The 115,343-nt window shown below is 44.8% G+C and carries 103 protein-coding genes and 3 tRNA genes (2 of these 106 cut by a window edge); 43 read left to right on the top strand and 63 right to left on the bottom strand.

Annotated elements, in window-relative coordinates; translation table 11 throughout:
* From ACQY3H_RS02570 to ACQY3H_RS02610, 9 genes are all read right to left on the bottom strand, one after another.
* Positions 1-403, bottom strand: the 5' portion of a protein-coding gene (locus ACQY3H_RS02570; RefSeq protein ID WP_428074546.1) for a type IV pilin protein. The gene continues 200 nt to the left of window position 1, outside the view; the window shows 403 of its 603 coding nt (coding positions 1-403); its start codon is at positions 401-403; its stop codon lies off the left edge, out of view.
* Positions 404-499: 96 nt separating this feature from the next.
* Positions 500-1,099, bottom strand: coding sequence for an HAD family hydrolase (locus tag ACQY3H_RS02575; protein WP_428074548.1), 600 nt, complete (start codon positions 1,097-1,099; stop codon positions 500-502).
* Between the two features lie 111 nt (positions 1,100-1,210).
* Positions 1,211-2,227 (bottom strand): adenylosuccinate synthetase, encoded by a 1,017-nt coding sequence (locus tag ACQY3H_RS02580; RefSeq protein WP_428074550.1) that lies wholly within the window; start codon positions 2,225-2,227, stop codon positions 1,211-1,213.
* Between the two features lies 1 nt (position 2,228).
* On the bottom strand, positions 2,229-3,614 hold the full coding sequence (gene purB, locus ACQY3H_RS02585; protein ID WP_428074552.1) for an adenylosuccinate lyase: 1,386 nt from the start codon (positions 3,612-3,614) through the stop codon (positions 2,229-2,231).
* 34 nt (positions 3,615-3,648) lie between these two features.
* Entirely contained in the window at positions 3,649-4,146 is a 498-nt protein-coding gene (locus ACQY3H_RS02590) for a type IV pilin protein (protein ID WP_428074554.1), read from the bottom strand.
* A 136-nt stretch (positions 4,147-4,282) separates the two neighbouring features.
* Complete coding sequence (locus ACQY3H_RS02595) at positions 4,283-5,305, bottom strand: AI-2E family transporter (protein ID WP_428074556.1); 1,023 nt, start codon at positions 5,303-5,305, stop codon at positions 4,283-4,285.
* The gene (locus ACQY3H_RS02600) at positions 5,292-5,831 is read right to left on the bottom strand and encodes a hypothetical protein (protein ID WP_428074558.1); all 540 of its coding nucleotides are present in this window, start codon (positions 5,829-5,831) and stop codon (positions 5,292-5,294) included. The genes ACQY3H_RS02595 and ACQY3H_RS02600 overlap by 14 nt, the downstream gene beginning before the upstream one ends.
* Positions 5,828-6,571 carry a sensor histidine kinase gene (locus ACQY3H_RS02605; RefSeq protein ID WP_428074560.1) on the bottom strand — a complete coding sequence of 248 codons (744 nt, stop codon included), beginning with the start codon at positions 6,569-6,571 and terminating at the stop codon, positions 5,828-5,830. Before ACQY3H_RS02605 ends, ACQY3H_RS02600 begins: the two co-directional genes overlap by 4 nt.
* An 11-nt stretch (positions 6,572-6,582) precedes the next feature.
* On the bottom strand, positions 6,583-7,458 hold the full coding sequence (locus ACQY3H_RS02610) for a hypothetical protein (RefSeq protein WP_428074562.1): 876 nt from the start codon (positions 7,456-7,458) through the stop codon (positions 6,583-6,585).
* A gap of 81 nt (positions 7,459-7,539) precedes the next feature.
* Here ACQY3H_RS02610 and ACQY3H_RS02615 point away from each other — a divergent pair, with 81 nt between their 5' ends.
* Positions 7,540-8,781 (top strand): metallophosphoesterase, encoded by a 1,242-nt coding sequence (locus ACQY3H_RS02615; protein ID WP_428074564.1) that lies wholly within the window; start codon positions 7,540-7,542, stop codon positions 8,779-8,781.
* Positions 8,782-8,943: 162 nt separating this feature from the next.
* Here the strand turns inward: ACQY3H_RS02615 and rlmB are convergent, their stop codons facing one another.
* Genes rlmB through ACQY3H_RS02645 form a run of 6 tightly spaced genes read right to left on the bottom strand, consistent with a single transcriptional unit; the run spans position 8,944 to position 17,717 of the window.
* A complete protein-coding gene (gene rlmB / locus ACQY3H_RS02620) occupies positions 8,944-9,690 on the bottom strand; it encodes a 23S rRNA (guanosine(2251)-2'-O)-methyltransferase RlmB (RefSeq protein WP_428074566.1) in 747 nt (248 codons plus the stop codon).
* 10 nt (positions 9,691-9,700) lie between these two features.
* A complete protein-coding gene (locus ACQY3H_RS02625; RefSeq protein ID WP_428074568.1) occupies positions 9,701-10,801 on the bottom strand; it encodes a 6-phosphofructokinase in 1,101 nt (366 codons plus the stop codon).
* Positions 10,798-11,673, bottom strand: coding sequence for a 4-hydroxy-3-methylbut-2-enyl diphosphate reductase (gene ispH / locus ACQY3H_RS02630; protein WP_428074570.1), 876 nt, complete (start codon positions 11,671-11,673; stop codon positions 10,798-10,800). Before ispH ends, ACQY3H_RS02625 begins: the two co-directional genes overlap by 4 nt.
* 2 nt (positions 11,674-11,675) lie before the next feature.
* Positions 11,676-13,061: an efflux transporter outer membrane subunit gene (locus tag ACQY3H_RS02635; protein WP_428074572.1), complete on the bottom strand. Its 1,386-nt coding sequence runs from the start codon at positions 13,059-13,061 to the stop codon at positions 11,676-11,678.
* A 1-nt stretch (position 13,062) separates the two neighbouring features.
* Positions 13,063-16,188, bottom strand: a complete 3,126-nt coding sequence (locus tag ACQY3H_RS02640; protein ID WP_428074574.1) for an efflux RND transporter permease subunit — start codon at positions 16,186-16,188, stop codon at positions 13,063-13,065.
* Between the two features lie 14 nt (positions 16,189-16,202).
* A complete protein-coding gene (locus tag ACQY3H_RS02645) occupies positions 16,203-17,717 on the bottom strand; it encodes an efflux RND transporter periplasmic adaptor subunit (protein WP_428074576.1) in 1,515 nt (504 codons plus the stop codon).
* A gap of 141 nt (positions 17,718-17,858) precedes the next feature.
* Between ACQY3H_RS02645 and ACQY3H_RS02650 the strand changes: the two genes are divergently transcribed.
* Together ACQY3H_RS02650 and ACQY3H_RS02655 are read left to right on the top strand one after the other, a co-directional pair.
* Positions 17,859-18,617, top strand: a complete 759-nt coding sequence (locus ACQY3H_RS02650; RefSeq protein WP_428074578.1) for a hypothetical protein — start codon at positions 17,859-17,861, stop codon at positions 18,615-18,617.
* Positions 18,618-18,666: 49 nt separating this feature from the next.
* Positions 18,667-20,133 carry a monomeric [FeFe] hydrogenase gene (locus tag ACQY3H_RS02655; protein WP_428074580.1) on the top strand — a complete coding sequence of 489 codons (1,467 nt, stop codon included), beginning with the start codon at positions 18,667-18,669 and terminating at the stop codon, positions 20,131-20,133.
* A 51-nt stretch (positions 20,134-20,184) separates the two neighbouring features.
* Here ACQY3H_RS02655 and ACQY3H_RS02660 read toward each other — a convergent pair whose 3' ends face one another.
* The 9 genes from ACQY3H_RS02660 to nifU all read right to left on the bottom strand — a co-directional run bounded on the left by ACQY3H_RS02660 (position 20,185) and on the right by nifU (position 28,227).
* Positions 20,185-20,694, bottom strand: a complete 510-nt coding sequence (locus ACQY3H_RS02660) for a type IV pilin protein (protein ID WP_428074582.1) — start codon at positions 20,692-20,694, stop codon at positions 20,185-20,187.
* A gap of 131 nt (positions 20,695-20,825) precedes the next feature.
* Positions 20,826-21,128 carry a TRL-like family protein gene (locus ACQY3H_RS02665; RefSeq protein WP_428074584.1) on the bottom strand — a complete coding sequence of 101 codons (303 nt, stop codon included), beginning with the start codon at positions 21,126-21,128 and terminating at the stop codon, positions 20,826-20,828.
* A 129-nt stretch (positions 21,129-21,257) separates the two neighbouring features.
* A complete protein-coding gene (gene rpsI, locus ACQY3H_RS02670) occupies positions 21,258-21,653 on the bottom strand; it encodes a 30S ribosomal protein S9 (RefSeq protein ID WP_428074586.1) in 396 nt (131 codons plus the stop codon).
* An 11-nt stretch (positions 21,654-21,664) separates the two neighbouring features.
* Positions 21,665-22,090, bottom strand: coding sequence for a 50S ribosomal protein L13 (gene rplM / locus ACQY3H_RS02675; protein WP_428074588.1), 426 nt, complete (start codon positions 22,088-22,090; stop codon positions 21,665-21,667).
* Between the two features lie 106 nt (positions 22,091-22,196).
* Positions 22,197-23,174 (bottom strand): tRNA dihydrouridine synthase DusB, encoded by a 978-nt coding sequence (dusB, locus tag ACQY3H_RS02680; protein ID WP_428074590.1) that lies wholly within the window; start codon positions 23,172-23,174, stop codon positions 22,197-22,199.
* Positions 23,171-24,664 carry a bifunctional metallophosphatase/5'-nucleotidase gene (locus tag ACQY3H_RS02685; protein WP_428074592.1) on the bottom strand — a complete coding sequence of 498 codons (1,494 nt, stop codon included), beginning with the start codon at positions 24,662-24,664 and terminating at the stop codon, positions 23,171-23,173. The genes dusB and ACQY3H_RS02685 overlap by 4 nt, the downstream gene beginning before the upstream one ends.
* A 3-nt stretch (positions 24,665-24,667) precedes the next feature.
* Positions 24,668-26,149, bottom strand: coding sequence for a bifunctional metallophosphatase/5'-nucleotidase (locus ACQY3H_RS02690; RefSeq protein WP_428074594.1), 1,482 nt, complete (start codon positions 26,147-26,149; stop codon positions 24,668-24,670).
* A gap of 57 nt (positions 26,150-26,206) precedes the next feature.
* Positions 26,207-27,376, bottom strand: a complete 1,170-nt coding sequence (nifS, locus tag ACQY3H_RS02695; RefSeq protein ID WP_428074596.1) for a cysteine desulfurase NifS — start codon at positions 27,374-27,376, stop codon at positions 26,207-26,209.
* Between the two features lie 2 nt (positions 27,377-27,378).
* Positions 27,379-28,227 carry a Fe-S cluster assembly protein NifU gene (gene nifU / locus ACQY3H_RS02700; protein WP_428074598.1) on the bottom strand — a complete coding sequence of 283 codons (849 nt, stop codon included), beginning with the start codon at positions 28,225-28,227 and terminating at the stop codon, positions 27,379-27,381.
* A 238-nt stretch (positions 28,228-28,465) separates the two neighbouring features.
* On the opposite strand from nifU, the gene ACQY3H_RS02705 reads away from it, so the two are divergent.
* The 6 genes from ACQY3H_RS02705 to ACQY3H_RS02730 all read left to right on the top strand — a co-directional run bounded on the left by ACQY3H_RS02705 (position 28,466) and on the right by ACQY3H_RS02730 (position 34,337).
* Positions 28,466-28,924, top strand: coding sequence for a type IV pilin protein (locus ACQY3H_RS02705; protein ID WP_428074600.1), 459 nt, complete (start codon positions 28,466-28,468; stop codon positions 28,922-28,924).
* Between the two features lie 44 nt (positions 28,925-28,968).
* On the top strand, positions 28,969-29,793 hold the full coding sequence (locus tag ACQY3H_RS02710) for an NAD(+)/NADH kinase (RefSeq protein WP_428074602.1): 825 nt from the start codon (positions 28,969-28,971) through the stop codon (positions 29,791-29,793).
* Position 29,794: 1 nt separating this feature from the next.
* A complete protein-coding gene (recN, locus tag ACQY3H_RS02715) occupies positions 29,795-31,450 on the top strand; it encodes a DNA repair protein RecN (RefSeq protein WP_428074604.1) in 1,656 nt (551 codons plus the stop codon).
* A gap of 93 nt (positions 31,451-31,543) precedes the next feature.
* Entirely contained in the window at positions 31,544-31,867 is a 324-nt protein-coding gene (locus ACQY3H_RS02720) for a hypothetical protein (RefSeq protein ID WP_428074606.1), read from the top strand.
* Positions 31,868-31,920: 53 nt separating this feature from the next.
* Entirely contained in the window at positions 31,921-33,240 is a 1,320-nt protein-coding gene (locus ACQY3H_RS02725) for an outer membrane beta-barrel protein (protein ID WP_428074608.1), read from the top strand.
* Positions 33,240-34,337 (top strand): glycerate kinase family protein, encoded by a 1,098-nt coding sequence (locus ACQY3H_RS02730; RefSeq protein ID WP_428074610.1) that lies wholly within the window; start codon positions 33,240-33,242, stop codon positions 34,335-34,337. The genes ACQY3H_RS02725 and ACQY3H_RS02730 overlap by 1 nt, the downstream gene beginning before the upstream one ends.
* Here ACQY3H_RS02730 and ACQY3H_RS02735 read toward each other — a convergent pair.
* Genes ACQY3H_RS02735 through hpt form a run of 8 tightly spaced genes read right to left on the bottom strand, consistent with a single transcriptional unit; the run spans position 34,334 to position 43,238 of the window.
* Positions 34,334-34,984, bottom strand: a complete 651-nt coding sequence (locus ACQY3H_RS02735) for an HAD family hydrolase (RefSeq protein WP_428074612.1) — start codon at positions 34,982-34,984, stop codon at positions 34,334-34,336. The genes ACQY3H_RS02730 and ACQY3H_RS02735 overlap by 4 nt on opposite strands.
* A gap of 28 nt (positions 34,985-35,012) precedes the next feature.
* Positions 35,013-35,909 carry an alpha/beta hydrolase gene (locus ACQY3H_RS02740; protein WP_428074614.1) on the bottom strand — a complete coding sequence of 299 codons (897 nt, stop codon included), beginning with the start codon at positions 35,907-35,909 and terminating at the stop codon, positions 35,013-35,015.
* On the bottom strand, positions 35,906-36,796 hold the full coding sequence (locus ACQY3H_RS02745; RefSeq protein WP_428074616.1) for an NAD(P)H-hydrate dehydratase: 891 nt from the start codon (positions 36,794-36,796) through the stop codon (positions 35,906-35,908). The genes ACQY3H_RS02740 and ACQY3H_RS02745 overlap by 4 nt, the downstream gene beginning before the upstream one ends.
* Positions 36,797-36,801: 5 nt before the next feature.
* Complete coding sequence (gene glmS / locus ACQY3H_RS02750; protein WP_428074618.1) at positions 36,802-38,643, bottom strand: glutamine--fructose-6-phosphate transaminase (isomerizing); 1,842 nt, start codon at positions 38,641-38,643, stop codon at positions 36,802-36,804.
* 9 nt (positions 38,644-38,652) lie between these two features.
* Positions 38,653-39,369 (bottom strand): pyridoxine 5'-phosphate synthase, encoded by a 717-nt coding sequence (locus ACQY3H_RS02755; protein WP_428074620.1) that lies wholly within the window; start codon positions 39,367-39,369, stop codon positions 38,653-38,655.
* The gene (gene glmM, locus ACQY3H_RS02760; protein WP_428074622.1) at positions 39,369-40,718 is read right to left on the bottom strand and encodes a phosphoglucosamine mutase; all 1,350 of its coding nucleotides are present in this window, start codon (positions 40,716-40,718) and stop codon (positions 39,369-39,371) included. Before glmM ends, ACQY3H_RS02755 begins: the two co-directional genes overlap by 1 nt.
* Positions 40,719-40,776: 58 nt before the next feature.
* A complete protein-coding gene (gene ftsH, locus ACQY3H_RS02765) occupies positions 40,777-42,711 on the bottom strand; it encodes an ATP-dependent zinc metalloprotease FtsH (RefSeq protein ID WP_428074624.1) in 1,935 nt (644 codons plus the stop codon).
* A complete protein-coding gene (hpt, locus tag ACQY3H_RS02770) occupies positions 42,708-43,238 on the bottom strand; it encodes a hypoxanthine phosphoribosyltransferase (protein WP_428074626.1) in 531 nt (176 codons plus the stop codon). The genes ftsH and hpt overlap by 4 nt, the downstream gene beginning before the upstream one ends.
* 130 nt (positions 43,239-43,368) lie before the next feature.
* Here hpt and ACQY3H_RS02775 point away from each other — a divergent pair, with 130 nt between their 5' ends.
* On the top strand, positions 43,369-44,898 hold the full coding sequence (locus tag ACQY3H_RS02775; RefSeq protein ID WP_428074628.1) for a hypothetical protein: 1,530 nt from the start codon (positions 43,369-43,371) through the stop codon (positions 44,896-44,898).
* Positions 44,899-44,966: 68 nt separating this feature from the next.
* Here ACQY3H_RS02775 and mutL read toward each other — a convergent pair whose 3' ends face one another.
* Both mutL and mutS read right to left on the bottom strand, forming a co-directional pair.
* Positions 44,967-46,865: a DNA mismatch repair endonuclease MutL gene (mutL, locus tag ACQY3H_RS02780; protein ID WP_428074630.1), complete on the bottom strand. Its 1,899-nt coding sequence runs from the start codon at positions 46,863-46,865 to the stop codon at positions 44,967-44,969.
* On the bottom strand, positions 46,858-49,416 hold the full coding sequence (gene mutS / locus ACQY3H_RS02785) for a DNA mismatch repair protein MutS (protein WP_428074632.1): 2,559 nt from the start codon (positions 49,414-49,416) through the stop codon (positions 46,858-46,860). The genes mutL and mutS overlap by 8 nt, the downstream gene beginning before the upstream one ends.
* Positions 49,417-49,584: 168 nt before the next feature.
* On the opposite strand from mutS, the gene ACQY3H_RS02790 reads away from it, so the two are divergent.
* Together ACQY3H_RS02790 and ACQY3H_RS02795 are read left to right on the top strand one after the other, a co-directional pair.
* Positions 49,585-49,668 (top strand) — tRNA-Tyr (locus tag ACQY3H_RS02790).
* 507 nt (positions 49,669-50,175) lie between these two features.
* Positions 50,176-50,667: a type IV pilin protein gene (locus tag ACQY3H_RS02795; RefSeq protein WP_428074634.1), complete on the top strand. Its 492-nt coding sequence runs from the start codon at positions 50,176-50,178 to the stop codon at positions 50,665-50,667.
* A 66-nt stretch (positions 50,668-50,733) separates the two neighbouring features.
* Here ACQY3H_RS02795 and alaS read toward each other — a convergent pair whose 3' ends face one another.
* Positions 50,734-53,334 carry an alanine--tRNA ligase gene (gene alaS / locus ACQY3H_RS02800; RefSeq protein ID WP_428074636.1) on the bottom strand — a complete coding sequence of 867 codons (2,601 nt, stop codon included), beginning with the start codon at positions 53,332-53,334 and terminating at the stop codon, positions 50,734-50,736.
* Positions 53,335-53,430: 96 nt separating this feature from the next.
* On the opposite strand from alaS, the gene ACQY3H_RS02805 reads away from it, so the two are divergent.
* Genes ACQY3H_RS02805 through ACQY3H_RS02815 form a run of 3 tightly spaced genes read left to right on the top strand, consistent with a single transcriptional unit; the run spans position 53,431 to position 55,167 of the window.
* The gene (locus tag ACQY3H_RS02805) at positions 53,431-53,784 is read left to right on the top strand and encodes a hypothetical protein (RefSeq protein WP_428074638.1); all 354 of its coding nucleotides are present in this window, start codon (positions 53,431-53,433) and stop codon (positions 53,782-53,784) included.
* Positions 53,781-54,659: a diacylglycerol/lipid kinase family protein gene (locus tag ACQY3H_RS02810; RefSeq protein WP_428074640.1), complete on the top strand. Its 879-nt coding sequence runs from the start codon at positions 53,781-53,783 to the stop codon at positions 54,657-54,659. The genes ACQY3H_RS02805 and ACQY3H_RS02810 overlap by 4 nt, the downstream gene beginning before the upstream one ends.
* 1 nt (position 54,660) lies before the next feature.
* Positions 54,661-55,167, top strand: coding sequence for a thermonuclease family protein (locus tag ACQY3H_RS02815; RefSeq protein ID WP_428074642.1), 507 nt, complete (start codon positions 54,661-54,663; stop codon positions 55,165-55,167).
* A gap of 79 nt (positions 55,168-55,246) precedes the next feature.
* Here ACQY3H_RS02815 and ACQY3H_RS02820 read toward each other — a convergent pair whose 3' ends face one another.
* From ACQY3H_RS02820 to dnaE, 5 genes are all read right to left on the bottom strand, one after another.
* Entirely contained in the window at positions 55,247-58,387 is a 3,141-nt protein-coding gene (locus tag ACQY3H_RS02820) for an efflux RND transporter permease subunit (protein ID WP_428074644.1), read from the bottom strand.
* Positions 58,388-59,566: an efflux RND transporter periplasmic adaptor subunit gene (locus ACQY3H_RS02825; RefSeq protein ID WP_428074647.1), complete on the bottom strand. Its 1,179-nt coding sequence runs from the start codon at positions 59,564-59,566 to the stop codon at positions 58,388-58,390.
* 5 nt (positions 59,567-59,571) lie between these two features.
* Positions 59,572-60,903, bottom strand: coding sequence for a TolC family protein (locus ACQY3H_RS02830; RefSeq protein ID WP_428074649.1), 1,332 nt, complete (start codon positions 60,901-60,903; stop codon positions 59,572-59,574).
* A complete protein-coding gene (locus ACQY3H_RS02835; protein ID WP_428074651.1) occupies positions 60,900-61,550 on the bottom strand; it encodes a TetR/AcrR family transcriptional regulator in 651 nt (216 codons plus the stop codon). The genes ACQY3H_RS02830 and ACQY3H_RS02835 overlap by 4 nt, the downstream gene beginning before the upstream one ends.
* Positions 61,551-61,654: 104 nt before the next feature.
* Entirely contained in the window at positions 61,655-65,146 is a 3,492-nt protein-coding gene (dnaE, locus tag ACQY3H_RS02840) for a DNA polymerase III subunit alpha (RefSeq protein ID WP_428074653.1), read from the bottom strand.
* 65 nt (positions 65,147-65,211) lie between these two features.
* Here dnaE and ACQY3H_RS02845 point away from each other — a divergent pair, with 65 nt between their 5' ends.
* The gene (locus tag ACQY3H_RS02845) at positions 65,212-65,754 is read left to right on the top strand and encodes an NUDIX domain-containing protein (RefSeq protein WP_428074655.1); all 543 of its coding nucleotides are present in this window, start codon (positions 65,212-65,214) and stop codon (positions 65,752-65,754) included.
* Between the two features lie 3 nt (positions 65,755-65,757).
* Complete coding sequence (locus tag ACQY3H_RS02850; protein ID WP_428074657.1) at positions 65,758-66,705, top strand: NAD-dependent epimerase/dehydratase family protein; 948 nt, start codon at positions 65,758-65,760, stop codon at positions 66,703-66,705.
* Here the strand turns inward: ACQY3H_RS02850 and ACQY3H_RS02855 are convergent.
* On the bottom strand, positions 66,690-67,220 hold the full coding sequence (locus tag ACQY3H_RS02855) for a type IV pilin protein (RefSeq protein WP_428074659.1): 531 nt from the start codon (positions 67,218-67,220) through the stop codon (positions 66,690-66,692). The genes ACQY3H_RS02850 and ACQY3H_RS02855 overlap by 16 nt on opposite strands.
* A 215-nt stretch (positions 67,221-67,435) precedes the next feature.
* Between ACQY3H_RS02855 and ACQY3H_RS02860 the strand changes: the two genes are divergently transcribed.
* On the top strand, positions 67,436-68,536 hold the full coding sequence (locus ACQY3H_RS02860) for a linear amide C-N hydrolase (RefSeq protein WP_428074661.1): 1,101 nt from the start codon (positions 67,436-67,438) through the stop codon (positions 68,534-68,536).
* A 193-nt stretch (positions 68,537-68,729) separates the two neighbouring features.
* Positions 68,730-68,801, top strand: a tRNA-Val gene (locus tag ACQY3H_RS02865).
* 594 nt (positions 68,802-69,395) lie between these two features.
* Here the strand turns inward: ACQY3H_RS02865 and ACQY3H_RS02870 are convergent.
* From ACQY3H_RS02870 to ACQY3H_RS02890, 5 genes are all read right to left on the bottom strand, one after another.
* Complete coding sequence (locus ACQY3H_RS02870; protein ID WP_428074663.1) at positions 69,396-71,627, bottom strand: S8 family peptidase; 2,232 nt, start codon at positions 71,625-71,627, stop codon at positions 69,396-69,398.
* Between the two features lie 2 nt (positions 71,628-71,629).
* Positions 71,630-72,661 (bottom strand): AAA family ATPase, encoded by a 1,032-nt coding sequence (locus ACQY3H_RS02875; RefSeq protein WP_428074665.1) that lies wholly within the window; start codon positions 72,659-72,661, stop codon positions 71,630-71,632.
* A gap of 260 nt (positions 72,662-72,921) precedes the next feature.
* Entirely contained in the window at positions 72,922-73,353 is a 432-nt protein-coding gene (locus ACQY3H_RS02880; protein WP_428074667.1) for a thermonuclease family protein, read from the bottom strand.
* Between the two features lie 2 nt (positions 73,354-73,355).
* Positions 73,356-74,387, bottom strand: a complete 1,032-nt coding sequence (locus tag ACQY3H_RS02885) for a hypothetical protein (RefSeq protein ID WP_428074669.1) — start codon at positions 74,385-74,387, stop codon at positions 73,356-73,358.
* Between the two features lie 10 nt (positions 74,388-74,397).
* Positions 74,398-75,267, bottom strand: a complete 870-nt coding sequence (locus ACQY3H_RS02890; protein WP_428074671.1) for a hypothetical protein — start codon at positions 75,265-75,267, stop codon at positions 74,398-74,400.
* Positions 75,268-76,317: 1,050 nt separating this feature from the next.
* On the opposite strand from ACQY3H_RS02890, the gene ACQY3H_RS02895 reads away from it, so the two are divergent.
* The 3 genes from ACQY3H_RS02895 (at position 76,318) to ACQY3H_RS02905 (ending at position 77,947) form a co-directional block, all read left to right on the top strand.
* Complete coding sequence (locus ACQY3H_RS02895; protein WP_428074673.1) at positions 76,318-77,433, top strand: hypothetical protein; 1,116 nt, start codon at positions 76,318-76,320, stop codon at positions 77,431-77,433.
* Positions 77,434-77,450: 17 nt separating this feature from the next.
* Complete coding sequence (locus tag ACQY3H_RS02900) at positions 77,451-77,621, top strand: helix-turn-helix domain-containing protein (RefSeq protein WP_428074675.1); 171 nt, start codon at positions 77,451-77,453, stop codon at positions 77,619-77,621.
* Positions 77,622-77,761: 140 nt separating this feature from the next.
* Positions 77,762-77,947 (top strand): helix-turn-helix domain-containing protein, encoded by a 186-nt coding sequence (locus ACQY3H_RS02905; protein WP_428074677.1) that lies wholly within the window; start codon positions 77,762-77,764, stop codon positions 77,945-77,947.
* 7 nt (positions 77,948-77,954) lie between these two features.
* Here the strand turns inward: ACQY3H_RS02905 and ACQY3H_RS02910 are convergent, their stop codons facing one another.
* A complete protein-coding gene (locus tag ACQY3H_RS02910; RefSeq protein WP_428074679.1) occupies positions 77,955-78,119 on the bottom strand; it encodes a hypothetical protein in 165 nt (54 codons plus the stop codon).
* 101 nt (positions 78,120-78,220) lie between these two features.
* On the opposite strand from ACQY3H_RS02910, the gene ACQY3H_RS02915 reads away from it, so the two are divergent.
* The 3 genes from ACQY3H_RS02915 (at position 78,221) to ACQY3H_RS02925 (ending at position 81,381) form a co-directional block, all read left to right on the top strand.
* A complete protein-coding gene (locus tag ACQY3H_RS02915) occupies positions 78,221-79,219 on the top strand; it encodes a tyrosine-type recombinase/integrase (RefSeq protein WP_428074681.1) in 999 nt (332 codons plus the stop codon).
* Between the two features lie 87 nt (positions 79,220-79,306).
* On the top strand, positions 79,307-80,395 hold the full coding sequence (locus tag ACQY3H_RS02920; RefSeq protein ID WP_428074683.1) for a Fic family protein: 1,089 nt from the start codon (positions 79,307-79,309) through the stop codon (positions 80,393-80,395).
* A gap of 8 nt (positions 80,396-80,403) precedes the next feature.
* Positions 80,404-81,381, top strand: a complete 978-nt coding sequence (locus tag ACQY3H_RS02925; RefSeq protein ID WP_428074685.1) for a hypothetical protein — start codon at positions 80,404-80,406, stop codon at positions 81,379-81,381.
* 211 nt (positions 81,382-81,592) lie between these two features.
* Here ACQY3H_RS02925 and ACQY3H_RS02930 read toward each other — a convergent pair whose 3' ends face one another.
* Positions 81,593-82,855 (bottom strand): DNA recombination protein RmuC, encoded by a 1,263-nt coding sequence (locus ACQY3H_RS02930; RefSeq protein WP_428074687.1) that lies wholly within the window; start codon positions 82,853-82,855, stop codon positions 81,593-81,595.
* 245 nt (positions 82,856-83,100) lie between these two features.
* On the opposite strand from ACQY3H_RS02930, the gene ACQY3H_RS02935 reads away from it, so the two are divergent.
* Positions 83,101-83,652, top strand: a complete 552-nt coding sequence (locus ACQY3H_RS02935) for a type IV pilin protein (RefSeq protein WP_428074689.1) — start codon at positions 83,101-83,103, stop codon at positions 83,650-83,652.
* 52 nt (positions 83,653-83,704) lie between these two features.
* Here the strand turns inward: ACQY3H_RS02935 and ACQY3H_RS02940 are convergent, their stop codons facing one another.
* The 3 genes from ACQY3H_RS02940 to ACQY3H_RS02950 are packed head-to-tail and all read right to left on the bottom strand — an operon-like array spanning position 83,705 to position 87,556.
* Positions 83,705-84,796, bottom strand: coding sequence for a GMP reductase (locus tag ACQY3H_RS02940; protein ID WP_428074691.1), 1,092 nt, complete (start codon positions 84,794-84,796; stop codon positions 83,705-83,707).
* A gap of 12 nt (positions 84,797-84,808) precedes the next feature.
* The gene (locus ACQY3H_RS02945; RefSeq protein ID WP_428074693.1) at positions 84,809-86,572 is read right to left on the bottom strand and encodes an ABC transporter ATP-binding protein; all 1,764 of its coding nucleotides are present in this window, start codon (positions 86,570-86,572) and stop codon (positions 84,809-84,811) included.
* 12 nt (positions 86,573-86,584) lie between these two features.
* Complete coding sequence (locus ACQY3H_RS02950) at positions 86,585-87,556, bottom strand: KpsF/GutQ family sugar-phosphate isomerase (protein ID WP_428074695.1); 972 nt, start codon at positions 87,554-87,556, stop codon at positions 86,585-86,587.
* Between the two features lie 154 nt (positions 87,557-87,710).
* Here ACQY3H_RS02950 and ACQY3H_RS02955 point away from each other — a divergent pair, with 154 nt between their 5' ends.
* A complete protein-coding gene (locus tag ACQY3H_RS02955) occupies positions 87,711-88,754 on the top strand; it encodes a threonine aldolase family protein (protein WP_428074698.1) in 1,044 nt (347 codons plus the stop codon).
* A gap of 1 nt (position 88,755) precedes the next feature.
* Positions 88,756-89,586: a deoxyribonuclease IV gene (locus ACQY3H_RS02960; protein WP_428074700.1), complete on the top strand. Its 831-nt coding sequence runs from the start codon at positions 88,756-88,758 to the stop codon at positions 89,584-89,586.
* On the opposite strand, the gene ACQY3H_RS02965 is transcribed toward ACQY3H_RS02960, so the two are convergent.
* Both ACQY3H_RS02965 and ACQY3H_RS02970 read right to left on the bottom strand, forming a co-directional pair.
* Entirely contained in the window at positions 89,555-90,280 is a 726-nt protein-coding gene (locus ACQY3H_RS02965) for a class I SAM-dependent methyltransferase (protein WP_428074702.1), read from the bottom strand. The genes ACQY3H_RS02960 and ACQY3H_RS02965 overlap by 32 nt on opposite strands.
* 156 nt (positions 90,281-90,436) lie before the next feature.
* Positions 90,437-90,509 (bottom strand) — tRNA-Ala (locus ACQY3H_RS02970).
* A gap of 74 nt (positions 90,510-90,583) precedes the next feature.
* Between ACQY3H_RS02970 and ACQY3H_RS02975 the strand changes: the two genes are divergently transcribed.
* Entirely contained in the window at positions 90,584-91,918 is a 1,335-nt protein-coding gene (locus ACQY3H_RS02975; RefSeq protein WP_428074704.1) for an ArnT family glycosyltransferase, read from the top strand.
* Here the strand turns inward: ACQY3H_RS02975 and ACQY3H_RS02980 are convergent.
* Complete coding sequence (locus tag ACQY3H_RS02980) at positions 91,905-92,642, bottom strand: metallophosphoesterase family protein (protein WP_428074706.1); 738 nt, start codon at positions 92,640-92,642, stop codon at positions 91,905-91,907. The two genes, ACQY3H_RS02975 and ACQY3H_RS02980, sit on opposite strands and share 14 nt — an antisense overlap.
* Entirely contained in the window at positions 92,642-96,124 is a 3,483-nt protein-coding gene (locus ACQY3H_RS02985) for an AAA family ATPase (protein ID WP_428074708.1), read from the bottom strand. Before ACQY3H_RS02985 ends, ACQY3H_RS02980 begins: the two co-directional genes overlap by 1 nt.
* A gap of 216 nt (positions 96,125-96,340) precedes the next feature.
* On the opposite strand from ACQY3H_RS02985, the gene ACQY3H_RS02990 reads away from it, so the two are divergent.
* Positions 96,341-96,565, top strand: coding sequence for a hypothetical protein (locus ACQY3H_RS02990; RefSeq protein WP_428074710.1), 225 nt, complete (start codon positions 96,341-96,343; stop codon positions 96,563-96,565).
* Between the two features lie 105 nt (positions 96,566-96,670).
* On the opposite strand, the gene ACQY3H_RS02995 is transcribed toward ACQY3H_RS02990, so the two are convergent.
* Complete coding sequence (locus ACQY3H_RS02995) at positions 96,671-97,696, bottom strand: glycosyltransferase family 2 protein (RefSeq protein WP_428074712.1); 1,026 nt, start codon at positions 97,694-97,696, stop codon at positions 96,671-96,673.
* A gap of 9 nt (positions 97,697-97,705) precedes the next feature.
* On the bottom strand, positions 97,706-98,674 hold the full coding sequence (locus ACQY3H_RS03000; protein WP_428074714.1) for a glycosyltransferase: 969 nt from the start codon (positions 98,672-98,674) through the stop codon (positions 97,706-97,708).
* Between the two features lie 214 nt (positions 98,675-98,888).
* Here ACQY3H_RS03000 and hpf point away from each other — a divergent pair, with 214 nt between their 5' ends.
* Genes hpf through lepA form a run of 10 tightly spaced genes read left to right on the top strand, consistent with a single transcriptional unit; the run spans position 98,889 to position 107,401 of the window.
* Entirely contained in the window at positions 98,889-99,440 is a 552-nt protein-coding gene (hpf, locus tag ACQY3H_RS03005) for a ribosome hibernation-promoting factor, HPF/YfiA family (protein WP_428074716.1), read from the top strand.
* A 12-nt stretch (positions 99,441-99,452) separates the two neighbouring features.
* Positions 99,453-100,409, top strand: coding sequence for an HPr(Ser) kinase/phosphatase (gene hprK, locus ACQY3H_RS03010; protein ID WP_428074718.1), 957 nt, complete (start codon positions 99,453-99,455; stop codon positions 100,407-100,409).
* Positions 100,399-101,256, top strand: a complete 858-nt coding sequence (gene rapZ / locus ACQY3H_RS03015; protein ID WP_428074720.1) for an RNase adapter RapZ — start codon at positions 100,399-100,401, stop codon at positions 101,254-101,256. The genes hprK and rapZ overlap by 11 nt, the downstream gene beginning before the upstream one ends.
* A gap of 2 nt (positions 101,257-101,258) precedes the next feature.
* On the top strand, positions 101,259-101,666 hold the full coding sequence (locus ACQY3H_RS03020) for a PTS sugar transporter subunit IIA (RefSeq protein ID WP_428074722.1): 408 nt from the start codon (positions 101,259-101,261) through the stop codon (positions 101,664-101,666).
* Positions 101,666-102,142: a PTS sugar transporter subunit IIB gene (locus tag ACQY3H_RS03025; RefSeq protein WP_428074724.1), complete on the top strand. Its 477-nt coding sequence runs from the start codon at positions 101,666-101,668 to the stop codon at positions 102,140-102,142. The genes ACQY3H_RS03020 and ACQY3H_RS03025 overlap by 1 nt, the downstream gene beginning before the upstream one ends.
* Entirely contained in the window at positions 102,132-102,737 is a 606-nt protein-coding gene (locus ACQY3H_RS03030; RefSeq protein ID WP_428074726.1) for a PTS sugar transporter subunit IIC, read from the top strand. The genes ACQY3H_RS03025 and ACQY3H_RS03030 overlap by 11 nt, the downstream gene beginning before the upstream one ends.
* Before the next feature lie 3 nt (positions 102,738-102,740).
* The gene (locus tag ACQY3H_RS03035; RefSeq protein WP_428074728.1) at positions 102,741-103,565 is read left to right on the top strand and encodes a PTS system mannose/fructose/sorbose family transporter subunit IID; all 825 of its coding nucleotides are present in this window, start codon (positions 102,741-102,743) and stop codon (positions 103,563-103,565) included.
* Positions 103,566-103,572: 7 nt separating this feature from the next.
* Entirely contained in the window at positions 103,573-103,842 is a 270-nt protein-coding gene (locus tag ACQY3H_RS03040) for an HPr family phosphocarrier protein (protein WP_428074730.1), read from the top strand.
* The gene (gene ptsP / locus ACQY3H_RS03045; protein WP_428074732.1) at positions 103,843-105,585 is read left to right on the top strand and encodes a phosphoenolpyruvate--protein phosphotransferase; all 1,743 of its coding nucleotides are present in this window, start codon (positions 103,843-103,845) and stop codon (positions 105,583-105,585) included.
* Positions 105,572-107,401 (top strand): translation elongation factor 4, encoded by a 1,830-nt coding sequence (gene lepA / locus ACQY3H_RS03050; protein ID WP_428074734.1) that lies wholly within the window; start codon positions 105,572-105,574, stop codon positions 107,399-107,401. The genes ptsP and lepA overlap by 14 nt, the downstream gene beginning before the upstream one ends.
* Before the next feature lie 48 nt (positions 107,402-107,449).
* Here the strand turns inward: lepA and ACQY3H_RS03055 are convergent, their stop codons facing one another.
* Both ACQY3H_RS03055 and ACQY3H_RS03060 read right to left on the bottom strand, forming a co-directional pair.
* On the bottom strand, positions 107,450-108,004 hold the full coding sequence (locus ACQY3H_RS03055; protein ID WP_428074736.1) for a type IV pilin protein: 555 nt from the start codon (positions 108,002-108,004) through the stop codon (positions 107,450-107,452).
* Between the two features lie 125 nt (positions 108,005-108,129).
* The gene (locus ACQY3H_RS03060; RefSeq protein WP_428074738.1) at positions 108,130-108,810 is read right to left on the bottom strand and encodes an outer membrane beta-barrel protein; all 681 of its coding nucleotides are present in this window, start codon (positions 108,808-108,810) and stop codon (positions 108,130-108,132) included.
* 116 nt (positions 108,811-108,926) lie between these two features.
* Between ACQY3H_RS03060 and ACQY3H_RS03065 the strand changes: the two genes are divergently transcribed.
* Together ACQY3H_RS03065 and ACQY3H_RS03070 are read left to right on the top strand one after the other, a co-directional pair.
* Positions 108,927-109,787, top strand: coding sequence for a bifunctional 5,10-methylenetetrahydrofolate dehydrogenase/5,10-methenyltetrahydrofolate cyclohydrolase (locus ACQY3H_RS03065; RefSeq protein ID WP_428074740.1), 861 nt, complete (start codon positions 108,927-108,929; stop codon positions 109,785-109,787).
* A gap of 9 nt (positions 109,788-109,796) precedes the next feature.
* On the top strand, positions 109,797-110,198 hold the full coding sequence (locus ACQY3H_RS03070) for a hypothetical protein (RefSeq protein ID WP_428074742.1): 402 nt from the start codon (positions 109,797-109,799) through the stop codon (positions 110,196-110,198).
* Positions 110,199-110,249: 51 nt separating this feature from the next.
* Here the strand turns inward: ACQY3H_RS03070 and ACQY3H_RS03075 are convergent, their stop codons facing one another.
* Genes ACQY3H_RS03075 through ACQY3H_RS03090 form a run of 4 tightly spaced genes read right to left on the bottom strand, consistent with a single transcriptional unit; the run spans position 110,250 to position 114,572 of the window.
* Complete coding sequence (locus ACQY3H_RS03075) at positions 110,250-110,942, bottom strand: glycerophosphodiester phosphodiesterase (protein ID WP_428074744.1); 693 nt, start codon at positions 110,940-110,942, stop codon at positions 110,250-110,252.
* A gap of 37 nt (positions 110,943-110,979) precedes the next feature.
* Entirely contained in the window at positions 110,980-113,202 is a 2,223-nt protein-coding gene (locus ACQY3H_RS03080) for an AsmA family protein (protein WP_428074746.1), read from the bottom strand.
* Between the two features lie 2 nt (positions 113,203-113,204).
* Entirely contained in the window at positions 113,205-113,771 is a 567-nt protein-coding gene (locus tag ACQY3H_RS03085; RefSeq protein ID WP_428074748.1) for an epoxyqueuosine reductase QueH, read from the bottom strand.
* Between the two features lie 12 nt (positions 113,772-113,783).
* Complete coding sequence (locus ACQY3H_RS03090) at positions 113,784-114,572, bottom strand: metallophosphoesterase (protein ID WP_428074750.1); 789 nt, start codon at positions 114,570-114,572, stop codon at positions 113,784-113,786.
* 60 nt (positions 114,573-114,632) lie between these two features.
* Between ACQY3H_RS03090 and ACQY3H_RS03095 the strand changes: the two genes are divergently transcribed.
* Positions 114,633-115,343: the start of an FAD-binding oxidoreductase gene (locus ACQY3H_RS03095; protein WP_428074752.1), read on the top strand. 1,278 nt of this gene lie beyond the right edge of the window; the window shows 711 of its 1,989 coding nt (coding positions 1-711); its start codon is at positions 114,633-114,635; its stop codon lies beyond the right edge, outside the window.

Here is a 115,343-nt window from a genome sequence, read left to right on the forward strand (position 1 = left end):
AATAAGCAAACCCGGATCCCGCGTAGGGCCCGGTCAAACGCCCCGCAAAAACCGCATGGACGGTGTCCGGATATAATTGAATAGACCAATCATTATTGGAACGGGTATCTGTTAAATATGACGCTGTAGACCATTTTGTCGTACCCGTAAATGGAATTTCTACGGCTAAATCATCAAAGGAATTAGCATAGACGCCGTTAGCCAAATAATAATTTTCCTGTGCTTCGCCAATGGCTCTTAATAATGGCCATACCGCCGCCGCACGCGATTTTTCCACTGCTTTTTGATACTGCGGTAACGCTACCGATGCTAAAATACCAATGATAAGAACGACCACCAATAATTCAATTAACGTAAATGCTTTGATATCCAAACAGCCCGTAAAATAACTTTTATTTTTCATGTTCACTCCTTTCTTAGAAAATTTTCTCATACAAAAAATTAGCAAAAAGGCAAACCTAAAAGGGTTTCCTTGTAAATAACCGATATGAAAATAATTTTATAGTACCGACCGACTTATTAAAATACGGCGCAAATCGTCGGGCGATGTAAATAAAATCGTTTCAAACCCCAAATCCGCCGCTTCGGAAACGTTTGCTTTATTGTCATCAATAAAAATACAATTTTGCGCGTCCAACTGATAGCGGCGCAATAAGCAGGAATAAATGCGCGGATCGGGCTTGACGAGTTTTTCCTGTCCGGAAACCACAATACCGTCAAATTCTTTTAAGAAATCAAACCGTTTTTGTGCAATAGGGAATAATTCGGCCGACCAGTTTGTCAGTCCGTACAAGCGGTATCCGCGCTTTTTGAGTTCGCGCAAAATTTCCACCGTACCGGCAATTTCCCCGCCGAGCATTTCTTCCCAACGCGTATAATAAAAACGAATCGCAAATGCATACTCCGGAAATTTATTTTCCAATTGTTCAATGCCTTCTTCAAGCGAACGCCCGGCATCTTGTTGGGTGTTCCATTGGGACGTACAAACATTTGCCAAAAACCACTCCACTTCTTTATCGGTCTGAAAAATTTTACGGTATAAGTAGCGCGGGTTCCAATCAATAAGCACTCCGCCGAAATCAAAAACAATATCTTTCATAATAACTCCAAAAATTTATCTTATTTATTGTAACACTTTTTGAAAGGAATAAAATACACAAGCGGCAGACATATCGCTGCCGCTTGTGTAAAAAATAGCCAACAACAGTTATTACAACACTAATGTATCTTCCATATCCGGGCCGGTGGAGATAAGCGCAATTTTCGGATGCGGATACACTTCGGCCGATAACGCACGCAAATTTGCCAAAAACGCTTTGGCTTCGGGTGTAAAATCTTCTTCCCGTTTAACGCGATCGTTCCCGGGGAACATATCAATATGCGTAATAGCGATTTTCGTGCAGTTGTTAATCATAATCGCACGCGAGGCCGAGCGCTTTTCAAACTTACCCACACGGCGCAAACGTTTGCTTACGCTGCCGATTTCGTGGCCCTTGGTGTGGTAAATTTCCAACTCTTTTTCATCGGTCATTTCATGCTCTAACGGGCCGGGGCCTACGCGCGTGATATACGGCTTAAAAACCACATACACATCGCGCACGCTCTTGGGGCCGAGTCCGGCTTCGCCCAAAAAAGTGCTGGCGGTAGTATCGCGCGACGTCACAAACGGATATTCTCCGTGTAACAAAGAAAGTTTAATACCTTGCGTGCCTTCCAATAAAATATCGCCGCCTTTATCTAAACTGCGGTTTAAGAGTTCCGGCACATCTTGGATAAAATCTTTTAAGAGCGGTTCGTCTTTGGCAAATTTGATATCGCGCCGTTCAATGCGTTCTTTAACGGCTTGACCGAGCCCGGTGCCTACACTTCCGATGTGATTCATAAAGTGGCTTGCGCCGCGTTCGGCTCCGGTTTGCTCGTCGGTAATTAACACGGCATATGGGTCAATAATCAAGCGGTCTTGCGTATTTGTTTTTTTCACTTCATCTAACAACCATTCGGTTTTGGTGTAGGCTCCCGCGCCGAGTACGAGTTTTGTTTTGGGGTTCAAAAATCCGGACGGGATATTTTTAAGCGTATAGGAAACGCCGTCTTGCACGACGGTGTGCCCGGCATTGGGGCCGCCCACGCGCACGCAATATTCATAATTGCCCTTATACGATAAATAAGCGGCAATTTTACCTTTTCCTTCGTCGCCGGCTTGTCCGCCGCATACTAAATCAATCATGCTATCTCCTTGCCAGTTGGGCGGCTAAACCGGTATAATTTTCCGGCGTAAGCGCAAGCAACTGTTTTTTAATAAGTTGGGGAACATCAAGTTCCTTTATAAATCGTTGGAAATCATCGTACGTTACCGTACGCCCGCGGGTTAAATCGCGTAATTTTTCATAAGGATTTTGGATATTTGCCGCCCGCAGAATTGTTTGAAACGCTTCGGCTAACACTTCGGGATGATTTTTCACTTCCGTTAAGGCGGCGGCGCGGTTAAAAGCAATTTTACCAAGCCCGCGAAACAGCGAATTTTGCGCCACGCAAATATATCCAAACGCTACAGCCATATTGCGCAGAACGGTAGAATCGGACAAATCACGCTGCAAACGCGAAATCGGTAATTTATTGGAGAAGAAATCACACAAGGCACTTGCCAGTTGTAAATTCCCTTCGGCATTTTCAAAATCAATCGGGTTGACTTTTTGCGGCATCGTGGACGAGCCGACTTCCCCTTTCACAGCCTGTTGATGCACTAACCCGGCGGAAATATATTGCCACATATCACGGCAAAAATCTATCAAAAGAACATTGATACGGCGCAAATTATCAAAAAGTTCCGCGTAAGAATCGCGCGGATCCACTTGTGTGGAAACAGGTGTTAAAACGAGTTTGATTTTGCGGCCTTTATTTAGCGTGTCAATCATTTGTTTTGCCGCACGCGGCCAATTTACACCGGGGAACGCGGCGGTGTGCGCGTTAAAATTTCCTACCGCCCCACCGAATTTACATGAAATTTGTTGCTTTTTTAACTGTGTAATTTGCCGTGCTAACCGATCTGCCGTTACGCGAATTTCTTTGCCGAACGTCGTCGGCACAGCCGGTTGTCCGTGTGTGCGCGCCAAAAGCACAGAGGCGGCTTCTTTGCGGGAGAGTTGCATTAAGGTGCGGTGTAGTTTTTCAAAGGCCGGAAGCAATGCTTTTTCCACTCCGTTAGCCAGCAAAAGCGCATACGAAACACTGTTCACGTCTTCACTGGTAAGGGAAAAATGCAGATAATTTAACCGGTCTTTGAGCACCGTGTTTTGCAATTTCAACCGCAAAAAATATTCTACGGCTTTAACATCGTGGCGTGTAGCGGGGATATTTTTATACCCTTCAAACTCAATAGCACGCAAGACAGACAAATCGTTTGCAGACAGCGGGAATAACGACGACAACAATTTTTTTTCACTTGCGTTAAGTGCTTTGAAATGCGGGAGTTTTAAGCCGGAAAGAATTTGTAACCAAGTGAGTTCCGTTTGTACGCGATAGGTAGCAAAAGCGGCTTCTCCGGTTTGAGAGCGGAGCGAATCTAACTGACCGCGATAGCGGCCGTCCAGCGGGCAAAGGGCCGTCATATCCATATTTATATTCTAGCAAAAAAATGGTTAATACAAATCATAACGAGATTGTATAACCGGAGCAACTCTTACCACCAAGCAGACTACAGGAGGAAGTGTAATTCTTTGCCGGGCCGAATGTAGCACAAATCCGCTTGCTAATATTATCTTCGGTGGCCCAACAAGAACCCTGTCCGCCTGCATAAGGTATTTGTAATTGTACATACGACGTAGCAGCCAAAAACTGATCGGCTGCTAACCAGATATGCTGTCCGTTACTAAGCACAATACTGCTTCCGTTCACTTGACTTCCCGCCGGATAAGTAACAGCCAATACTTCCGGATCTTGGGTGTAAGTATTATTTGCCAAATAATATGCTTGCTCGGCACTTTGCAAAGAATGCAATAGTGAGAACAAATTCATGGTGCGCGTTTTTTCCACCGCTACTCGATATTTGGGTAACGCCACTGCCGCCAAAATACCGATAATAAGCACAACCACTAACAATTCAATAAGTGTAAAACCACCTAAACGACCCAACATTGTGTTTTTCATACTTTTGTTCCTAAATGGATATCCCTACCTTATTTATAAAATTTAGCAAAAAAATGTTAAGTAACAATTTTCACTTATTGCAAAAATATCCGCTATACTCTAGCGAGTATCTACTAAACTAAAAATATATCGGCGGTTATTGCGGCAAACGCCCGGCCAAAATTTCCGCCACGGCGCGCGTTTGTTTAATTTTGCTAAGCACGATTTTGAGTGACGCCGTTAACGGGACAGATAAAAACGCCCCGGGCACTCCCCAAACAAGCGTCCAGAAAATTAAACTGCCCACCACCGCCACCGGGTGCAAATCCATCCCTTCACCCAAGAAACGCGGCTCCACCAAATTGCCGATAATAAATTCGGTAGCGGTTAACAGACCCATTACAATAAAAAATTCCGTTCCCAAGCCGTATTGTAAAAATAATACCGGAGCCGGCAACAACACCGATATAATAGAACCCACACTCGGGATAAAATTAAGCAAACAAGCAAGCAACGCAAATAATATCGCCAATTTTACTTGAAAGCCAATCAAGATACTGGCCACAATTACGCCCGTAATCAAGGAAGCCATAATCTTAACCGATAAATACACCGAAACATTAGCCAACATGGCTTTAATTGCCGGGTTTGTAATCGGGCGGGATTTACGTTTGCTGCCCAGCAAGAAGAACGTCATAAACAATACAATCAGCGTAATGTTAGACACTACCGAGAACAACTTGCCGCCCAAGTTACGCAACCAATCAAATAAAGGAAGTTCACGGATATAATTTTCAATAAAATTCTGGTCGATATTAATGCCATGCTGTTGGAGTTTGGAAGCCAAATCGCCGATAGTAGCAATTAAATTTTGGCGGTACACTTCCGCCCCCTTCAAAAATTGTCCGACAGAGGCCGTCGTAAATAAAATAACCGCTATAAAAAAGGAAGTTCCCAACGCAATGGCTACTGTTAAAGCGAGCCATTGCGGAAAATTAAATTTTTGGCGTAAATACAAGGCAACTTGAGCCAAAATCGTATAGAGAAAAATAGAAATAACTAACGGAATCAGCAACGCCCGCGTATAGACCAAAAAGGCCGTTACCACTCCGGCTGCCACAATCGTTAAACAAATGGCCGTAGTTTTCAAATAATAATAGGTTGACTTATCCGATAACATTTTCCCCCCGTTTAGCTTCGGTTTGTTTGGCAATTTCACGCGCTAAAAAAAGTATTTTTCCTGTCAAACTTTCTAAATCATTTTGGCAAGAAGTCAATAACCATACATTTAATTTAGCCGCCGTAAAATTTTTATACGTGTGGGAAAAAACATCATACATTGTCGTAAATTCATCACAAGCGCGGGAAAGAGCTTTGGCACGCATGTTCATACTTTTTACGGCCAACCCCAACTCGGCTTTCCAATCATTCGGCTGATAGGTCCGCGTCCGGGCGCGTAACGGTTGCCATAAAGAATCTTGCGCGTCTAACTCTTTACGTAAGTCTTGGCAAAACCCGTTAAAATCGCCGGCGAAAGCACTGTCGCGCACTTCTATATTTTTACGCAGTTGTTGGACAATTTGTGCCAAGCGGCGGTTGAGTTCCGTTAACTCCGCGCTGGCTCGCACCGTTTGGGCGCGCAGCACATCACACTGGACGGAAATGGCCTCTAATAATTGCTCGGGAGTAAATTTTTTTACATTCATAAAACAGGCAAATTAACCGTAAAAATAGATCCCAAGCCCCGGTCAGACACTACACTCACCGAGCCACCATGCAATTCCAATATACGTTGCACCATGGTCAGGCCAAGCCCCCAACCTACGACTTGCCCTGTTAAATCATCATCCACTTGATAGAACGGTTCAAAAATGCGGCCCACATCTTGCGGGCGGATACCCGTTCCGTAATCGCGCACGGAAAGAGAAACGCAATCTCCATGATTGATACATTGGATTTTAATTACTTTTTCAGGTTTATTATTAAATTTAATAGCGTTAGTTAATAATTCTTCCACACATAAACGCAACATCTCGGCGTTAGCGGTTAGCATTAACTGGTCGGGGCAATCGGTTTCCACAAAAGCACCGCGACGCATGGTATCGGCTAGCGGAGCCGGCTTTCCGCTTAAACTTTCTTCCAACAATAATACATGGGCGGCCGCTTCTTTGATAAGCGGTTTAAGGGAAAATTCTTTTTTCTCCATGGTTTGCGGTGTTAAGGCTAATACTTGGTTAAAGGCAATAAGTTTATCTACCAGTTGTGACAAGTTCGTCCCTTGCACGCCAATTTCTTCTAACGCTTTGGCCGAAAACGGAGAAAGCGTATTTTTGTGCTGTGCTTGTACCGCTTCGCAATACCCGTTAATAATAGAAAGCGGGGTGCGGAATTTATGAGCAATCATCGTTAACGCTTGTCTGTTGATATTCATTTCTGCTTTATCCATAATTAAACTCCTTAAAAAGATACATTCAACCGCAACGAACCGATATCGCGGCGGTTTTTATCTTTTACTTCGCGCACATGGTTATAGGTTACATCTACCAAAATGCGATCCCCAATAGGGAATGTGTTTCCGAACATAATAGAATGTTCCGGTCTGGCCGTGTGGAACTCGCCATAGCGATACGATAAATATAATGTAGAACCGTTTTCGGCCCACATGCGCGTAGCACGTGCGCCCACGCTGTATTTCGGTAAGGCTTGCACAAAATCTAAAGTCAATAATCGCGCCAAATCTTGTTGGTCTAATACGCCACGGAAACCGGCCACTTCGCTGATACCATCGGGATATTGAAAGACAGCCCCGTCCACTTCAAACCCAAACGCATTGTATAAGATTTGTGAAATACCAAAGGTATATGCCATTTGAGAATAATAGCGGTTTTCAAAAGAGCCGTCTTGGTAAAAGGCAGTTCCTTTTTGACGTCCATACGACGCCCCCATCACGGCATGCGTATAAATATTTTCTACACGGTCGTCGTTAAGTGTCATACGCAGTTGGGCATTAAGGCCGTAGGCATTGGCATCTTGAAATAGGGGGTTATCACTTTTGTTTTTGAAATAATAAAACGGACGCAACGTAAAACCGACTGTTCCCAAATCTAACACCACCGGGACAGCCAACGAATAAATAGTATCTTTTATATATCGGGGATTAACCGCTCCGGCCTCTATTCCGGCCAACGTATTTAATGTCAAAGCCATCGTAGCAGCAACATGGGTTTTATCCAAGTGGGTGCCTCCCGCATAAGAAGCCGACACATCCACCGTACGCGCTTGCAAGGTAAGCGCACTTATACTAAAAAGAAAAAGCAATGTTAATTTTTTCATATCTTCTATTAAACAAAATTTTACGTAGGTTTGCCCATGAAATCTTTGGCGGCCCCACCGATATTTGCTAGAATAAAAGAGATGAAAAAAGCCGGACTCTTGTTTTTATCCTTAACTGTGGCGTTGGCAAGTCATGCGGCACAAATTATCCGTGGCCCGTATTTGGAAGATCCCACGCAAACTACCATTGTATTACGTTGGCAGACCGACGTACCTACTCCGTCGTGGTTAGAATATGGCCCGGCCCCGCGTTGCAATCAAATCATGACCGTTACTCCCGAGGGACGCAATCATAAAACGGTCTTATATGGTTTAGTACCCAATCAAGATTATTGCTACAAAGTATATGTATATAATAATGCAAAAGACGGTACGCAAGAACCGGTAACGGGAACGTTTCGCACGTTATTTTCCGCAGAGCGTAAAATCGTACAATTTGTAGCCATAGGCTCTACCGCTAAAACCGATACATCTACCCCCAACGAAACAGAAGAATCTTTATTTTCGGCATTTTCCTCGGCTCCGGCAGACGACTCTGCCCAAGCACGGGAACGCATTGCAGAAGCCATCAACCAAGAAAAAGGCGACTTTTTAATTCATACGGGCAACCTTACATTAAGCGGACTCAATACCGACGCTAATGACGAATTTTTCACGCCGTTCAAATCGGTCTTGCGGCATTTCCCGTTGTTTATAGCCGTCGGGCCAAACGAATACGGCCCGGAACGGGAACAACGCGAAAGCAAATCGTTCTTTGCTACCAATTACCGCCGTTACCACGACATGACATGGAGTAACGCTACGCCCAAATATTATTCCTTTGACTCCGCCAATGCACGGTTTATCTTTTTAGATACCAACATCGCCGAAGGCGCGGCGTGGGCACCGGAACTCACGGATAAATCTAATCAAATTTCGTGGCTCAAAAGCACATTAGCCGGCGCAAGCGAGAAGTGGAAAATTATCGTTATGAATGCCCCGGCCTATTCATCAGGAGCTCGCGGAACTAATAACGAAGTATTTACCAATCTCGTAAAGATTTTTGAAGATTACCAAGTTAATTTAGTGTTACAGGGCGGCGACAGTAATTATGAACGCACTTTCCCCATGTTCCGCGGGGAAATCAAACCGCGCGGGGTAACGTATATGACGCTGGGAACAGCGGCCCCCAAACCCACCAAGCGCGAAAACCCGGATCCGTCCACCGCACGGTTTGTATCGGCGCGGCATTATGCAACGGTTAAAATCGTGGACCGCAAATTATCCGTTAAAGTATTTAGCGATAAAGGCAAACAGTTAGACAGTTTTGATTTGTACTTGTAATACCTTCCCTTATTTTTTACGTCCCGGTTTTGATACGTTAAACCGGGACGTATTTTTTGCTCAAATTTCCCACCAATAACAAACATACGGACTCCACTGTTTGTTGAGCCCGTATGTATAAAACCACAAATAACTATCTTTTAATTAGCCGAGTATGCCAATTTAACACTTTACTTTGGCCATCATGTCGTACATGATGATACTGGCTGCTGCCGACGCATTCAAACTCTCCACCCCTCCTTTTTGCGGGATGGAAATAATCTCGTCGCAGTTTTCAGCCGTTTTTTCGCGGATACCAAAACCTTCCGAGCCAATCACCAGTACCGCCGGAGAAGCATAAGTCATTTTAGTAATAGGTTTGCCGGCCATATCGGCGCCATATATCCAAAAACCTTCTTCTTTTAAGTCGTTAAGGGCGGCAGACAAATTAGCCACTTCCACAATGTTGATGTTTTCAATTGCCCCACACGCCACTTTATAAACAGCGGGCGTAATACCTACGGTGCGGCGATTCGGTAAAATAATCGTGGAAAAACCTAAACACGCCGCGCTGCGGATAATCGCCCCTAAATTTTGCGGGTCGGTCATTTCATCTACCGCGAGCCACAAATCTTTTTTATTGCCGTCGCTTTCGTAAATAGCATTGGAAAGTTTCATCAGTTTAACGGGTTGAATTTTCGCCATAATACCTTGGTGGTTGGCGTTGCGGGTTAGGCGGTCTAACGTCTTGTTATCAATGCGGTCAATTTTGACATTAGCGCGTTTGGCCAAACGGATAATATCTTCAATAGCGCGGTGTCCGGCTTTACTGTCGGACACATACAACTGGGTTACGTTGCGTTTTTTACTTCTAAGCGCTTCTTGTACCGGGTGAATCCCGTAAATCATATCCAAGTTATTATCGTTCATACAATCTCCCTTATCCGATTTCGCGCGAACCGAAACTCATTCCCACTTCCAAGGCGGCTTTTACTTCAGCCCCGTGCGGGTCCACGCGTTTTAAGTTGGCGATGGCGTCGGAAATTTTAACTTCGTCCATGGCGAACTTATGAAACGCTGCCATATAGCCGAATTTCCCTTCTAATACCATATCCAATGCTTTGGCACCGTAAAGCGTGGAAAGCCAGCGGTCAAAAGCCGTCGGCGTTCCGCCGCGTTGGGTGTGCCCAAGTACGCACGCGCGTGACTCAATGCCGGTTTTGCTTTCAATCATATCGCTGATCTTGCTTGAGATACCGCCCAAGCGGATAGAGTCGGTGCTGCCCGCCACGGTGCGGGCAACGGCTTGTTCGCCTTGTTCGTTCTTGGCACCTTCTGCCGCCACTACAATACTAAATGTCTTACCGCGATCTTTGCGGCGTTGGATATAATTGACGATCACCTCATCGTTATACGGAATTTCCGGGATAAGGACAATATCTCCCCCGCCGGCAATGGCCGAACGTAATGCAATCCACCCCGCATAACGGCCCATCGTTTCCACAATCATTACACGGTGGTGGCTTTGGGCGGTTGTATGCAAACGGTCAATGGCCTCGGTAGCAATATGCAAAGCAGAGTCAAACCCGAAAGTTTGGTCGGTAGCCGACAAATCGTTATCAATCGTTTTGGGAACGGCCACAATCGGCATACCCATTTCTACAAATTGTTGCGACATATGAAGGGTGCCGTCACCGCCAATGGTAATAAGAGCATCCACGCGGTTCTCTTTAAAATTGTGCAACACAACCGAGGACATATTACGCGGTTTTTCCGGCGTACCAAACGGTGCAAGCGTATAATTGAACGGGTTAGCGATATTGCTGGAACCCAAAATCGTACCGCCCAACGTTAAAATGCCGGAAACATTTTCGTTGGTGATATGGATAAATTCATTACGTACCAAACCGTCAAATCCGTTTTTGAATCCGAGCACTTCTATTCCGTGGGAAAGCGCGTTTTTGCTGACCGCGCGTACTACTGCATTAAGGCCGGGGCAATCACCACCGGCAGTTAAAATTCCGATACGTTTAATAGTCATTTTTGTTCCTCTTGTTTAGTACGGCGCAATTCGCGCACGCGCCCGGCTACCCGGTCGATTACCCATTCCGGCGTAGAAGCGCCGGCGGTAATAAAAATCTTTTGGGCATGTAAGATTTGGGGTTCATCTAATTCATCTTCCGTTTCCACATGTTGTACGGCGGAAGATAATTCTTTACAAAGTAATGCCAGCCGCGCGGTGTTCGCGCTGTGTTTCCCGCCAACTACAATGACCAAATCGGCACTTTGGGCAAATTTGATCGTTTCTTTTTGGCGGTCTTTGGTAGGTTGGCAAATCGTGTTAGACACTTGGCAAATATCCGCATGTTTTTTGACTTCATCGGCCGTTTGATAAAACACACTTTCTTTTTGTGTGGTCTGTGATACTACGTTCACTTTATCAAAATGCGGTAACCGTTGCGCTTCTTCCGGGCCGCTCACCACCGTTCCGCGCCCTTGCGTATAACCCATAAGTCCAATAACTTCGGCATGATCGGCATCGCCTACGATGACGGTATGATATCCTTGGTCTGCAAATTTGGCGATAATGTTTTGCGCGTGTTTAACCAGCGGACAAGTAGCGTCTTCCACTTCCATACCAAACGATTCTATTTCGCGTTGAAATTGCGGGGTGATACCATGCGCACGAATTACCAACACGCCCGATTTGTCCGTGGCTTGCAACGGGGAATCAATCGCCGTAATTTGTTTGGCACAGAGCATATCGGTTACTTGTTTATTGTGAATCAGCGGCCCAATGGTATAAACGGGTTTTTTACCCGCCGCCTCTAATTCCAACACCTTTTCAATGGCGCGCTTCACACCGGGGCAAAAGCCCGCGCATTTGGCTACGATAACGTCTTTATCTGTCATAATTATTTTGTATCGGCTTTCCAACCGCCGCCGAGTGCCTTACATAAATTGACCGAAGCCGATAAACCGTTGCGCCGCGCCGTAGATAAATTCATCTCCGCGCTAAGCAAAGTTTCTTCCACGTTGAGTAAATCGGTTACGCCGATGAGCCCTTCACTTTCCTGTTTCTTTGTTAAATCGTAACTGCGTTGCATGGCCGCGGTTTGTGAGTTATAAGATTCATAAATATCACGTCCGTAGCGGTTAGCGGCGAGGGCATCATAGGCTTCCTTAAAAGCAGTTTGTACCGTTTTGGTATAATTCGCTACTTGTTCGCGATAGACGGCTTCGGCTTTTTCATTTTGGGCTTTGATTTTGCCGCCTTCAAAAATAGGGGCTAATGCTTGGCCCGCAATATTCCACACGCCTGCGCCGCCGGTAAATAAATTAGACAACGCACTGCTTGCAAAACCTGCCGTTCCGGTTAATGAAATAGACGGAAAATACGCCGCACGCGCCGCACCGATATCAGCATTAGCGGCAATCAGTTGTTCTTCGGCCATGCGAATATCCGGGCGACGTTCTAACAAATCGGACGGCAAGTCGGACGGTACTTCCGGCACAAAATTAAGTTCGTTTAATGTTTTGCCGCGCGGCACATTAAGCGCGATAATTTCGCGCGGAGATTTGCCGAGCAATACCGCCATGGCGGTTTCTTGTTGTTCGCGTTGCATAGAAAGTTGTTGCAACTGGGCCTGCACACTATCGCGATCGGCTTGCACGCGGCGCAAATCTACTTCCGTGCAATAGCCGGTATCGTAACGGGCTTGATAAATGCGTACGTTTTCTTCGCGCGCTTGTAAGGTACGTTCTAAAATATCTTTTTGTTCATCTAACATACGCAAGGTAAAATAACCGTTTGCCACATCAGCAGTTAAGGTTAAGCGTACCGTATCGCGCGCAGCTTCGGTAGCGAGTAAGCGGGCCTGCGCCGATTTTTTCAAACTACGATATTTACCCCAAATATCCAACTCAAACGAAGCCGATAAACCGGCTGTACTTTGGCTTTCGCCCGAGCCGTATTGGTTCCCTTGACGGCCGCTTTGGGCTCCGGCGGATAACGAAGGCATTTGATCGGCACGGGCCACCCCTACGTCCGCGCGAGCTTGGTCAACACGCGCGATAGCGGCTTGTAAATCTTGGTTATACGTTAACGCCTCTTGCTCCAACCGGTCCAGCACCGGGTCTTCAAATACTTGCCACCATTTGGCCGTAGTAAAAATACCAAACTCATCCCCAGCTTTTCCTTGCGGCAAATCTAATTCGGGCCGTTTATAGGCCGGGCCGAGCGTACATCCGCCAAGCCATACAAGCCCCGCGGCTAAAATACTGATTTTTTTGAGATTCATTTTACTTCTCCTTAGTCGGGTTTGCCGGCGTATCTTTGCCGCTAAACCAACAGAAAAATAACGGAATAAATAGCGGTGCTACTCCGGTAGCCACTAACATTCCGAATACCACTGCCGTACCGATAGAGTGACGGCTTGCCGCCCCTGCCCCGCTGCTAATCATCAGCGGAACGCACCCTAAAATAAAGGCCAGTGACGTCATGACAATCGGGCGGAAACGCAACTTAGCCGCTTCCACAGCGGCGTTGGCTTTCGCCATTCCTTGCTCTTTAAGTAAAACAGCAAATTCTACAATCAAAATAGCATTCTTAGCGGCTAACCCCACCAACGCCACAAGTGCAATTTGGAAGTAAATATCGTTAGATAATCCGCGTGTCCACGTTCCGACCAAAGCACCGAATACGGCAAACGGTACCGCCATCAGTACGGCCACCGGCAGACTCCATTTTTCATATTGAGCCGCTAAGATTAAGAATACGACCAGAATACCTAACAAGAGCGCCTGTGCAGAAGAACTGCCGGCTAATTTTTCTTGATACGTCGTCCCCGTCCACGCGAGCGTGAAACTGGGATCTAACGTAGATTTAGCGGTTTCTTCTACGGCGCGGATAGCGTCGCCGGAACTGTACCCCGGCGCCGGGTTAGCGATAAATTTAGCCGCCGGGAACACGTTAAACCGTTCCACCATATCCGGCCCCAATGAAGGCGTAAGCGTAATTAAAGATGACAATGGCACCATGGCCCCTTGTTGTGAGCGCACATAAATACCGCTGATTTGATCCGGGCGTGCGCGATAGCCGCCTTGTGCCTGAATCATCACCTTAAAACTGCGCCCCATGTAGGTAAAATCGTTAACGTAAGTAGTACCGAACGTACCTTGCAAAGCGGCATATAAGTCGCTAAGCGAAACACCCATAGAGCGCGCTTTGACTTCATCTACCGTCATAGTATATTGAGGAATATCGGCCGAGAATGTAGTGGTGATACTGGCAATTTCGGGCCGCTTTTGGGCCTCGGCGATAAATTTTTGCAGTTGTTCTTCCAACGCCCGGCTACCGTCAGATCCGCGGTTTTGGATATATCCTTCCAACCCACCGGTTGTACTCATACCCATAATGGGCGGCGGGTTAAACGGCATAACCGTCGCGGTTGGAATTTTAGATTGTGAGGCTTGATAAATACCGGCCACTACCCCGAGGGAAGACAATGCTTTTGTCTTACGTTCATCCCACGGTTTAAGCGCAACGAACGAAGAAACTGCATTGGCTTTTTGGGTACTGCTAAGCATATCATACCCGGTAAATGTAAGTTCTTGTTCTACGGCCGGATTAGCCAAAATAATTTGCTCCAACGTGTCGGCCACTTGTTGGCTGCTGGTTAATGACGAAGCCGGATCCAGCCGGGCCGCCGCCATAATAATACCTTGGTCTTCATCGGGTAGCAAACTACCGGGAACAATTTTGAAAAGCCCCAACATTCCCGCCAACAATAACACAAATACAATAATAGATACCGGTACGCGGCGGATAAAGAACGACACCCACCCGGTATATTTACCGGTTAACTGTTCAAACTTTGTATCAAACCAGTAGAAAAACCCTTTGGTCGGTTGTTCTTTTTTGCGCAACAACAAGGCGCACAAGGCCGGCGTCAAGGTTAAAGCGACCAACCCGGAAATAACCACAGACACCGCAATCGTAATAGCGAACTGTTGGTACATTACCCCGGTCAGTCCGCCCATAAACGCCACCGGCACGAACACCGAACACAACACGAGAACAATCGCTACCACCGGGCCGGATACTTCTTCCATGGCTTTAATGGTTGCATCTTTGGGGGATAAATTTTCATCATGCATCAAGCGTTCTACGTTTTCAATAACGACGATAGCATCGTCCACCACCATACCGATAGCGAGCACTAACCCAAATAGCGTCAGCGTATTGATAGAGAAACCGAACACTTGCATTCCCGCAAAGGCACCGATAATAGATACCGGAACGGCTAAACAGGGGATCAACGTGGCGCGCCAGTCTTTCAAGAATAAATAAACCACCAAGAACACGAGCAACATGGCTTCTAACAACGTATGAATAACTTCTTTAATAGATTCTTTTACAAATAACGTCGTATCATATGCCACTTTATATTCCATACCCAACGACGGCGGAAATTGTTCGGACAGTTCCGCCATACGGGTTTGTACGGCTTTGGCCGTTGCCACCGCGTTCGCCCCCGGAGAAAGGAAAATACCTATCGGCACAGCGGGTTTGCCGTTGTAACTTCCGTTAAATTCATACGTCTGGCTACCGAGTTCTACCGTCGCCACATCTTTGAGTAATAAAGTGGTGCCGTCACTTCCGGCGCGTAAAATAATGTTTTCAAATTGTTCGGGAGTAGTTAAACGTCCGGGCGCGATAATGGAGTAAGTTCTATCCACCACTACCGGCAGAGGCGGTTGCCCGATTTTACCCGCCGCCCGTTGCGCGTTTTGCGCTTGTACGGCAGACACGATATCCCCCACCGATAAATTGCGTTGAGATAATACGTCCGGTTTTATCCAAATGCGGATAGAATAGTCGTTAGCAGACATTACCTGTGCGTCACCGACACCTTCAATACGTTTCAAATCATCTACAATGTTAATGAGTGCGTAGTTACCAATGGTCGTAGTATCGGCACTGCCGGAAGGCGAATAAAGGGCGATTAACTGTAAAATAGCGGATGATTTTTTCTCTACCGTTACGCCGTAACGTCGTACGTCTTCGGGCAAAGAGGCCGTGGCCTGTTGGACGCGGTTATTGACGTTAATCATGGCTTGATCAGGGTCCGTACCCACCTTAAAGGAAACCATCAAGTTCATATCCCCGTTAGAAGTAGAAGTGGAGTTCATATAAAGCATATCTTCCACCCCGTTGATTTGTTGTTCTAACGGAGCCGCTACGGTAGTAGCAATTACTTCGGGGCTAGCCCCGGGATAAGACGCCGTCACCGAAACGGTAGGCGGCGTTAAATCCGGGTATTGTTCAATAGACAAAGTAGTAATAGAAATGATACCGGCTAGTGAAATAAGCAATGAAATAACAGTTGCAAAAATCGGACGGTTGATAAAGAATTTAGAAAACATATCCGCCTCTTGTCTTAATTACCTGTTGCCGGTTGCGCAGGCTGCGTTGGAACCGTTGAAGGGGTGGCCGGGGCCGCTTGTTGCGCGGGTTGCACCGGAGTTTGCTCAACCGCTTGCCCTACTTGCGGAGCCGGAGTTTGCGCGGTCGGATTTTCCGTCGTAGCAGTTACGGCCTGTACCGTTTCTTGAACGGCTTGCGCGTTATTTTCAGCCACTTGTTGTGCATCAGCCGAGCCGGGCAAGGCTTGTTCGTTAGGGGCTTCGGCCGATTGTATGGTTTCTTCCAACTGGGCCATATCCGGGCCGTTTGCCGATGTAGTTTGCACTTGTTCTTTGGGTAAATCTACGTTGAACGGTTGCATCGTGGGAGCAACTAATTCGTCGGGGTGAATTTTTACCAACCCGCCGTTTACTACATGTTCCCCTGCTTTTAAGCCTTCGGAAACGATATATAAGTCATCTTGTAAATTGGCTTTGACCGGGCGCGCTTCTACTTTATTTTCGCTGTTAATTACATAAGCGATTAACCCATTGGCAGAAGATAAAATAGCAGACGACGGCACAAGCACCGCATTTTTGAACATCGCGCCTACTAAACGAACGCGCACAAATTGTCCGGGTAAGAGTTCGCGTGTGCGGGCCGGGTTAGCAATTTCGGCCTTGATAGCGATGCTGGACGTTTGGGTATTTTCGGAACTGTCAAAGAAAATAATTTTACCGCGTTGCGGGTAAACTTTTCCTTCCCCTACCAAAACTTCCACATAAATCGGCACTTCGTTCACATCGGTATCGCGGTAGCGGCGTTCTTGCAGAATTTTTTGTTTTTCTTCGTCCCCTAACACAATTTGTCCTTCGCGATATCCTTGTGCTAATTTTTCAAACTGGCTACCCGGCATAGAGAAATTGACATACAACGGGTCAATTTGCACCATCGTTGTTAACAAGCCCGATTCGCCCGCCGGAGAAATTAAACTCCCCACCGTTTGGGCTTCTTTTCCGGCGATACCGTTGATGGGCGCGGTTACTTTGGTATAGTCTAAATTGATTTGAGCATTATTCACACCCGCTTGCGCTACTTGTACGTTGGCTTGAGCCGTTTCGTAGGCAGAAAGTGCATTATCATAATCTTGTTGGCTGACCGCATTGTCTTTACGTAAGCGTTTAACACGTTTATAGGTACTATACGTACGGGTAACTTCCGCTTTGGCTTGCGCGAGTGCACCGTTGGCTTTTTCCAACGCCACCTTATATTCTTTATCGTCAATTTGGAACAGTTGCGTACCGGCGGTTACAAATTCACCTTCATTATATAAACGGGCTTGTAAAATACCGCCTACCTGTGCGCGGATTTGCACATCTAACGACCCGGCCACTTGCGCCGGATATTCAATGTTCCACGGATAATCTTGTTCCACAACTTCCACTGCATTGACGGCGGTGGCTTGCGGTGCGGCTGGCTTTTTATCTTGACAGCCGGAAAAAACGACTCCAACTAATACAACACCCAGTACGGACAAAATACGTTTCATAATTCCTCTCATTTCATAAATACTACTCTATTTTATTATACTAAACTGCCTACTGGGGCCAACGTAATTTTTTCCTCTGTTTTTTTGATTAAAAAGCACATTGCATAAGATTTTTTATCCGAAAACTTTTATAATACAAATATGCGATACTTTATTTTTACGGTAATACTTATAGTCTGTGCCTTACATGCCGCCGGCGACGAGCCGGAAATTGTAATAGAACTGACGGGGGAACCGGCTAAAACTTCTATCAAAAACGGCATAGAAATTTGGGATAAAAACTGCCGGCAACTCTCCAAACTTTTAAGCGGCAAAACGCGCGAGTATGCGCTGTATCAAATCACGAACGTATCTACCAAAGACAATAACATTTGGGCGGCCGACGGCGCGCGTTACCGTTTTGTGCAATACGGCAAAGACGGCAACTACCGCAAACTATTATTCCGTGCCAAAGAACCGCAAACTTTTGTAGCCTGTGCGGCTAATACCAAAGAATCGTTGGATATGACGTTTGAATATCAAGTAGATATCGGGCTAACGGAAACGGAATTTTTAGACGCTTACGCCCTGCAAGCGTCCTCGGTATATTTACCTGCCGCCAGCGGTCAAACCCTATATCAAATTTCTACCAAGAATAAAAAACCGCAGTTTATCCGCTTTGTTCAAGGCAAGCCGGTGGCCCGGTTAGACCAAACGCAAGCAAACCAATTTATCCAAGACGAAAAACAACGGCTTCGTCAACGCGCCCAAGACCAACAAAAAGCGCGCGAACAAGAGGCCCAAAAAAGAAGGCGAGAATCCCGACGGGTAGCCCTTTTAGAAGGCGGCACCCTGTACGACAGAATGTATATGCCGCGTGTAATCAAACCGAGCCAAACCCAAGTGAGTCCCAGTAACTAATAGTATGAGTCTGCCCATTATACGGCAATTATGATAAAATATAAATAATATGAACAATCAGGACAATAAAGCGATTTTTTTTAAGCGCGAAGCGTTAAAGCGCGTAGTAGAAGCCTTTGATAAGGGTGCGTTGGAAACGCAAGCGTATCGTATCCCCTTTGAAGCCTTACCGCAAAACTCTACTTCCGGCGTACGTTGTTGTATTTATAAAGAGCGGGCCGTTTTCCGGGCGCGCACCTTGGCGGCGCTGGGCGGCAGTTTGGAAACAGACGACGAAGCCACTTCCTTAAACGACTACGCCAAAGCCGCGATGTCGCGCAAAGCCCCTGCGGAAAACACACTTACCGTGTTAGATATTGCCTGTAAAGCGTGCGTCAAAGCGCGCCATATTGTAACGGAAGCCTGCCAAGGGTGTTTGGCACGGCATTGTCAAGCGGCGTGTAAATTCGGCGCGATTTCCATTTCGCCCGAAAACGGACGTTCCAAAATTGATCCCGATAAATGCAGAAACTGCGGTCAATGTCAGGCGTCTTGCCCGTATAACGCGATCACGTACGTGCCGGTCCCTTGCGAACAAGCCTGTCCGGTGGACGCTATCCATAAAGACGAAGACGGATTTGCTCATATTAACTTTGATAAATGTATTTCATGCGGGAAATGTATGGACGCGTGCCCGTTCGGGGCCGTCATGGAACGCAGCCAACTCATTGACGTCGTACGCGCAATTAAAAGTCCGCAAAAAGTATGCGCGATGATTGCCCCGTCTATCGTCGGGCAATTAGAAGGAACGCTGCCGCAAGTAGTGACCGCTTTAACCAAAGCCGGTTTTGATAAAGTAACCGAAGTCGCATTAGGGGCAGATATTACCACCGCCGCGGAAGCACGCGAACTGGTGGAACGATTGGAAAAAGGGGCTCGGTTTATGACCACGTCATGCTGCGCCGCTTGGGTACAAGCCGTTAAAAAACATCTGCCCGCCTTAAAAGATTTTATCTCCGATGCCAAAACCCCTACCGGATATACCGCGGAAATTGAAAAGGCCAACGGATTTATTACCGTATTTATCGGGCCGTGTGCCTCTAAACGCTTGGAAGGGCGCGAGGATCCGAACATTGATTATGTACTCACGTTTGAAGAAATCGATGCGTTGTTACGTGCGCGCAACATTGATCCGAAAGTCTGTGAAGAAACTCCCTTGCGTACGGATATTTCAGCCGACGGACGTTATTACGGTGTAACGGGCGGTGTGGCGCAAGCGGTAGAAAATGCCCTCGCCGGAAAAATGACGATTAAAAAAATGACCTTAAACGGATTAGACAAAAAAGCCATGCTGATGTTAAATGCGTATGCACAAGGCAAAGCGGGAGACTTTCAACTGCTGGAAGTGATGAGTTGCCAAGGCGGTTGTATCGGCGGGCCGTGTACGGTTAAAAAACAAGCGCAAGTGATTGGGGAAATCAAAAAGTTTGTAGAAACCAGCCCCAAATTTAATCCGCTATCCGATGAGAAAAAATAAAAGTTTGTGTAAAAAAACAGCCCTGTGATTATTTCACAGGGCTGTTTTTATTTATAACTTAATCTTATATTCGTCGCAATTGATGGACTGTCCGACCTCAATAGCACCGCAAGTAGTATGCCGGGTAAATGTTCCGATTCCTTTACAAACCGAAATGGTAACCGGATCCGTCGGGTCAGCCAAACAATAAGGCCCCGGCTCGTGGTCGGTTTGATGATCCAACCACCACTCCAATTGCGTCCGACGGGCCGCTCCCCCCAGATACCGGCCGCGCAAGACAAAGCGCGCCCCGTTAGGTAAGGTATAATAACTTTGCGAAGTCACCGATCCGCCAGCCGGAAAATCTACATCCAATTCCTCAACATCGGTAGTATAACTGCCGTTGGTTAAATAGTAGGCTTCCTCGGCATCCGCGAGTGATTTAGCAACGGGCAACAACGTCATAAAACGGCTCTTTTCAACGGCCTTGTTATATTGCGGCAGAGCCACCGCCGCCAAAATACCGATAATCAGTACAACTACTAATAATTCTATCAGTGTAAATGCTTGGTTATTTTTCATCTGGCTTCTCCCTACGTGATATATTTATAAGTGTAGCAAAAAATAGTGTCAAATTTTCGCCGAAATAACACACATCCCCATTTGTCCAACCGACAAATGGGGATGTTTCAATTCGTTTTTAGACCGAACATTTATCTGCCGGTAACAACCGTGCAGACTTCGGAATAAATCGCATAACTCTTAATATCTCTATCGATAGACGCTACTTGGGTAATGCGGCCGTTCTTTTTCGCCGTTTCTACCGACATATCGCCTTGAATTAAGAGGCCCAATACGTTGGTCGCACAAGCACGTCCCACACGCGTTCCGGTAGCGTTAGTAGCCAAAACCGGTTGTTGGGTTTGGGCGAACAAAGCCGTACCGACATAAGTAGGCGGGGTAGCACAAGCGGCCAGCATCAGTGCGGCAGCAGATAAAAACATTAATTTTTTCATTCAAAAACTCCTTCTTATAAAGTAATACGACACCATTACTATAACATATTTTGACCGTTTGAGCCAAAAAATCATCGTCAAAAAACCCCGCATAAAGCGGGGTTTTGCAAATATCGTTCCTTTTCCAAATTAACGTTTGGAGAATTGGAAGCGTTTGCGGGCACCGGGTTGACCGGGTTTCTTTCTTTCCACCATACGCGGATCGCGCGTAAGGTAGCCCGCTTTTTTAACGGCTTTTTTCACGTCTTCGCTGATTTGCGCTAACGAGCGAGCAATCGCATGGCGAAGTGCACCGGCTTGGGCGGAAACGCCGCCGCCGTTCACACGAGCGGTAACGTCATATTCTTTGTCCAAGTTGGTCACAACGAGCGGAGATTTTACCATCGCTTTGCAGCGGGTGTGATTGCCGAAATAGGCATCCAACGTTTTGGCATTAACGGTGATTTCACCTTTCCCCTTGGCAAGCGCTACTTGCGCTACCGCGGTTTTTCTTCTGCCGGTTTTCAAGTCTTTCGTATTGTTCATAAATGTCCCTCTTATTTACCCATGCGTTCGGTGAACGTGTGTTCTTCGCCGGCGAACAAGCGCAAGCGTTTCATGCGCGGCGCGCGGAGTTTGTTTTCATCCAACATCCGTTTGACCGCTAATTCCAACACGCGGGTCGGGTTGTTTTCCAATACCCGTTTAACCGGCGTTTCTTTAGCACCTTTGGCATAACCGGAGTGAGAGAAATAAACTTTCTGCTCCATTTTTTTACCGGTTAATTTCACTTTGGCCGCATTGGTAACAACGACGAAGTCGCCGCAGTCCATGTGGGGCGTATATGTTTTTTTGTGTTTACCCATCAAAAGAACGGCGATTTTGGTCGCTAATCTTCCGAGGGTTTGACCCGTGGCATCAATGTGGTGCCAGTTGCGGGTGGTTTCTACTTCCTTGACGGAAGGTAAAAATGTTTTTGTCATGTTTTGTTTTCTACCTTTTGTAATTATTCGCACGGAGTGGTGGCCGCGCGTGTAATGACTCGTGGTTTCCTATATATTATAACAAAATTTTTGGCGCGTGGGAAATTTATCCGGCACATTGTATCGTTTTAGTAAGCAGCGAGCGTACCTCTTGCCACGTGTCCAAGCGCACAAATTCGCCGCGCACCGCCGCCGCGTTTGGAAAACCGCTTAACCAATACCCCGCCGTTTTGCGCGAGCGGTTTATGCCGATACGTTCGCCGTAATAGGCCACATTTTCTTCAATGAGTTTTAAGTAAATTTCTATTCGTTTTTTGGGAGTGTGCGACTCCACTTTGCGGCCTTCAAATGTATCTATAATATCCTGAAAAATAAACGGGTTGCCTACGGCTCCGCGCCCAATCATTACGCCGGCGCACCCCGCTTCTAAAAATTCTTTAACCCGCTCCGCATTGGTTACACCGCCGTTGCCGATAACGGGAATTTTAACTGCGGCGCACGCCTTGGCTAGCGCGTCCACATCCGGCTCGCCGCTGTGCATATCTACCGCCGCACGGGCGTGTAAAGTTACTGCCGCTGCGCCGCAATCTTCGGCTAATTTAGCCAGGCGCGCTCCTAAAAATTCTTTATGATTTAGGGCAATTCGCGTTTTTAACGTAACGGGAATTTTTACACTTTTGACCGCTGCCGATAACATCCGTGCCAGTTTTACCTCATCTTTCATCAGCACGCAACCCGCGCCGGCTTTATTGATTTTTTTTACGGGGCACCCGGCATTCAAATCTACGATATCCGCTCCGGCGGTCTGTGCTTGGCGGGCGGCTTGCGAAACGGTTTCTTCATCAGCCCCAAAAATCTGCATAGAAACAGGATGTTCTTTTGAGTTGACTTGCAACATGCGCCCGCTTTTGGCGTTACCATAATGCAACGCATGCGCAGATACCATTTCCGCACACACCAGCCCCGCGCCGCCTTGCAAACAAAGCACACGAAACGGCGAATCGGTAATACCTGCCATAGGCGCAAGCACCAAATTGTTGGCGAGTTGCACCGTACCGATTTTTAACGGAGAAATCAAACTCATAATACGGATTTCCAACGGCCTAACGAAGGGAGCGAAATTTTCTTTTGGCGCACCAAACACGCACGCATCATTTGCCGTGCTTCCACAAACGTATTTTTGAATTCCAGCGAATCAATAAAATAGTCATGCCCGAATCCGCCCGCCAGTACGTGATCGGTTACCGCAAAGCGGTAAGTGTCTTGCGGACGCACAATTCGTCCGTTTGCAAGTGTAACTTTTTTGATTTTATTGCCCGGGCGGCCTTGCGGATTATATTCCACGGTGAACCCGGCAATTTGCGGGAAATTATCTTTAGACTCCAAGGATGCTTCCATGGCTTTTAGAAAGGCAGATCCTTTCATGGTTAAAAAGGTAATATTATCGCGGTACGGATACATTTTATACAGGTGGTATTCGGTAATTTCTCCCTGTGGCAGCGTACTGCGTATGGAATCGGAATTTAAAATTACGCCATCTAATTTGGCCCATTTATGTAAACAATCGGCCAGTAAATCACCCAGCACCGATTCATGCGTGAGCGAAGATGTTACGGTTTCATCAGCGGACGATACCCGTGCGGCTAATTTTTTTTGCGTTTCCTGCTGTATTTGTTGAGCAAGCGTTGCCAGTTCTTCGTTTTCCCCGATTTTATTTTGCAACAGCGGGACATCTTCAAACGAAAAATCCCGTGCGTGATTGCTTTTATCAAAATCCACCCGGATATGTCCTAAATTATCTAATTTGGAACCGGGATAAACAATATAAGTTTGATGCACACGTTCCGTTTCCGATAATTCACGGTCTTTATTGGCACTTAAAATCAAATCAATACCGGGCACATCTTCCGCCAAGAGCACATCGGCGGGAATATCGGCTGTATTATCGCCTAACGAACTGAGCAGAATAATAAAATCTACACCTTTACTTTGTAACAGCGTTACCATTTCCATAGCCGTTTGGACAGGATCCTGTACGGTGAACCCTGTTAAACGGGTGCGATTCAAACGTATCGTATCGGGGCCGACCAACCCAAACACACCGATTTTAATACCTTTATGAGTAATAATTTTATAATCGTGCAACGGCCATGGAATTTGATTTTCTAATTTCAAATTGGATACAAGTATGGGATAATCCAACTCCCGCACAACAGCGCGAAGAGCCGGCCAGCCGAAAGCAAAATCTTTATCGCTCACCGAAGCCGCATTAAAAGGAATGGCTTTCAAAAAGGGTTGGATAAACATCCCTTGCGAAATAGTGGCTTCCGGCGAACCGCCGAACCAGTTTCCCCCATCAAACAACAGATAAGGGGCTTCCCGCTTTTCCAAAAAGGCTTTTAAAATACCATAGCCGCCGGCCGGTTGGTTAAACAAACGCGGCTCCAGGCGGCTATGATAAAAACCTTGCACATCTGCTGTATAGAAAATATCCACTTGTGTACGCTGTTCTTGCGAACACGCACAAAAAACCATACATACACAAACAGATAAAATCCAACGGCTTATTCTCATAACTTATCGTTCGGCTACGCGTCCTTCCGGGCCGGGTTTAATGGGTTCTTTTTTAGAACTTTTACGCAAGGCATCTTCCATGAGCCCGCGAATTGTTTTTGTGCCCACTTGCGTTTTTTGGTCGGCCGGAATAGATTTAAAAACAAATCCTTCGCTGCGGCCTTCGGCAATAAACGAGTTGGTGGCAATGGTATATTTTTTACGATTTTCAAGCGGTTTATTATGGACCCAAATATGTAAATCTTTCACTTTACCTTTTTTGTTATAGACAAAGTTGACCGCCAAACCGGAAAATGTAAAACGTGTACGTCCTTTGGATAAACCGCTCTTAACAATCCGTTTTAACATGCGTCCGTCCACCGTCATTTTGGTAATGTTATTTTCAAACGGGTGGATATCAATAATATCGCGTTTGGTAATTTCGCCTTTGGGCATATCCACACGCGTACCGCCTATATTGGTAATAAACACATCTACTCCGGCGTAAGCGCGGCCCAAATCGGCCACCCAGTTATCTAACGAGTTATCTAAAAATTTCGGGTTAGATGCTTTTTTAGGCATGGGTTCTTCGGTATAACCGAGCACCACGTCCACCCCCGGCACGCGCAACGACTCGGCCAAATTCAAAATGGCTTTATCTTGACCTGTTTTATTTACGTAAAGCGGGATAAGTTCGGACTTGGCCGATACAAATTTACCGGTTTTATCATCGGTCGTTACGGTTACCTTGCTGACATTTTTTAAGTAGCGCCCGCTTTCAACAAATAACGTACCGTTAAGGTATTGATTTTGGAAAACCTTATGGGCGTGACCGCCAAGTACAATATGTACGCGGCCCGGGAATTGGCGTACAATATCCGCCACGTATTGCCCCTGCATGCCGTGCTTATCATCCGCAAACGAATCATGTACGATAATAACTACTACATCCGGATGTTGTTTTTCTACTTCAGGTAAGATATTCCCTAATTCACGCAGTTGCGGGGTAAAGGTATATTGCTGCGTGGCTTGAGTCGGGTTGCTGTTGGCAAGCCCGATTACGGCAAATTTCACGCCGTTACGGTTGAAAATTTTATAAGGCAATACGTGCGCCGGACGTTTTAACGTATCCGCTTCAAAAAAGTTCGCCGCCAAGATAGCAAATTTTGCATTAGCCAATATCGGGGCCACCCCGGGATCTTTGAAATCAAATTCATGATTACCAATAGTGGCCGCATCATATTTTAATGCATTCATGAGTTCTACACTTTTCAACCCTTTGGAATCTTTGGCTTCTATGGTACCGTTGGAAAAATCGCCACTGTCCAATAGCAAATACGGTTGCGGGCCGTTTTTAAGTACAGCCGCCAATGCAGCAAAACCGCCCATTCCTTTTTGGGCATAATAAAAACCATGCGTATCACTGGTGTGATAGATAACGGTATCTTTCGCACTTAATGCAAACGGCAACGCCAGTGCGGTCAACAAAAGAACTAGTTTTTTCATGAGCACTCCTTAGGGTTTTATAAACGCCGTCCCGTCCAAAAACGAGGCGGCGGGTTATTACGCGTTTTCTTTGGAAAACGGCGAAATTTTACGTAACCGCTCTATAATCGGCGGCAATTCTTTGAGTACCAAATCTATTTCGGCCTCAGTATTTTCATCAGATAATGAAAACCGGATGGAACCGTGCGCAAATTGGAAGGGTACTTTCATCGCGCGCAAAACGTGCGAAGGTTCCAGCGAACCGGAGGTACACGCCGAACCCGATGAGGCACAAATGCCAAAATCATTTAAGTACATCAAAATAGATTCGCCTTCAATATACCCAAAACTGATGTTGGTGGTATTGGGCACGCGGTTGTGAATATCCCCATTGATTTTAACGTCGGGGATGTTAGCCGTAATACCTTGCTCTAATTTATCGCGCAACGCGGCAATTTTTTGGGTAGTGCCGTCTGCCAAACGTTTTTGGGCCAATTCCGCGGCTTTGCCGATACCGACAATATACGGTACGTTTTCCGTTCCGGCGCGGCGGCGTTTTTCCTGGTGTCCGCCTACCAAATACGGCACAAAGCGCGTTCCGCGGCGTACGTATAAGGCGCCAATGCCTTTCGGGCCATGAAATTTATGCGCGCTGACAGACAGAAAATCTACGTCCGCGTCTTGCACATCTATCGCAATTTTTCCGGCGGCCTGTACCGCATCCGTATGAAAAAGCGCGCCATGTGCGTGGGCAATTTTGGCAATTTCTTTGATAGGGAAAATCGTTCCCGTTTCGTTGTTGGCCCACATCACAGAAACAAGGGCCGTATCGCCGTCAATCAGGCTTTTGAGTTCATCCAAATCAAAACGTCCGTTCTCATCTACACGAATATAATCTACGCGCCAACCGCGGCTTTCCAGCACGTGGCAAGGCTCTAATACGGCAGGATGTTCCACCATGGACGTAATGATATGTTTTTTCTGCGGGAAACTTTCCGCCACGGAAAATAAGACAGAATCGTTACTTTCGGTAGCACAAGAAGTAAAAATGATTTCGTCGTCGTGCGCGGCGTTAATGAGCGCAGCCATTTGCTTGCGCGCGGCATTAATTGCGTGACGGTTTTCACCACCGAACGTATGCATACTGGATGCATTGCCATACTTTTCGCTAAAGTACGGAAGCATGGCCTCAACTACTTGCGGATAACAACGGGTGGTGGCATTATTGTCTAAATAAATTTCCTTCATAATTAGGCCTGCTCCACCGTAATAGACGAATCTATTTTTTCTTGCAACGTCTTTTCAATAAAATTTTTAATCGTGGCTTGTGCATTCATGCAACCGCTGCACATACCGACTAAACGAATTTTAACCGTACTGCCCGATAAATCTACCAGTTCGGCAGATCCGCCGTCCATATTAAGTTTGGGGCGAATTTCTTCTTCCAATACTTGTTCTACGGCTTTGATTTTTTCCACTACGGTCATCTCGCCAAACGGTTTTTGCGCGGGGGAAGCGGCTTGTTGGGCACCGTTGACCTTATCTAAAATCTTTTGGATATCGCCTTTGCACCGGCCGCACGCACCGCCGGCCTTGGTAAAGTGGGTTACGTCTTCTACCGTCGTCAAATGATTCAGACGAATGGCCTTGATAATGGCTTCTTCGGATACATTAAAACAACGGCAAACGAGTTTTTCTTCCTGTTGTTCAAACACAACGGGTTTGCCACCTTGGCGGTAACTTTTAATAGCCGCCTCCAGTGCTTCCATGCCCATCACCGAACAATGCATTTTTTCAGCCGGCAAACTGCCGAGTTGATCCGCAATATCTTGGTTGGTAATTTTAGCGGCTTCGTCCAACGTTTTACCTTTTGCCATTTCCGTCAGCATAGATGACGAGGCAATCGCGCTTGCACAACCGAACGTTTCAAATTTAGCATCTTCAATAACTTCGGTTTCTTTATTGACTTTGATAGTTAAACGTAGCGCGTCTCCGCACACCAAACTACCTACTTGGCCGGTACCGTCCGCATTGGGGACTGTGCCCACATTGCGCGGATTTTTGAAATGGTCCATTACTTTATCGGTATAATCCCACATAATTTCCCCCTACAACTGGTTTAAGATATTATACCATTTTACATACTGGACAAACCTACCCCCAAACCTATATAATAAAAGTGTTTACCGCTTTTGTTTAACCTCCTTTATGAAGCGGTAAAATACGGTTGTTGCATTCGGGTTTTTTCGATCCGGCCCATATACAACAGCCGTTTTTATGCATATGTTGGTTCATAATAATAGTTATAATAGTAAAAGGCTCATAAAAGGATTTTCTATGAAAAACACACAAGCATTTACACTAATTGAATTATTAGTTGTTGTTCTTATTATCGGCATTTTGGCAGCGGTGGCATTGCCGCAATATAATAAAGCCGTTTTAAAAGCACGGTTTACACAATTACAAACATCCATGGATGCAATTATCAAAGCACAACAAGCATATCACATGGCCAACGGCACCTATGCCACCGATCCGGAAGAATTAGCAGTAGATTTACCTACCGTCCGGGATATTTCATGTGAAATTTATACCATTTGGGGTACAGCAACTTGTCTCTTAGGGCCCGCCAATAAAAGAGTAACGGCTTTGAGTTATACTTATTCCTCTGCCCAGAGATATTGTTGGTCCTATGAAGACACCCATTTTCAAGCAGATAATATGTGTGCTACTTCCACCGGCAAAAAAACGTTTGAGGAAGGTTGTGGCGGAGGGTGTCACTCTTATTTATATTAACTTGTTCCTGCACAAGTTATTCTTATAAATTGCTACAATAAGGTATGCAATTTAAGCGCGTACTCGTCTTTTACAACGAACAAAAACCGCAAAATAAGCCCTTGGCAGACAGCGTTGCCACGTGGCTAAATGCCCGTGGAAAAACGGCGTGCGTTACGACTTCGTTTGATGATTTATCCGCTACCGATTTACTGATTTGTATGGGCGGCGACGGAGCCATGTTGCGTTGCGCGCGCGAAACGGCCCCGCTGGATATTCCCTTATTAGGTATTAACTGCGGCACGCTCGGGTTTTTGGCGGCGTGCGAGAAAACCGAATTTGAAGAAACGTTAACCGATTTATTTGCCGGAAAATTAACGGCACAAGCGCGCACATTATTGGAAGTGAATATTCAATTCCCGGGCGGGAAAACGCAGCAACTTTTAGCCCTAAACGATTGCGTCTTACGCGCCGAAAAACCGCGCGCTTTAACTATCAACGCCACTTTTAACACGCATGCGTTACCGCCCTATTTCGGGGACGGGGTATTGATTTCAACCCCCACCGGTTCTACCGCCTATGCACTGGCGGCGGGCGGACCGATTGTCGCCCCGGGTGTAGAAGGATTACTGGTTACGCCGATTTGCCCGCACACGCTAACCCAACGCCCGATTTTATTACCGCCCGACGGAAAATTGGAACTCGTCCCGGTCTTAAAAACACCGCTTGACGGAGCCGATTTAACCATAGACGGACAGGAAAATGTAACGCTACCGCCGGACACGCGTGTGCAAATTACACAAAGCCCGTTACGCGCGCAACTTTTTTTCCGCCCGCAACGTGATTTCTTCACTATGTTAAACCGCAAATTCAACTGGGGGTGCCGTTAACATGCTCACCCGGTTGGAGATTCAAAACTTTGCCATCATTGATCATTTAACCCTTGATTTTGCACAAGGGCTAACAGTTTTTTCCGGCGAAACGGGTGCCGGCAAATCCATTGTAATTGAAGCACTAGGTTTTGTACTCGGCGCGCGCGGGGATGCTTCCGTTATAAAAGACGGCGCAGACAAAATGTGTGTCAAAGCCGAATTTGAAAGTAAGGATCTCCCCGAAACCGTCCGCACGCAATATCATTTATCCGCCGACCGTTTTACCTTGCGGCGCGAACTGGATAATAAAGGAAAAGGCAAAGCGCAATTGGACGGACGGCCCGTAACGGTGGCGACACTGGCGCAGATTGGTCGCTATTTAGTAGATTTTCATGGGCAACACGACCACCAAAGTTTATTGCACGCCAGCGTCCACTTACAACTGTTAGACCATTTTGCCAAACACGACACTTTACTCAAACAAGTACAAGCGGCCTATCAAACCGAACAGGAAATTCGTGCCAAATTAGAGGCGTTACGGTTAAGTGCACAAGAAAAAGAACGTCTGTTAGACTTATATGCTTACCAATTAAAAGAGATTGAGGACGTCCGCCCTACGGCCGGAGAAGATGAACAGTTAGAGCAAAATCTACCCAAACTCAAACACGCGGGCAAACTGCTGGAAATGGCTCAAGAAGCCTATGAAGAATTATATAACGACGAAAAATCAGCCACCTCGCGTGCAACACGGGCCGCCAAATTATTAGGCCAGATGGCAGATTTAGATGAAAATTTAGCCTCACTTTCCCAAGATGTAAATGCGGCCCTTGTCACATTAGAAGATGCCGCACAAACGCTCGGCTCTTATAAAGAAGACATGGAAGTGGACCCCAATGCTTTGGACCGAATGCTCACGCGCCATGAAAAACTAAAACGCTTAAAAGCCAAATACGGCCCGGAACTTTCCGATGTCTTAACGACCGCGGACGATTTGCGCGCTAAAATCAAAAACTTACAACACGCCGAAGAACACGCCCAAGATTTAGAAAACGAATTAACAACCGCACATACGGCCCTGTTAAAACTGGCGCGCTCGTTACACGATAAACGCTACACCGCCGCGGACAAATTGGCCAAACTGATTACGAATGAAATTAAACCGCTCGGATTTAATCAAGTAAAATTTGCCGTAGCCGTAGAAATGGACGAAGAAAGTATCGGGCCGACCGGAGCAGACCGCGTGGAATTTTTATTTTCACCCAATCCGGGGCAATCATTGCGCCCGCTTAAAAATATCGCTTCCGGCGGGGAAATTTCACGCGTCATGCTGGGGCTTAAAACCGTTCTTGCACCTACCGTTCCCGTTATGGTATTTGACGAAATTGATGCGGGAATCGGCGGAGAGACCGGACATTTGGTCGGGCAGAAAATGCATCAAGCCGCTCAAGGCAAACAAGTGCTCTGCGTAACACATTTGGCGCAAGTAGCCGCCCAGGCCGATTGTAATTTCCACGTAGAAAAAATGGCTCTTAAAGACACCACCCGCGTCACCATCACCCCGTTATCGGATGAAAATTTAACTACCGAAATTGCCCGTATGCTCGGCGGAAACACTACTAAAAATTCTGCTGCGCTGGCCCACGCAAAAGAATTATTGGCTGCCCGGAAAAAATAATCTATAAAAAAGTAACCGCACGCCCCTTTCTTTTGATACAATGTTAGCAGGGGGATATTTTCCCTGCGTTATCTTAACTTAAGGAGAATGAATATGTCTAAATGCTGCAAATGTGCAAAATGGTGGCCGCACAACTGGCTATGCCTAAAAGGTTTATCTATACTTTTCTTAGTATTATTTTACATAGCGACTGTGTTTGCCATTTACCAAACTGTTGCTATTTTAATGTTACCCGGTATGACCGGAAAAGAAATCGTTGGCGCCTTATTTACCTATACGCTTAGTGATTTGGCCGCCGCGGTCATGTTCTTAACCATGCACAAAATCTTAAAAGCACTAGCCGCCATTAAACACGCAGTTGCACCTTGCTGCTGCGGGGCGCATAAAGAAGAACCTGCCGCCGAAGAAAACAAATAATCTACCAAAGGGCGCGGCACAAACGCGCCCTTTTTGTCTTTTTATTAAACCGTATGAAAAAATCAATTTTATTTTTTATTTTTCTTTTTACCGTTTTAACCGCTCATGCCGAAACCTTAAAAATGAAAGACGGCACGCTGATTAGCGGCTCTATTTTATCACAAACCGAATATACACTCAATCTGGCTACTTCATACGGCAACATTACCCTTAACCAACGCGATATTGAACAAATCTTGCCCGATAAACACCGCTTAATTCTTAAAGGTGGCACCCAACTTATCGGCGTGATTTTAGATATGGATGAGTTTAATTTAAAACTCCAAACCGATGACGGCCTGACCGTTAATGTAGATATGCCGCAAATTGTTTCCATTGAAGCGTATGATTACAACCGCGGACAAAACGCCCAACAGGAATTTGTGGAGAAACAAATCGCCCATGAACAACAAGCCCAAGCCGCCGCAGTTGCCGCGCAAGCCACCGCGGCCACCGGACAAGTAACCCAAGGCGGGCTGACGTTTGATGCAGATATTGACCAAGCATTCGCCGCCAAAAATGCCACCGTTGTCGGCGGGCAAGTAATTACCCCTTCGGCCCAAGTACAACAAGCCGCCCCCCGCCCGTTATCGGACGAAGAAGCCTTCTTGAAAAATGTAAAATCAGGTAACATTTCCCAACAGGAATATGCGGCTGCCGCTAAAGAAGAATTAACCGCAAAAAAAAACGTACCCCAGAAAGAAAAACCCGCCCCTACCAAACGCATAGAAAAAAATTTTAATAAATATTTTGCCGTACAAATTGGTGGCAGCACGTTGGACTTACAAGCAGCCGAAACGCTCCCTGTCGGTTCAACCACGTTAGATATTAGCAACCATCCGTTGGATATGGGTGGAACGGGCGTGGCGGTTTCCAGCAAATTTTTATGGAGAATTAAAGAAAGCAACTTGTGGCTTGGTCCGGTGCTCTCGTTTACCAGCATCCCCAACAATGATTTTACCTTGCAAGACGGCACCGATATCTATGAAATACGCTCCAGCGGAAGCATGCTTTCTCTCGGGGCCGCCGCTAACTATTACATCAATCCAAACAGCCGTTTTGCTTTTTATTTTACCGCGGCCGCACAATACGAAGCATTATCTCTTAATTATCACGGTATAAAAAACGACAACACCCCCGGCGCCACGGCCTTTAGCAACAGCCTTTCTTCCAACGGGCCGTCCGGCTCGGTGGGCCTTGGTGTGGAAACGTGGGTGGACGATTTAATGCTGGGGGCCGAAGTGCGCCAAGTATTTGCCTCACGCAAAGACGAACTGAAAAAATCGGCTACGTCTAATACGGTATTTCAAGTCCAACTCTCTTGGAAATTTTAATGAAAATTCTAGTGTTGCCTAATACATTAAAAGGCTCGCTTTGTGCCAAACAAGCCGGGCAAATTATCGCCCGTACGCTTGCTCCACATTACCATGTCAGAATGTACCCTGTTTGCGATGGCGGAGACGGTCTTTTAGATTTTTTTAAGACACTGGATCCCCGCGCAAAAACTATACTAGTACCTGCTAAAAATGCCTTCTTAAAAAACAAACGCGCTCCGTTTCTATTGTTATCAGACGGCAAAACTGCCGTCGTGGAAACGGCTAAAATTTGCGGTCTTGGCACCGCCCAAAAAAGCGAATTAGATCCGCTTGGGGCATCTTCTTACGGAGTAGGACAAGTCCTTTTATCCGCCGTAAAACATGGGGCTAAAACCATTTACGTAGGGCTGGGCGGTGTAGCCACTAACGACGGCGGAGCGGGCATGAGCGTGGCTTGTGGGGCGCGGTTATTAGATAAAACCGGACGCGTCATTTCGCCCGGTGCGCAAGCCTTATTAAAACTGGACAAGATAGATTTATCCTCTCTTAAAAAACAATTTAAGGGCGTAAAAATCATCGGAATTGCCGACGTAAAAAACCCCTTGTTAGGCCCCCTTGGTTCAGCGCGTGTTTTTGGCCCGCAAAAAGGGGCCACCCCCAAACAAGTAAAAATTTTAGAACACGCCTTAACCGTTTGGGCGCGTGCCTTACAACATGAACTAAACAAAAACATTTCCCGCATTCCCAGTACCGGCGCGGCAGGTGCGATTGCCGCCGGACTATATGGTTGTTTCGGGGCGAAACTCTGTTTAGGCGCAGAAGAACTTTTCCGAAAAGCCCGTTTAGAGAAACAAATTAAATGGGCTGATTTGGTTATCACGGCCGAAGGAAAATTAGATAAACAAACTTTTTACGGCAAGGCACCGGGGGCTGTATTGGCCCTTGCCCAAAAATACCGAAAACCGGTTTTATTTATTTGCGGGCAAGCGGAAAATTTCCGACAGAAAAATTTACCCGATTTGGCAGTTGCCGCTCTCATTGATTTTGCCAAAAACGAAAACGATGCCAAAAAACACGCGGCCAAATACATTCGCCGCGTATGCGAAAACATCTAGGGAATAACAGAGAGTAATTCGCGGGGAGTTTCAATCAGATATTCGGGATGATATTGTTGCAACACTTCGCGCGGGCGAAAGCCCCACAATGCTCCGCACGCATGCACACCCGCATTACGAGCCGTTTGCATATCCACATCAGAATCACCCACATACAAGGCATTTTCCGGTTTGACGTGTGCTTGCAACAAAACCGTATGCACCATGGCCGGGTCGGGTTTTAGTGCTACTCCTTCCTGTTGGCCCAACACGGCCACAAAAGGGATATGTGCAAAAAAATGAGTCAGCAATTTTTCCGTTGCCGGAAAATATTTATTAGAGGCTACCGCCAACTGTATGCCACGCGTTTGTAATGCCGTAAGCACTTCCGTAATACCGTCATACGGATGGGTATGTTCCCAAAGATGCGCGAAGTAATAATCTAAAAACGCACGTTTCATACGTGCCAAATTTTCCGGCGTTTTTTGTCCGTCAGGCAAGGTGCGAAAGAGCAATTTTTCCACCCCGTTTCCGATAAACGCTTGTACTTCCTGCAAAGAACGCGACGCAAATCCGCACGATGCCAACGCCGCATTAGCGGCATAAGCCAAATCGTCTAATGTATTAAGTAGCGTTCCGTCCAAATCAAAAATAACAAGTTGTATCATAGCAAAAACCCGCCGAAGCGGGTTTGTATTATAAATATTTGCGGAAAAAATCGGCGAGTCGCTGTTTATATTCATAGCCCCCGATTTCGGCACATTGAGTATGTTTCGCACCGGGCACGAGCCAAATTTCTTTAGGCTCGCCCGCATGTTTGTAAAGTAGTTTTGCTTGCGCCGCGGGGACTAGATTATCGTAGCGTCCGTGAATTAACAATATCGGACGCGGCGAAATTTTAGAAATATTAAACTTGGGGCTAAAACGTTCGGGATTAACACCTAATTGTTTGCGAACGTAGTGCAGCACAATCGCCATCAACGGGAAATACGGCACGCGCCGTTTGACCCACGCCCAACGCGATACCACCCGCCTGAACGAATAATAAGACGCTTCCGCCACCACACATGAAATATCCGGGTTATGTGCGGTTTCGCAAATAGCCACCATGCCGCCCATAGATAATCCGTATAAGCCTAATTTAGCACAAAATTGCGGACGTGTTTCTTTCAAAAACGAAATGGCCGCGGTAATATCTTTTAATTCTAAGTATCCGATAGAACTGGTTTTACCACCGCTTTCACCTAATGCGCGGAAATCAAAATAAAATAAGTTAAAACCTAAATCATGCAAGAAATAGGTATTTTTCAAAATATCGGCGCGGTTCATTCCCCAGCCATGCATTAAAATAATCGTTTTTTCCGATTCTTCCGGAGCAGGAATAAACCACCCTTTCAGTTGCACTTTATCTTCCGTACGAAACGTAACATTTTCGTAAGGCAGTTTGAATTGGTCGGGCCAAGCATCTAAAGGCTTGCGTTTGGAAATCGGGTGCAAGACTTTTTTAGCCGTATGGATACAAAATAATACAGTTCCCAACACAAGTAGCGCAATAACACCTAAACTAATAAGCACAATATATAAGATCGTCATTTTCTCTCCCGTAAAATTTGTTTAATCACCGGCCCTATTTGCGCCACAATATCCGACGCTAATACGCCATACACCGATTTATCACAGGCAACCGTTTCCCCAGCCGCCCCATGTATATATACACCACACACAGCGGCCACTATTGCCGTTTGTGAAAAGCCGCTTGCTGTACCCAATTGGGCCCATAGCCCGGCAATAATACCGGATAACACATCACCGCTTCCGCCTTTGGCTAAAGCGACATTGCCCGAGGTATTTTCCCAAATCTCAGGCGTTTTTTGCACCAGTGTACCGACCAAAGTGCGATGACCTTTTAATACGCACACTCCGCCACGCGTTTGTAAAAATTGCATCAGTTGTGTCGGGCGTTCTGTCGGCGCACCCGTCCCCAATAAACGGGCCATTTCGCCGGGATGTGGCGTAAAAATAACCGGTTGTAAAAATTTTTTCGGCGTTAACGTAGCCAACTTATTTAAGCCGTCTGCATCTATCACAAGCGGCACATTTAATGCGCCGAATAACTGTCGTAAAAGCGGGCTGTTTCCCATTCCGGGCCCAATTACAATTACCGACGGGCGAACTTGTGCTATAAATGCTTTTAATGTGGGCCACGCCGACGCGGACAGTTCCCCGTTTTTCGTTTCCGCTAAAGGGAGCGTGATCACTTCGGGTAATGCGGCGGCAAATGTTGGCTGCATGGTTTGCGGCAACGCCCAATATACAAGCCCGGCTCCTGCGCTGAGTGCACTTTTAGCACATAAAAGCCCCGCCCCGCACATACTGCGCGATCCCGCCACTACCAATACGCGCCCGAAATTCCCTTTGTGTGCATCTGACGCACGCACAGGCAACAAACGCGCAACAACAGAGCGGGTAATTTTTTTCATAAAAATTATTCTACGGTTACACTTTTGGCTAAATTGCGCGGTTGGTCAATATCACACCCCAACCGTTTGGCTATCCAATACGCCAAAAATTGTAGCGGTACAACATTTAATATCGGTTGTAAAAATTCGCTGGTCTGCGGTACCACAAAAACTTTATCACTCACGCTTTTGGCTTGTGCTTCACCGCCGGGCGTAGTAATGGCTACCACAAACGCTCCGCGTGCGCGACATTCTTGGCAAGCCGAGAGCATTTTTTCAAACAAACCGTCTTGCGGCATCAGCATAAATACCGGGGTACCTTTTTCAATAATCGAAATAGGACCGTGTTTAATTTCCCCCGCGGCAAATCCTTCTGCGGCCCGGTAAGAAACTTCTTTGAGTTTTAAGGCCCCTTCTAAAGCAATCGGAAAATTAACATGACGGCCTAAAAAGATAAACCGATCAGCCTTGTAGATTTTCCGCGTCAAATGGCGGACGGTATATTCCATTTTAACCGTTTCACCCATAGATTTGGACAATCGCAATAGTTCGCGATACAGTTTATCAAATGCGGTTTTGCTTAAATTGCCATTGGCCAGCCCCAATGTAATGGCCAGGGCATACATCGCCGTAATTTGGCTGGTAAATGCTTTGGTAGAGGCTACGCTAATTTCCGGCCCGCAATGCGTAAAGAAGGTGCTATCACAGGTGCGCGTAAGCGTAGAACCTAATACGTTACAAATGGCAAGTGTACGAAAACCAAACTCTTTGGCTTTTTTAATAGCACCGATCGTATCAGCCGTTTCACCCGACTGACTGATGGCAATAGCCAACGTTTTGGTTTGGTGCGGAATCGTGCGATACTTATATTCGCTGGCCAAATCCACACTTACCGGAATTCCCGCAAATTGCTCAATGTAGTATTTACCTACAAGCCCGGCATGATACGCCGTTCCGCACGCAATAATATGAACTTGTTTGAGCCCGCGCATTGCGGTAGTATCTAATCCTAAAATTTTGCCGAAATCGGCACGGGCCGTACGCAAGGTATCTTCCAACGCCTGCGGTTGGTCGTAAATCTCTTTGAGCATAAAGTGATCATAACCACCCTTTTGAGCGGTTTTTTGATCCCAGGAAATTTTAGTGGGTTTGGGTTTTTTCTCATCCCCGTTTTTATCCAAAACCGTTACTTGGCCGGCACGGAGTAAAACGATTTCCCCTTCCTCTAAAAAGAGAACCTTATTGGTATGTTGCAAAAAAGCAGGAACGTCAGAGGCTAAAAAATTCTCGTCCTTTCCGATGCCCACCACCAGCGGGCTTTGGTTTTTTACACCGATTAGCAAGTCCGGTGTATGTGTCCAAATGACGCCGTAAGCAAACGCACCGGAAATTTCTTTATTTGTTTTTTGAACGGCTTTTAATAACCGTTCTTCCTCTTTGCCGGAACGAACATGTTTCAAATTTTCTTCAATAAGATGGGCAATTACTTCGGTATCGGTTTCACTTTTAAAACGATGCCCCAGCGCAGTAAGTTGCTCGCGCAACACTAAATAGTTTTCAATAATACCGTTATGTACAACAACGATTTCACCGGAACAATCGGTATGCGGGTGGGAATTTTCTTCGCTGGGTTTGCCGTGTGTGGCCCAACGGGTGTGCCCGATCCCGAGCGTACCCCTGGGGCTTACCTGTAAAGTTGCTTTTTCCAACTCGGCCACTTTTCCGACGGCACGCACGGTGACAAGTTTGCCGTCTTGTAAAATAGAAACCCCGGCCGAATCATATCCGCGGTACTCTAATTTTTTAAGTCCGTCAATGATATAGCCTACGCTATTTTTCTTACCGATATAGCCAATAATTCCGCACATAGCGACTCCTTATAAAAGATCTTTCATTTCGGTAACCGCGGTAGGCAAACCGGCAAATAAAGACCGCGTAATAATGGAAAAACCGATATTCATACAAGCAATGCCGCCCAAATCGGCTACGGCAAGCACATTGTGATAATCCAATCCGTGTCCGGCGTGAACTTCCAACCCCAACTCATTAGCGAGCAAGGTAGAAAGTGCCAAATCTTGCAGTAATTTGCGGGCTTTGGCGGCGGTGGTTGCTTCGGCATAATCGCGTGTGCAAAGTTCTACAATATCCGCGCCGAGTTTGGCAGCCGTACGAATATCGGCCGCGTCCGGGCTGACAAATAAACTGACTAAAATATGTTTTTTGTGCAAGTGTTCAATCATCTTGGCTAACTGCTTGCACACCGCGGGCGTAAATTTAAGCCCGCCGGTGGTAGTGACCTCACCGGGTTTTTCCGGCACGATGCAAACGGAGTAGGGTTTGTATTTTAACGCCACTTTTTCCATCTGCGGCGCGCACGAACATTCTAAATGAATTTTACCGGGAAAATTTTTGCACAAACGGGCCACATCTTTTTCGTTAATGTGACGTGCATCTTTACGCAAGTGAACAACAATATAATCGGCACCGGTACTTAAACAAACGGCGGCAGCATCCACCGGATCGGGGAATGCTTCTTGACGCGCTTGGCGCAAAGTAGCGATATGGTCAATGTTGACTCCTAATTTCAAACTCATTAGAGCACCTCCGTTTTGGCTTTGTAGATTTTCTCTACTTCATCGATGACATGGTTCACTAAATTTTCTTGTTCGCCTTCTACTAAAATACGTAGTTTCGGCTCAGTCCCGCTATAACGTACCACGATACGGCCCTTACCGTTCATCGTATTTTCCAATTCTTTTACAGCAGGCCAAAACCCGGGCAAACTGTCCAGCGGCGGCTTTTGGCTGACAACTACCGCGCGCAATTTGCTGGGATAGCGTTTCCATTGGTCGGTAAAGAAACTGGCCGGTTTGCCGGAGCGTTTAACAAATTGTAAGAATTGCAACGCCGATAAAATACCGTCGCCGGTATTGGCAAATTGTCTAAAGATAATATGGCCCGATGTTTCCCCGCCGATAGACAGATTTTCTTTTTCCAACGCTTCGGAAACATACTTATCGCCCACGGTCGTAAGGGTAACATCTACTCCGTTTTCTTTGAGATAATTGATACATCCCAAATTAGCCATAATCGTTAAAACGGCTTTATTGGCGTTCAAAAGGCCTTGCTCTTTCATACATAATGCCGAAGATGCAATGATATTATCGCCATCTAATTGGCGGCCTTTTTCGTCGGAAGCAATCACGCGGTCCGCATCCCCGTCAAAACTAAAGCCCATAAACGCATGTTCTTTTACGGTCAATTCTTGCATGAACTGCGTATGAAGTGCCCCTACATTTTTATTGATATTGGTACCGTCGGGTTTAGCGGCGGTAACGGTTACGTTCATACCTAGCCCCGTAAACACATTTACCGCTACTTTATAACTGGCTCCGTTGGCGCAATCTAACACAATTTTCGTACCTTTTAACAAACCGGCATCCACGGTAGACATCAAAAATTGTTCGTAGAGTTTGACTAATGTTTCATCTTGCGTAAAAGTGCCTTTCGGCAAAGGGACGGAAGATAAGGTTTCAATTTCTTGCTCAATCGCGTTTTCTAATTCTTCGGGGAGTTTTGTGCCGCTATTGGTAAAAAACTTAATGCCGTTAAATTCGGCCGGGTTGTGGCTGGCCGAAATAACAACACCACATAAACTGCCTGTCTTTTTGACCAAATACGCCACACAAGGCGTCGGGGCAATACCCACACTAATCACATTTGCGCCGCTGGCACGAATTCCTTTTTGCAAGGATTCCAAAATAGCAGGGCCGGACGCGCGTGAATCTTGTGCGATAATTACTTGCGGTTTTAATTGGCTGTTTGGGCAAAAGGCTTGCAATTGGCGCAAAGCAACATAGCCGAGTTTTTCAATAAAATCATCTACGAGCGGAAATTGGCCGGCCACTGCCCGCACTCCGTCGGTTCCAAAATACTTTCCCATAGGATTCCTTCCTTCGCTTGCACCTGTTTTACGCAAGCTTAATTTTATCCCGTCTGTATTATTCAAACAAGTCCGCTTGTTGAGCCTGGGGCCTGACGGCCTTTGACGCCTTCGGTGCCGGTTTGACTGGTTCAGACGGTTCTGGTTGCGACGGTTGTACTTCGGGAGCCGCCGCAGGTACTAAACCTAAAATTTCATCAATTTCATTGGCTTCTACCACTTCTTTTTCTAAAAGCGTAGCCACCAATTTATCAAAGCCCTCGCGATGTTGCGTAATAATTTCTTTAGCGCGGGCATACGATTGATTAATCAAACTTAAAATTTCTTCGTCAATAGTGCGTGCAAGTTCATCCGAGAAAGTAGTATGACGCGACAAATCACGCCCTAAAAACACTTCTCCGTCTTCCCCGTTGGGCAGCGCAATCGGACCGAGTTTTTCACTCATGCCGAGTTCCATTACCATTTTGCGCGCATAAGACATGGTTTTGTTTAAGTCGTCACTGGCGCCGGAAGTAATCTCGCCGAAAACGATTTCTTCCGCGGCACGTCCGGCGAGCAAAATGCACAATTTGTCTAACAATTCCGATTTGCTGGTTAAGAATTTATCTTCCAGCGGGAGTTGTAACGTATAACCGAGTGCTTGTCCGCGCGGAATAATCGTTACTTTGTGTACCGGGTCGGAGTGATTGGTTAAGCGCGCCACAATAGTATGCCCCGATTCGTGCGCGGCAATAACGTGTTGCTCGTGTTTGGAAATAATGCGGCTTTTCTTTTGCGGTCCGGCAATCACGCGTTCAATGGCTTCTTCCACATCGGGTTGTCCTACGGCCTCTTTATCATTGCGCGCGGCTAAAATAGCGGCTTCATTAATGACGTTGGCCAAATCAGCCCCCACAAAACCGGGCGTTCCTTTAGCCACTTGTTTTAAGTCCACATCATCGCCGAGTTTCACTTTTTTAGCGTGTACTTTTAAAATTTCTTCGCGGCCTTTCAAATCCGGAGCCGGAACGGAAATATGGCGGTCAAAACGTCCGGGGCGGATAAGCGCCGGGTCTAATACGTCGGGACGGTTGGTAGAGGCCATTAAAATAATACCTTGTTTGCTTTCAAACCCGTCCAACTCAATTAAAAGTTGGTTAAGCGTTTGTTCGCGTTCGTCATGTCCGCCACCGATTCCGGCAAAACGACGGCGCCCAACGGCATCTAATTCATCAATAAAAATAATAGCGGGTGAATTTTTCTTGGCTTGGTCAAACAAATCGCGCACGCGCGCCGCACCGACACCCACAAACATTTCCACAAATTCAGAGGCAGACGCAGAAAAGAAAGATACGCCGGCTTCCCCCGCTACGGCTTTGGCAAGTAACGTTTTTCCGGTACCCGGCGCCCCGTATAACAAAACCCCTTTAGGCAATTTGCCGCCTAATTTTTGGAACTTTTTGGGATTTTTCAAAAACTTAATAACGTCTTCCAATTCTTCTTTGGCTTCGTCACACCCGGCTACGTCCTTAAACGTGACGGTTTGCTGGGACGGGTCTTGCATTTTGGCTTTGGAACGGGCAAAATTAAGCGCGCTTTTACCGTCGTTTCGTTGCGGACGAATGAAAATAAACCACCAGACCGCCACGAGTAAAATAATCCACCCGATATTAAACAGGATATTTCCTACCCAACTGCGATCGGGTTGGGCTTTGTATTTTACTTTTGCTGCCGAAAGTTCTTGCACCAAATTAGGGTCTTCCATACGAACCGTCGTGAACGGAACAAATTTCCCTTCGGCATTTTTATATAAACCGGCAATATCCCCTTGCCCCACCGTCAAATCCGACACTTCCGCCGCTGCTACTTTTTGCTTAAATTCGGAATAATCTAATACGGCTTGTTTTTCACCCGATTTATTGAAAATCAGCACCATCAACAAAAAGACGGCTAACCAACCGAAAATTTGTTTATAGGAAATTAAACTGCGGACGTTCGGATTTTTCTTTTTCATTGTTTTTTAAATACTCCAATATAAGGTAAATTACGGTAGAGTTCGTTATAATCTAATCCGTAACCGATGACAAATTCATCTTTAATCGTAAACCCGACATATTTGGGATGAACTTCTACTTTGCGGTTGGCGGGTTTATCTAACAAACAGCAAATCTCTATACTGGCGGCGCCACGGTCTTTTAAGTGATTTTGCAAATATTCCAAGGTAAGTCCGGTATCTACAATATCTTCCACAATAATCACATGACGGTCTTGGATACTTTCGCGCAAGTCCAGCATCGTGCGCACATGCCCGGTGCTGCTGGTGCCGGAATAAGAGGACAAACACATAAAATCAAGCGTGCAATCCACACTTACGTTCTTAATTAAATCGGAATAAAATAAAATGCACCCACGCAAAATACCGACGAACAACGGTTTCTTGCCCCGGTAATCGGCCGAAATTTGCCGGCCGAGTTCTTGCACCCGCGTAGCAAGTTGTTCTTCCGAAATTAAAATACGTTCCAAAAAGGGTTGTTGAGCCATAAAATCTCCTATAAGAAAATATACATATAGGATACCTTTTTTGAGCCCTAAAATAAAGTAGTACAGGACCTATTTTCAAATAGGTCTAAAGTCCCTGGACAATCTTGTTTGTTGTTCTTATACTGTAAGTATGAAAAAACTATTTTTATTAACTTTTTTATGTTTCGTCTTATCCCCGGCAAATGCCCAATCCATCAACATAGTTAGGGGGAATAAACATCCCCAACTGTCAGATGTCTTATCGGAAGAACTGGCCCGCCAAAGTGCTACGGCCCCCACACGTGAAGAACAGATCCGCAAGGCCTTGGCCGATGAAGTGTTTATTTCCCCGAAACAAAAAGATTGGTCTTACTTTTTAGCCCAAAATCAAAAAGTCCAACAAGCCGAACAAGCAGACATGGAAAATTCTCTTAATCTGTTATACCACCAATATGATACCGACTGTCTGCAATTCACAAAGAATCTGGGCAGAACTCTATGGGGAAAATTCCGTCTTGATTATGTAAAAGAAGCCAAGGGCGTCAAATACATTTATGTATCAGACGCGTCCGACCACCAAACAAAAGATATCCCGACCGAAGTTGCCTATTTGCTTCAACAAGTACGCAAGGCCAACCCCGATGCCCGTATTTTATTGGCTACGGAATTTGCCGTACATACGGACTCCGCAAAAACTCCTATCCGATTTGCACACGATAAAAATCGTCCCTTTCAAACAATAGAGCAGTACGCACAACTTGTAACGGCAAGTGACAAAAACAATATAGATATCTTGGGGCTTGATGATTCTTTATATTCCGCAGAAGAAGCCATCAAAGTCGGTGATATAATTATTAAAACTCCGTTTGATAACTCGCAAATACAACATATTTTAACCCAATATAATCCCGATATTTTACCTTCTTATCAAAATCTTCAAACAATGATTTCGGAATATACACAATCCTTGCAATACTGCTGGAACTTTCCGGAAGACGCGGCGAAACAACTAAATATTTCATTAGATAAATTACCGGAAGTGGAACAACAATATAGCACTTTTTTAGATGCATGCATGATAAGTAGATCCGAACATATTACTTATCTTCAAGAATGCATGCGTGATTTCCTATTTCGCTCAGATTGGGGCGTCTTGCAACGTAACCGCCAGTGGGCTCGTTATATTAAGGCGCTCAGCCCGTTTTATGACATCATCATTACTTATGCAGGCAGTGCCCATTTAGGGGAAAAAGGCGATACGCGTAACGTACCCGATTTAATCGGGGAAGAGTATGTTTTATTTAATTTTTACACTACCGAACAATTGCCGGAAGAATTACAAGCGCGTTCCGAACTGGTAAACAAAATCCAAGCGCAAGAAAACACATTTGTCATTCCGTGGGAAAATGAAACTCTTCGGGAAGATGTACTCAATAAAAACGACCAAGTATATGATTTTTGGCGCTATGCCGGCCACCGCACCCCGCCCAATGGCAAAGAATCTAACCAGTATTTTTTTATTCAATGGAAACCCATGAATTTTTCTGCGGAAGAACAACAGGAAATAGCAACACAATGTAACCAATTCTCTGTGCCGCCTTCCTCTATGCAAATGAAATTTGATGTGTTTTTGGCCACTAATGAAACGCTGCTAAATGACATTATAATTCTTAATCCGTAACAAGCAACGAAACCTAAAACAAAATGTTTTAGGTTTCGTGCATCAAGCGACCTATAACAAAGCCGTTATTACCGGCCAAATAACTTGCCGATATCTTTAAGCGCCACTTGCGCTACGCAAGGCCGCCCGTGAGGACAATGCATCCCGTCTTTACACTTCTTCATATTTTCTATAAGGGCCTCGGCTTCGGCTGCGGAAATTTGGTCGTGCGCTTTGATGGCTTTTTTACACGCAAGCATCGCCACCATTTTGCGTTTTAATGTTTCGGTAGATTTAGTCGGGTCGCCCACCAATTGGGCCAGTGATACGATAAACTCTTTCAAATCGTTTTCATGGAAACGAATAACATGCGGGCGTGTATGTACGGCTACCGTACGCACCGAAAACGGAGAAATCTCAAATCCGGCACTTTTAAGCCACTCCCCCCAAGAGAGTAATGTTTCCACATTGGACGGCGGCAAATCTACATGCAAAGGGAATAATAATTTCTGCACCGCCACTTGATGTTGTTCAAATGCCTCTAAATAATGCTCAAAGAGCACCCGCTCTTGTGCGGCATGTTGGTCAATCAAAATAAGCCCTTCGGGGTTTTCAAACAATAGATAGGTTCTGTGTAATTGCCCTAAGTAATGATACGGCCCAACAAACCACTGCGGAGCCTTCTCTTGCGGCAACGCGGCGGAAGTATTTTGCACAACCGGAGTTTGTTCTTGCCGCTGCGCGGAAATCGGTTTTTCAATGGGTTGCGGCGAAAACGGCTCTGCCCTATATTCTTCCGGCGTTTCCGTTTCGTGCAAACCATCTACCGGTTTTTCCGTCCACAAATTATATCCGGTGGTATCGCGCTTTGGCAACCGAACTTCGGCAGAAACCGGCTCTTGCGATGACGTAGGCGTTAGCAACACTCCCGCTGCGGGTTGGGCTTGCTGTGGCAACGTAACCGATGGTGCCGGTGTTACTTCCACCGGACGGCTATGGCTGAAAATTGTTTCGCCCGCCGAGTGCATCAGAAACCCAAAGACTTGATTTTCGTTTATAAACCGGATATCGCGTTTTTGCGGGTGGATATTTACATCAAACTCATCCGGATTTAACGTCATATACACGATGAATGCCGGGTGGCGGTCTTTGGGGCGGGCATTTTGATACGCCTTATAAATGGCTTGCGAAACGGTTTTTGAATCAATCGGGCGGCGGTTCACAAATACATACTGCATATCACGCACATTGACCAGTTTTTCTACCGGAGTTACAAATAGGTGCAGCCCCATCTTATCAAATGATTTATACACTAAACTCGCGGCGACTTCTTCGCCTAAAATAGCTGCGGCACGCGCGATGACGGCTTGCTCTGTCGGGCCGTTTTGTGCGGGCAAATTATACACTTCCCGCCCGTTAATATACACGCGGTATGCAACAGACAAATTGGCCAGCGCGCTTTCTTCTATTACTTTTAATAAACAAGCGCGTTCATACGAATCGCTTTTCAAAAATTTAAGCCGCGCGGGGGTATTATAAAACAAATCTCGTATCTGCACCGTGGTGCCTTTTATAGCCGGAGCCGGACGTTGGGAAACTACTTCTCCGGCATGAATTTCAAGCGTATGCCCGCCGCTTTCCCCGGTACAACTTGTTAACGTCATGCGCGAAACGGCCGCCACCGAATATAAGGCCTCGCCGCGAAAACCGAACGTCTGTAATTTTTCCAAATCGGTAAATGCCTGAATTTTGCTTGTGGCGTGGCGCAAGGCGCACGCAGCCAAATCGTCCGCGTCCATACCACACCCGTTATCGTTAATGCGGATGAGTTCCTTACCGGAACCGTCAATATCTATACGCACGGCTGTTGCGCCAGCATCTACGGCGTTTTCCAACAGTTCCTTAAGCACACCGGCCGGGCGTTCTATTACTTCGCCCGCGGCAATTTTTGCCGCGGTGGCTGAATCTAATACGTGAATTTTACTCATTGATACGTTTCTTCCATTCGCAAATTAACTGCAACGCCGCCATCGGTGAAAGTTTATCCGGATCGGTGAGTTTAATTTCTTCCACAATCGGCGAAGAAAATAAGTCTTTCACCATATCTTTTTCTTTAGCGGAAATTTTGGTGGCTTTTTTGGCTTCCAAATCTTTTAATACTTTGCGCGCACGCACCGTACACGCCGCCGGAAGACCGGCCAGTTCGGCTACGTGAATCCCGTACGAACGGTCTGCTGCTCCGGGTAAAATTTGATATAAAAACGCCAACTTGCTTTTGCCGTCCGCATCCTTATATTCTTTGGCATCCACGTGGAAATTGCGTACGCCTTCGTATTTATTTTCCAAATCGGTCAGTTCAAAATAGTGCGTGGCAAAAAGCACTTTGGGGCCGCCGTGGGGTTTATAGACATACTCTACAATCGCCCACGCAATGGATATGCCGTCAAAGGTAGAAGTACCGCGCCCGACTTCGTCCAATAAAATCAAACTGCGCGGCGTCATAGATGTTAAAATATGTGCGGTTTCGTTCATTTCTACCATAAAGGTAGAATTTCCGCGGTTGAGGGCATCGTGTGCACCGATGCGCGTCATAATTTTATCCACCAGTCCGATATGCGCTTCCTGCGCCGGGACGAAACTGCCCATTTGCGCTAAAATGACAATAATAGCCGTTTGTTTCAAAAATACACTTTTACCGCCCATGTTCGGCCCGGTAATCAGCATCACTTGCGTGGCGGGTGCGCCGAGTTCCAACGAATTAGGCACAAAGTCCCCCGCCGCAAGGGTGGCTTCCACCAAGGGGTGGCGCCCGTTTTGATACCGAATTTGCGTGCCGGTATCCACGCTCGGCTTAACGTAATTTTCTTTTAAAGCAACCAGGGCCAGCGAGCGGTACACGTCAACTTCCGCGACAATTTGCGCAAACGCTTTGACGTGGCCGATTTGCCCCGCCAGCGTTTTACGTACTTCATCAAACAACCCACTTTCCAAACGTAAAATGCGTTGTTCGGCGTTCAAAATTTTATCTTCCAATTGTTTGAGTTCTTCGGTAATAAAGCGTTCCGCATTGACGAGCGTTTGCTTGCGAACAAACGAATAAGGCACTTTGGATAAATTAGATTTGGATACTTCAAAATAATATCCGTAAACGGAATTGAAACCGACTTTCATATTAGAAATGCCGGTATTTTCGCGCTCACGGGCGCAAATTTCTTCCATGCGTACGTTGCCGTTTTGTTTAAGCGAACGCAATTCATCTAATTCCGCATTATATCCCGCGCGGATCACAAACCCATCCGCCAAACGCAACGGAGGATGTTCTTCAATGGCTTCGTACAACAACCGCGCCATATCGCGAAGCACCGGTTCATGCGAGCGGAATTGCGCACACAAATGCGGTACCACTTCGCCGTACGATTCAAACCAACGCGACAATGCATCCACGTTAAGCAACGATAAACGAAGTCCCGCCAAATCACGCGGAGAAGCGGTGCCGGTAGCGGTGCGCGTCATAATGCGCTCCACATCGGAGATGTTTTCCAACAAGGCACCCAAATCGGCTAACGCACTTTGATTATTGATAAAATTTTCTACACAGTTTTGACGTTGGATAATTTCCGTTACGTCCATTAACGGATGCAACAACCACTCTTTGAGTTTGCGGCTACCCAACGCGGTGCGGGTGTGATCTAACTGCGCCCACAAACTACCGCGCCTTCCCCCGTCTTGGCTTTTAACAAGTTCCAACGCAAGTACCGCATTTTCATCAATTTGCAAGCAATCATTCAGTTCGCGGTAGGATGGGACAAGCACCTTATTAAAACTCGGCTCGGTTAAATTCAAATACTTGGCTACTTGCAACGCACAGGCAAGCGCGTTACGTTTATTTTCCCACGCTTGGGCATTGGACCACGATTCGGGCACATCATACGAATCGTCAAATTCCTGTTCGGTCAGCGTAAGCGTGCCGGGCAACATAATTTTTTGTTTGAGTGCGGCGAGCGAGTTTTTATCGCCCACGATTTCCGCCGGATTGATAGCGGCAAGCGCGGCGGCTAAATTAGTTAAAGAGGAATCTTTGTCGTTTTGGTGGGCCCAAAATTCACCGGTAGAAACTTCCACGCAGGCCATTGCCCATCCCGTAGGATATACGCCAACGCTGACTAAATAATTGGCTTGGTTGGCATCTAATAAAGAATCTTCCATGACCGTCCCGGGGGTGATGATACGCGTGACCCGACGTTCAAAAAGTTTTGTATTTTTATCGGTGCCGGAACCGGTCTGTTCGCAAATACCGATTTTTTTGCCGGCCGCCAACAACCGGACAATATAATTGTTAGCCGCGTGATACGGGATACCGCACATAGGGATACCGTTGCGCGCGGTAAGAGTAAGCCCTAAAAGTGCGCTGACTTCTTTAGCCTGTTCGTCAAACATTTCATAAAAATCACCCAACCGGAAAAATAAAATAATTCCGGGGTATTTGGAACGGACATCATAGTATTGCGACATTAAAGGGGTTAACTCTTTCTTAGCCATATGAATATTCTAGCAATTTTTTTCAGGCACTTGTGCCGACGATAAAAAAAGGGAAAAATTAAAAAATGGAAATGACAGCGCGCTTATTTTTTGTTATAATAAATATACCTAGTTGTTTAAGTAACATTAAACCGGGGCGCAAGTTCCGGTGTTTTTAATGAACAGATCGGTAGGGTGGCTGAGTGGTCAAAAGCAACGGTCTGTAAAACCGTCGGGCTACGCCCTACATAGGTTCGAATCCTATCCCTACCAAAAATTTAAGGCTCCGCGAAAGCGGGGCCGTAATTTTTGTAGAGAAACAACACCAACTGCTTGGTGTTGTGTTAGGATTCGAAGCTCGGAGCGATGTTTTTGTTTGAGCGTGCGTAAGCCGCGAAAGGCAAAAACCGCTAGAGCCGGCCTGTAGGCATTTTGCGTCAGCAAAATGACCGGAAGGCGAATCCTATCCCTACCAAAAATTTAACCTGCCAAACGGTAGGTTTTATTTTTGTAGAGAAGCGACATAAACTGCTTTATGTCGCATTAGAATTCGAAAGGCGCAGCGATGTGCGAGTTTTGCCGAAGACAAAGGCGAGTACCGCGAGCCGGGGCCGCGAGCGGCGAAGGTTAATGAGCCGACTTGTGGCCGAATCCTATCCCTACCAAAAATTTAAGGCTCCGCGAAAGCGGGGCCGTAATTTTTGTAGAGAAGCGAATATAAAATATTTCTTAACACACTTATTTTTGATAAACTGAATATATTGAGCCAAGGAATATACCATGAATAATCATCAAGCCTTTACATTAATTGAACTGTTAGTAGTCGTGTTAATTATCGGCATTTTAGCCGCTGTGGCGTTGCCGCAATACGATAAAGCCGTAGAAAAAGCCCGGGCGGCGGAAGCGTTATCACTCATGAAAACTATTGCCGATGCTAATCAAGCCTACTATATGGCCAACGGAACACACGCTATTCATATGGATGAATTGGATATAGAAATACCCGGAACAAGTATCACTAACTTTGATGCGCACCGCGTGCAAACCAAATGGTTTGAATACGGCGTTGCTTGGAACAATGACCCCCATTTATTGGCGATTGCCAACCGCCTACCGTTAAGCACCTTTTATGTATTTAATCTTTTTGATGATAATGTAACTTGTTGTTATTCATACAGCACAAAAGGTACTGATTTTTGTAAATCTTTAAGCAAAGGGAAAACAAATTCAGCCCATACGAGTGGTGGTACAACCTGTTACCAACTTCAATAAACCAATTATACTTGCAAAAAAACGGCAGACTTGAATCTGCCGTTTTTCGTTTATTAGAAATACTTGTTATTGCAAAATAGCCAATAATTTTTCCATCGGTTCTTTGGCTTCGCCGCCGCCTTGGGCAAAATCAGCACGTCCACCGGCGCGGCCATTTAAGTTTTCAGCCAATTTTTTGGCCACGGTTACGGCGTCCGTGTTGGGCAACTTGCCCGCCGTTTTAACAACAAACGCACGTTTGCCGTCTTTATCACACGTCACAATTACGAGAGCCTGTTTATGTTTCTGGGCAATCGTATCGGCAATATTACGCAGTTCCTTGGGTTGAGCATCATCAGCGTGACGCAAAACCACGGTGGTACCGTTTTTAAGCGCAAACGTCATTTCGTTGACACCGCCCGCGGCTAACGCTTTTTGACGGAAATCTTCGTATTGTTTTTTGACGTCTTTGAGTTCGTCCATAATCGCATGGACACGCACAAATACGTCTTTAGCCGGAACAACCAACCGTGCCGCCAACGTTTCGGCTTGGCGATTGACTTCTTTTAGGTAATCAAGGGCCGCCGGGCCGGCAATACCTTCAATGCGCCGCACACCCGCCGACACAGAGCCTTCTTTAAGAACTAAAACGGTAATTACTTCAGAAGTATTTTTTACATGCGTTCCGCCGCACAGTTCCAAACTGTACTTTTGGTCGGTATGTTCAAAATCGCCCCCCATCAACACGAAGCGGGCCGGATCGGCATATTTTTCACCCAAAAGGGTAACTGCGCCCAATTTTTCCGCATCGGAAAGCGGACGTGTTTGGCAGGTAACGGGCAACGCATCAGCCGCCGCCTTATTGGCAATTTGCCATACGCGGTTTAGTTCTTCGGCTTTGGGGGCTTTGGAAAGCGTATAGTCAAACCGGAAACGTTCCGGTGACACAAACGAACCGCTTTGATGCACCGTCGTGCCGAACACTTGCCGCAAGGCCGCATTGACCAAGTGAATGGCGCTGTGGTTAGCACGCAAACGGGCGCGGCGTGAAGCATCCACCGACAAGGTTACACTATCGCCTTTGTGAAGTGTTCCCGTAAATTTATGTAAGAAAATTTTACCAATCGGTTTTTGCACATCGGTAATTTGTGCCACTTCTTCGCCGTTAGAAATAATCACACCCGTATCGGCTACTTGTCCGCCGGATTCGGCATAAAAAGGCGTGGTGTCAAAAACGGCAAAACCGTCGGTTACGGTATCGGCTTGTTCAAATTGGCTGTTAAGCAATACCAACACTTTGCCGGAAGCCGTCAACCTATCATAACCCACAAAATTCGTAGCGGGGAAGGCTTGCTCTAATTTTTGCATCACAATTACTTTGCCTTTTGTAAATTCATCCGCGTATGAGCGGCTTTTTTCTTGCGCGGCTTCTTTGGCTTCTTCATAGCCTTTCTCGTCCACACTTACACCGCGCGCAGCGGCAATTTCGCGCGTAAGTTCCAACGGGAAACCATACGTTTCGTGCAAGTGGAAAGCATCCGCTCCGGAAATGGTTTTTTTACCGTTGGCTAAAATTTCGGCTAATTTTTCTTCGCCTGTAACAAGCGTTTTTAAGAAAGTGGTTTCTTCTTGTTTTAATACGTCTTGGATGTGTGATAAATTTTTATCAATTTCCGGGTATAAGCCCGCAAAGATTTTCTGTACAACGGGCACAAGCGTATAAAGATACGGCTTGTCGTTACCCATCAGTTTGGCATACCGTGCCGCGCGGCGAATCAAACGGCGCAAAATATAACCGCGCCCTTCGTTAGACGGCAAAATACCTTCGGCAATTAAGAAACTGGAACTGCGCGCGTGATCGGCAATAATGCGCAAAGCGGAATCTTCTTCTTTGGTATTACCGGAAATGTGTAAATCTTTTTTGGCTTGGTTAATAAGCGGTGTAAATAAGTCCGTGCCGAACACGTTTTTCGCATTTTGTAACGCCATACACAACCGTTCCAACCCCATGCCCGTATCAATGTTATTATGCGGTAACGGTTTTAAGGAGCCGTCCTGTTGGCGGTTATAACTTTCAAACACGATGTTCCAAATTTCCACAAAACGCCCGCAATCACACGTGATATCACAATGCGGATTTTTGCATCCTTTCTCACCGAAATCATAATAGATTTCGCTGCACGGACCACAAGGGCCGGTAGGGCCCATGGTCCAAAAGTTATCGGCTTCGCCGAGTTCAAAAATACGCTCGGCGGGGACGTATTTTTTCCACGCTTCGTAGGCTTCGGCGTCGCGCGGAGCAATACCGCCTTTATAGATACTGACGTATAATCGGTCAGCGGGCAAACCGAGCACCTGTGTTAAATATTCCCACGCCCACGCAATCGCTTCGTTTTTGAAATAATCGCCGAACGAAAAATTACCCAACATTTCAAAGAAGGTCAAGTGTCTTTCCGTAAAACCGACGCTGTCAATATCCGTCGTGCGTACGCATTTTTGGCAAGAAATGGCGTTTTTAAGCGAGTTATCAATGCCTAAAAAATTGGCCTTAAACTGCACCATCCCCGCCGAGGTAAATAAAAGTGTCGGGTCGGAGTGCGGAATAAGCGAACTGGACGGAATAGTCGGAAGTCCCTTTTGATTAAAAAACTGAAAAAAACTGTTTCTGATTTCGGTACTTGTTTTCATATATCCTTCTTTTTGGGTAAATTAACTATATATAAAGTATATCAAATAGCCGGGCTGTCCCGCCGATTTTGTTATAATAAACGGTAAGGAGAATATATGCATAAAATTTTAGGTTACTTATTTATTTGTATCGGGGTACTGGGTATTTTCTTTGCGGCAATCAGTATGTATAAGGTGTTTGTGGACCGTCAACCGGTGGCCCCGGTCGTGCAACTGACCGACATGAACGTCAACACACAATACGGCGCTCTTTCCATGCCGATGCAAAACATCAACACATTAGCCAATTTAGGGTTATTTGCACTTTTTATGATGTTTGTACTTTCCGCCGGAAGCAAACTATCTCTTATCGGCGTCAATTTGGTAAAAACGGAACGGTTGCGCGAAGCATTATTAGAGCGTGGCGAAACCGTTTCCCCGCAATTAGAACAAACCTTAAAAAAATTATGAAAATACTTTTTATCTTAAACCCGGTTAGCGGCAACCGCCCCGCCGACACCGAACATTTTGCCCGGTGCATCCAACTTAATTTCCCGGGGGCGGACATGCGTTTAACAAAATCTGCCGGGCACGCTACCGAACTCGCGCGCGAGGCCGCGGCGGCGGGTACAGATGTGGTGGTAGCCATCGGCGGAGACGGCACGATTAACGAAACCGCCCGCGGACTCGTCGGTACTAAAACGGCGCTGGCCGTTGTACCGCGAGGATCGGGCAACGGGTTTGCGCGCGAATTAGGTATGCCGCTTGAATTTGAAGAAGCCGTAATGCGCTTGCAACGCGGAACGATTTCGCCCTGCGATATCGGGCGCGCCAACGGCGAATTATTTTTGAACGTAGCCGGAGTCGGGCTGGAAGCGCAAATTGCGTGGGAATTTATGGAGCATGGTAAAAACGGCGCGCGCGGAAAATGGCCGTATTTCAAACTCGGCGCGAAAACCGTGTTTTCCTACAAACCGCCCGTATTTGATATGATTGTTGACGGCAAAAAGACGTCTGCGGCTCCGCTTACGCTGGTGTTTGCCAACGGGCGGCAATACGGCAGTAATTTCAAAATCGCCCCGCGTGCTAATTTAGGGGACGGATTATTAGATATGGTAGCCGTTAAAAATGCGCCGAAGTGGAAATTGGCACTTGCTTTGCCCGGTTTTTTTACAGACGGGTGGAGACCGTTTGGCATAACGGCTACACATCCCGTTAAAAACGTCATACTTACGCGCGAAGGGAATTTCCCGTATCATATTGACGGCGAGCCACGCCAAGCATCGGGCAAATTGGAAATTACCGTAGAAACACATGCCCTAAACGTACTATATCCGGAGAAATAATATGGCCAGACGTAAAACTTCTTCCCGCCGTAGTTCGTCCACCCAAAAGCAAGTGAAATTTTGGGCTTCGGTCATTATTGCAGTCATTTTATTTTTTATGCAACAACAAGGAAAACCGCTCACTAAAACCGGCCCGGTTACCAGCGATGAAACCTTTGAAGATGTTTCCGTAGCCTCTATTTACGACGGGGATACCTTCAAAATCAATTTGAACTGTTCGTTAGCCGTGTATTGCGAAAAAGTACCGGTGCGTGTGCGCGGAGTAGATACTCCCGAGGTAAAAGGGAAAACAGAGCGCGAGAAAAAACTTGCCCAAAAAGCCAAAGAATTTACGCAAGATTTTTTAAGTGTACGCCCCATTTCGCTTTCTAATTGCGGACGCGATAAATATTTCCGTTTATTGTGCGATGTGCAAAACGGCGAAGGGAAAGATTTAGCACGCGAACTTATCAAGCGCGACTACGGATATTCCTACCAAGGCGGCACAAAAAGTAAAAAGTATCAGTAAAAATAATAATTTGACTGTAATGAATTCAAAAAAAATCCCCGGCAATACCGGGGATTTTTATTCAGAACAAACAATCTGTTTATTTCTGCTCGGCAGCGGCAGCAGCGGCCTTTCGGGCGGCGACCCGTTCTTTATGGTGGGCAAACTTTTCTACGTATGTTTGCACCAACAGGTAAAATAACGGAATCAAGCACAACCCGACAAGCGTACCAATCAGCATTCCGTAAAATACCGGCACGCCTAACGCGCGGCGGCTGGCGGCACCCGCACCGGTAGCAATTACCATGGGGAGCATACCTAAAATAAAGGTAAATGCCGTCATCAGCACCGGGCGGAACCGTTGGGTTAAACCGTCCATCGCGGATAAGAAGATAGAAGTGCCGTGTTCGTGTTCGTCTTTGGCGAACTCCACAATTAAAATAGCGTTTTTGGCGGCAAGACCGACCAGCAACACCAACCCCAATTGTGCATAAATACTCATGGGAAGTCCGCTAATCCACAAGCCGAACAATCCGCCCCCTACGGCCGCTACTACTGACATGAGCACCGGTATCGGGATGGTCCAACTTTCATATTGCGCCACCAAGAATAAATACGCAAACAGAACCGCTAATATAATAAGCGTATTGATTTGTCCTTTGTTCTGTTTTTCCTGATAACTCATCCCCGTCCATTCATACGCATAGCCGGGCGGTAAGTTTTTCATAATGCGTTCGGTGGCTTCCATAGCCTCTCCGGTACTCGTTGTAACGGCGGGTACCATAATGGTAGCAGCCGGATATTGGTTATAGCGCGAAATTTGACGCGGCGACAAAATGTTTTTCATATCCACCAGCGCCATTAACGGCACGAGTTCACCCGTGGCACTGGTAACATACATTTTGTTAATATCTTCGGGCGTCATACGATATTTACTGTCCGACTGCATAATTACTTTATTGATTTGCGTTCCGAAGTTCACATCGCCTACATAAGACGAACCCAAGTAGTTTTCCAAAATACCGAAGATACTGGAAACAGGCACTTTCATGGCTTCGGCCTTCGTACGGTTGACTTCCAAATACAAGTTGGGCGTATCTGCGCGGAACGTAGGATAGGCAATTTGCATAGACGGATCCGCCATCATTTGCCCGCTCATCATATAAGATACATTGGCAAGTTTTTGATAGTCAAAGTCATTCAATGTTTGCAAACGCAAATCCAATCCGCCCGAGGTGCCTAGCCCCGGAATAGACGGCAATTCAATGGCACGTACCGTAGCATCGGCAATAGCACTAAACCGTTGGGTAAATTGTTGGGCAATACTGCTTTGCAACAAATCTTTTGATTTGCGGGTATTCCACGGTTTTAACGCCACGAAAGCCACACCGACGTTCTCCCCCGCTCCGCCCATCAAACTGAACCCGAGCACGTTTGTAACGTGTTTAACACCGGGCGTTTTTTTGATATCTTCCACGATTTGTTTCATGACATTTTGCGTACGTGCAAAGGTGGCCCCTTCCGGCAGTTGCACGTCCACCAGCACGATACCTTGGTCTTCTATCGGAATAAAAGACGTTTGTGCAAAGTTCAAAAACGCAAAATCTAACAACACAAACCCGACAAATAAGGCCAAAATAACTATTTTGCGGGCCAGGCGGCGCACCAATTTACGGTATCCGCGGGCCCCTTGAAGTACAATTACGTTAAACCAACGGAGTACGAAAATTTTAGTTTCCGCAATCGGTCGCAACATGGTAGAACAAATGGCCGGCGAAAGCGATAAGGCGTTTAAGGTAGAAAAACATACCGCCACCGAAATCGTTACCGCAAACTGCGTATAGATTTTCCCGGTGATACCGCCCATAAATGTAATCGGTACGAAAATGGCTAGCAACACCAACGTAGTGGCAATTAACGCGCCGGATAATTCTTCCATGGCTTGTGTAGTGGCTTGTGCCGGGGTTTTATTTTCCCGGTTCATTAACACAATCACACGTTCTACCACACAAATAGCATCGTCCACCACGAGCCCGATAGCAAGTACCAAGGCAAACAACGTGAACATGTTGATAGAGTAGCCCAAGCCCATCATCACTGCAAATGTGCCGAGTAACGAAACGGGAATCGTGGCCGCAGGAACAAGCGTAGCGCGCCAGTCCTGCAAAAACACGTAACACACGATAACCACGAGAATAAACGTAATCAGCAGCGTGAACAACACTTCTTCTACGGAAGCGTTAATAAAGTCCGTTGTATCCACCGAAAATTCATACGTAAGCCCGGGCGGGAAAAACGCTTCCAAACGTTTTAATTCGGCGCGAACTTCTTTAACGGTTTGTAAGGCGTTAGCACCGGAAGACAAGTTAAGCATAATCGGCACAGACGGGTTACCGTCAAAGGAAGCCGCAAAACTATAACTTTCCTGTCCTTCTTCCACTTTGGCAATTTCATTCAAATGGACCAGCCCGCCTTGTTCATCGGTGCGGACAATAATGTTGCCAAATTCTTCGGCCGAGTTTAAGCGCCCCTGCGTTTGCAACGCATACACCGTTAGCACCGAACCGTCGTTTGGACGTGCCCCGATTTTACCCAAAGACGGCTGATAGTTTTGGCTGGCGATAGCCGATTTAACGTTTGCCGCCGAAATGTTCATAGCGGCCATTTTGTCGGAATCTAACCACACGCGCATACTTTTGGCAGCACCGAATACGCGCGCTTCACCTACCCCGGTAATACGGCTTAAGTTCTTTTGAACGTTGTTATTTAAGTAATCACTAATATCCAACGTGCTCATTTTGCCGCTGGGATCACTAAACGACACGAGCCCTAAAATATTAGACGAACGGCGGAATACGCTCAACCCTTGCGCCGTCACCGCGGGCGGCAAAAGCGGCGTGGCTTGCGAAACGCGGTTCTGTACTTTTACTTGCGCGATATCGGGATCTACCCCGGTTTTGAACGTAACCGTAAGCATATACGAACCGTCGGCAGAGTCAGAGGACATGTAGAGCATGTCTTCCACCCCGTTTACGCTAGACTCCAGCGGAATACCTACCGTCTTAGCAATAACTTCGGCGCTGGCCCCGGGATACACGGCACGCACCACCACTTCGGGCGGTGTAATTTCCGGATACAACGCCACCGGTAACGATTTAAGTGCGATAATACCGGCTAAACACAAAATGAGCGAAATGACGATAGCAAAACGCGGACGTTTAATAAAAAATTTAGCAAACATCTATTTCTCCTCAGCGTCTTGAACGGATTGTGTTTCCGGTTGCGGGACTTCCCCTACCGTACTCACGTTGACTTTCAACCCGTTTTGTAATTTTTGCTGGCCCACCGGAACCACACGGTCGCCATCTTCCAAACCGGATACCACAATATATTGTCCGTTCACCACGTCACCCAAGGTAATATACTTTTGAACCACTACATTGTCATTATTGACCGTCATAACAAATTGACCGCTGGCATCTTGGGAAACCGCCGTTTGCGGAATTAAAATGACAGGACGTAATTTATCCATACTGACCGTAGCATTAACGTAGTTGCCGGGAATCAACTTATTATCTTTATTATCCGTTTCGGCATACACAGCCACCGTAGCGGTTTGCGCATTGATTTCGTTATCGGCAAATATTTTGGCTTGCGGCATTTCAATCGTTTGACCGTTAGGCAAGGCAATTTGAATATCGGGGCGTTGGTGTGCAAGTTGATCCATACCCGACAAGCGTTCCTTATCCGTAATGGAAAACACCACACGGATCGGATCCATCTGAATGACACGGGCCAATTTATCTACTCCGGCAGTTGCCAAATTCCCTTTTGTTTTTAAGGCTTTACCGATATAACCGCTAATCGGAGAGCGCACTTCGGTATATTGCAAATCTAATTTAGCCAAATCCAAACTGGCTTGTGCCGCTTTGACGTTGGCTTTAGCCGTAGAGAGATTACTTTCGGCCACTTCCAAATCGGCCTTAGAAAGCATTTCATCGTCAAAGAGCGATTTTTCACGATTGTAGTTACTTTGAATTTGTTTCAAACTGGCTTTGGCTTTTTCTAACGTGGCTTCCGCAGCCGATACGGCGGCTTGGTAGCGCGATTGATCAATCACAAAAAGCACGTCGCCTTCTTGCACAAACGAACCGTCTTCAAAAAGAACTTTATCAATATAGCCCGACACTTGCGGCGTTACATCGGATGCGTTAATGGCTTCTACGCGGGCAATAAAAGTTTTTCCCAAGGCAACGGGCTGTTTGTTGACCGTTTTTACAATCACACTGGCCGCGCCACCCGCTCCGTGCATACCTGCCGGCGCGCTAAAAAACCGCGCTTTTACAAAAAACCCAATCATTGCCCCTGCGAGCAAGACGAGTACATATTTTCCATATCGTTTTACTTGTTGTTTATTCATAATTATTATTCCCCAATACTTCTATATAAATTGGCCTTGCTTAAGAGCAGGCTGTAAAAAGCCGTAATTTTATTTTGGCGGGCATCGGCCAGTTGCGCAACCGCGGAAAGCAAATTCAAAATATCCGTCTTGCCCACTTCGTAATAACGAAAAGCAACGCGATGGTTTTCTTCGGCACTTTCCAATACCGTTTTACTGATTTCGTAAGAGCGTTCGGCTGTCTTGTAATTTTGATACGCGCTCCACACTTCGTTTTCCACTTGGCGTTTGACATTTTCCGTTTGGTTTTGGGACTGCTTATATAAGTAAGACGCTTGTTCGGCAGCGTACATGTTGGCAAATCCGGAGAAAATCGGCCATTGAAGCACTAATCCGGCCGCATTATTAGTAGCATAAAGCGAATGATGTTTCCAGTTATCGCCCAGAGCGGCACTGGCGGCCACTCTTAAGGAAGGAAGCATATGCGCGCGGGCCGCCGTCAAATTGGCCTTGGCGGCTTCCTGCGTATTTTGCTGGGCTAAGAGTTCGGGACGTTTTTCAAGGGCTTGCGTCATGAGTTCTTGCACGTTATCGTTTGCGATTTCAGTATCTTGATCGTTAAAAGTAGGTTGCACCAAACTGATCGGCGTATCCGGATGCAAGTTAATAAGCACGGCTAACTCACCACTATATTGTTTGACGCGGTTTTCCTGTTGTACTACCGCCAATAGCGATTGTTCGTAACGGGTTTTGGCTTGCAATTTATCACTTAGCGACACCATGCCCAATTTGTAGCGTTTTTGGGCTTCTTCATACGATTGTTTATAGGTATCTAAACTGGCTTTGGCACTTACCAAAGATTCTTGCGCGGCCAATAAATTCAAATACGCTGTCTGCACCGACAAAAGCAAATTATGCACCGCGGCGTTATATTGCGCTTCGGCAGCGCGGGTATATAAACGGATACTGCGCGTATTGGCTTCGCGCCCGCCGAAATTAAAAAGCAACCACGAGGCTTCCACCTTGCCTTGTATCGGCTCGTCCTGCATATAATTTCCGCCTTCTATTTTATCGCCGGTAATTTGCCCGACACCCGTTAATGTAACCGCCGGCAAATACTCCGCACGCGACGTACCGAGTGAGGCTTCTTGCGCTTTCACATTCATATATTGTGAAGCCAACGCCGGATTTGTACAAAGACTGATTTGAATCAGGTCTTCCAAATTCAAACTCTGCGTAGTAATATCTTTATCCACGCACCCTTGCGGCGGACGTACTTGATACGCGCCCATGGGATCAAATGCCCACGCCGGTAGCATCAGCGCTCCGAACGCAACTAATAATACATATTTTTTCATTTCTTTTTTATTCCTTTTTGATACGAACTTAAAATAGCTTCTGTATGACGCCATACAATATCTTTAATTTGCTCACGCAGTTGCGGGGAAATGTGTTTCACCCCCAACCGGTATAAAATACCCAAGCGGTGACATTCCGATAACATCACTTGCCCGAAAATACTGTGGGCCACCACCATTAACTCCGGTGATTTGGCGGGCAGACCGGTTAATTTTTCAAGCAACTGATAAGGGAGTTCCTGATACGGTGCCAAATACGACAAAAGCATTTTGCGCATCGGGGCCGACTCCAATTCCACCCGCGTAAAAATACGCTCCAACGGTAAATTATGGTTACTTAGGCCACACTCCAACAAATAATCTAACATGTGCCGCAACAGTTGCAACGCTTGTTCGTGCGAATAGGCCGCAATATCTCCGGCGGTGGGCAACGGTTTTTTTGTCCCCCACGATTGGCGGCGGTGTTCTTCCGCCAAAAACTGTAAAGTTTCTTTATACAGTTTGCGTTTGTCGCCGAAATAATAATGGATGGCCGACACGTTGACCCGTGCCGCGTGCACAATATCACGCACCGACGTGCCGGAAAACCCCTTTTGGGCAAACAGACGCGTAGCGGTGCGTAGAATTTTTTGGCGTGTATCCTTCATTACATAAATTATATAAAAATAAAGGTATAAATTCAAACAAACGTTTGAATTTATACCTTTATGTGGTCATTGTAAAGCAAGAACCCCGAAGAATCAAATCCCGCTTATTTGAACGTCCACGCATTGCCCCACGCGTTTTCTATATACTCAAGGAGTCCCTTGTGCAATTGAATCCGCTTATTGGTGCGTATACGGTGAATTTTGGCCGGATCCTCTTTGGAAGGAACTTCCAAAAACACTTCCGTCGCGCCGCGTGTCATATCTAAATATGCTTTGAGTTTTTGCAGTTGCTCTTTGGTGTAATTCGCGGGCAAACGAACGGTAAATTCTTTGGCGATATTACTGATTAAATCGGTAACTTGCCCGACATTTTGCAAATTTAATTCTACGCGCGCGCTGTCTTCTTCCACGTCAATATCACCCAGAAAACTGAAAATTGCGTTAGGAGACAACAACGCCCCGATTTGCTCATACTTGCGCGGGAACACATTAACAGCCAGCGACCCGGTGCAATCTTCTATGACCAGTTGTGCCCAATCTTTTTTCGTCTTTTTATTCTGCCGCCGTTTATATAGCGTAATAATACCCAATACAGTCAACCGCCCCGAGGCGCGCCCTTCCAAAATATCAATAATCGGCGTAGCATGCAGTTGGGCTAAATGTTCTTGGTATTTTTCCAACGGATGGCCGCTGAAGAACAACCCCAATACTTCTTTTTCATATCCTAAAAGTTCCCCACGCGTAAGCGGCGCAAACTTTATTTCGTCTTTTTTTACACTAACAATTGCATCCAACTCGTCACCGAACAAACTAGCCGTTTCCTGTTGGCGTTCGCGTGCCATGCGGTGAGCGGTATCAACAATTTGTTCCAGATTGGCTAGGCCGTATGCACGGGTAATACGCGGGTCCTGCCCCGGTGCGGTAGAATCTACCACGCCCGCTTTAATAAAACTTTCCAACGTTTTCTTATTGACGCAGTCAGCCAGTTTCGGACGTTTGAAAATATCTTCTATGGAAGTGAACGGCCCGTTGGTTTTGCGCTCTTTCACAATTTCCGCGCACGCTTCTTCTCCGGCGTTTTTAATAGCATTAAGCGCATAACGGATGCACTCCTTACCGTCTTTTTCTTCTACGGAAAAATCGGGCTCGGACGCATTCACATCCGGCGGCAAAATTTCAAACCCTAATTTGCGCGCCTCGGCTAAATAAGTAACGATTTTATTTTCTTTATCATCCGCCCCGATAGCGTTGTGGCCGATTTCGTTGGTCAGCGCGGCACACATAAATTCAATCGGATAATTGGCTTTTAGATAGGCCGTTTGATACGATACGAGCGCATACGCAAACGAGTGTGATTTGTTAAACCCATATCCTGCAAAGGCTTTCATCTGTTCGTAAATATGCGAAGCGGTTTTTTCGGGGATTTTATGCGCTTTGCACCCTTCCACAAATTTATGGCCGAACTTTTCCATTACATCTAATTTCTTTTTCCCCATGGCTTTGCGCAGCGTATCGGCTTCGCCGGGGGTAAAACCGCCCAACCGTTTGGAAATTTCCATAATCTGCTCTTGATAAAGCATGCAGCCGTAGGTATCTTTAAGCGGTTCTTCCAAAAGCGGTGTTTCATAGACGATTTTTTCCTGTTTGTTACGCCGGCGTACAAACATATCCATCATACCCGATTCCATGGGCCCGGGGCGGTATAACGCCACCAACGCGGATAAATCGCTAAATTGCGCGGGTTGCATCTTTTTGATTAAATCGCGCATGCCGCCGCCTTCTAACTGGAAGATACCCAACGTCTGACAAGCACAGAGCATATCGTACGTTTTTTTATCGTCCAACGGGATCTTGTTAATGTCAAAATCGGGATTATGGCGGGCACGAATCATTTTTTCGGCATGATCAATTACCGTCAAGGTGCGAAGACCCAAAAAGTCCATTTTAAGTAGCCCTAAATTAGAGCAGGGTTCCCCTTCAAATTGAGTGGTAATTACATCTTTGGCTCCGCGTGCCAAAGGTACATATTCCGACACGGCATCTTTCGTAATCAACACCCCGGCCGCGTGAATACCCGTATGGCGTTTTAACCCTTCAATTTTGCGGGCCATATCAAACAGTTTTTTGCTTTGCGGGTTTTTGTCCAATTCGGTGCGAAGTTCGTTAATTTCCAACGCTTTTTCCAACGTCATTTTCGGGTCGTTGGGAATCATTTTAGCAATACGGTTGGCATCGGCAAGCGGTACTTCCATCACGCGGGCCACATCTTTGATAGCCAATTTGGCTTTCATCGTTCCGAACGTAATAATTTGCGACACTTTGTCATGCCCGTATTTTTCGCGTACATAATCTATCACGCGCTCGCGCCCGGCGTCGGACATATCAATATCCAAATCGGGCATGCTGACACGATCCGGATTCAAAAAGCGTTCAAAAAGCAGTTTGTTTTTGATAGGATCAATACGCGTAATATCCATACTGTACGCCACCAACGAGCCCGCACCCGAACCGCGGCCCGGGCCTATCGGGATGTCATGCGCGCGCGCCCAGTTGATAAAGTCTTGCACAATCAGAAAATAACAGTCAAACCCCATTTTGATAATGACATCAAATTCAAATTCCAACTGTTTCCAATACGCTTCGGGCACATGACCGTCCATTTTTTTAGTTAAACCCTTGCGACATAAATCTTTGAAATACTCTTGCGAGTTCGGGTACTGCGGCGGAATATCAAATTTCGGCAAAATAAACCCGTGTTTGGGAAATTCCAAATTGCATTTTTCCGCAATAACCAACGTATTTTTACAGGCTTCGGGCGTGTGGGAAAATAAGGTACACATTTCATCGGGCGACTTGAAATATAACTCGTGCGACATTTTCATGCGGGTTTCGTCTTTGAGCGTTTTGCCGGTAGCAATACAGACATGAATATCGTGGGCTTCCCAATCTTCTTTTTTCTCGTAGTGGCAATCATTCGTGGCTACCAGCGGAATACCGGTGCGTTTGGCTACGTCTTTAAGCAGCGGCAAGGCTTCAATTTCCTCGCGGATACCGTGGTCCATCAGTTCAATGTAATAATTGCCTTTACCGAAAATGCTTTCATATTGTGTGGCTAATGCACAGGCTTTTTCAAAGCCGCCTTCCTGACGGACATATTGCGACAAATACCCTTTCAAACAGCCCGACATACATAATAACCCTTTACTATGTTGGGCCAAAATTTCACTATCAATACGCGGATGATAATAAAACCCGTCCACCCAAGCCATGGAATTAAGTTTCATTAAATTCAGGTAGCCGTCGTAATCGCGTGCGAGCAGAGTTAAATGTCCGACAGATTTATTTTTCTCTTTGTAATTTCCATCCGTAATGTAAAATTCGCACCCGATAATAGGTTTAATGCCGGCGGCTTTGGCCGATGAATAGAAATCAAGCACCCCGTACAGGTTGCCATGGTCGGTAATAGCCATGGCGGGAATGCCCTGCCGGGCTAAACCTTGTAAAAATTTAGAGGGTTTATGATCTTCCGATACGCGCAGCATACCGTCCAACAGCGAATATTCGGTGTGGTTGTGAAGTTGAACAAATTCAGCCATATAATCTCCTACAGTTACGGGCCCGACTTTAGACGGGAGAGAACAAAAAAAGGTAAAATGTATGTATGAAACATTATAGCAGATTAAAAGAAACAAAGATTTCTTCCCAAACGCTCTATAAAGGCGTATTGGATGTTAAGTTAGATGAGATTAAATTGCCTAATGGCAAAACCGGCACCCGCATTTATCTAAAGCACCGCGGGGCAAGCGGTATTTTACCGGTGCAAGACGGGTGTGTGTATTTAGTGGAACAATTCCGCTACCCTATTGGGCAATCCACCTTGGAAATTCCCGCCGGCAAACGCGAACCGGGCCAAACTTTTCTCACTTGCGCCCGTGCCGAGTTAAAGCAAGAAACCGGACTTTCGGCCCGCTCCTTGAAAGAGATTCTGACATTTCACCCTTGCAACGCTTTTTCCGATGAAGTGCAACATTTGTACGTAGCCACCGGGCTTTCGCGCGGGAAAACCGATTTGGACGAAGATGAATTTATCAACGTCAAAAAAATCCCACTTAAAAAGGCTTATACCATGATTAAAAGCGGAAAAATTACAGACGCTAAAACGATTCTGTCTTTGCAGTGGTATAAGATGAATCATAAAGAGTAAAATATGCCGCAAGCAAAATCACACTGGTTAATTACGGGCGGAGCCGGTTTTATCGGTTCCCATTTGGCACAGGCCTTGGTTGCTCAAGGCCAACAAGTGACCATCGTGGATAATTTAACCAGCGGGAATTTGCATAATTTAGAACCGTTTCGGGATAAAATTTCTTTTATACAAGCAGATATCTGCGATTTATCCGCGTTAGTCAAAGCCTTTGCCACAGTAGATTACGTACTTCATCATGCCGCATTTATTTCGGTAGCCGAATCTATGGCCAAACCGCAAGAGACCGCCCGCATTAACGTTTTGGGCACGCAAACCGTATTGGAAGCCGCCCGCCAATGCGGGGTAAAACGGGTTGTATTTGCTTCATCCGCCGCGGTCTATGGCACCCTGCCGGGATTTCCGTATAAGGAAACTTCCCCCACCGATTATCAATCGCCCTATGCTTGGAGCAAACAAGCGGGCACGGAACTTTGCCAACTTTATACAAAATCGTTCGGATTGGAAACGGTCATCTTGCGCTATTTTAATGTGTACGGCCCGCGGCAAAACCCCAATGCCGTATATGCTGCTGTCGTTGCCAAATTTATGCAACTGGCCGCCGCCAATCAACCGCTCGGTATAGATTGGGACGGAAAACAAAGCCGCGATTTTATCAACGTGGCCGATATTGTACAGGCCAATTTGTTGGCCGTTCAGAAAGGCGTGCCGGGAGAAATTTATAACGTAGCATCCGGCCAAACCTATACGCTGTTGGAACTTGCCGATACGATAGAAAAAATTTCCGGACGTAAATTAGCCCGCGTATCACGCCCTAAACGCCCCGGAGACGTCCATGAATCTTCCGCCAATATTGATAAGATCCGCGCGTTAGGCTTCAACCCGAAAATCACCTTGGAAACGGGCCTGCGCGAAATGTGGCAAACCGAAAAAAGTTACTCTACAAAATAACAATTATAATGGACATTAGGGTTAAACCAATCGCGTGTGGTTTTATGCGCCAACGAACGGCACACCTCATCCGCAATTGCATCTTGCTTACCGCAACAACTGATTGTACCGAGGCCATACTCGGAACTGACCGCATGATTTAATGTTTTTTGTACGTAAAAATCATCCGCAAATTTTCCGCAAGCCACATAATGGGAACCGATAATAATACACTCCATTCCGTCGGGATAAAAGGCCGCCGGAATAGCCGAAGTGGTAAAATTGACACTGTTTTTGATTTCGGCTCCGCTTGTAATATCTATATCTATATCACGCAAATCATTCGGGTAGGTGCCATTGGCCATGTAATATATTTCCGCACCGTCATGCAAGGCCTTAACATGTACCAGCATCTGTACGATCCGGCTTTTCGTCACCGCTTTTCGGTACTGCGGCAAGGCCACCGCCGCCAAAATGCCGATAATAAGTACAACCACTAATAGTTCAATAAGCGTAAATGCGTGATTGTTTTTCATAAAAATTCTCCTTAAATTGCATTATTTAATAAAAGTTTAACAAAAAAAAAAACAAAGTCAAGTAAAATAATTCTACCCATCAGATTTTTGTGCAATAGATAAGAAGTAATTCAAAAACATATTGATGTGCGATACATATTAAATAACCCTTTTTACGGGGGTTGTTTTGGCGTGAAATATAGTCTAATGGAAGTATCTTAATTAGGAGAATGCACATGAAAAAAATAAGTTATAAAATACTGCTTGCCGTACTTACGGCAGGACTTTTCCATACACCGGCGGCTAACGCTTGTACCGGTATTGCCATCCACGCGCAAGACGGCACGCAGTTGTTTGCGCGCACCATTGAGTGGAAAGGCGGCAACTTAAACAGCAAACTCATCATCATGCCGCGCGGCCATAAAAATACCGCTTTAACTCCGGCAGGGGAAAACGGCAAAACATGGCACAACAAATATGGGGCTGTCGGTGCGAGTACGGTTGAACCGCGCTTTGTAACCGAAGGCGTGAACGAAAAAGGACTTAATGTGGGTATTTTTTACTTCTCGCATTACGGCAGTTTAACACCTTACAAACCTTCGCATGCCAAAAAATCAGTCAGCGACGGGGAACTGACACGTTACCTACTCACCAATTTTGCTACGGTAGATGAAGTGTTAGCCGGTCTGCCCAAAATTGAAATTATCCCCATCGGCAAAGCCGATGCCGAAGGGCACTACGCCACCGGGCATTGGCGCATCAGCGACGCTTCCGGGCGCAGTATTGTATTGGAAATCACCGACCGCGGCGAACGCCATTTCTATGAAAATAATTTGGGGGTATTTACCAACTCGCCCGATTTCCCGTGGCACCAATCTAACTTAAACAATTACATTCATCTTTCCGGCGGCGAAACACCGGATAAAGTGATGGGTAACGTGCGTTTGTTTTCGCTTGGCGGCGGCACGAATTTAACGGGGCTCCCCGGCGATTTAACACCGCCTTCGCGTTTGGTGCGGGCATTTTTCTTCTTGCACAGTGCTCCCAAACCAAAAGACACTTATGCTGCCGTCACACAGGCTTTTCATATCTTGAATAATTTTGACTTGCCTATCGGCGCGGAATATGCCCCGGGGCAAACGATTCCCGATATGCCCAGTGCTACCCAATGGACGGCTGTATCCGACGTTACACACCCGGCCTTTTATTACCGCACGATGTATAATTGTGCCATACGCAAAGTGGACTTAACGAAAATTGATTTTGATAAAGTTCCTTATACGGTAGCGGATATGGACGAAGTGCCGCAAGAAACATTTCACGAGCGGACGTTCTAGAGATATCCCCGGGCCAACCCCGGGGATTTTTTACAGACACCCAATAAGGGATAACTTTTCTTATTAAGTTAGATTTTGTATAATAAGAATAGATTTAAGCCCAGTTGGCGCAGCGCTTGTAACATAAAGTTCGTTCCCGTTTTCGGGAACGCGCCAACGAGAAAAATAATTTGAGTAGTAGAAACTATTTCAAGCCCAGTTGGCGCAGCGGTAGCGCGTTCCCTTGACATGGGAAAGGTCACAGGTTCAATCCCTGTACTGGGCATTTTTTATAATCCTCGTTTCCCGACGAGGATTTCTTATTTTATACCCATTTAACCACTTTTCCGATCAGCAGCCCAAAAGGGCCGCTTTTTGCAGTTTTTTGCGCGTTTTTGCAGCTTTATTGTCAATATTCTGGCAATGCGTCGTACAATACAAATGTAGCTTTTTAGCTATCCTGGTTTGGCAATTTGTAAAAATCATCTCGTCTAAGCTGGCAAGTCCGCGCGGGAAAGGTGAAGAAACAATCCTATAAAAATAATTAAATAAAAACTTGAAAACCTAGCGGCATATATGCTACAAAATGATTATCGGGATGCTATTTTGTAGATAAAACCGCTAGGCTTCTAGCAAAACTATTTGTAAAATAGCTTTGCCGTTTTAAGGGCTTAAATTATCCGTTAATTTAAGCTCTTTTTGTTTTTACCCAGAAATGAAAAATTTGTGATCTTTTGGGAAAAATCGTTTTTCCATTTCGGATAATGTGGCGACAGAATACTTCTGTCATTTGGCTTGTATCCATTTTCTCACCTCCTTCTTAAGTTGTACTACCTTAAATCTTTGAGAAAGATGGATACTCTTATGTATTAGACACTAATTAGTCGTCAAATACCACCTCCTGTTCTGCACGATTATAAATTTCAACTTGATTATTAACATCTATATGATTCACAAGCCAACCTTTCAACTGACAGTTTTGAATAAAGTCTTCTATCTTATTTTCTCCCTTAATATGTTTTAGGGAAATGATTATACCGAAATGAAGATCCCATTCGTATCCATTATCCAAGCGTTCGTTTCTTTTTAAACTAAGGCCCCAAAGGCCTGTTTGATAGGCTTTTTTACCTTGGTTCCTTCCGGTAGCGATTTCTCGAATATGTTTTATATTATTCCATTTACGAAAGTATTTCCTAGCATCAGCTTCTAACACATGGTGGCCTGGTACGGTTTGATAATTATTATCAATTGGTTTAATTCCCCCATCTATTCGTCCGAATTGAATATCCAATTCTGTATTAGTATAATCTACCCCCTGATTACGCGAACATGAAGGAAAGTAACACAAGGTAGCTTTTGTAATAAATGGATGCTTCCCTTGGTAAGAAGGTACCGGGATATTATATGTATACGTATTATATTTTTTCGAATTCCCCGCTAACATAAAACGAATTTCATCATCACTGCTATGGATGATCTGATTGATATCAATAGGGACGATTCCATAACCAATAAAATTTGATATATCCATCGGCTGAGCATCCCAATTAGTTGCTGAATGTATAAGTAGAGCCTTGGCCAATTCACGGTTTAGTCCTACCACATCTATTAAATAACATAGTTTCCTAGCAATCCAAGGAGCCGCAAAAGATGTCCCACAAACAACCGATTCCCCTGTTGGTGTACACACTCTAATCAATCGATCCCCTTCTCCTCCATAATAGCTAATATCGGGTTTTTTAAAAAAAGATAATACTGGACCTTGGCGACTATACGAAGCTGGATGGTTTTGAAAATCAACAGAATTGACTACAAGTGAATTTATCGAATCAGCGGGAGCTCCCAACCTAGATACGTTGGGCTCATCGTCCGTTTTATTGGTGCCGGCAACAACAAAAATAACATTATTCTTATACTGAATCTCATCCAGAATAGCTGCTTCGGGCGAAATAGAATTCGGGCTGACTTCCATTTTAGAGCCCAGTGACAAATTCCATACTTTTATATCTCTGTTTTTTGTTACGATCTCTTGAATTGCACGTAAAATAGAAAAAGAACTAAATCGTTTGCCAGTAGCTACCCCAAAATGTCTAACTCTAAATCTTCCACAATTATCATTTAGTTGAGGATTAAAAGCAGGGCCATCCACAATAATAGAAGATACGGCAGTTCCATGGCTAAAATCTTCCGGATTTCTAGAAATATTTGGATTTACCATATCGTAATATTCAACCCACTCGGAAAAATAAACTCTTTTATCGAACAAAGTGTCAATTACCCCAATAGTTGGTTCTTTATCAGGTGAAGGGATGGTGATAGATGAAGATTTTTGAGATAAAAAAGTCTCCTTTGTGATGTCATTTAAATCACTTACTGCCATGGAAATTAAAAAAGGCGCTTTCTGATGTAAAATAGATAATTCATCAGGTGTTAGCAAAATGGTGGTCTCATTCAGAATACGATCTTCCAAAATTGGAATCCCAATCCTATTTAATAAGTCCTTTGTATTTACATTTGTATTATACAGCGTGATAATTGATCTGTGTTGAAAAGAAGACGTATCGGTCAAAACATCAAATTTTTCTACATAATAACAATCCGCTATGGCCTTTACAAAACAACTTTTTGAAATGTTTGCTTGTTTAAAAGGTAAGAGTAAGTTGTTGTTATTGATAGCATCAATTTGAGCATTTGTAATACTGCCATTACTAAAGCAGGGAAGCGTTAATAAAGTAATACACTTTTGCAATGTAGTAATTGAATGTTCAAGCACATTTAGAGTTACTCGATGTGTAATGATATGTTTTTTTTGAGAATCACCATAAAATCGCGCCCCTACTATTGACAGATTCGGAGATTTTGACGACTCTGAAAGCAACTGATGGACACGGTTACTCTTAGCAGCAAGTTTAATGTAATATACGCTAATTAATGCCCCTTGAATTATATGTTGTCTCTGTATCCAATACGAGCGCAAACGCTGTAAATCAGCCAACAATTGCCGGACTTTACTCACTTCTACTATTTGATTGGCGGGAATATTGGTAGGACCAACCGCTTGAGTGCGCGAAGATTGATTAAATGTTCCTTTTAAATATAATACGTTATTCACAACTATATCCCCTTTAATTCCCGAGAAACAGAGCTTTTCGAAACGCCTGTTAATATTTCTATTTCTCGCAGCGTAAAACCTTGAGCTTGCAAATCCTTTAAGGATGTTTGTTTATTTATTGAAAAGTACAATTTTCTTAAATAATCAAATTCATCTTCAGGGGAACTGAAGGCTAAAGATGTGCGAATTAAATTCCGTAATTCTCCGGGATATGGAATCGGTTTCATACTTTTGATTATTTTCCTAAATAAATGGATATTGCGACCCGCAAATTTAAATTTTGCGAGAAATTTGTTTAAAATAGAATCAGCTATTAACGAAAGATCCTCTTGCGAATAATTACTAAAATCAATAACGGAATCAAATCTTCTAATCAAAGCCTTATCAAATGATTTATATAGATTGGTAGTTGCAATAAGAACCAATTTATCATTAAGCTCATCCAATCCTTTAAAAACGGCAGATGTTGCTCTGCCCATTTCTCTTAGATCATTTTGGTTGACTCGATCCATAGCAATAGAATCTATTTCGTCCATTAAAATAATAGCTTCTTCCGGTTGAGGAATATTAGCTAATTCATCAAACATTAAGGCAATATTCTTAGCAGTTTGCCCAAGTCTACTATCTATAATGATGTCAAAATTAACAACAAATAATTTACGATTTAAAATGCGAGCAATCTGTTTGGCAGTTTCCGTTTTGCCTGTTCCCGGAGCTCCCACAAATAAAAATTTATTGACTCCTACATTGTGCTCTATAGCATTCAATACCCCAATAATTTGGTCTTTGATTGCATCAGGCAAAGGCAATGAATCTGTTTGAACATTTACCGACTTAATGAATTTAAAATTTGTTACATTAATCTGTGGAGAAAAAGTATTTACATCAGCAAGTAATGCCATAATATATTCTGATAACTGGGCATCATTATTTTGATCGAAATATCGAGCTATTTCATAAGCTTCATTTCGAAATGCAGAATCGTTTTTTTCCACATGGTATTTAATGAGATTCAATATGTTTTTCTTTTTCATAATCCAGTCCTTTTTGATAGTATAACTAATTGGGACAAAAAAGTCAAGTAATGGACAAAAATTATATAAAACTTATAAGCGGCTCTTCGTTGCAGTTGATGAGATGACCTATATAGTAGAGATGCACGCGGCGAAGGTATACTGCAAAAATATAGGACTTTTCCGCTGGTTTGGAGGTAGATATTAAAACTTGGACATATAAAAACCACACCAGATCGCCCAGTATGGTTTTATATAGTGGAGATGAAAAATTCTTTTTCCTATTCTTTTGTGCCACCATCATACGGGATGGCATGGCCCGCTTTAATCAGTTCTTCACCTAAACTTTGGCCGTTGACTTTGACATCACATAACAAACGGAAGTATTTATCACGACCGCAGTTTCGCAGCAGTATTTTACCGCTTTTGAGAAAGGTTTTAGTAAATGTTTTAGCTTGCTTGGCTAGTGCTTTTGTTTCTGCAGAACCGCCTTTGATTTCCGGACAATCCACTCCGCGTACACGAATAGGAATAGTTTTGCAAAATACCCCATATTTGCACGCTAAATGTACGCGGAAGGTGTCGCCATCATATACAGATGCCAATTCTACTCTGTTAAAGTTTTGATTAAGATCGCTCCCTTGAGCCAAAACATCAACCGAATAAAACAAAATAGCAATATATAAAACATACAGTATTATTCTTTTACTCATGACTATTTTACAACTGTAAATAGTTGCTGCATGTTCTTTTCAAGTGTCTTTTCATCTATAGTTGAAGTGTCTTTAACTGTTGGATAAAAATAAAAATTTTGAACAATTTTCCTATACGGAGAAGTGTCTACTATTTTAAAAGCATAGATGGTTTTGTTAACTTTCAGGACCGTACTATATGTCTTTGTACCAGTTAACAATACTGGGATATTATCCAAAAGAGCCGAATCTACGAATTGACGGCTTGTAGATACAAAAATTAATTTATCGCTATATCCATTCCGCAGTCGGGCCAAAACACCCCCAGGAATAGTCTGAAACACTTCCAATCCGTTTAAGTAATATAAATAGTGCTGAACAGGGTCTTCGGCGACTCCGCTCATATAGGGAATTAACAGATTATCCCCATCTATATAGAACCCGGCCTTTCTATAAAATTCCTTCTTTTCCAAGCCGTAAGCATAATCGTAAATATTATCTGCCAAAGCATCAACCAATTTATAGTTTTTTACTAACTTTTTATACTCTTCCTGCTCGACGAAACTATCACATATGTCAGAATCTTTGGGCCATCCGGTCAAGCCATAGTCTGGCTTCTTTTCGCCGACTCTCATTTCTTGATAATTTCCACGTTTTTGTATAGCCTCCACAAAAGTTTTCATAGTATCAGCATATGTGCTGACGTCATTAAATAATAGCGCAAGTAAAACAGGATTACTTTTCTGCACATTGCTCTTCAAAATCATCTTTGAGCTACCCTCTGTTTTTAATCTGTTAATAAAAGAGTCGTAGCTGCTATTTTCCAATGTTTTGTATATATCTTCAAATGCCGCCCCCGCTTCACTAAAATAAGCTTCTTTAAACTGATGAAAAGATTTCGGACATTCTTTAACTTTATACTCTTGTATTCTTTTTTCGTTATACCCGTTGGGATCTATCATAGCATGCCCTAGTCTTTTTCCACCTTCCGCAATTTTAGACATTGTATTGCATCCGACTAATAATAATGGTAATAATAAAATCAATGTTCTCATTTTTCATCTCCTAAAATAATTCAGCTTGATTTGCGATTTCGATACTAACATCCTTACAAGTTTTTTCTACACTTCGGGAACCCATACACCATACAGCAAGATAATCTTTAGATCTGTAAATAAAAATATCAACAGAAATTCCTCCGTCCTCCGTCTTTTTGGGTTTTCCAATCACCATCTCAGTAGCACCTACTTTTAAGATCTCTTTCGAATTCTTTTTAGCTAGGTTGCGACTTTGTTCCGACATATAAAATGCCATTGTATCTTCATCTCCACTACAAGAATTTTTGCGTAGCATTATAGAATCATTTTTTAAGCTATAAAACAGCGTATCTTCTTTGCATTTTACAAGTGATTTCAGGGTTGCATTAGTGGGTTTGAGCTCCCAACCTTGAAGAGTGGTTAGAATCGGCTCTTTTTTAGTGACAGAAGCAGAACCCTTCTTTTCAATATCTTCCCTCCCTAAAATTGCATGAGAAATTAAACCTATAACAAATACACATAAAATAATCTTACCGGGACCCCATTTTTTTGAGTTTTGTGCTACTGGATTGGCATCTTGGCAATCCTTTTTTTGTTCCTCTGATACGGAAGCAGATTGAGATGGTTTATTCTCTTCTGCCCGGTTAGCGTGAAATTCTGATAACAACTTCTTTCCTATAGCCGTATCTGTAGGGATCATTGTGTTTTGTTGTTTGCATTTGGGGCAGCAATTGCCTACCGCCGCAAATACCCTCCAAATACTATATATAATCGCTACAGGTAATAAAAAACCAGTACCTATACCCAATAGCCATAGGCCTATTTCCAGTCCCCCACTACCTGGCTTAATTTTGACTGGTGTGGCAACTTCACCACAGTTTTTACAAATTTGCTGCATATTTCCCTCCTAATTCCTGTTACTCCAACAAAAAAGCGGCGATATCGGTTAAGAGCGATTTCAGGTAACCCTTAACAAATAATCGCCGCCTGACCCAATCTCTGTAAAGAGGGATGGGTAAGACAGGGCGACTATCTGTTGACCTGAAATCTGCTCGGAAAGAATATGGAATCCTTCCTCTGCTCGGTGTGGTCTTCCTCCACACTTCAACAAATAATCTTCACAAATTGTATGTACTAGCTATTTTAATTCGCTTCTAACTCCTTTGATCTGGATACACTGCCTATTTTCATTGTACTACATTATGTGAAGTTCATTACAGGCTTTATGCTTGTGGCAGCCCCCGCCCGCGCATGCTTACGCATGCTTGGCGGGACGTCCTCCGTTCGTACTTACGCACTCACTCAGCCTTGCTGCCACAAGGGGGCAACGTATTATATAGTTCTTATACTGGGAAGTACATACTTACGGATTGCATACAGCTCTAATTCACTTAATAGATGATTACCTACAATTGCCCGACGTTCCTGAGCAGAATGGGCACAAAGCAAGTTTAGTACAGCTACCCCACGGTGTATATTGCCTACTAAGTTAAACGCGTAGACCACTTCTTTATACTGCATTTTTGTCTCCTTATAATCTAATTACTTACCCCTTATCTAACGCCACAAACAGCACGTTAATCGGCCTGGGGGGTATATAGTATATCACGTCTTAGCAACCCTGTCAACTTGATCAAATATACGTCGGAAATTAACGGGGATTAATCCTACTGTAATTTAGGCTCTAAAATCCCCTGGAAATTAGAAGTTTTGGCGTACTTTCTCCATGCAGAAGACACCTATTTTGTTAATTGTGCTGAAAGGGGTCAATGTGGTTTTTAAAATCAAAATTGGCGAAAGTTAGCGTTCCCGGACTGTGTTTCCCTGCAAATACCGCATGCCGGATGTACTGTTTCAGACGGTGTTAAACTTAGCTGTAGCAAAATTGAACACATAGGTTGTTAGTAGGAGGATTAAGAGCAGTTAAACCTCCACAAGTGAGCAAGTTATGATTAACACAGTCGGTTTGCTACTGCGACCATATACAGAGTTTGAGCTAAGTCCAAAAGTGTGCGTAGACGATATTGTACAGCACTGGAGGTATTTACGCGGGAACGGACCGTACTTCCCGTATTTAGAGCTATTGCCGGATGAGAAGTTAAAGGTGGAGTTCTGTCCGGCACGGATTTTGTACCCTAATAATTTATACGAAACCAGCCCAAACGACCTGTTCAAGGTTATGACCGATCTGACCGCGTATCTAAAGAAAGCCTTTATTCGTACCTGCCCGGCAATCTTGTTATATGCCCATGTATATCGTATTGATTATGCCAAGGTCTGCTATCTTCCGTTTGACGGGCATATACTGTTACCTTACTTGCAGGAAATACATCAAGGCGGTTATTACAAGCAAGCATTTACGTTTTACGCGGATGACGGACACATGGCTGCCAGTGCTTTAAAACGTCGCAAGGTGGCGTTCTACAACAAATCAGCTGAAATCCTGCAGAATAAACGTACCACAACCGATGTAGCGGATATACTGAACAATCTTCCGGGCACGTTTTACAGGTTTGAGTGTTCGCTCAAAACAGCTAAAGAAATCAAGCGTGAACTGGAACAGTGTGATATTGACCTGTCGCAATGTTGCCTCAATGAACTTGCTACCAAAGATGTTGTTTACGCGGTACTACACAAGAATTTAACACGAACTATACAGCACTGGCATGTGCCGGATAAATGGAAGACACTGGATAAGGTGCGGATTTGGCTCTGCAAGTACAAATACGAGAATGTCCGGTCTTTACTGCTGGACATGCTCTGTGCCTGTGTCTGTGTGCGGATAGGAGTGGAAAACATGCGACGAATCGTGGAGAAACATTTAGATAAACGGCATGCCCGGGATTTTATGAAACGATTTGAAAGGTTACAGCTAGAGGATGTTAATTGCCTGGCTGTCTTCAAAAAGAAGATGACGGAAGAAGTAGAGGCATTAAACCCAATCAGCAAACACTATGTGTACGGTTTAGGACGTAAAGAGAGGGTTAAAGATTTAGGTAATCGTCTTTTTGCCTCAGTACTACTAGCACTGATTGAGTTGTTAATTGCGATGCCATTGTGGTGATTGATAAGGAGAACAACATGAACAGTAAATTAATGACCGTAGAGGAGTTAGCAGAATATCTGCGTACGACCCCTGGCACGGTCTATACCTGGAAAAGCATGGGTATTATCCCTGCCAAGTGTGTAAAGAAGATTGGGCGAAAGCTGTTGTTTGTCGCCTCACAAATAGATGAGTGGCTGAACATGTAAAGATAAGCAGAACTGCACAGAGGCGTTGTTTTGGCCCGCTAATTACGTGTTAAAACACCCTTTGTGCAGACAGTTACCAGAGATTTCATATGCCAGAGAAGGAACAAAAAGCAGTAGGCTCAAACATTAAGAGTCCGTTAATGACACCGGATGAGGTGGCGGCTTATTTGCGTATTTCCAAGGCGACTGTATATTCCAAAAGATGCCGCGGAGAGTTCCCGGAAGGCAGCGTTGTTAAACCCTTCGGCAAGCTGATGTTCCTACGGGAAAAGATAGACCAACTGATTGCTGACTCAATAGAGCCGCCATTAGGACGTTCTAAGTAAAATGCTGTTATTTGGCTTGCTCAGATTCCAAAAAGCGTTTCAGAGCCAACCGGATAACCGATGACAAGTTGCGGTCTTCCCGCTGCGCATAAGCTTTGGCTTGGTTCAGCAGGTCTTCCGGTAGCGTAAAACTGATGGTTTTGATCTTTTGCTCATTATTTTGTTCGGACATACAGATATAATAGCAAATTTTGTTGGATATGAAAAGATAATACTTGACAATATAATATATTATTATGTAATATGATATTATAATATTGGAGAATATTTAATATGAAAGTATATAAGAATGCAAAGGGGTTGTACGGAATTGATTATATAGACGAGAATGGGAAAAGACATCGTTGTATCGTGGCTACGAACGAATCGGCAGCCAAGCAAGAGTTAGCCAAACGGACTACCGCTTTTTACAAAGCCAAAAATGACCCGTACTTGAGGCAGGAAAGCCAGTTATTCAAAGACATGGCTCCGCTATTTATTAAACATCATATCAATACGCTGCCTTCCAAAGACACCTATTTGGCCATGTTCGAAAAGATCGCGGCCTATTTCGGTAATTATCGCTTAAAAGACGTGACTCCGTTACTGGTGCAAAGCTTTTACTATGAAAAAGCCCAGCTAACTTCCTACTCCAATGCCAACCGATATTTTGGCATCATTAGCAAGTTCTTTAATTGCCTAAACGATTGGGATCAATACAGCGGACCCAATCCATGCCGGAAAGTTAAAAAGCAACCGGAGGAACCGTTCCAACCGCATCCAATCAACGAACAGGAAATTCAGCAAATACTTCCCTTTATCAGTGATGCGGTACGACCTTGTGTAGCAATCGGCTTTTATACTGGATTAAGGCGGCAAGAACTATTGGGATTACGTTGGGAAAACATTGATTTTACCCGTAAGACGCTCTATATCCCAAAAACCAAAACAGAACAACCACGTACACTGGGATTAACGGCAGATATTGAGCAAATTCTATGTGGACTGAATCCTCAAAAAAGTGGCTATGTATTTAACGTTAAAGAGAACCAGCTCAAATATCAACTCAACAAGGCAACCGCAAAAGCTGGGATTGAGCATCTAAGACCGCACGATATGAGACATTCGTTTGCCGTTAATTTCCTCAATCGTGGCGGCAGTTTGGAACACTTGCAACGGTTGCTTGGACACAGTAAAATAACCACCACCCAACGCTATTTACGGTTTAAAACGGGCGAAATTGCCAGTAAAATGATGGTAATGGATGGAATGATTCCGCTTAATATTGTATAGTAGAAAGCCGTAATCTACGCATAAACTACGCATTTTTTGCGTACTTTATGCGTAGTTTATGCTATAATAGGTATACAGGAGCGATTTATGTATATCTATCAAAATGAAAATTGGCCGCATTTTACGTGGGATGAAACAAAGATTTTGGCACTGCTTGCACAGGTAAAACTGTCGCAAGGGTTGTTATTGGGTAAAATGCAGAATATAGGTTTTGCCATGCAAGATAACGCCTTGCTTCAAACGCTAACTGAAGAAATTTTGAAATCCAACCAAATTGAAGGTCAACTGTTAGATATAGCACAGGTTCGCTCCTCTATTGCACGACGTTTGGGGTTGCCTAATGAGGATATTCCCGTGGCTCGCAATGTAGATGGCACGGTAGAAATGATGTTAGATGCTATTCAACACTATGATGCCCCTATCAATAAAGCCCGCTTATATGCGTGGCATCAGCATATGTTCCCGGATGGTAAGAGCGGATTTTATACCATTAAAACGGGGGATTATCGGGATGATAAATTAGGCCCTATGCAGGTTGTTTCGGGACCAATGGGAAACGAAAAGGTTCATTATGAAGCCCCTGCCGCAACTGTACTGGACGGCGAAATGGAGAAATTGTTTGAATTTATCAATACGGACGAAACTGACAACGTTCTCAAAGCCGCTATTACGCACTTATGGTTTGTTATTTTGCACCCGTTTGACGATGGAAACGGACGTATTGCCCGTGCTTTGACGGAATTATTACTGGCACGGAGCGAATCTTCTGCTAATCGGTTCTATTCTATGTCCTCTCAGATTGCCAAAGAACGTAAAGAGTATTATAAGCAACTGGAAATTACGCAACAAGGCGATTTGGATATTACCGATTGGCTTGAGTGGTTCTTGCGGACATTAGAGAAGGCCATCAATGATTCCGAAGAACTGTTAAAAACTGTTCTAGCCAAGGCAACCTTTTGGAAACAACATTCTGGCCAAACCTTTAATGACCGCCAAAGCAAGATGCTCAATATGCTTTTTGACGGCTTTACAGGTAATCTAACCAGTACTAAATGGGCTAAAATCTGCAAATGTTCCCACGATACTGCTTCCCGCGATATAGCCGACCTGCAACAACGCGGCATTTTAGAGCAACTAGGTGCAGGCAGAACGACGCATTATAAACTAAATAAATAGAGGTTTTTATGGATAAGACTTTTGAATGTCCTTTTTGTCACAAAGAACACCCAATTAATGGAGAAAATGTTTGGTTCCCTTGTCTTGGAGGGTTTTTTCTAAATTGGCAAAAATGTAATGACTACATTCAACATCATTCAGAAGGAAATAAAGATAGAAAACGATACTACTGGTCCGTACTTGCCTATCATATTGCTCATAAATTTGGACTCAAGCCATATCAGCATGACCTGAGCGGCAATAAATATCGAATAATTGATTTTGAAAAAGTATTAGAAGAAAATATTTTACCAACTCCAATGGAACAAGTTGATAATATGATTTTATTTATAGGAAGTCACTCTCCGTGCTTAGGGCATAAACTGCTTCTTGTTCCTCCTCTATCTTATCAATTAGAAGCTTGGATTGGAGTAATTACTGATGAAAATTTTTGTGCTATAACAGAAACTTTACAATCTTTAGGATTTATTAAAGCCTTGATTGCAGATAGCGGTGTCGTTATCCAGATAGAATTACTAATCGACGGATGGCAACATTTTAGAGCATTGCAAGAACGCAACCCTGAAAGCAAACAAATATTCATGGCCATGGAGTTTAATGAAGAAGCCGAAAACTTCATGAATACACATCTGAAACCATTAACCAAAGAAATGGGATTTGAACTTAAATTATTGAACGAAATCATTAACGAGAAAAGTTTAATTGATGATAAATTACGCGTAGAAATTAAAAGAAGTCGCATCCTCATTTGTGATTTAACACACGGCAACCGAGGGGCATATTGGGAAGCAGGTTATGCCGAAGGTTTAGGCATTCCTGTATTATATATTTGTCGTGAGGATGTATTAAAATCCACATCAAAAGAAGAAAGGCCCCATTTTGACGTGAATCATCAGGAAATTTTTACTTGGGAAAAGGACAACGACAATAGCATCGTGAAATTCAAGCATCAAGTAGAAGCAAAAATCGCTTTCCTGACTCAGTAACTAACCTGCTAATTATTGACCATTGTCAATATTTTGGCAATGGCAACAAGAAGCAAACGCAAACCCCATTTCCTCGTCGGAGAATTAGCAAGCAAAAACCCTGTACGCCCTTGACATGGGAAAGGTCACAGGTTCAATCCCTGTACTGGGCAAATTTGAAAACCCACCTTTTTGGTGGGTTTTTCAGTTATTATATATAACCAAACCGAACTTAATTATTTTCGGCGGAAGAAGAAAGCGGCAATTCGGCTGTATTTTCTTCTAACAGATCCGGCAACTTTCGGGCTGATTTTACCTGCAATTGCTCTAATTTTTTAGCCGATGCCACAATGCCTTTGCTACCGCGCAATGTTTTGTCTGCTTTATCGTAGGTATCTGTCAACTGGGTAATTCTGGTGTGGATATCGCCCATGCGCTCGGTAAATAACCCCACCCGATCCAACATCTCTTGCGCCGTCTTAAAAATTTGTTCTATCAGCTGGCTGGCACGTTCCTGCCGCCATAAATTTTCGGCCACTTGTAACACGGAAAACAAGTTGGAAGCCGTTACAATGGCTACGCGGTGTTTGCGGGCGATTTCGTTCAATTCCGGTTTGGCCTGTACGGCTAAAAAGTAGGCAAACTCTATTGGAATAAACATAAATACAAAGTCCATTTTTTCATGCGGAAGTAACGCAGAATAATCTTTTTCAGATAATTCTTTAATATGTTTTTCTACTGACAGGACATGCTCTTTTAAGGCAACGGCTTTTTCTTCTTCCGTCGCGGCGGCTTGCCATTTCATATAGGCGGTTAATGACATTTTGGAATCAATCACAAAATCGCGGTTGCCCGGTAAGTGCAAAACAAAATCGGGCTGGACGCGGTCGTTATCTTGCGTCGTTATAGATACTTGTGTATCAAATTCTATCCCCTTGCGAAAACCGGATGTCGTTAATACATCTTCCAAAATAATTTCCCCCCACGATCCTTGCTTTTTAGGGCTTTTGAGTGCCTCGGTCAAATTTTGGGCTTCTTGGGATAAATTTTTATTTAACTCTAACGTGCGGTTGATAGCATCTTGCAGCCGCGTATGGTGTGTACTGCTTTCGGTGCGCAGATCGCCGACTTGTTTGGTAAATTTATCCATAGATTCTTTTAAGGGAGAAACCATTTCATCATTTTTGGCGGTAAGTTCGGCACGCTGTTCTTTTAACGTATCGGCAGCGAGTTGCTTAAATTCGGCCTTGGCGGTAGCCTGCAACGCAGCAAATTTTTTATCTTGTTGGGCAAGTAACTGATTGGCAAAATTTTCCGCACCGGCCTGTGCGTTGCCTAATGACACAATACGCTCGTTTAGACGAGCATTTTCCAATTCTGCTTGTGTACGCGCTTGGGCAGTTTGCTCCAACCGCGACGATAAATTTTTGATTTTTAGATACGCCGCCACGCCGCACAAAACGGCTCCGGCAATAAAGGCTAGTATAATTTCCATAATTTTCTCCTGTTTTTATTTTAATTTATTTTGGCGTTCGGTTTCAAAAACCGATGTCTATATAATATAGATTAAACGCGCGACGACCCATTGTCGTTCTATCTTTGCCCGCAACCCTTTCGCTTTTTCCCCCCGTTTTGGTCTGCTGAAAAGAAGCCAAGTCCGCCGATTCAAAATTTTCTCTTGACAAATCAAAAAAAAAACGATAATAAAGGGACAGAAAAATATATTAAGGAGCAAACAATATGAAAAACAAACAGGCATTTACACTTATTGAATTATTAGTGGTGGTGTTAATTATCGGTATTTTGGCAAGCGTGGCCTTGCCGCAATACACATTAGCCGTCTATAAAAGTAGATTTGCCAATCTGCGCACAACGGCCTATTCCTATAAACAAGCCATGGAAGTTTATCACATGGCTAACGGCACATGGCCCACTTCGTTTGATGAATTAAGTTTAGATACTCCCAGCGGGCTTACCCCTATTGCCACCAATGCGCAATCGGGCGAATGCGCGGCTAATAACGAAATGTATTGCTGTATTACTCCGCAAAGTAGTAGCGGCGGGGTCCCCGCCAGCGTGACTTGTGGGCGCAACGACTATTCTTTTGCCATAGAAAGATTTATCACCAGTGTCGGAGGGGTTCCGGAAAACACAGATGTGTGTATCGCCAAATCGACGGACGCTAATGCTATCAAATTGTGTAAAGCATTGGGCGATTCCCCGCTTAATCTAAATTTAATAACCGCTAGCGGGCTCATAAACGGGTATAAGTTTTATCCAATGACTAAATAGCCATAAAAAACCCCGCGTAAAGCGGGGTTTTTATTCTGTCTGGAAAAACAACCTAATCAATGTCCTTCATGTTCTCAAATACGGTGTTGAGTTGTTTGTTGACCGTATAGAACGTGGTGCAACGCGGAATATCTTTCAAGCGTCTGGCCCCAATATATGACATGGTACTGCGAAGCCCACCCAAAATATCTTCTATAATATGTTCCACCGGGCCGGTGTACGGAATCAATTTTTCGCGGCCTTCCGTAGTGCGATATTTGGCCATGCCGCCAAAGTGTTTTTGTTGCGCCAGTTTAGAACTCATCCCGTAGAATTTTTTATAGCGGCGAAGTTCTATGGTCAAATCTCCGCTTTCTTTATCTACCCAACTTGTTTGCACATACCGTTCTACCAGTTCTCCGGCGGCTTCGTCGGAACCGGCAAGCATACCGCCGATCATCACGAAATCAGCCCCCGCACCAAATGCTTTGGCTATATCCCCGGGGACGGTACAACCTCCGTCGGCGCAAATCATCCCGCCTACCCCGTGCGCGGCATCCGATACTTCCAGCACGGTAGAAAGTTGCGGTCGGCCCACACCGGTTTGCGAGCGCGTCAAGCATACCGACCCCGGCCCGATACCGGCTTTGACAATATCGGCCCCGGATAAAATCAAGTCTTGCGTCATATCGCCCGTTACGACGTTGCCCGCCATCAGTAACAAATTCGGAAATTTTGCACGCAATTCTTTAACGAAACCCAACAATTTCGGAATGTATCCGTTGGCGATATCTACACATAATTTATCAATATGCGGGTTTTCGGAAAGCAACTTAAATAATTTTTCTTTGTCATCTTTAAGCCCGGTGCAAATAAAAGTAAGTGGGTGCGGTTTTTTAAAATACGCTTTGATTTGCTCGTGCGTATAATGTTTATGCAAACACGTAATCGCATTAAATTTTTCCAAAGCGTCATTCATTTCAAACGTACCGGTTGTAGCCATATTGGCAGCAATAATACCGCACGCTTTGATCGTTTTGGGATACCATTTGAAAGAATATTCACGCAAAATATCGGCTTCACTGCGCGAATTTAAGGTAGTACGTTTGGGTTGGAACAAAACGTCACAATAATCTAACTGCACATCATTGATTAAACGGGTCATAATTTCTCCTAATTATTTATCCTTAAACTGCATGGCATACAAGGCCGAGTAAGCGCCATTGCGTTTTAATAACTCCGTATGGGTGCCTTCTTCGGCAATTTTACCGTCGTTGACTACTACAATTTTATCTGCATTTTGAATCGTACTTAAACGGTGCGCGATGACGATAACCGTGCGGTCTTTCATCAGGTTATCTAATGCTTCTTGTACCACCCGTTCGGATTTATTATCCAAGGCACTGGTGGCTTCATCCAGAATAACAATCGGGGCATTTTTCACAAATGCACGCGCAATAGCCAACCGTTGTTTTTGGCCGCCGGAGAGCAATATCCCCCGTTCGCCGATTTCGGTATCTAAACCGTTAGGCAGTTCACGCACAAATTGGTCTAAACACGCATTTTTCAAAGCGTGCCACATAACTTCTTCGCTAATATTAGGGTTGCCCAGCAAGATATTCTCACGAATCGTACCGGAGAACAAGAAATTATCTTGGAACACCATTGCAATTTGACGGCGCAACGAAGATTGGGTAATGTTTTTAATATCGGTACCGTCAATTTTAATACTTCCTTTGTGCACATCATATAAGCGCGGCAATAAGGCAGAAACCGTTGTTTTACCGCCGCCGGAATTTCCCACCAACGCCACCGTAGAACCGACCGGAATATCCAAATTGATATTGTGCAACACTTCGCGACCCGGTACATATTCAAAGCAGACATTTTCAAACGTAATGTCTTTCTTCACTTCTTTTAATTCTTTGGCATCGGGATGATCTTTAATAGTAGGTTGCAAATCCAGAATTTCAAAGATACGGTCAATGGCTAAAAAGGAGTTTTGGATAGCCACATAGTTATTGCCGACGCCTTTAAGCGGAGAATATAACATCATAAGCGCCGCAATAAATGCCACAAAGTTACCGCTGGTAATCTTACCATGTACAATTAAATAACCGCCGTAACCGATAACAACAGCCACCCCGATAGACATTAAAATATGCATCACCGGGGAAAGCCAGTTGGTGCGCTGTACCATTTTCATAGCCAAGCGGAAAGTTAAATCGGTTGTTTCGCGGAAACGTTGTTGGAAAATTTGTTCCAACGTAAAAGAACGGATTGTTTTATTTCCGGCAAATGTTTCGTTATAAATAGTCATTACTTTGGATAAATTTTCCACCGTACGCGCCAAAATATCTTTCATTTTTCGGCGCACCCACGCCATGGGCGGCAAAAATAGTGCCAAAATCAAAATAGCGAAAATAGCCAATTGCCACGAGTTATAAATTAATACTCCCACTAAGGCAATAGATGAAAATACGCGGGATAGAAATTTCTTTAAGTTTTCTACCAAACTGGTGGAAGCAATTTCGGCATCATTGGAATAACGGAACAAAATCGTACCGGAGTTATTTGTATCAAAATACGATGTATCCATAGCAAGCAGTTTTTCATATAATTTGCGTTTTACACCGATAGTAATTTTTTGTCCCACCCATGTATTTAAGTAGTTAGCCGAGTAGAGCAATATTCCCTGTACCACCGTAAACCCGACAATCAAAAACGGAATCATTGCCGAGAAGTGCGGTTGTTTTTCTACCATGACTCTATCCATAAACGGTTTTAAGAACATGGCAATTACACCATCCAGCGCGCCAACCGGTACCGTCAGCGCAACCCCCAACAGCGCCCGAAACCAAAACGGTTTAACATAGGGCCACATCCGGCGGCAATTTTTTACAAAGTTATTTTCGGCCAATTTGGCTTTTAGTTTTTTCATTACTGCTCCCTGTTATAAACCCAACTTGAGTAAATCATGAATATGAATAATACCCACCGGTTTATTTTCCACCGTTACAAATAACGTGGTAATTTTTTTCTCATTCATAAAGTGCAACGCTTCGGCCGCCATCATTTCACCCGATACATTTTTCGGGTTTTTCGTCATTACATCCGCGCCTGTTTGATTAAACAACGCGGGGGACATTTTACGGCGCAAATCGCCATCGGTAAAAATACCGGTCAGTTCGCCTTTTTCATTGGTAAAACCGACACACCCGAGCCGTTTGTTGCTCATTTCTACCAAAATAGTAGGGATAGGTGTATTTTCACTAAGAAGCGGAATTTCGTCCCCGGTATGCATAATATCTTTGACGCGTTGCAATACGGCCCCTAATTTGCCCCCCGGGTGACGGACCTGAAAATCTTGTTTGGTAAATTGCTTACGGTTCATAAGTGCCACCGTCAGCACATCCCCCAATACAAGCGTAGCCGTGGTGGACGAAGTCGGGGCCAAGCCCAACGGGTCGGCTTCCGGCATATTGGGCAAAGGCAGGACACAATCGGCATATTTGGCCAATGTGCTATCTGCGTTTTTAGTAATACCCACCAAGGTAATACCAAAGCGTTTGCAATAATTCAAAATGTCGGCCAACTCTTTTGATTCACCGCTATTGGAAATAGCTACTACCATATCTTGGGAAGAAATCATCCCTAAGTCGCCATGGCTGGCTTCGGCGGGGTGGACAAAAAAAGCCGGCGTGCCCGTACTGGCCAGCGACGCCACAATTTTTTTGGCCACAATGCCCGACTTGCCCATACCCGTAAAAATAATACGGCCTTGTGTCTGCTGCATTAAATCTAAAACGTGCGATAAAGGAGCGGTTGCCAGCAACTCTTCTAATTTTTTTAGACAGGCAATTTCACGCGCTACCGTATCCTTAACGGCACAAGTATCTTTTTCCATCACAGATTTTTCAGACATAATATCCCTTGGGAAATGCTTTTGGCTTTCCCTATACATAGATATTATTATTATACTAAAAAATGGCCTAATTATTAGAGAAAATCTCTCCCTGTCTGTGCAGTAAATAGTAGGTTTTTTTGCTTTTTCTGCGAAAAAAAGTAAAATGATTTTTATGATACGGTTTAATTGTGATTACAGCGAAGGCGCGCACCCGCTTATTTTGGAAAAGTTAGCGCAAACCAATTTAGAACAATTGCCCGGTTATGGGGCAGACCCATATTGCGTGCAAGCCGAGCAACTGATTAAAGACCTTTGCCACGCGCCGGAAGCGGCCGTTCATTTTATCAGCGGCGGAACACAAACCAATTTAACCGTACTGGCCGCACTTTTACGGCCCTATCAAAGTGTCATTTCCCCCGATACCGGCCACATCAACGTCCACGAAACCGGGGCGATAGAAATGACAGGCCACCATATTGTTGCCTTGCCCCACCAAGACGGAAAGATTACGGCAGACCAAGTGGCGCAAGTATGTAAAAACCATTGGCAAGACGAAAACCCGGAATTTTCCCCGCAACCTAAAGTGGTATATATTTCATTCCCAACCGAATTTGGAACACTCTATTCCAAAGAAGAACTCTTTGCCTTGCGCCGCGTGTGCGACGAACACAACTTATTTTTATTTATGGACGGAGCGCGGCTGGGTTATGGATTAAGTGCTCCCGGCAACGATGTATCATGGACGGATATTGCCACCTGTTGCGATGCCTTTTATATCGGCGGCACCAAACTCGGCGCACTTTTAGGGGAAGCGGTTGTACTTACTAACCCGAAACTGCAAAAAGATTTCCGCTACATTATGAAACAACGCGGCGCTATTTTAGCCAAAGGGCGTGTGTTGGGTATTCAATTTTTAACGTTACTGCAAGACGGGTTATATAAAAAACTCGGCGCGCATGCTAATAAGGTGGCGTTGCTTATCCGCGATGCATGCAAACAAGCCGGGCTGAAATTTTTGTACGATTCCCCCACCAATCAACAATTTCTTATCATGCCAAACGACGTACTCAAAAAATTAGAGCAAACGTATGTGTTTTCGCATATTCGTCCTTATGGCAAAAACGAAACTGTTATCCGTATTTGCACCAGTTGGGCCTCTCACGAAGAAGATGCTAAACAACTCATTGCGGATATCAAACAACTTTTGGGGAAATAATATGTTCTATATCGGATGTCATTTATCCTCATCGGACGGTTTTGAAGCCATGGGCAAAACCGCGCTTCAAATCAACGCAAACACTTTTCAATTTTTTACGCGCAATCCGCGTGGCAGCAAAGCCAAACCCATTGATCCGCAAGATGCGGCTGCGCTGTGCAAACTGTTAAAAGAAAATCATTTTGCTCCTATTATCGCCCATGCCCCTTACACCTTAAACCCGGCTTCGGCCGAAGCCAAAACGCGTGAATTTGCCTTAATGACCATGCAAGATGATTTACAACGCATGGAATATGTGCCGGGCAACTTATATAACTTCCACCCGGGCAGCCACGTCGGACAAGGGGTAGAAAAAGGCACCCAATTTATCGTAGAACTGTTAAATGAAATTTTAACGCCGACACAGACAACCACCGTTTTATTGGAAACGATGGCGGGCAAGGGAAGTGAAATCGGCAGCAAGTTTGACGAACTTAAACGCATTTTAGACGGTGTAAAATTAAACAGGAAAATGGGTGTTTGTTTAGATACTTGCCACGTCAGCGACGCCGGATACAATTTAACAAAATTAGACGATGTATTAACCGAATTTGATAAACAAATCGGCCTTTCTTTATTAAAGGCCATTCACCTAAACGACAGTCTAAACCCCGTAGGGGCGCACAAAGACCGCCACGCGGTTATCGGCGGCGGTACAATCGGCACGGAAATACTGGCCGGCGTTATCAATCATCCTGCCTTAAAAAATTTACCGTTCTGTTTGGAAACCCCTAATGATTTGGACGGTTACGCGCGTGAAATTAAACTTTTGCGCGGGTTGTATCACGATTAGTTTTTACTACCAACATTAAACTGTATCCACCGATAAAAAATGCGGGCAACGCATGCGGCAACCAATGCGCCATTTTGCGGATACACATACCGATACGGCTCTTAAAATGTGTCAATTCCGGTGGGCGCTCTACATATTTATTAGTGTAATGGGAAGAAAGAATTTGACAGTTGTTTTCCCTCAAAAATTTTCGTAATGAACGTGCCGTAAAAAAATGAATATGTCCAACGGTTTTTCGCTCGCGCTCTAATAGCGACGGAAACAAAAACGAACGGACAGACAAATCCAGCGGAACATGTAATACAAGCAGCGGCGCACGCGCCGTTAATTTTTTAAGCCATGCACTCGGATCATCCACGTGTTCAATCACATCAATAGCCAGGGCTAAATCAAACGGCCCTGCGGGTGGTTCGTCCGCGCACACAAAGCGGACGTTTTCCAACGCGTTTTTTTGTGCCAGTGCGTTGGCTTGCGGAGAGATATCCCAACCAACAAATTGCGTTTTCGGTTCTTTTTTCCCCCACGCTTTGATAATATCCCCACTGCCGCAACCGCCGTCCAATATACGCATTAAATGACTTACATGTGCTTTTTTTAATGCACGCAAAATGTGAGACAATTTCCATGAAGCATCTTCGGCATGCCAAGAAGGATTATTTGCTAGATAAGAGCCGTCCGTATATTGGTTTTGCATATAAGGTATTATATGAAAAAAGCCGCTTAAAAGCGGCTTTCAAATTTTGGACCTGACGAAGACCCAACTTGCGACCTTGCGCCGCAACGGCGTTGCCGTAGCGCCTGCATGTCTGGCCAAATTAAAAAGCCCCGCTTTCGCGGAGCTTTCAAATTTTGGACCTGACAAGGATCGAACTTGCGACCTCCTGCATGCCATGCAGGCGCTCTCCCAGCTGAGCTACAGGCCCGTTATGTATTTATTATATCAGTTTTAATAAAAAAGTGCAAATCAATGCAGAACCTAATTTAATACAATAAACTTATGGCGTGGTATAAAGATAAAATTTTATGGACGATAATAGCCGTGGCGGGAGCAATTAAATGCGCCATGCTACTTTATCTATACTTTTTCGGGCCACTCGGGGAAGAAGTCCTTGTATTTCCCGATTCACTCACCTATGTTTATCCCGCGCAAACGTTGCTTACATACGGGCAACTGTGGGAAGCCGTTTCCGTCAACCCGCTATTGTTACGCACGCCGGGATATCCGGTCTTTTTGGCATTCATACAACTTATTAGCGGCAATATGACATGGGCCGTTGCTGTTGTACAAAATATATTATCACTCGCGCTTTTACTGCCTGTTTATTTAACCGCGCGCCGTTTGGCAACTGTAACCGCTGCGCGTTGGAGTGCTGCATTTTGCGCGGCAAGTGTGTTATATTTCTCGCTTTCTTTTGCCGTACTTACCGAAGTAGCATGCGTGTTTTTGCTCGCCTGGTTTATTTTTTTAACGGTGCGATGGGTGCAAGAATTTCACGCACGTGATTTATTCGGCGCCGCCTTGTTATTAACGGCGGCCGTATATGTACGTCCGGCCGCGTATTATTTTGTACCGGTAGCGTGTTTATTTTTCTTTGCTTTGGGCGTGTGGAAAAAATCAGCCGTACCGGTAAAACAAACGCTTTTGTATTTTTTAGCACCGTCTGTTTTGCTAATCGGCGCGTGGCAAGTGCGTAATTTTTATCAAACCGGATATAGTGGTTTTACGTCAGTCGGAGCGTATAACTTATACATTTGGAACGAAGATTTTGTGGCCAAAGAAAAACAAATTTCCGTGGCGCAAGCACACGATATATTAGAAAAAAACTTGCCAGACAATTTTGAAAAATTATCCGTCAAAACGCAAGTGCAAACATATAAGAAATTAGCCGCACCGCTACTTAAACAAAGTTGGAAATATAAATTATCGCGCGTTCCCGTGTGGGCGGGAAAAGTGTTATTGGGAACCAATCATGTTCACCTATCCCGACTTATTTTCGGGCAGGCAGATGAACCGGAAAAAGCACTCAATCAAACTTCCGCTCTACCCAAAGCATGGCTGATAACAGGCACCGAAAAAATACTCTTTTTGCTGGCGTTTTTACAAGTAATGAGTGTAGTGCTGCTGGGGATAATCGGGTTAGTTTCACTTTGCAAGACACAACCGATAACGGCTATATTCTTCGTCGTATATATGGGTTATTTCTGGGCGATTAGTTCTACTTTTTTAGGAGCGTATGCACGTTTTCGCGCGCCGTTTGAAATAGTGTTGTGCATCGGGGCGGGGATAGCGGTAGCGACCTATCTTTCACCCCTAAAAACTAATAACCGATAGCCAAACTTTCAATCAAGAAGGATGGAAATTTATAACGACGCATTTTTTCTTGCGTAATGCGCACATCATACGATTGGCGCAAAAAGCGAAATGTATGGGCTTGTGTATCCCAAATGCCGAAAGCGGCTTGCGGATTTTTATCGCGCGGCTTGCCGACGGCCCCGGGGTTAATGACATAGCGCGATTGTTTGGTAAATGTAATCGTTACGTCGTCTTTGGTACACAATGCTACCGTACAATTACGCGCGGTACCTTTCATGGAAAAAGGCAAGTGTGTATGCCCCACGAAACAAACAATTCCTTCCCATAACGATTGATATTTCAAAAACTGTTTGGTACTGGTAAAATATTCTTTAATCGGGTCTGCCGGCGTGCCATGCACCACACAAAAACTGGGCATCTGCACGATAGGTGGCAACGTGGCCAAAAGAGACGAAGAACGGGCCGAGAGCAACTTGCGGCTTTTTTCTAACGCCATAGAAGCATCGTAATTGAAGAATGCTTCCAGTTGCGGCTCGTTAAGGGCGGCATCGTGATTCCCTTGCACGATAGCCAACAACGGTAAATCTAAAATTTTTTGGACGCATGCCTCCGGGTCGGGCCCGTAACCGATAATATCACCGCAGAAAATAAATTTTTCTACGCCTTCTTTTTCAAATCGTTCCAAGCACGCATTGAGTGCTTCCAAATTCCCGTGAACGTCTGTAAACACACCGATTTTCATTAGGCCTCCGCCATGGCTTCAATGGCTTCTTTCTTTTTAATGTCTTCGGGGTTCGCTCTATCCGCCAAATTGACCGACATCACTTTAGACACCCCGCTTTCTTCCATGGTAATACCGTAAAGCATACGGGCGGCTTCCATGGTGCGTTTGTTGTGTGTAACGACGATAAATTGTGTCGTTTTGGAAAATTCTTTAATCAAATTGACGTAACGTTCCACGTTGGCTTCGTCCAAGGCGGCATCGGCTTCGTCCATAATACAGAACGGTGACGGATTATGCGTGAAAAATGCAAACAGAAGCGACATCGCCGTAAGTGTTTTTTCACCGCCGGACATAGATGAAATATTTAACAGTTTTTTACCCGGCGGCTGGGCAAAAATTTCAATACCCGTTTCCAACAAATTATCGGGTTGCGTAAGCACCAAATCGCACTCGCCGCCGCGGAAAAGCGTTTGGTAAATATTCTTAAAGTGCATACGTACCTGATCAAACGTATAACGGAAATTTTCACGCGTAGTTTGATTGATTTTATTAATGGCCGATTTCAAATCTTTCTTGGCACTTTCCAAATCGTTGATTTGGGTTTTTAAGAAATTATTGCGTTCGGTCAGCGCATCATATTCTTCCGGTGCGGTCATATTGACAGCGCCCATGTTTTCAATACGTTTGCGCATCATTTTTACGCGTTCGTAATCTACCGTTTTTTCGCCGTAATTCAGTTGCGCTTCTTCGGGCGTGATGTTCCAACTTTCAAACAAATTATTCACTACCGTAGTGCGTTGGCGCCGCGCGTTGGAAAGAGCGTTTTCCAAATCGTTCTTTTTGATAGTTACGTCGGATAATTCCTTTTTGCACGCATTAAGCGCGGTTGTTTTTTCGTTAAATTCTTTTTTAAGCGCTTCCATTTCGCCGCGCATTTTATGCTCGGTCAGTTCCAATTGCGCCAAGGTATCGCGCTCGGTAGATAACTTGGCTTGGGTGGTCAGTTTTTCTTCAGCTAAATGTTGCAAACGAACATTGGATGACGCAATTTTTTCGTTGCGTTTACCTTCGCTGTCGGTTAAACTGTTAAATTCAAATTCGGTTGATTTTAAATCCAACTCTACATTATTCTTTTTAATACGCACGTCGTAAAGTTGCGCGCTTAATGCATTGAGTGTATTTTTAAGCGTTTCGGCTTGAGCGCGTAATTCCACTTGTGATTTTTTAAGCGTTTCGCCTTGCTCTTGAATTTGCGCATGACGTGTTTTTAATTCTTCTAATTGTTTCTTAAGTGCGGCAACCGTCTGTTTACGGTTGTCCACACGCAAGGTAATCTCTTTCTTACGCTTAGCCGCCAATTCTAATTCCTGTTTGAGTTGTGCAATTTCCCGTTCGGCATTCGCACGTTCGTTTTGCACCGTATTAAGTGCCACGGCGGTTTCTTGCAAGTTAGTGCGTAAAGTTTTTAAATTTTCTTCTGCTTTTTTAAGAGACTCGTAGTTTGCGATAATTTGCGAAGACAGTTTTTCTTCTTCGGCAGCGGCACTTTCCATTTCGCCGCGGACGGTTTCTTCTTCGCCCCAATAGGCTTCCGGCGCGCGGACGTTTTCCGCCCCGCCGCCCACGAAAAAGGTTTCTTGCACCGTTCCGTCGTTATATCCGGTATTACCGATAATAAAATCAATTAAATCTTCCAACTCTTTTTTATATGTAATTTGCGTTTTAAGCGCATTGGCTACGGCATGTGTTTTACTGGACGGCACATTGGCAAGCACAATAAATTTGGCACGTGCCTTACCATGTTCTTTTAGTAACGTAACGGCAGCGTTGACCGTTTTTTCGTCGGAACAAAGCACCGCATCTAAATATTTACCGAAGGCTTCTTCAACGGCCACCCCCAATTTAGCCGGATATTTGAGCGCCTTACGAAGCGTCCCTTTCACGCCGGCAAGGCCGCTCTTGCTGACCAGTTGCGCACCTACCCAGTAGGGATCGTTCTTACCTTGAATCTGAATCATTTCTAATTTCGTTTTCAAGGCCGAGGCGGTTGATTTAACAGCGGATAATTTTTCATTTAATGCAGCACGCTCTTGTTGCAACTGTTGCAAGGAAGTTTCGGCTTTGGAAATATCTTCGCGCGCTTTTGTATCGGCCTGTTGGGCAGCTGAAAAACGAGTAGCAATTTCTTGTAGTTTAGTTTCTTTTTCGGCAAGTCCTTGGCTTTGGGCTTGGCTCGCTTTTTCGGCGGCGATTAAATCTTCGTTTTCACGTTGAGCAGAAGATTCTTCCAAGGAAATACGATTGGAAACTTCCATCTGCTTTTGCACCAAATTCATCAGTTCGCCCGATAACCGTTGCACATCGCTTTCGGCTTGGCGCAATTTGTTTTCCAACTCTTGCGCTTGGGCAGTTTGCGTATTGTAATTTTGTTGCAAAGGAGTTAATTGTGCCGTAACCGCGGATAGTTGTTCTTTGAGTTTGGCAATCGTCGGAACTAATTCTTTCAGGCGGCTTTGCCCACGTTGGGCTTCGGCGCCGGATGCGGAAATTTGTGCGGTCAGTTCGGCCGTCAAATTATCACAGTTTTTAATGGCCCCTTCCAACAAACCCACTTGATATTTGCTGGCCGAAATTTTTTCGTTAAACTCCGCCATCTCTTTTTGCTTGTGCGTTAAATTCAAGTCCAACGCTGCCGTAGCGCCTTCTTGGGCAGAAATACGGTTTTCCAAATCGTTTTGCTTGGTAACCAGCGGATCTAACTCAGCGGTGTGTTTGGCAATCAAAGCGTCGGCTTCTTTAATAGAGCAAACGGAAATAGCGATTTCGCTTTCTTTTAACTCGTCGCGGTATTTTTGATACAAGCGTGCTTTTTTGGCTTCGCTGTCTAACTTTTTAATTTGCTCTTGAATCAGCGCGACCGTATCGGCCAACCGAGCAAGGTCCAAATCTACACGTTCCAAACGGCGCACACATTCTTCGCGCTTGGCTTTGTATTTGGATACGCCGGCTACTTCTTCAAACATTTCGCGGCGTTGTTCGGGGGAGGCGGAAAGCACACTTTCTACGCCGCCCTGGTCAATAATAGCATATCCTTCTCCGCCGATACCGGTATCTAAAAACAAATCGCGGATATCGCGCAAGCGGCATTGTACTTTGTTCAAATAGTACTCGCTTTCGCCGGAGCGGAAGATTTTGCGCGTAACGGTAATTTCATTAAAATCTAACGGAAGTTGGCGCGAAGCATTATCAAATACCATACTTACTTGCGCCATATTTAAGGGAGCGCGTTTAGCCGTACCGTTGAAGATAATATCCACCATAGACGCGGAACGCAAGGCTTTCCAACTCATCTCGCCGATGGTCCAACGCACCGAATCAATCACGTTTGATTTACCGCAGCCGTTCGGACCGACTACGCAAGTAATACCGGGTTCAAAATCTAAGCGGGATTTATCCGCAAACGACTTAAACCCCATAATTTCTATGGCTTTTAGATACATAAACTCCCCTATACTATATGTAAGATTATACCATTTTCCCTATATAATATAGGTAAAAACCCGTTTTTTATACTATTACGCGTACGGGAAAATTCCTTTTCGAGTGAGCATCGTCTAAAAAAAACGCTTGCAAAAAATTATTTTTTTTATTACACTTGATTTGTACGTTAGTGTACGTTAATATTAACGACTATTCCTTATAAGGAGGAGTTTAACATGGCAGAAAAAGTAGAAAAAGTAGGCTTGAAACGCGAAGAAGGTTTCTTGTACTACATCGACAAAGACGGTGATATCGCTCGTGTACAAATGGCCCGCGGTGGCAAAAAAGGCGGTAAACCGAAAAAAGTAGAAAAAACCGGTATTAAAAAAGAAAAAGGATATCTCTATTTCTTAGATAAGAAAGGTGATATCTCCAGAGCCAAAATGGTAAACGCCAAATAAGTTTACGTTTTGCAGAAACACCCCGACGAAAGTCGGGGTGTTTTCTTTGGGAAAAGGAAAACTCCTGTCTGAGGGGTGTTTTCTTTGGGAAAAGGAAAAATTTTTTTATTTTTTACGGCGTTTGAATTGACAGATATGATGCCCGAACAAAAAGACGTGCTTGTAATCTTTAATATTAGTCAAACAAAATACCCACTTCCAACCTGTTAATATTTCGCCGTTGACAAGTTGAATGGTTTTGCCGCGTTGCACCTCCGTCATCAGCGCGGACGGATGATCAAATTTGGCAGATGTTAGCACCGCGCGGAAATCGCCGCAGGTTTGTGCGGTTTGTTTGTGACTTAATTTTAACGACAGGAAAAACATTTGCTTAAATGCAATTTGTAAATAAGGTTGATATTCTTTCCACAATGCATGCTTTTTATAAAAATCAACCAATGCTCCAAACACACGCGCGAAATTGCCCGCGTACGAAATATCGCCCCGGTACAATTTACCAAAAACCGAACTGTCGCGTTGGACGTAGTTATACCAATATTCATTGATAAACAACATCTGTTTTACATACGGTGCGTAACTCCAATAAAAGCCGTTATCTTCAAAAAGACCTTGTGTAAAAACGATTTGATTATTCTGTATAATCGTCCGCTTAAATGCTTTGTTCCACACGGTAACGGTCGTTTCTCCCAACAAAGCCGGTGTTGCCGTTTTTTTACCTTCTTGTTTAATACGGTGATAACTTTTCGCCGTACGCATCCATTCCAAATCTTGTTCGGAAACAATGTTTGCGCCCCAACAAATTAATTCGCATGAATTATCTAACGCCTGTAAAATTTTTTCTACCGCGCCGGGAACAAGAGTATCGTCCGGATCGCAAAAAGTGATCCATTCCCCACGGGCTTTTCCCAAAGCAGCATTACGCGCGCTGGCAATTCCTCCGTTTTGCTGGCGGATAATTTGGAGCGTGGGATACTTTTGTTGGTATTGTTGCAAAATAGAAATACTGTCATCGGGAGAGCCATCATCTACGCAAATTACTTCTACATCCGCGGGAACGGGGAAAATACTGTCCAAACACGCAGCGAGTGTTTCTTGACTTTTGTACACGGGGATAATGATAGAAAGACGCATGTTTACTCCTTAGCGAAAACAACGGCTCCAAAAAATCATACTGTTTGGGCCACACCCTTTTACCAAACCAAACAAGGTGCGCCACCGCAACCATGCCAATCCGGTACAAGACGGAATTTCTTGCGCGGCGGCTGCCCATGCTTGCATAATAAGCGGGCGGTGCTTATCGCAAAATTCCGGCGGGAATTTATGAAAACGCGCTACACTCCACACCACCGATTTTATCCATAAATTTGCCACTTGCGCATTCCATTTATTACGCGCGTGTAATTGCGTGGCAAGATCTATCAAATTCGCAAGTAAATCTACGGCCATTTTTTGGCTGTTAGCGGTAATGGCTCCGCTTACTCCTTTGCGATACAAATATAAAGGTTCCGGCACATAAACAATAGCATTAGCAGCCATAAAAGATTGTACGACAAACGGCAAATCTTCGGCCACGTGCCCCGGACGAAATTGTAATTTGTTTTCTATTAAAAAGGTGCGACGGAATAATTTACCCCATACAACGGAATCATAATAACCGGCGGAAAAACGTGCTTGCCATGTATCGTCAGGACGCATGTAAAAACGGCTGCTGCAATTAGCGGCAGAACAAATGTCATTTTCATCAATCTCTTGAAAAAAACATTTAGAAATATCGGCCTGTTCTTTTTCGGCCGCTACATATAATTTTTCCAAATACTCCGGTAAGACTTTATCATCCGCATCCACAAATGCGATATATTTTCCTTGTGCTTCTTGGATAAGGCGGTTGCGCGCCACAGCCACGCCGCCATTTTCTTGCGTAACGATTTTGAGGCGTTTTTCCTGCGTTGCGAGTTGTTGCAAAATTTCCGCGGAATTATCGGTGGATCCGTCGTTTAAGCAAATAATTTCAATATCGGAAAATGTTTGTTTGGATAACATATCCACACACGATTTAATATATTTTTGTGCATTATAAACAGGGATAAGTACCGATATTTTTGGTTGCATAATTACTCCGCGAAATAACGCTTTTATTGTACTAAATTTCCTAATTCTCTTGATTTCTCTTTATTTTCTTTTACACTATAACCATAAGGAGAAACATCAAAGATATCTAACATCCCCCCCTACGCGCGAACGCGCGCATAATTGACAGCCGCCCCCGTAAATGTTTTAATACTACTACGGGGTAAAATTCCCGTAACTGATTATTGGAGGACTTATGGATATTAAAATTACGGCCAAAAACATTAAATTAACTCCGGCCATTAAAGACTTTATCAATACCCGCGTGGGCAAAATTGAAAATTTCTTTGACAATATCGTTTCCGCCCAAGTATTGATTTCGGTAGAAAAGAAAATTCACCAAAAAGCGGAAATTATCTTGCACACCGGAGCCAAAACCACCATTAACGCCAGCGCCGTAGAAAGCAATCTCTACAAAGCCATTGATGCGGCCGCCGTTAAAGCCGAAGCGCAAGCCAAAAAAATTAAAAACAAAGCCAAAGCGCGCAAAACCACGAAAAAATCGGTCAAAATGGTAGAGATGGAACCTTTTACCGATACCGTATTATTGCCGCAAACGGACGTGAAATTCTCCGTCATCAAGCAAGTGGAAGTCTTGCCGATGAATCCGGAAGATGCCGCGTATGAAATGGAACGCTTAGGTTATTCGTTCTGGATTTTCTTAGACGAAGATTCCAAACAAATTAACTTAATTTTCAAACGATTAGACGGCACGTTTGGCCTTATCAAACCGATTAAGAAAAAATAAGTCGGAGTGTCAATGGAATTTACCAAGTCCATTACCGTAGCAGAACTACTCCAAGTTAAGCGACTTAACTTGGAGTTGGTCTGCGGGAAACGTTATATTCAACGCGAGATTACGTTAGGCAGCGTCAACCGCCCGGGTCTTGCGTTGAGTGGGCACTTGGATAATTTCCGCGCCAAATCGGTACAAGTATTTGGACGCGGCGAATATGCGTTTTGCCAAAAAGAAAATAAAACGCGCTTGCGCGCCAACATTACCAAAATGCTCAGCGAAGGATACGTGCCGTGCGTTATTATGACGGCCGATTTAACACCGCCTGCCGCTGTACGCAAAGCCTGTTTAGGGGCAGACGTCCCTGTATTAAAAACGTCTATGGAATCTTCCGCCTTTGTAGCGGAATTTTCCCGCTTTTTAGATGAAAAATTGGCTCCCGTTACCCATGTTCACGGCGTTTTGGTGGACGTAAGCGGTATGGGGGTGCTTATCCGCGGAGAATCCGGCATCGGCAAAAGCGAGTGTGCGTTGGAGTTAATCAAACGCGGACACATTTTAGTAGCCGATGATGTGGTAGAAATTCAAAAAAGCCGCGGGCGTTATTTGGTCGGCTCCTGCCCCACGATGCTCAAACATTATATGGAAGTACGTGGATTAGGAATTTTGGACGTACCGCTTTTGTTCGGTGTCGGCTCTACGTTAGACGAAACAAAAATTGATATGGAAGTGGTGCTGACTTCTCCTACCAAAGAACCGTTAGACCGGTTGGGAGTCGAGCAGAAAACGACCGATATTTTAGGAGTGGAAATTCCTTGTTTAGGCTTACCCGTTACACCGGGGCGCAACTTGGCGGTTTTAATTGAAGTAGCCGCCCTAAACCAACAACTCAAAAGCCAAGGAATTTTTTCCGCCAAAGAATTTAGCCAGAAAATTTTAGACAAAATGAAGAAAGGAAACGGCAAACCTTATGTCAAATGAAAAAAGACGGTTATTTATTATTACCGGCATGAGCGGCGCAGGCAAATCACAAGCATTAAAAATGTTTGGTGATTTGGGATTTTATTGCGTGGATAATTTGCCGTTAGCCTTATTCAAAGATTTTATTAACTACGTCCGTCATAACGACGCCACCCGCGATATCGCCCTAGGCATAGACGTGCGCGAAGGCGACCGCTTAAAAGAAATGCCCGATTTGCTGGCCACATTGACGCACGATGAATTTACTATTAAAGTAATTTTTTTAGATGCGTCCGACGAGTGTTTAATTCGCCGTTTTTCCGAAACGAAACACAAACATCCGGTGCATAAAAAACTCGTAGCGGCTATTGCACACGAACGACAGGTAATGTCTCCCATCTTAAAATTAGCCAATGACATTATTGATACGTCCGGCTTAAAACTGGGAGAATTAAAAGAAAAACTATCCTCCTTACTTTCGCTTAAGCGCATGGGCGACATGCAGATTTCGGTGATGTCATTCGGATTCAAATACGGCTTGCCCAAAGAGTGCGATATCGTCATGGATGTGCGCTTTTTACCCAATCCGTTTTATGTACCCGAGTTAAAAGAAAAAACCGGCCTAGACCGCGAAGTACAAGAATATATTATGTCGTTTAAACAATCGCGGGAGTTTGCCGAAAAATTTGCTGATTTAATTAAATACTTAATTCCACAATATATAAAAGAGGGAAAAAGTTATTTAACAATTGCCATGGGATGTACCGGCGGCAAACACCGCAGCGTATTTATGGCACACAAGTTAGCAGAGTATTTGAATAAATTAAAATTAAGCGCCTCGGAATTCCACCGAGATATAGAGGTATAACTATGTTAAAAATCATTTTAGTTACACATGGTAATTTGGCTAAAGAGATGTTAGATACAGCCTCCCAAATTATCGGCAAACCGGCAGATGATGGTTTTGCTACTTTTGCAGTTACTACCACCGCTTCCGTAAAACAAGAAGCGGAAAAATTGCAAAAAGAATTAGCCACCTGCCAAGACGGGGCCATTATCCTAACGGATATTTTCGGCGGAAGCGCTACCAATATTTCACTTACAGCCAGCAAAGATTTGCCGAATTGCCATGTAATTACCGGGCTTAATTTAAGTATGCTTTTAACAGCGATGAACAGCCGTAAAAAATTATCCGCTAAAGAACTGGCGGAAAAAATTGAAGCCGACGGCAAACGCGCTGTTATTAACGCAACGGAATTACTTATTAAAGGATTGTAATGGCTATTGTTTTTACGCGGGTAGATGACCGGCTCATTCATGGTCAGGTGGTACAAGCATGGTTACCTCAACTCAATGTAGATGAGGTCATCATCCCTTGCACCAAAACAAACCGCGAAAACCTCAACCAAGGACTCCTACGTTTAAGTTTACCGTATGAATATGAACTCTCTATTTTAGACGTAGAAAAAGTAGCCAATCACGTAGCCAAATTTCCTAAAAAACGGTTTTTCTTGCTATTGTCTTGTTTGCAAGATTTAGCCGATACCATTACAAACGCCGTTCCGATACGGGCCGTTAATATCGGCGGTATGCACTTTAAGGAAGGGGCACAAAAATTAGCCGAGCACGTGTTTTTAGATACGCAAGACCGCAAATTATTAAAACTGGTGCACGATTTAGGCATTACCATTGAAACACGTGCCGTACCTAACGATACGACATTATCTGTAAGCGAGGTATTAGATGAGCATTGAGTTGTGGCTATTGTGTATATTTGGTGCCTTGCTGGAATTAGATACCGCCTATGCGTTTCAATTAACGTTTTCCCGTGGAATTATCGCCGGACCGTTGTTGGCATTACTTACCGGAGATTTTGCCACCGGCATACAAGCCGGCGTATTTGCCGAACTTCTTTTTTCCGATGTTAATCCGTTAGGGGCCATCTTGCCCCCCAGTGCCACCATCTGTTGTGCTATTACCGTGGCCTTGCATGCACTTGGTATAGAACTTTGTTACGCATTTATTGCAGCCGTGCTCGGCTCCTTACTGTTTATACGGGTAGAACATTATATCCGCAAACAACGGGTCAAATTTTTGCCGGTTTGGGAAGATAAAATCATGAAACGTCCCAAGGCGGTCACCCGTATTTTGTTTGATGAACTTTTACGGTGTTTCCTTATCAATTTTGTATTTTTAGCATTGTTTATCGGGTTAATCGGGGGCTTTCTCTCTTGGTTACAACCCCATATCAATCCGCGGGCATTTTTTGCTTGCCAATTTGCATTTATGGCCGTGCCATGGATCGGGTTAGCGTCGCTTATCCCGGAATTTCGGCTTAAAAAGAGGTAACGTATGAAATTCACGCAACAAGTCGGTTTTTTTATGCGCTCGTTCTTTTTGCAAGCCGGGTGGAATTACCAAAAATATCAAAATATAGGGTTATTGTTTATCATGCGGCCGTTTCTTAGCCGGTTATATAAAAAGGATCCGAAAAAATTAGAAGATGCCGTCGCTCGTTATCTGGCCACTTTTAATACCCAACCTATTTTAGCCTCGTTTTGTTTCGGGGCACTTGCTAAGCAAGAAGAACATATTGCCCATGCTCAAAATTTTGCCGAAACGCATGAAGAAACCCAAGCATGGAACACCATTAAACGCGGGCTGTCTATTACTACGGCTTCTATCGGTGATCGTTTGTTTTGGGGGACATTAAAACCCTTAACGTTATTACTGGCACTATTTATTTGGCTGGTACTGGGCGTACATATTTTTGAAAGCACGCCGGAACTTCCGCTGCCGTGCTTGTATATTTGGGCCGGTAGCATAGCGGCTTTTTTGGCCTTTAACGTAATTGCTTTATTTGTTAAATGGGAAGGATTTAAAACCAGTTATAAGGCTGTGTACGGGGCCTGTTACGGGCTTACCAGTTTTGACTGGAATAAAACAATTTACAATGCTAAAAAAATCGGATTGGTGTTAACCGTTGCCATGATTTTACTCGGTATTTATTATTACTTACGGGAATTTCAACAATCTATTGACGTACACTTTATTACCCGTGCCGTAATTGTGTTATTTTTCGTTTGTATTAGTTTTATTACGCGGCGGTTGCGTATTCCAAATATGTACTTATATTTGGCGGCAGTAGTCGTATTTAATCTAGTGTGTTATTTATAGGAGAAGTATGGTACAACACGATTTGAAAATTCTTAATCAACTTGGCTTACATGCCCGCCCTGCCGCGCTTATTGCTCAAACTGCCGGTAATTACGCGTGTAGCATTTCGCTCACCAAAGACGGCGTGCGCGTAGATGCCAAAAGCATCATGGGGGTCATGATGTTAGCCGCCGAACATGGCTCCACATTACACCTAACAACCGAAGGGAAAGACGAAAAAGAAGCGGCCAATGCTATAAAAGCGTTGTTTGAAAATAAATTTAATGAGGAATTTTAGATGCTTGTTTTGAAAGGAATTGCGGCCAGCCCGGGAATTTCTATTGGCCCAGCCGTACTTTTGCCGGGAGAAAATTTCGCATTGTCGCGCCAGTATATTGCCGATAACGAAATTCCCGCCGAAGTAAAAAAATTGGAAGAGGCTATCCGACAAACACTTACCGAGTTAGATAATTACGAACACAAAGTGTTGGACTCGCTTGGGGCGGAGTATGCCAATTTGATGTCCACGCATAAACTGATTTTGCAAGATCCGGCGTTCACTTCATCTATTATCCAGAAAATCAAAAACGAACAATTGTCCGCCCAAGCGGCTATTTTATTTACATTACAGGAATTCGCCGCGCAATTTCAAAAGATACAAGATCCGTTTTTCAAAGAACGCCGCAACGATTTATTTGACGTCGGCAAGCGGTTGGCTAACAATTTAACGGGTAGCCAAGATAATTTTTTAGCCTCTGTACAAAAACCGTCGCTGCTGGTGGCGCACAATTTATATCCGTCCGATACGATCAATCTACAAGAGCACCAAATTTTAGGTTTTTGTACGGACGTCGGCGGAAAAACAAGCCACACGGCTTTACTTGCACAAAGTTTGAATATTCCGGCAGTGGTCGGGTTATCTACGGCATCTAAAGATGTTCACGCCGGGGATACGTTAATTATTGACGGCGAAAACGGGTTACTGGTCATCAACCCGGACCGATACACCCTTTCCAATTACCGTAAGCTTCAGCGTGACTTGAAAAAGACGGAAGCCTTATTAAAAACGATCAATCATTTACCGGTGATTACGCAAGACGGGCGCCCGGTTAAACTGTTTGTCAATTACGATCCGCGCACCGATAAAAAAGATAATAAGCACCTTATTACAGACGGTTTGGGCTTACTGCGTACCGAGTTTATCTTTATGGGGACTCCGGTTCCCCCGTCGGAAGACGAACAATATAATATTTATTTGGCAACGGCCAAACGCTTTGATATGCGCCCGGTTACTATCCGTTTAGCCGATTTGGGTGCAGATAAAATGCCCGATTTCCCGTTAGACGAATTTGATCAAGACGAAAACCCGTTTATGGGTTGCCGCGGGATTCGGCTTTTCTTAAAAAATCCGGATTTATTAAAAACCCAACTGCGCGCCATTGTACGTACCGCGTGCGAAGTTCCGGCGCAACTGGGCATTATGATTCCGATGGTTTCTTCGGTGGAAGAAGTGCGCCACGTGCGAAAAGCCTTTAACGAAATTTTGGAAGACTTTGCCAAACAAGGCAAACGGCCCGTCAATAAAATTGCGCTGGGCGCGATGATTGAAGTACCGTCCGCGGCCATTGCATTAGATGGTATGATTAACGATTTAGATTTTATTTCCATCGGCACGAACGATTTAATCCAATACTTAATCGCGGTAGATCGCGTCAATCAAGAAGTGGCCCATTTATACGATCCGTGCCACCCGGCTGTTGCGCGGACGTTAAACCTAATTATCCAAACGGCGCATAAGCGCGGCAAGACCGTCAGCATTTGCGGGGAAATTGCTTCCGACACCAAAATGTTGCCGTTGTTACTGGGCTTAAACGTAGATGCGCTTTCCGTTACGCCGCGTATGTTTTTACGTGTAAAAAACAATATCAGAAATTCCAATTTTGAGCATTGTTCCGACTTGGCCCAAGCCGCTCTTTTAATGGGCAGTTCGGATGAAATCAGAAATTTAATTGAACAGAATAACGAAAATGAAAATCCGTAATTTTTCCATCGTGGCCCATATTGACCACGGCAAAACCACCTTATCCGACCGTATTTTAGAAGATACCGGCACCGTTCCCAAGCGCAAAATGCAAGCGCAATTATTAGACGGTATGGATCTGGAGCGCGAACGCGGCATCACTATTAAAGCCAAAGCCGTACGTATTGCCTATAAAGATTACATCTTAAATTTAATTGATACTCCCGGCCACGTTGATTTTTCTTACGAAGTGGCGCGCTCGTTGCGCGCGTGTGAAGGGGTGCTGCTCTTGGTGGACGCTTCGCAAGGGGTGGAAGCACAGACGGTAGCCCACGCGCATTTGGCGCAAAGTTTGGGGCTTAAAATCATCCCGGTGATGAATAAAGTAGATTTATCGCAATCGGATGCAGATGCTTCCGAAGAACAATTATGGGATATTTTGCGCGAACCCATTGAAGCCGAGCGCGTAAGCGCTAAAACCGGTATGGGTATTGAGCATTTATTAGACCGCATTATTGCCGATATCCCCGCCCCGCAAGGCAACCCCCATGCGCCGCTACGCGCGCTCATTTTTGATTCTTATTACGATCCGTTCCGCGGGGTAGTCATGTATGTCCGTTTGGTGGACGGCACACTTAAACCGGGCCAAACGATACAATTTATGTCTTCCGGCACCAGTTATAAAACGGAAGAAATCGGGTTTATGACCCCTAAACAACTTCACAAGTGCGACCAATTATCCGCAGGCGAAGTGGGTTATTTAGTCGCCGGGATTAAAGATATTCACCAAGTAAAAGTAGGCGATACGGTGACACTGGCCGAACGGCCCGCCACCGAAGCACTGCCCGGGTACGCAGAAGCAAAACCCGTCGTGTTCGCCTCTATCTTCCCGGTGGAAACAACCGATTTTCCGCTCCTTCGCAAAGCACTTGAAAAACTGAATTTGTCCGATTCGTCTTTTCACTACCAAAGTGAAACATCCAAAGCGCTCGGGTTTGGTTTTCGGTTAGGGTTTATGGGTATTTTGCACATTGAAATTGTGAAAGAACGGTTGGAGCGCGAGTTTAACTTGTCGCTGATTGCCACCAGCCCTAACGTCGTATATCACGTTAAATTCACGTCGCGCAAATCGCACCCGCAGGAACTGGCCGCCCTGCCCGACGCACCGGACGACCCCGGATATAAAATTATTGATAATCCGGCCAATTTCCCGCCGCACGGCGATATTATTGATATTAAAGAGCCCGTCATCCACATTACGATTGTAACGCCGGTGGAATTTATGGACGGGGTCATGACACTCTTAAAAGAAAAACGCGGAACGTTTATGAATATGGACCACTTGTCCAACCAACGCGTGATTATCAAATATGAAATGCCGATGGGCGAAATGGTCATTGATTTTTACAACAAATTAAAATCGGTCTCCAAGGGTTATGCGTCATTTGATTATGAAGTGGCCGGATTTAGGAGTTCCGATGTCGTGTTAATGGAAATTTTACTGCACGGCTCGCCGGTAGATGCCTTGTCCGTAGTGGTGCATAAAGACAAAGCACAAACCATGGGACGCGCGCTCTGTGCCAAATTAAAAGAGTTAATCGGACGCCAACAATTTGAAGTGGCCGTACAGGCCGCCGTCAACGGCAAAGTGATCGCGCGCGAAACCATCCCCGCGTTCAGAAAAGACGTTATCGCCAAATGCTACGGCGGCGATATTACCCGCAAACGCAAATTATTAGAAAAACAAAAAGAAGGTAAAAAGCGGATGAAATCTATCGGCAGTCTCAATATTCCGCAAGAAGCGTTCGTGGCCATGCTTAAAATTGACGAAGAATAAAAAATCCCCGATACAATGTATCGGGGGTTTTAATAAATCATTTTTCGGTTAAGGCATTTCGTAAAAACGATATCCCCATTTCGTAGAAACATTGTTCGTTGCGTTAAACATTTTCCCGCAGAAACTTCCTTGGGCAAGAGCAAACCAACTTTGGCTTTCCACGCAATATAACTTTTTCTTTAGTACGCCGTCCGGATCGTCATGCACAAACATAAAGCCGCCGCCTTTATATGTACCGTCGCGAAAGACCGCGGAAGATAACAAAAAAAGCCCTGTATGGGACACATTGACCACCAACTCAAATTCGTTCGTTCGGCGCACAGCATTTGTTGAGGTTACATGCAAGCCAAGTGAACTGGTAGAAGCCGAAGACAGGTGGTCAAAAGATAAATCCAACACGTCAAAATCATTGGCATATTCCCCATTGGCTAAAAAATAAGCCTCTTGGGCGGTAGCCAAACTTCTGGCAGCGGTTTGCAATTGTACCGAGCGGCTTTTCCACACCGTTTTTTGATATTGCGGCAAGGCTACGGCAGAAAGGATCCCGATAATCAACACGACAACTAATAATTCAATAAGGGTAAATGCTTTGTTATTTCTCATAAAAATTTTTCCCGGCAGATGTGTACTACTACAATATAGTATCGGTTTTTTACCGATTGAGCAAGAAAAATTTCTACCGGTGGCGAAGATCTAAAGACAATTTACCCTTTATAAAAAATATCTTTTTATCCGAAGTTGAGCCGGAACGCCAGCGAAACATAACTGCGGCGCGTATCTTTTCCGACAAGGGCCCCGCCGATATCCCCCGCCAAGCGGCTGTCATCATAATCAAATACGTTGTAACGCGCTTCTATACTCCACGAATAGTTGGTACCTTGGTCAAATTCAAGCCCCAGCCCGACATATCCGCCCCAAGACGCATCCGTCACGCTTTCCTCTCCCAAGTCAAACTCTTCGTCCCACGTATATTTCATCGTTCCGTTAGACAAAGTAAGCCCCGCCCCGAACGGAATATACAACCGCACGGGAGATTGCGGATTCAAATTGATACGTCCGGCACCCATTAACTGCAAGGTTTGCATGTCGAAATCAGATTCCAACGTATGCCAAAACCACCGTCCGCGGACATCTTCCACCATCTGCGTACCTTTGAAATTGGCCAAGTGGACATCAAGCCCCAATCCCAAATAAGACGTAGGAAAATACAAGTAGGATAAGCCCATCTCGGCGCCGAAATTCCCCCACGATAAATTTTCGCCGTCCACTTCTATCATTGATTTTTCCAAGGCCGATCCCAGCCCCCCGTATAGCGAAACCATCCCGTCGCCGTCTTCAATGCCTTGGGCATTACCCGCAACGGGGAAAATACACATGCTTACAAAAACCGCCATCAGTATCTTTTTCATAACCCGCTCCCCGGGACAAGCCATTTATTAGCCCCTGTTATTGGTAAAACCCGGCCGAAAAAAAGTTTATTGCACCTTTCTGCCGAAACACCGCCGTTATTTGCTAAAATACCTATATGATATTAGAAGGCAGAACACTCGCTCAGCAAATTCGCGCGCCCTTACAAGAGCGCGCCGAAAGCGTGCGCCAAAAACTCGGCCGCCCGATTTGCTTATGTGCGCTTGGCTCGTCGGAAGATTACGCCGCAAGGCTGTATCTGCAAAAAGAAACCGATGCCGCTAAGAAAATCGGCATAGAAACTCATATTTTTGATATCAATAACTATACAAATGCAGATGGTTTTTGTCAGGCCGTTAAAACATTAGCCACCCATGCGCAAACCGATGCCGTGCTCATCCCGCGCCCGTTACCGGAACAATTAGCCTTCAGCGATTTTGCCAATTATCTCAACCCCCGTCAGGATATTGACGGGATGTCTATTACCAATGCGGGCCGGTTGTTTTTATGCAAAACGTGGGAGCAAATAAAACAACTCCCCGGGTTTGTACCTTGTACCGCTATGGCAGTTATGCGGTTGTTAGATTTTCATCACATTGATTTAGAAGGCAAAGAAGCCGTTGTTATCGGCCGCTCATCTACCGTAGGTCGGCCGCTGGCGCACTTGCTTTCGTGTAAAAATGCAACGGTCAAATTATGTCATTCCCGTACCGATTTACCGCGTGCCGTAAAAAATGCGGACATTATCTGCTCGGCGGCAGGAACGCCCGGTTTATTAAAAACCGAGTGGCTTAAAAAAGGAGCCGTCGTCATTGATATTTCCACCAATTGGAGCAACAACATGCTCTGCGGTGATGCGAACGCGCAAGAATTAGATGCAGCCGGCATTTTTTATTCGCCCGTACCCGGCGGAGTCGGCCCGGTAACGCTTGCGGTACTGCTGGAAAACATTGTATTATCAGGTGAACGGAAAATTTAAGGAGAATGTATGAAATATATTACCAGACTGATGTTATTTTTATTCTGTGCCGGAATTTTGACGGCATGCGCTTCCGAGCAAAAAGAGGATCCGCGCTATAACCGTAAAATCTATCTGACCGAAGAAGATTATTTGGAAGATTTAACGCAAGAAGCGGCCAAAGAACGCCGCGAAGCCCCCCCCGCGCCGGAATCGGAATATGTGTTTAACACAATTGCCGAAACAGACAAAGGCGTCTATTTCTTTGATGAACGGCAGCAACCCAAAGTTCCCGGGCAACCTTCCGACAGCGAGTATAAGAAAGAAAAACGCTTGTGGAAAAAACCCAAACGCTACTCGCCGGACCAATACTACGGTAGCCAAGAAACAACCACCCAATCGTCATCCAGCGAAACAACATACGATTATTAGTATTTGTTAAAAAACCCCCGCTTCACCGCGGGGGTTTTTATGTGAAAAAATCTACACAAACAACTGAATAACATCCGTAAAAATACCGTCCGCTCCGTCTTGGGCTAAACGCGTTGCGGCCGCTATTTCATTAACGGTATAGATAAAAACCTGCCAGTTGTTTTCATGACATACGCGCGCCAGTTCCGGCGTAAAACGTGTTTGATTGATATGCACGCTTTGCGCCCCTAATGCTTGCACCAACGCAGGGTCAAAAGCACGCGTAAGTAACCCAATATGCGCCGTAGGGGCTAATACACGCAAACGCGCCAACGTATCATAATCAAAACTGGAAAATAAAATATGCTTTTCTAATACGGGATAATTTTTAAGTGTTTGCCATAACACTTTTTCAATACCGGGATAGATATTGTGATCGTTTTTTATTTCTATATTTAACATTTCTAAACCGGGCGTAACAATGGGCAGAATTTCTTCCAACAACGGAACAAAAACTTTTTCTTGCGAAAAGGGATTTTTTAACGGAATTTTTTTTAATTCTTGCGCGGTCAAATCACCCAAGTTGATATCTTTTCCGGCGGTAGATAAAAGCGAATAATCATGATGGACGGCCAATTTGCCGTCTTTGAGCAAATGCACATCCAACTCAAAATTGCGCGCCCCTTGTGCGTGCGCGAGCGCAAAAGCCTCTATTGTATTTTGAACGCGCAGTGTATTAGCGCCGCGATGTGAAAAATAAATCATAGTTGTAATATCAAAATATCTGTTTTATTGTAAAACACTATTCCGCCTTTTCCGTGGCGGATTCTTCGGGCTCGGCAGGCGCCGGAGCCGGTTGTTCTTCTTGGGGCGACTCATCTTTAGTAAATAAATCAATCACACCGCCTACCCCTTTTTTGACGGCACGCGAAGCAAAATTATTTGTTACCCCTTGCGTCACTAAAGACGTAACAGATCCCACCACGCTCATATTTCCTTGCGGATCAGTGACCGTCCCGCCGATTTTAAGCGTCAACGGCATAATGCCCGAAGTTTCGTGTTTGCCGGGGGCGGCATGAACGGTCATATCGATTTTTTCCGTCTTAAAGTTCGTTTGACCGGACAAATTAAACGACATCATATCCGATACAAAACTCCCTTTTTTGACCGTTGCTACGCCTTGCTCAAATTGTACGTCGGTTGCAAATTTATGATACGCCAATTTACCGTCTACCTTACGTGACGAAGCCGGAACTTTTACGGCCACCATTTCCCCATTTTCATCGGGAATCATTTTGATAACTTCGTGCGACTCGTCGTTTTTAGATGAGCCGGCAAGCCCTCCCAATACAGAAAGGACATCCAAACTATTAAATACTTTGCCTACTACATTTAACGACATAAATAACACTTTCATCAGCGCATTAGAATCTGTTAATTGGTACAAATCGGTAATTTGGCCGTCGTTAATGGATAATTTTAACGTACCGTGCGCTTGGTCCAAGCGCGGCGTAATACCGGCCATGTCTAACTTAAAATCTAAATCATTTCCACGCAAATGCGGTGCATCCAACGACAACACTTGCACATCGGCTTTAGCGGTAATAGGCGGCAACGGCCACGCTGTTTTTTCCGTAGAAGCCGTTTTTTCGGTAGCGGTTTTTGGGGCGGTCGTTTTTTCCATAGACGGCAAAACCACCCGGTCGGCCGAGGCTTTTAAGTTAGCCACAATTTTTTTGGGAGTTTGATTAAAGGAAAATGTCGTCTTAAACGGTTCGCCGTTTAACATACCGTTGATATCAAGCGTGCCTTGACCGTTTTGGAAGTCCCAATGTTCTTCGCTATCCAAAATCACTTGCAAAGCGGAAATTTCCCCGAGTTGCGTTGTTTGCAATTTACCGGCTAGCCACTCGGCTTTTGTCGTTAATTTTTTAGAAGTAGTTTGAGCCTTTAAGGTAATATTTCCGCCCAAATCATACGGTTTAAGCGCGGGGAAGGAATCCTCCAAGGTATCTACTTGCACTTTAGCATTGGCCGTTAAATTATATTCATTAGGCGCCCATTGTACATCCCCTTTGGCCGTCACATCTACCCCGGGGAATGTAATGCCCATTTGTTTAAGTTCTACTTTTTCTTTTTCCGTTTCCACGCGGCCTTTAGCATCTGCCGAAAGTTGCGTAAACGTAAACGGAAATCCGTTTGAAACAAACGGAGACAACCCTTGTGAAGAAATGTTTTTTCCGGTGAATTTTAAATCAAAAGACGGATTATCCCACTCCTCTACGCGGCCCGATAAAACAGCACGCAAACTATCCGAATGTACGGCAAACGAAGAAATATCCGCATAGGCTTTGGACAAATCAAGTTCATTCAAAAACACCTTGGACACTAAAGAAACATCGGCTGAAAATTTATCGTTATTTTTGGTATAAACGAACTCGGTTTTTGCACGAACGTTAAAAGGCTCGTCCCATGAAAAATCATGTATGTGGATTTCTAAATTATTGAGTCCGGCTTGCAGCGAAGTTTTTGCATCGGTATAAATAAAGGATACGTTATGCGCGCGCAAATCTTTTACAGCAATATCAAACGGAGCGCCGGAAGTTGTATCAGTATCTTTTTGGTTCGTTTTTCCTGTTAAAAAATCCGTATTTAATTTACCTTGTTCATCACGTAGCATATGCAAAGATAAACCGTCCACATCTACGGCTTTGATGTGCAACTCGCCATGTAACAAATGCCATAAAGATACTTTTACACGGGCGCGGTTAATGTGTAACATTTTTCCTTCGGCCATTCCCCCCGCTTTGGCCAAAGCAAAATCTTGTATGCGGGCGCCGCGCAAATTCAGCCGCGCATGACCGAGTTGAACTTCCCGCCCGGTGGCAGCCGATATCTGTTGGATAATTTTTTGGTGTATCCATGAAGTTCCGGATAAAATATGCAACCCGATGTGTAATAAAAATACACACAGGGATAACACCGCCAAACTTATTCCTACCCATTTTATCCAAGTTTTTTTCATGGTTATTTCTCTTTTTCACGTAATTGCGCAGCGGCCAAACTGTATTTGCAACCGCAATACGTCTGCTGATACATATTAAATTCTTTAATAAGCGCACGACGCAATTCTTCCAATCCGTCCTTGCGCCAATCGTTGGCCCAATACGGTTTTCCGACAGCCATCCAGGCGCGCCGCGCCGCCGCATTTACTTGATTCAAATCTTTATAGCGCGATACGCCCAGCACAGAAGTCAACGCCTCAAAGCCATGGGCTTTGGCATATTCTTGCGCCCGGCGCAAACGCATTTCAAAACAGGCACTACACCGCTTCCCGCGTTCGGGTTCATTTTCAAGCCCCGCAACGGCCTTATCCCAACGATCAGGATCATACGGCAATTCTACCAAATGCGCGCCTAAAGTTTCACACACGCGGCGCTGTTCTTGCAACCGCTTATCATACTCTTGTTGGGGGAAAATATTAGGGTTATAAAAAAGAACGGTAACATCCGTCCCGTTTTCTACCAGTTTTTTAATTGCCGCGCACGAACAAGGCGCACAGCAGGAAAGCACCAATAATTTTTTGTAACCCATAATTTGTCTGCGTTAGGGCTGGGGAACTTCCCGGATTTCCGGCGTACCGTTTTCGTCAACAACCAAATACTGTTGTTTGCGGTGCATGCCTGCATCTACAGGGATAATGCGGGAAACCGGATCAATAATAATACGTTCTACTTGTGTATGACCCACCACTTGCCAAATAGGGCTTTGCGGAAAAGAATCAACCAAGTCTAATAAATCTTCCCAAAAAATCCCGCCGAATTTATCCGTACCGGAACGGCTAACGCTAATGTTAAAAATGGGATGTTTGAAAAACTGATGTTTAATAGATTCTTTGAAAATTAAATTGATAAGCACCGCTATGTTATGCGGGCTGGCATCATCTAATTGCATTTGAAAAATTTTATATAACCGTCCCGTTACCCCCGCATGCGTAAATAAAAATCCTTTATAGGCATAGGCGGCGCGTAATTGTCCGTTTAAGACTTGGGCAGTAAATTTTTCACGTAAGTGTATAGCCTCTGTTCCTTGCAAGCCGGAAATAGAAAAATTAGATAATAAAATTTCCAATTCGTGATTACCCACCAACCGAATTACTTCTCCGCCGGCTTTAGCGGCTTGCATTTGAATTTTATCCAATAAAGCATCCGCTTCTCGCGCTTGCGGCCCACGATCAAAAATATCCCCGATTTGGAGCATACGGGCAGAACCGCCTATCCAATTCAAGGAATCATCTATCAATCCGGCGTGACGTAAAATAGAGACAAACGGCTCATACTGGCCGTGCACATCTCCCACCACAAAAAAATGTTTGTTTTGTTTTGGTGTTTGCATAGAACTCTGCTTATACAAATACTATAATATAGTATATCAAACTTAAGCCGTTACTACATTATGGAAATACCGCTAAAAGCCGTAAACTCGTTACGTAACATCGTAGGTGCGACCCAGGTCTGCACGGATACCGTATCGCTACTTCTAAACGCATACGACTGTTCCCGTTCGCGTATGAGACCGGATATCATCGTACATATTACCCAAACCACGCAAATTGCCCGTGTTATACAGGTGTTATATAAGTACCATATTCCGTTTGTAGTGCGCGGCGCGGCCAGCAACCATGCCGGCAGTTGCAGTACGCCAAACGGTGGGGCGGTACTTCAGGTAGCGGCGCTAAATCATATTTTAGAAATTAACACCCAAGCCAACTATGCCCGCGTAGAACCGGGTGTTATTACCGGGCAACTGGATGAAACATTACGTCCGCTTGGGTATTTTTACGCCCCCGATCCGGCCAGCAAATCGTTTTGTACGATTGGCGGCAACGCGGCCCAAAACGCAAGCGGAGCCCGGTGCTTAAAATACGGCGGAACATTAGATCATATTTTATCCGTCAATGTAGTATTATCCGACGGTACTTCTCTTACGCTGGACCGAAGCGAAAACGGGCCGGACTTAGTAGGGCTGTTAATCGGAAGCGAAGGCACGTTCGGTGTGATTACCGAATTAAAAGTAAAAATTTTACCGCTACCCGCACATATTAAAACTTTTTTGGCCACTTTTAATTCATTGGAAGACTGTATCAGTTCCGTCACCGGGCTCATT

Source organism: Candidatus Avelusimicrobium luingense, from assembly GCF_902757105.1.
In the GTDB taxonomy this organism is placed as follows: Bacteria; Elusimicrobiota; Elusimicrobia; order Elusimicrobiales; family Elusimicrobiaceae; genus Avelusimicrobium; species Avelusimicrobium luingense.

Excerpts from the sequence above, each read along its gene's own strand:
- ACQY3H_RS02590 (WP_428074554.1), bottom strand. The coding sequence starts at position 4,146 with ATGAAAAACACAATGTTGGGTCGTTTAGGTGGTTTTACACTTATTGAA.
- ACQY3H_RS03040 (WP_428074730.1), top strand. The coding sequence starts at position 103,573 with ATGGTACAACACGATTTGAAAATTCTTAATCAACTTGGCTTACATGCC.
- ftsH (WP_428074624.1), bottom strand. The coding sequence starts at position 42,711 with ATGAAAAAGAAAAATCCGAACGTCCGCAGTTTAATTTCCTATAAACAA.
- ACQY3H_RS02740 (WP_428074614.1), bottom strand. The coding sequence starts at position 35,909 with ATGACGATCTTATATATTGTGCTTATTAGTTTAGGTGTTATTGCGCTA.
- ACQY3H_RS02885 (WP_428074669.1), bottom strand. The coding sequence starts at position 74,387 with ATGAGAACATTGATTTTATTATTACCATTATTATTAGTCGGATGCAAT.
- ACQY3H_RS03020 (WP_428074722.1), top strand. The coding sequence starts at position 101,259 with ATGTTAAAAATCATTTTAGTTACACATGGTAATTTGGCTAAAGAGATG.
- ACQY3H_RS03060 (WP_428074738.1), bottom strand. The coding sequence starts at position 108,810 with ATGAAAAAGATACTGATGGCGGTTTTTGTAAGCATGTGTATTTTCCCC.
- ACQY3H_RS02825 (WP_428074647.1), bottom strand. The coding sequence starts at position 59,566 with ATGAATAAACAACAAGTAAAACGATATGGAAAATATGTACTCGTCTTG.
- hprK (WP_428074718.1), top strand. The coding sequence starts at position 99,453 with ATGGAATTTACCAAGTCCATTACCGTAGCAGAACTACTCCAAGTTAAG.
- ACQY3H_RS02650 (WP_428074578.1), top strand. The coding sequence starts at position 17,859 with ATGCGATACTTTATTTTTACGGTAATACTTATAGTCTGTGCCTTACAT.
- ACQY3H_RS02605 (WP_428074560.1), bottom strand. The coding sequence starts at position 6,571 with ATGGATAAAGCAGAAATGAATATCAACAGACAAGCGTTAACGATGATT.
- ACQY3H_RS02910 (WP_428074679.1), bottom strand. The coding sequence starts at position 78,119 with ATGTCCGAACAAAATAATGAGCAAAAGATCAAAACCATCAGTTTTACG.
- hpt (WP_428074626.1), bottom strand. The coding sequence starts at position 43,238 with ATGGCTCAACAACCCTTTTTGGAACGTATTTTAATTTCGGAAGAACAA.
- ACQY3H_RS02920 (WP_428074683.1), top strand. The coding sequence starts at position 79,307 with ATGTATATCTATCAAAATGAAAATTGGCCGCATTTTACGTGGGATGAA.
- ACQY3H_RS02975 (WP_428074704.1), top strand. The coding sequence starts at position 90,584 with ATGGCGTGGTATAAAGATAAAATTTTATGGACGATAATAGCCGTGGCG.
- ACQY3H_RS03080 (WP_428074746.1), bottom strand. The coding sequence starts at position 113,202 with ATGAAAAAAACTTGGATAAAATGGGTAGGAATAAGTTTGGCGGTGTTA.
- ACQY3H_RS03000 (WP_428074714.1), bottom strand. The coding sequence starts at position 98,674 with ATGCAACCAAAAATATCGGTACTTATCCCTGTTTATAATGCACAAAAA.
- ACQY3H_RS02960 (WP_428074700.1), top strand. The coding sequence starts at position 88,756 with ATGTTCTATATCGGATGTCATTTATCCTCATCGGACGGTTTTGAAGCC.
- ACQY3H_RS02900 (WP_428074675.1), top strand. The coding sequence starts at position 77,451 with ATGAACAGTAAATTAATGACCGTAGAGGAGTTAGCAGAATATCTGCGT.
- ACQY3H_RS02985 (WP_428074708.1), bottom strand. The coding sequence starts at position 96,124 with ATGTATCTAAAAGCCATAGAAATTATGGGGTTTAAGTCGTTTGCGGAT.
- ACQY3H_RS02890 (WP_428074671.1), bottom strand. The coding sequence starts at position 75,267 with ATGCAGCAAATTTGTAAAAACTGTGGTGAAGTTGCCACACCAGTCAAA.
- ACQY3H_RS02690 (WP_428074594.1), bottom strand. The coding sequence starts at position 26,149 with ATGAAAAAACTAGTTCTTTTGTTGACCGCACTGGCGTTGCCGTTTGCA.
- glmM (WP_428074622.1), bottom strand. The coding sequence starts at position 40,718 with ATGGGAAAGTATTTTGGAACCGACGGAGTGCGGGCAGTGGCCGGCCAA.
- ACQY3H_RS02625 (WP_428074568.1), bottom strand. The coding sequence starts at position 10,801 with ATGACTATTAAACGTATCGGAATTTTAACTGCCGGTGGTGATTGCCCC.
- ispH (WP_428074570.1), bottom strand. The coding sequence starts at position 11,673 with ATGACAGATAAAGACGTTATCGTAGCCAAATGCGCGGGCTTTTGCCCC.
- ACQY3H_RS02915 (WP_428074681.1), top strand. The coding sequence starts at position 78,221 with ATGAAAGTATATAAGAATGCAAAGGGGTTGTACGGAATTGATTATATA.
- alaS (WP_428074636.1), bottom strand. The coding sequence starts at position 53,334 with ATGAAAACAAGTACCGAAATCAGAAACAGTTTTTTTCAGTTTTTTAAT.
- ACQY3H_RS02895 (WP_428074673.1), top strand. The coding sequence starts at position 76,318 with ATGATTAACACAGTCGGTTTGCTACTGCGACCATATACAGAGTTTGAG.
- ACQY3H_RS02855 (WP_428074659.1), bottom strand. The coding sequence starts at position 67,220 with ATGAAAAACAATCACGCATTTACGCTTATTGAACTATTAGTGGTTGTA.
- ACQY3H_RS02795 (WP_428074634.1), top strand. The coding sequence starts at position 50,176 with ATGAATAATCATCAAGCCTTTACATTAATTGAACTGTTAGTAGTCGTG.
- ACQY3H_RS02640 (WP_428074574.1), bottom strand. The coding sequence starts at position 16,188 with ATGTTTTCTAAATTCTTTATCAACCGTCCGATTTTTGCAACTGTTATT.
- purB (WP_428074552.1), bottom strand. The coding sequence starts at position 3,614 with ATGGATATGACGGCCCTTTGCCCGCTGGACGGCCGCTATCGCGGTCAG.
- mutL (WP_428074630.1), bottom strand. The coding sequence starts at position 46,865 with ATGAGTAAAATTCACGTATTAGATTCAGCCACCGCGGCAAAAATTGCC.
- ACQY3H_RS02705 (WP_428074600.1), top strand. The coding sequence starts at position 28,466 with ATGAAAAACACACAAGCATTTACACTAATTGAATTATTAGTTGTTGTT.
- ACQY3H_RS02880 (WP_428074667.1), bottom strand. The coding sequence starts at position 73,353 with ATGAGTAAAAGAATAATACTGTATGTTTTATATATTGCTATTTTGTTT.
- ACQY3H_RS02805 (WP_428074638.1), top strand. The coding sequence starts at position 53,431 with ATGCATAAAATTTTAGGTTACTTATTTATTTGTATCGGGGTACTGGGT.
- lepA (WP_428074734.1), top strand. The coding sequence starts at position 105,572 with ATGAAAATCCGTAATTTTTCCATCGTGGCCCATATTGACCACGGCAAA.
- ACQY3H_RS02575 (WP_428074548.1), bottom strand. The coding sequence starts at position 1,099 with ATGAAAGATATTGTTTTTGATTTCGGCGGAGTGCTTATTGATTGGAAC.
- ACQY3H_RS02735 (WP_428074612.1), bottom strand. The coding sequence starts at position 34,984 with ATGATACAACTTGTTATTTTTGATTTGGACGGAACGCTACTTAATACA.
- ACQY3H_RS02995 (WP_428074712.1), bottom strand. The coding sequence starts at position 97,696 with ATGCGTCTTTCTATCATTATCCCCGTGTACAAAAGTCAAGAAACACTC.
- ACQY3H_RS03090 (WP_428074750.1), bottom strand. The coding sequence starts at position 114,572 with ATGCAAACACCAAAACAAAACAAACATTTTTTTGTGGTGGGAGATGTG.
- ACQY3H_RS03025 (WP_428074724.1), top strand. The coding sequence starts at position 101,666 with ATGGCTATTGTTTTTACGCGGGTAGATGACCGGCTCATTCATGGTCAG.
- ACQY3H_RS02955 (WP_428074698.1), top strand. The coding sequence starts at position 87,711 with ATGATACGGTTTAATTGTGATTACAGCGAAGGCGCGCACCCGCTTATT.
- ACQY3H_RS03075 (WP_428074744.1), bottom strand. The coding sequence starts at position 110,942 with ATGATTTATTTTTCACATCGCGGCGCTAATACACTGCGCGTTCAAAAT.
- ACQY3H_RS02775 (WP_428074628.1), top strand. The coding sequence starts at position 43,369 with ATGAAAAAACTATTTTTATTAACTTTTTTATGTTTCGTCTTATCCCCG.
- ACQY3H_RS02615 (WP_428074564.1), top strand. The coding sequence starts at position 7,540 with ATGAAAAAAGCCGGACTCTTGTTTTTATCCTTAACTGTGGCGTTGGCA.
- ACQY3H_RS02725 (WP_428074608.1), top strand. The coding sequence starts at position 31,921 with ATGAAAAAATCAATTTTATTTTTTATTTTTCTTTTTACCGTTTTAACC.
- ACQY3H_RS02935 (WP_428074689.1), top strand. The coding sequence starts at position 83,101 with ATGAAAAACAAACAGGCATTTACACTTATTGAATTATTAGTGGTGGTG.
- dusB (WP_428074590.1), bottom strand. The coding sequence starts at position 23,174 with ATGAGTTTGATTTCTCCGTTAAAAATCGGTACGGTGCAACTCGCCAAC.
- ACQY3H_RS03065 (WP_428074740.1), top strand. The coding sequence starts at position 108,927 with ATGATATTAGAAGGCAGAACACTCGCTCAGCAAATTCGCGCGCCCTTA.
- ACQY3H_RS02950 (WP_428074695.1), bottom strand. The coding sequence starts at position 87,556 with ATGTCTGAAAAATCTGTGATGGAAAAAGATACTTGTGCCGTTAAGGAT.
- ACQY3H_RS02815 (WP_428074642.1), top strand. The coding sequence starts at position 54,661 with ATGGCCAGACGTAAAACTTCTTCCCGCCGTAGTTCGTCCACCCAAAAG.
- nifS (WP_428074596.1), bottom strand. The coding sequence starts at position 27,376 with ATGAAGGAAATTTATTTAGACAATAATGCCACCACCCGTTGTTATCCG.
- ACQY3H_RS02905 (WP_428074677.1), top strand. The coding sequence starts at position 77,762 with ATGACACCGGATGAGGTGGCGGCTTATTTGCGTATTTCCAAGGCGACT.
- rpsI (WP_428074586.1), bottom strand. The coding sequence starts at position 21,653 with ATGAACAATACGAAAGACTTGAAAACCGGCAGAAGAAAAACCGCGGTA.
- ACQY3H_RS02990 (WP_428074710.1), top strand. The coding sequence starts at position 96,341 with ATGGCAGAAAAAGTAGAAAAAGTAGGCTTGAAACGCGAAGAAGGTTTC.
- ACQY3H_RS02660 (WP_428074582.1), bottom strand. The coding sequence starts at position 20,694 with ATGAAAAATAACCAAGCATTTACACTGATAGAATTATTAGTAGTTGTA.
- ACQY3H_RS02820 (WP_428074644.1), bottom strand. The coding sequence starts at position 58,387 with ATGTTTGCTAAATTTTTTATTAAACGTCCGCGTTTTGCTATCGTCATT.
- ACQY3H_RS02720 (WP_428074606.1), top strand. The coding sequence starts at position 31,544 with ATGTCTAAATGCTGCAAATGTGCAAAATGGTGGCCGCACAACTGGCTA.
- ACQY3H_RS03030 (WP_428074726.1), top strand. The coding sequence starts at position 102,132 with ATGAGCATTGAGTTGTGGCTATTGTGTATATTTGGTGCCTTGCTGGAA.
- ACQY3H_RS02875 (WP_428074665.1), bottom strand. The coding sequence starts at position 72,661 with ATGAAAAAGAAAAACATATTGAATCTCATTAAATACCATGTGGAAAAA.
- ACQY3H_RS02710 (WP_428074602.1), top strand. The coding sequence starts at position 28,969 with ATGCAATTTAAGCGCGTACTCGTCTTTTACAACGAACAAAAACCGCAA.
- ACQY3H_RS02930 (WP_428074687.1), bottom strand. The coding sequence starts at position 82,855 with ATGGAAATTATACTAGCCTTTATTGCCGGAGCCGTTTTGTGCGGCGTG.
- ACQY3H_RS02595 (WP_428074556.1), bottom strand. The coding sequence starts at position 5,305 with ATGTTATCGGATAAGTCAACCTATTATTATTTGAAAACTACGGCCATT.
- recN (WP_428074604.1), top strand. The coding sequence starts at position 29,795 with ATGCTCACCCGGTTGGAGATTCAAAACTTTGCCATCATTGATCATTTA.
- ACQY3H_RS02655 (WP_428074580.1), top strand. The coding sequence starts at position 18,667 with ATGAACAATCAGGACAATAAAGCGATTTTTTTTAAGCGCGAAGCGTTA.
- ACQY3H_RS02580 (WP_428074550.1), bottom strand. The coding sequence starts at position 2,227 with ATGATTGATTTAGTATGCGGCGGACAAGCCGGCGACGAAGGAAAAGGT.
- ACQY3H_RS02860 (WP_428074661.1), top strand. The coding sequence starts at position 67,436 with ATGAAAAAAATAAGTTATAAAATACTGCTTGCCGTACTTACGGCAGGA.
- ACQY3H_RS02940 (WP_428074691.1), bottom strand. The coding sequence starts at position 84,796 with ATGACCCGTTTAATCAATGATGTGCAGTTAGATTATTGTGACGTTTTG.
- ACQY3H_RS02835 (WP_428074651.1), bottom strand. The coding sequence starts at position 61,550 with ATGAAGGATACACGCCAAAAAATTCTACGCACCGCTACGCGTCTGTTT.
- ACQY3H_RS02755 (WP_428074620.1), bottom strand. The coding sequence starts at position 39,369 with ATGAGTTTGAAATTAGGAGTCAACATTGACCATATCGCTACTTTGCGC.
- ACQY3H_RS02745 (WP_428074616.1), bottom strand. The coding sequence starts at position 36,796 with ATGAAAAAAATTACCCGCTCTGTTGTTGCGCGTTTGTTGCCTGTGCGT.
- glmS (WP_428074618.1), bottom strand. The coding sequence starts at position 38,643 with ATGTGCGGAATTATTGGCTATATCGGTAAGAAAAATAGCGTAGGCTAT.
- ACQY3H_RS02810 (WP_428074640.1), top strand. The coding sequence starts at position 53,781 with ATGAAAATACTTTTTATCTTAAACCCGGTTAGCGGCAACCGCCCCGCC.
- nifU (WP_428074598.1), bottom strand. The coding sequence starts at position 28,227 with ATGTGGGATTATACCGATAAAGTAATGGACCATTTCAAAAATCCGCGC.
- dnaE (WP_428074653.1), bottom strand. The coding sequence starts at position 65,146 with ATGGCTGAATTTGTTCAACTTCACAACCACACCGAATATTCGCTGTTG.
- ACQY3H_RS02965 (WP_428074702.1), bottom strand. The coding sequence starts at position 90,280 with ATGCAAAACCAATATACGGACGGCTCTTATCTAGCAAATAATCCTTCT.
- ACQY3H_RS02980 (WP_428074706.1), bottom strand. The coding sequence starts at position 92,642 with ATGAAAATCGGTGTGTTTACAGACGTTCACGGGAATTTGGAAGCACTC.
- rapZ (WP_428074720.1), top strand. The coding sequence starts at position 100,399 with ATGTCAAATGAAAAAAGACGGTTATTTATTATTACCGGCATGAGCGGC.
- ACQY3H_RS02645 (WP_428074576.1), bottom strand. The coding sequence starts at position 17,717 with ATGAAACGTATTTTGTCCGTACTGGGTGTTGTATTAGTTGGAGTCGTT.
- ACQY3H_RS02830 (WP_428074649.1), bottom strand. The coding sequence starts at position 60,903 with ATGAAAAAATATGTATTATTAGTTGCGTTCGGAGCGCTGATGCTACCG.
- ACQY3H_RS02635 (WP_428074572.1), bottom strand. The coding sequence starts at position 13,061 with ATGAATCTCAAAAAAATCAGTATTTTAGCCGCGGGGCTTGTATGGCTT.
- rplM (WP_428074588.1), bottom strand. The coding sequence starts at position 22,090 with ATGACAAAAACATTTTTACCTTCCGTCAAGGAAGTAGAAACCACCCGC.
- ACQY3H_RS02850 (WP_428074657.1), top strand. The coding sequence starts at position 65,758 with ATGCCGCAAGCAAAATCACACTGGTTAATTACGGGCGGAGCCGGTTTT.
- hpf (WP_428074716.1), top strand. The coding sequence starts at position 98,889 with ATGGATATTAAAATTACGGCCAAAAACATTAAATTAACTCCGGCCATT.
- ACQY3H_RS02610 (WP_428074562.1), bottom strand. The coding sequence starts at position 7,458 with ATGAAAAAATTAACATTGCTTTTTCTTTTTAGTATAAGTGCGCTTACC.
- ACQY3H_RS02845 (WP_428074655.1), top strand. The coding sequence starts at position 65,212 with ATGAAACATTATAGCAGATTAAAAGAAACAAAGATTTCTTCCCAAACG.
- ACQY3H_RS03070 (WP_428074742.1), top strand. The coding sequence starts at position 109,797 with ATGAAATATATTACCAGACTGATGTTATTTTTATTCTGTGCCGGAATT.
- ACQY3H_RS02945 (WP_428074693.1), bottom strand. The coding sequence starts at position 86,572 with ATGAAAAAACTAAAAGCCAAATTGGCCGAAAATAACTTTGTAAAAAAT.
- ACQY3H_RS02925 (WP_428074685.1), top strand. The coding sequence starts at position 80,404 with ATGGATAAGACTTTTGAATGTCCTTTTTGTCACAAAGAACACCCAATT.
- ACQY3H_RS02730 (WP_428074610.1), top strand. The coding sequence starts at position 33,240 with ATGAAAATTCTAGTGTTGCCTAATACATTAAAAGGCTCGCTTTGTGCC.
- ptsP (WP_428074732.1), top strand. The coding sequence starts at position 103,843 with ATGCTTGTTTTGAAAGGAATTGCGGCCAGCCCGGGAATTTCTATTGGC.
- ACQY3H_RS03035 (WP_428074728.1), top strand. The coding sequence starts at position 102,741 with ATGAAATTCACGCAACAAGTCGGTTTTTTTATGCGCTCGTTCTTTTTG.
- ACQY3H_RS03085 (WP_428074748.1), bottom strand. The coding sequence starts at position 113,771 with ATGGGTTACAAAAAATTATTGGTGCTTTCCTGCTGTGCGCCTTGTTCG.
- mutS (WP_428074632.1), bottom strand. The coding sequence starts at position 49,416 with ATGGCTAAGAAAGAGTTAACCCCTTTAATGTCGCAATACTATGATGTC.
- rlmB (WP_428074566.1), bottom strand. The coding sequence starts at position 9,690 with ATGAACGATAATAACTTGGATATGATTTACGGGATTCACCCGGTACAA.
- ACQY3H_RS02665 (WP_428074584.1), bottom strand. The coding sequence starts at position 21,128 with ATGAAAAAATTAATGTTTTTATCTGCTGCCGCACTGATGCTGGCCGCT.
- ACQY3H_RS02600 (WP_428074558.1), bottom strand. The coding sequence starts at position 5,831 with ATGAATGTAAAAAAATTTACTCCCGAGCAATTATTAGAGGCCATTTCC.
- ACQY3H_RS02685 (WP_428074592.1), bottom strand. The coding sequence starts at position 24,664 with ATGAGAATAAGCCGTTGGATTTTATCTGTTTGTGTATGTATGGTTTTT.
- ACQY3H_RS03055 (WP_428074736.1), bottom strand. The coding sequence starts at position 108,004 with ATGAGAAATAACAAAGCATTTACCCTTATTGAATTATTAGTTGTCGTG.